Origin of the sequence: Rhodococcus sp. 14-1411-2a, from assembly GCF_002259485.1 — a bacterium.
Taxonomy (GTDB): Bacteria; Actinomycetota; Actinomycetes; order Mycobacteriales; family Mycobacteriaceae; genus Rhodococcoides.
The window spans coordinates 1-115,343 of the sequence record NZ_NPGA01000005.1 but is presented as its reverse complement, the minus strand read 5'-3'; the positions used below and the strand labels follow the sequence as shown (position 1 = coordinate 115,343).

The following is a 115,343-nucleotide window of genomic DNA, read 5'->3' as shown; positions in this document are numbered from 1 at the left end:
GTGCCCCGATCAGAAGCGGATGATCGACGGGCTCAGCCGCGAGGATCTGTTCACCGTCGTCAGTGACCATTTCATCACCGACACAGCCGATTACGCGGACATCATCCTGCCTGCCACCACTCAGCTCGAGCAGGACGACATCAATTTCTCGTGGGGCCACCTGTTCGTCACCTACAACAACCGTTCGATCGAGCCCATGGGTGAAGCCGTACCCAACACAGAGCTGTTCCGGCGATTGGCCAAGGCCATGGGGTTCACCGAGCCGGTGTTCTCCCGAACCGACGAAGAGCTCATCGGTCTCGCCTACGACTGGAATGCGCCCGCAATGGAGGGCATCACCATCGAGTCGCTCAAACGGCTCGGCTGGCAGAGACTCAATCTGCCCGGTCCCGACGAGTACGCGCCACACGCCGGCGGAAATTTCAGAACCCCCTCCGGCAAAACGGAATTCCTGTCCTCGGCGGCGGCGGGCGGCAATTTCGTCCTGCCTCTCTTCCGGCAGGGCTCGAACGATCACCAACCGGGCCAGCCCGTCGATCCGCTGCCGCACTACATCGCGCCCCGCGAATCGCTGCGAACCAATCCCGAACTGGCGCAGAAGTATCCGCTCAACCTGTTGACTCCCAAGTCGCACGCCTATCTGAATTCGAGCTTCGGAAATCTCGACATGCATCGCAAGGTGCAGAAGGAGCCGACGTTGTTGGTCAATCCTGTCGACGCCGAGCGCCGCGGGATCGCGTCGGGGGATGTGGTGCGGGTCTTCAACGATCGTGGAGAGTTCACCGTTGTCGCCAAGCCGGACAAGGCGGTCATGGAGGGCGTCACGGTCTGTGCGATGGGCGCGTGGCGCAAGAACATGCTGTCGCTGTCCACTCCGGCTTCGCTGAACCCGACCGTGTTCGCAGACCTCGGAAACGCCCCGACCTTCTCCGACACCCTCGTCGAAGTGCGACCACTCGACGCCTGATCGTCATCACTACTACGAACAAAAGGATTTCGCCATGGCCTACGTCGTCACCGAAGCGTGCATCGACCTACTCGACAAGGCATGCACCGAGGAGTGCCCCGTCGACTGCATCTACGAGGGCGCTCGGATGATGTACATCAACCCCGACGAGTGCGTCGACTGCGGAAAGTGCATGCCCGCCTGCCCCAACGACGCCATCTTCTGGGAACACAAGATTCCGGACGAGCAGAAGCGGTTCGTCGACATCGCAGTCGAATTCTGTGAGGACGCCGACGCGTCGGGAGGGGCGGAGGACCTCGGCCCGGTCGGCCACGACCATCCGACGATCGACGAAGTGGCGAAGAAGTGAGTGGTGCAACGGTTTCCGAGTGTGACCTGATCATCGTCGGCGCCGGCCCGGCAGGGCTCTACGGTGCCTACTACGCGGGCTTTCGCGGACTGACGGTGACCGTCATCGATGCCTTGCCGCACCCCGGCGGTCAACTGGCCGCGCTGTACCCGGAGAAGAAGATTTTCGACGTCGCGGGCTTCCCTGCGATCAAGGCCCAACATCTGGTCGACGCACTGGTCGAGCAAGCCGAGCAGGCGGATCCGACGTATCTGGTGGGACACGTCGCGACCGAATTCGAGGAGTTCGAGGACTCCGTCCGCATCACGACCGACAGGGGTGCCACCGTCGTCGCGAAGGCCGTTCTGGTGGCAGCGGGCATCGGGAAGTTCACGCCGAGGCCGCTGCCAACCGGGTCCGAGTTCCACGACCGCGGGTTGCGGTATTTCGTGCCCAGGCTGAACGATCTGGCCGGCGAACACGTGATGATCGTGGGCGGCGGTGATTCGGCGGTGGACTGGGCGCTGAGCCTGGAACCGATCGCGAAATCGGTCGTGCTGGTGCACCGGCGCAACGACTTTCGAGCTCACGCGCACAGTCTGGGTCTGCTCGAGCGGTCGAGTGTCGATGTTTTCACTCCGTTCGAGGTCGAGGAGATCGCAGGCGAGGACACCGTCGAATCGGTGACGATCGTCGACGGTGCCGGAATCGAGCGGAGGCAGCTGACGGTGTCGAGTGTTGTTGCCGCACTGGGATTCAAGGCAGCACTCGGTCCCATCGCAACGTGGGGGTTGGACAAGTACCAGCGCGATATCGCCGTCGACCGAACGATGCGCACCAACCGGAGGCGAGTGTTCGCGGTGGGTGACGTTGCCGGACACGAAGACAAGGTCAAGTTGATCGCGGTCGGCTTCGCAGAGGCGGCCACCGCGGTCAATCACATCGCTCCACTGGTGGACGGCTCGGCACCGATCGTGCCGGGCCACTCGAGCGACTCGATCCACTGACCCCAGCGGGCCGTACGGTTCAGTTCGGTCGCATCGACCGGGTGAACGCTCGTGGATCGTCGGAGTGGGCGGACGCAGCGGAGCGGTAATGGCGCGGGCTCATGCCGTACTGCTCACGGAATGCGCGGCTGAACACGGCAAGGTCCGCAAATCCCCACCGTCGACTGATCTGTCCGAGGGAACGGTCGGCCGAAACGCTGGCGATGATCTCACGACGGCACCGCTCGAGTCGCTTGACGCGGATGCTGCGGGCCACCGTCGTGCCACTGGCGGCGAAGACGCGGTGGAGTTGGCGGGTCGAGACGAGCATCGCCGCCGCGACCGCGCCGGGCGAAAGCTCGGGGTCCGCGAGATGATCGTCGATGTACCGCTGAGCGGACCGCACGAGTGCTGCGGTAGGGGAGTCGATCGTCGGGCTGGTGGTGGTGTTGCGGGCGATCACGCTGACCAGATCTCCGACCTCGTCGGCTATGGCCTGCGCTCCGGTGATGTCCAACGACGAGCGCGTCGAACTCAGATCGTGCAGAAACCGCCCGAGGAGCCCACTGAATCCGGCAGATCCATCGAATGCCATTGCTGTCATGTCACTGGATTCGCGCGCATCGAGCCGAAGCATGTGGCGGGGCCAGGTGAAGACCTCGAGCTCCCATTGGTCGTCGTCGGGATGGCCGTCGATGATCCAGTCGAACGGGCGCGAGGTGTCGTAGATGGCGAAGTCGCCCCGCGTCAGCGTGCATTCACGGCCGTCCTGCACCACGATCGCGCGGCCCCGACGGATCATCCCGATCTGCACGTACTCGATACGGTCCTTGTCGATCAGTGAGTCGGTACGAGCGATGTGCTGCGAGGTGGACCGGACGCTCGAAACCTGCAGGTGCGCAAGCGACATCGATCGAACCGCGCCGGTAAATCTGCTGTCGGCCACGTCGGCGACATCGAGTGCGACGAAGTGTTCGTTCAACATGTCGCACCAGTCCCCGCGGCTGGTCGTCCGGGCCGGGACGGAGAATCCGGATCTGGAGAGCATGAGAACCCCTTGTCGTAAGAGCCCGCCGTGACCGACTCGTCGTGATCATGGCGATCACTGCGATGCAGGGGCTTCGTTCGAGGTTAACGCGCAATGTTTCGGCTCGATTGGCTGTTCGTAACATTGCCGGAAAGTCCTGCGACAACGACGCAGTGTGGTCTCTGCGGATCAACTAGCCGTCACTGACGGTCAACTGCGGATCACCCGGCTCGGCAATCCTTGGTGCACATGAGGTGAAAGGGGTGTGCCGTGGGCGAAGTCGACACTGTCCGGACGGTGGAAGTGAATCCAACGGACCACGAACCGCGCGCGACCGATACGTGTGTCGCCGTGGTGGCCGATGTTCTGTCGGTCGAGGCGATGATCGACTGGGCGACGCTGCCGCAGTGCGGGGCCGTCGTGACCTTCACCGGGGTGGTTCGTGAGTATTCGACGGACGGCGCGGGTCGCGCCGCCGATGGTGTCGTGTCGATCGACTACCAGGCCTACGAATCGGTGGCGCGAGTGCGACTGTTCGAGATCGCGGACGCCGCGCGAGACCGATTTCCCGGAATCGGACGTATCGCGTTGCTGCACAGAGTCGGATCGGTTCCACTCGGTGCAGCCAGTGTGCTCGTCTGCGTGTCCTCGGGCCATCGCGTCGACGCATTTCTGGCGGCTCAGTTCTGCATCGACGTTCTCAAAGCCTGCGTACCGGTGTGGAAGCTCGAACAGCGGGCCGGAATCAGCGATTGGGTCGAGACCGGAATGCAGATCGAGGGCGTCGAGCGAGCGGCCTCGCACTGGCTGCCCGCGACGTACGGACGTTGCTCGTGAGCGGCCTCGATATTGGCATTCGCGATACTCGCGGGCGAGTCCTTCGCGATCTACGGATCTCGGTCACCGATCGGTGCAACTTTCGCTGCGTGTACTGCATGCCCCGTGCCGAATTCGGCCCCGATCATTCGTTCCTGAACGCGAGCAGATTGTTGTCCTTCGAGGAGATCGACAGAGTCGCTCGAGCGGCGGCGACCATCGGAATCCGCAAGGTACGTCTCACCGGCGGTGAACCGCTGCTACGCGCCGGAATCACCACGCTGATAGAGCGATTGAGTTCGATCGAGGACATCGATCTGGCGATGACCACCAACGGTTCACTGCTCGCTGCGCATGCCGAAGAACTGGTGGCGGCCGGGTTGCGCCGTGTCACCGTCAGCCTCGATTCCACGGATCCGGACACCTTCGCTCGGATGAGCGATACGCGCGTGCCCGTGCAGACCGTGCTCGACGGCATCGACGCGGCTGTGCGGGCCGGGATGTCGCCGGTCAAGGTCAACGTCGTGGTGCGTCGAGGGGTGAACGACGGATCGATACTGGCCGTTGCCGAACGGTTCCGAGGCACCGACATCGTGGTGCGCTTCATCGAATACATGGATGTAGGCGCGACCAACAGATGGGAGCTGGCCCAGGTCGTCGACGTCGAATCGATCGTCGACACGATCGGACGGAACCACCCATTGGAGAGAGTCGACGCGGACTACGACGGTGAGGTGGCGGTGCGGTATCGCTACCTCGACGGCGGCGGAGAAATCGGTGTGATCGGTTCGGTATCGGAACCCTTTTGCGGAGCCTGCACCCGTGCCCGCTTGTCCGCTGATGGCAAGGTGTTCACCTGTCTGTTCTCTTCGACGGGAACCGATCTGCGGGCCCTGCTGCGATCGGGAGCCTCGCAGGGCGACCTCGTGGCGCGCTTGTCGGCGCTGTGGCTGCGCCGAGACGATCGATACTCGGAGCTGCGAGCAGGAACGAATGACGGTGCAGTGCGCGACCGCATCGAAATGTCCTACATCGGTGGATGATCGGAGAGTGAGAGGTCCATGGCCGAAGTCCTGATGTTCGCGGCGGCCCGTCAGGTCGCCGGTGAGGCGTCGCAAGACATTCCGGGGTCTACGGTCCGTAGGGTACTCGATTCCGCGATCGAGCGGTACGGCGCGCCCTTCGCGGATGTGCTTGCTGTGTCCAGGATCTGGATCAACGGACGTTCGCTGGGTCGTACCGAGGATTCGCCCTGCTCGGACACCGACGAGATCGCAGTGCTGCCCCCGATTTCCGGCGGATGATGTCGACGACAGTCGGCAGTATCCCAGCTCCTCTCCGAACGGTGGACCAACATCGTTGCGCGATAGACGAACTGGGCGTGTCGCCACGCGTTCGCTCGGTGCCGATCCACAGTGCCGTGGGACGAGTGTTGGCCGAGGACATCGTTGCCGACCACGCGTTGCCGGCGTTCGACAACTCGGCGGTCGACGGATTCGCCGTCCGCGCTGCCGATGTGGACGGTGCGGGCGGTGCGCCCGTTCGGTTGCTCGTCTCCGCTCGCAGTGTCGCAGGCAGACAACCGGTGCCGCTGCACGTGTCGCCGGGGCAGTGCGTCCAGATCATGACCGGGGCCGTGGTGCCGTTCGGTGCAGATCTGGTGATCCCGGTCGAGAGAACCAGCGGATTCGCCGAGTCGTTCGGTTCGGCCGAGGTCACCGTCCGCTCGCTCGATTCCAAGAGCAACATTCGCGCCCGGGCGTCGGATCTGGAGGTCGGTGACATCGCTGTCGGGGCAGGGACAATGGTCACCCCCGCACAGGTCGGCCTGTTCGCCGCTCTCGGCCGCACCCACGTTCGGGTCGAATCGTCTCTGATCGTCGCTGTGCTCTCGACGGGATCGGAGATCCGCGGCGTCGGGACCGAACTCGCGAACGGTGAGTGTCACGATTCCAACGCCGCGATGATCGTCGCCGATCTCATCCGGTGCGGTGCCGACGTGCACCTCGAACCGGCTGTGGCCGATGACGTGGACGCATGCCGGGCGGCACTCGCCCGGTGCGCCGACGCTGCGGACGTCATCGTCACGACCGGTGGCATCAGCGCCGGTACCGAGGAAGTGGTTCGGCTGGCACTCGCGGATCAGGAGGTCGACTTCGTCTCTGTCGCAGTCAGGCCGGGAAAGCCGCAGGCGTGCGGTCGGTTCGGCGGAACTCCGATCCTGTGCCTGCCGGGAAATCCGGTCAGCGCATTGATCTCCTACGAACTGTTCGTCCGGCCGGTGGTCGTTGCGGCACTGCGAAACCCGCAGGCGGAAAGAAAGATGAGAACGGTCAGGGCGCAGGGGCATACGCCTCCTGCCTCGGCGATACCCCGGGTGATGCTGGGCGTCGTCGACGGTGACGACGCCACGATCATTCGATCGCACTCGGTCGGTGCGCTGGCCCATGCCAACTCTCTGATCGTGATTCCGCCCTCCGACGGCGGCCTGGGTCCGCCGGGTGAGTACCCCGCCTGGATGCTCGGCTCGGCCGCGTCGACGCGGCGAGGTACCTGCATCTGAAAGCGCTGCGAACCTCTCCGCGCCCAGCCCGCCGGCGTGAGGAGAGTGCACACATTTCGTAACGCGAATGCCTCGGATGACTTACGCCCAAGGCCTACCGTGTGTGCACTCGAATCTATCGCGGAGTGCAACATGACGTCATTTTGGACAACGAGGGGACTCGGCCCGGCCGATCAGATGAGCTATTGGGCCGATGTTCTCTGCCAGGCATTCACGCCGCTGGCACCGTGGCGATCCCGGGACCACGTCGAACACAGTTCGTCACGTTCAGGACTTCCCGGATGGGTGCGCTCCGCGGCGATCGGGGGTGGCAACGCAGCGGAGATCGCCTCCTGCACACAGCGAATCGATCATGGAAAGCGCGAGGTCGCCCGCGCGGACGAGGACGTCGTCTTCGTCAATCTGCAACTGGACGGGCACTGTACGACCACTCAGGACGGGCGGCAGTGCACGGTCTCCCGAGGTGAGTTCGCCGTCGTCGACTCGACTCGCCCGTACCGGCTGGAGTTCGTCGAGCCCGGCAACGACGAACTGTGGCGAGTGCTGTCCTTCCGACTGCCGCGCCCTCTGCTGGCAGATGTGGTCGGCCCGTCGGCAGCGACGACTGCGCGGCGTTTCTCGAGCTCGTCGGGTTCTGCTCGGCTGCTCAGCTCGTTGATGGTGGAGACCTGGCGGACCGATTCAACGCTGCAGACCGCCGAGCGGCAGATGATCGGAGCGGCCCATGTCGATCTGCTGCGTGCCGTACTGGGAGGGACGCAACGGGACACCGGATGCTCGTTGGACACCGACGAAGCACTTCGGGTCTCCGCAGTTCGGTACATCGACTCCAGGCTTGCATTCGGCCGAGTTCCCGCCACCGATGCGGCCCGCCATGTCGGGGTATCGGTACGCACGCTCCATGCCCTCTTCGAGAGGACGGGAACCACGTTCGGTGCCGTCGTCCGTGAGCATCGCGTCGAAGCGTGTCGGCGTGAGCTCGCTGATTCTCGGGACACTCGATCGATCGGAACGATAGCGGCAGCGTGGGGATTCTCGGATTCGGCGCATCTGGCCAAGACCTTTCGATCGCGCTTCGGATGCAGTCCGGTCGAATACCGCAACTCGGTGCAGACAGGGGAAGTGCCGCAGTCGGCGCAGGGGTGAATCTTTCTGTTCGACAGTGCAGAACGGTACCGATGACGGCGCAGTCCGGTACAAGACCGGGATGCGTCGGGCCGTGAAACATGGTGGGTAGGGCAGCGTCGCCCGATTCCGTTCTTCACCCCCCCACCAGGACAGACATCGAGGAGTCTCACATGACCCTGAGTTTCGAGCTCAGCCCCGAGCAGATGGCAGTGCGCATGCAGGCGCGGCAAGTGGCGGACGACATTCTGAGCGAAGTAGCGCCCGCTATTTCCTCCATACCGCGCCCCGAGGATCGCTTCTACGCGTTGCACCCGGTCTACAAGCAGCTGGCCGGTCTCGGATTCGTCAAGGGACTGGTCCCCGATCAATACGGCGGCGCGTACTTCGACAATCTCACCTTCGCGCTCGCGGCCGAGGAACTCGCTCGGGTCGACATCAACACTCCGACGGCATTGCTGGGCACGGGATTGGGACTCAACCCGATCATCAACTTCGGTACCGAGGAGCAGAAGAACCGCTGGCTCCCGTTGTTCTGCGACGGCGAACCCAGATTGGCTGCGATCGCCTACACGGAAGTCACCGGCGGGGCCAATTACGACTCGGAAGACCCTACCGTCGGAATTCGGACCTTCGCGCGTCGCGAGGGCGACGAGTGGGTCATCAACGGTGCCAAGCACTACACCACCAATGCCTCGGGCTGGGACGGTCAGGGTGCCGACCTGATCAGTGTGGTCTGCCGTACCGATCCTGCACTGCCGCCGTCGGAGTCGCTCGCCGTCATCGTCGTGGAGAAGGGAACGCCCGGGGTGGAGATCACCGACATGATCGACACCATCGGACATCGTGCCACCAATTCGCCGCGGGTGGAATTCCGCGACGTGCGGGTGCCGGTCGGCAACATCGTCGGCAAGCCGGGCGACGGGTTGGATATCGTTGCCACTGCCTTCTCCTGGACCTGCTCGTCCATCGCTGCCGCGTGCGTGGGCAGGATGCGAGCTGCATTCGACTACTCTTTGCACTTCGCCAAGACCGACCACCGCTCCGGTCCGGTACCCGTCATCGAGTATCAGAATGCCGGATACATGTTGGTGGACATCAAGACTCGCATCGAGGCGGTCCGCTGTTTCGCGTGGAAGGCTGCGGACCATTTCGACCGTACCGGCGGACGCGATCGCGAATTGACCAACGAGGCAAAAATTTTCGCGTCAGAGACGGCCGTGCAGGTCGTGTACGACGCCATGCGTCTCGTCGGTGTCGATGCGTACACGAACCTGACACCGATCGCGGCGATCATGGAAGACGTCCTGTGCTTCCCGGTCTACGACGGCGGCAACATGGGGGTCCGACGGCGCAACGTCCACAATCTGCTCAGGGCAGACGGATTCGATTCACTCGCTGCAGCGGAGAATCGACTGTCGGTACCCGAGTACGCCTAGGTCGACGGAGGCAGTGGTGTCAGGATCCATTGCGATCCTGACACCACGTCGGCGTTGCGATGTGGTACTCCCAGCGGCCTGTCAGACCAGTTGGGGGGTCGAGGTCTTGTCGATCACGAGCCACCCACCGTGGTGCTCGAAGGTCCGAAATACGCGGCCCGACGACCGACCGAGCTCGACCAGTGATGCCTCGTCGAATGTGCGGACGTGTCCGTGGCAGGCGGTGGTCTCGGCCTCGAAGGGCACGGCAACAACGACACGGGTGCGCGCGATGCGTAGCGCTTCTTCCACTATGCGGGAGCCGGTCTCGGCGTCGACGTGCTCGAGGAGATGCAGTGCAGTCACGGTGTCGGCACTGCCGTCGGCAACGGGAACATTGGCGGCGTCGCACACCACGGTGTCGAGCGTGATCCCGAGGTGTGGGGCCACGGTGGCGAGCAACCGCATGGTTCCGGCCGACAGGTCCGTCGCAGTCACCGAGTGGCCTTCAATCGCCAGCCGCAGTGGAAAGAAGCCGAAGCACGAACCCAGGTCGAGCACCGACCCGACGATCAGGTTCTCCGCCTGTTCGTGGACAGGCGCGAAATCGGCGGTGCCCGAGAGCAGCTCGTCCAACGAATTGCGGTAATAGGTGGCCCATGCGTCGACCGGATCGGCGACCGTGGTGCGGACTATCCCGACCAACACCAACTCGAACTCGCGCTGAGAAAGACCCACATGACGTGCCTGTGCGGTCACGATCGGAACGAGGCGCTCGCCGATCTCGGCCGACGTCAGGCCATGGCCGACCTGCACGGTCGACCCTGTCCGGGCGGCGTCGAACTGCAGTCCGGGAAGATGCCGAACGACCACGTTCTCGTGAGCCCACACTCCATCCGGGCTCGGTGCCAGTGCATCCAGCTCGGTCATCGAAAGCCATTCTGTTCGTGGGACGCCCGGCGAGGGCGTCCCGTCGGTGAGGTCGAGCGTTCCACACAACCCTCGCCGAATCGGCCGCTTCAGAGCAGCTCTGGCCGCTGGGACACCCTTGGACCCCGCGCGCCGGACAGGCGGTCACCTACCCGGACGGGCAGTTGCTCCCGACGGCCGACCGGTTCCTCCCGTCATGACGGTCGCTCACACGCTCGCCGGTGTCAGTCCACTTCCTCTCCGATCCACTGTGCCAGCAGATGGTGGATGTGCCGGATCTTGACTTCCTGGTATCGAGCCAGCGGGAGCGTCTTCGACTGCGCCGACTGCAAGCCCTTCTGCACCTTGGGCATGTTGTACGCGTCCTGGTCGAACACCCGCGCCGAACTGCCGAGCACCGTTGCTTCCAACCACGACTGCTCCGGTCGCAGCCACTGGGTCTTGGCAGGCTTGGGCCGTTCGCCCTTGAACGGTGCCAGTAGGTACACGTCCATGATCGAGGTCTCGTGGTCGTCACCGTTGGGTCGGAATCGGTAGACGATGCGTTGGTACGCGCCCCATGGATGAAAGTTGGGGAACACGGTGTAGTAGATGCTGTCCAGTGATTCCGCGTCGGACATGTTGTCCGCCTTGACATCACCGATGATCTCGCGCAGACCCTCGCGGGCCAGCATGCCGGACATCTCCCGCGCGGTCACACCCTCGGGGAGCGTCACCATCGGGTCCTCGTCGATGCGCGCATCGATCATCGAGTCGAACATCTCCTGCTCGGTCGGGACGAAGTTGATGTGCGGGCTCGGTACTCCGTTCGCCGTGATGCCGCGGTTGAAGTTGCCCCAGCTGTCGTACTGACTGTTGGAGTCGCCGGTTCCCACGACCCGCTGCGGGTGAGTGGTGATCACGTGGAAGGCCTCGGAGAATGCCTCCTGCGCAATCTTCCAGTTCGCCTGGATGACCTGAGCGACGTGCGCTTGGATGAATCGGTCTTCCAGAGGCCACGCCTCGAAGTGCTTTCCGAGATCGCCGAGGAAGCTGTCCAGTGATTCGGACTCGGGATCCATGTTGACGAACACGAAGCCACCCCAGGTGTCCACCTTGACCTGTGGCAGGTCCATCTTCGACTTGTCGACCTGAGGAAAGTCCCAGGCACAGGTCATCGACTTGAGCGAGCCGTCGAAGTTCCAGGCGAAACCGTGAAAGGGACAACGTATTTCGTTGCCGGCCGGACCGTCCTCTTCGCGGAGGGTACGGCCACGGTGCAGGCACGAGTTGTAGAACGCACGGATGCCCATGTCCTTACCGCGGACGAGCAGGATCGACTTTTCGCAGATGTCGTACACGAGCGTGTCACCCGGCTCGGGGATCTCTTCCTCGCGGCACGCCATCTGCCATACCTTGTACCAGACCCGGTCTCGTTCGAGTTCGTGGTACTTGCGGCTGATGTAGCGCGATACCGGCACGAAGTTCTGGTCGGCGTATTGCTCGTGAGATTCCTCGCGCAGGATGTCCGGGACCGGGTGCGTATCGGTCTCGAGCAGTCGCTGATATCCCGTCCCGTTCTCGACGGGTGTTTCGGCGCGCTCATCGATGTCGGTCACAGCTTGCCTCCCTGTTCCAGCGTGATGGCGAGGGCGTCCTGCGCCTGTTTGTCGGCCTGCATCTTCTCGAGCAGTTTCGCGGCGCCCATGAAGCGCCGGTTCTGGGTGATGGGGACGGGAGCGCGAGGACCGAGACCCACCCATCGGGCCAGCTCGGGATCGACCGCCTTCACCTCGCCGTGGAGGTAGCGACCTTCCGGATCGAACGTGCCGGTCTTGCCGTCGCGAGTGGTGACCAGGACGTTGAAGTCGTCGTCGAACTCGTAGATCGCGTGGCTCATCGGATGCTTGATCTGTCGCATCGCAATCTCCTTGATGATCAGTTGCGGTGTTACTTAATGTTCTATCCATAAACTGTAACAGTGAACGGTGACGATGAGCACACTTTTCTTTACTGCTACTCCAATAACTATCGCCGAGCGGCCCAGAGAAGTGCTGCCCCCACGAGCCGGCGGTAGACAGGGTTCGACAGGGTGGGTGCCGCGTCGCCCGGTTGCAGGTATGCGAGTCGGCTACGACCGTTCGTCTTCGTCCACCCGACCAGCGACGAACCGGGCGCGTGGTGCCACCCCGTGCGATCGTCTCGCCTGCCCGCCATCGCAGAGGCAGTGGAGAAGTGAACGGCGTCGGTCATCTCGGCATCGGTTCGCAGCAGCGGAGTCACGTCGTCCTCGAAGACTTCGCACAGGTAGGTCTCGTCGATCAGGTCGAACGACTCGGGAATCCCTGCGGCGATCGGGTGGTCGTGGTCGACGACCGAGATGCGCTGCGGAACCGCGTGTCGATAGCCCGAATCGGGGCGCTCGACACCACGCACCACGCCCGGTCGATACAGGTAGCGGCCGCCGACGAATTCCGACCACTCGTCCCAGGCTGCCCATGATGCGATGGCATGGTGAAGAACGACATACCCATGTCCGGACTCCGGAGCCGCCCTCACCTTCTCGCGTAGGGAATCGGGGGGCGCGGACGGCTGGGGCAACGTGCCCGGCATGTCGTAGTGCAGCGAGACGTCGAATGCTGTGGTTCCGGGATCCGTGTCGGGGTGCTCGAACCAAGTGACCTCGCCCGGCATGGACTCCAGAAATTCGGCGAACGCGTCACGATCGAAGGAGTGTCCACCGGAAAAAGCCGCGATACGCATGAGGGACGTCCGTTCAGAGTTTCGACTGTTGTTCCAGTCAAGTTACTCGACAGTGGTGGCTGCCCGTCGGAGCTTCAGCGACCCTCGATCATTTTCGCGCACACATCGGTGGTGGCCGACCGGAGACGCGACACCGCGATGTTGGACAAGGGCCCGCCCTCGATCCGCAGGGGCTGGATGGCGATGGTCGTTGCGATCATCGTGCGTGCTCGCAGCGATCGCGCCGCGTGCTGCGCCGCGGCCGATCGCTTGTTCGCCGGTATCTCGGCGTCGGGGAAGTAGTCGAAGGCGCGGCGGACGTGCCTGTCCTCGTATTCCTTCGTCAGTAGACGCGTGCCCGGCGTGGCACCACCGGCCACCTGCAGGAACAGCATCCGAGCCGCATTGGGATGTTCTGCGGTCCAGTCCCACACGGCGTCGACGACATCCTTGAACGCAGCAGCATCGGCCTCGGTGTCGTCCGGTCGAACCGCCTGGGCTGCGGCGGTACTGGCGTCCATCGCGTATCCGAGTGCTGTATCGAACAGCTCTTCCTTGCTGGCGAAGTGGTAGTAGACCGCAGTCGGGACCATGCCTGCTGCTTCGGCGATCTCCTGAATCGACGTCTCCGCGAATCCTTTGCGAGAGAAGACACGCACCGCTGCCTGGACGATGAGGTGGCGGCGAGAGGGTCGGTGGGCAGACCCTTTGAGGGATTCGTTGTCCGGCTCGGACGCGACGGGAGAATCGACGGCAGTCTCGAGCTGGGAACTCTCGTCGACTTTCGACGTCGAGCTGCTGGTTCGTCTCGGCACAGCGTCCTCCTCGGCACCCGGGTCACTGCATGGTGCCATGATCTACGTCATGGCAGCAAAGGCAGTGAAGCCGAAATCGACGGTGACGGCCCCGGCGGACAAGGGTGCCAAGCGCGCGGCGCACCGGCCGTCGCGGCGCGAAGTAGTGGTCGACGCCGCCATGCATCTGTATTCGGTCAGGTCCATCGAGGACGTCACCGTGGCCGATATCGCCGCTGAGGCCCAGATGACGTCGGCGGCCGTCTACTACCACTACCCGTCCAAGGACGAGGTTCTGCTCGCCGGGTTGCGTTTGTTCGCAGATGGTCTCCTCGACGAACTTCGCGCAGAGATCGCGGCCGATCCGGACGCTGCTCTGGGTGACATCATTTCGTCGTTGCTCGAGTGGACGGATCAGCACCGCGCTGCCGCATTGGTGTACTTCACCCGATCGCCCGGCTGGAGTCTGTCCATCGAAACCCTGCGAAGAGAAGTGCGTTCGGTGATGTTGGCGCTGTTCTCGGCCGAACTGCGCACTCGAAGCGGCATAGCGTCCAAAGCGAAGCAGGGTGCCGCAGCTGTTGCGTTGACGACCCTGCTCGAAGTGGCGGCCTCGTCGTGGCTCACCGAGGACGCGGTTCTGGCCGACCTCGGCCGACGTCGGTTCTCCGAGGAGGTTCGCGAGCTCGCGGCCGACATCTCCAGCGTCTGACGGGGGATCTCGCGGTACCGATTTCGCGAAGTATCTTTAGAGCGACGACAGTTTGTGGTTGACTTGCTTCCATGCCGCGCGCCAGGTCCATCGATCTCGACAATCCCTTTGCCCCGTTGACCGGGCTCTGTGAACTGATCCTGGTTCGGCATGGTGAGCAGATACTCAGCAAAGAACTGAGCGCGAAAGAGACCGTCGACCCACCCCTGTCCGAACTCGGTGAGCGCCAAGCGGAGGCGGTTGCGAACCGACTCGCGCGCACACGGGTGGATGCGGTCTACAGTTCCCCGTTGCGTCGCGCACTGCGTACCGGCACTCATATCGCGGGTAAGCACGGGTTGAAGCCCGTCGTCCGCGAGGAACTCTCCGAATACGAACCGTGGCAGAAGTTTCCGGCCGACCAGTCTCCCTTCGAGGTGCTCCCGCACGAAGAGGTCGCGGCGATGTTCCGTGATCACATTCGTACGCGTCGCTACGGTGCGTTCACCTACGCCGAGGACGGCGCAGAGTTTCGGGCGCGTGTACTCCGGCAGATCTCGTCGATCGTCGACGCGCATCTGGGCCAGCGAGTGGTGATCAGCTGCCACGGCGGTGTCATCAACGCCGTGCTCGCCGACGCATTGGGCAGTGCATTCGACATGCCGGTTCGAGTCCACCACACCTCGCTGAGCGTTGTGCGCGGTGCCGATACGCGTCGCGCGGTGCAATCGGTGAACGATTTCACTCATGTGCTCGACTTCCAGACGCACGTCGGAGCCATGAATCTTTAAGTCCTGCAGTCGAATCAAATTACAGTCAAGGAGTCTCACATGGATCTCGACCTTCGTGGAAAACGTGCAATCATCAGTGGCGCGAGCCGCGGCATCGGCCTGTCGATCGCCCGCACACTCCTGGCGGAGGGAGCCTCCGTCGGAGTGTGCGCCCGCGGCGAGGAGCACCTGAACGAGGTTGCCGGAGAACTGTCCGCTTTGGGCACGGTCTTCCACAAAGCGGTCGACGTGGGCGACGCCGCCGCGGTTGCATCGTTCGTCGAGGATGCAGCCGGTGCCCTCGGCGGAATCGACATCGTCGTGGTCAACGCTTCTGCCGCAACAGGCAAGGGTGCTCAGGCATGGCAGAACAGCTTCGACGTCGACCTGATGAGCCTGGTGAACTTCATCGAAGCGGCCAAGCCACACCTCGAGAAGTCCGACGCCGCGTCGGTGGTCACGATCAGCACGACGTCCGCGCTCGAGGCCGGACCGATCAGCACGGCCAACAGCTACGGTGCACTCAAGGCCGCTGTCCTGCAACATTCGTCGGCTCAGGCCCGCGCACTGGGACCTGCCGGCATTCGAGTGAACGCGGTGTCACCTGGCCCCGTCTTCTTCGAGGGCGGTGCCTGGGACACGATCAAGACGAGTCGTCCGGCACTGTACGAGGCCGCTCTCGACGCGGCTTCGCTCGGTAAACTGGCTGCGGCGCAGGACGTTGCGAACGCCGTGACCTTCCTCTCCTCGCCGGCCGCCGGGCACATCACCGGTATCAACATGGTGGTCGACGGCGGATTCACCAACCGCTTCGATTTCTGAGCGCGGCATGGCACAGAAGCTGACGGGCAGCGCCGACGTCGTGATTCTCGGCGGTGGTTCGGGCGGGTACGCCTGCGCGTTGCGGGCCGCGCAGCTCGGCCTGTCGGTCGTCATGATCGAGGCAGGCAGCCTCGGCGGCACGTGCCTGCACACCGGGTGCATCCCCACCAAGGCGCTGCTGCACGCGGCCGAGATCGCCGATTCGGTCCGGGAGGCATCGACTTTCGGGATCGAGGCAACCCTCGGCGGCGTCGACATGACTGCTGTGAACAAGTACAAGGACGAGGTGGTTGCCGGCCTGTACCGAGGACTGCAGGGGTTGGTGGCGTCCCGTGAGATCGAGCTCGTCGCCGGTCGCGGCCGCGTCGTGGACGATCGCACCGTGGAGGTGGAACTCGCCGACGGCGGAATCGGCACGTACCGAGGTGAAGCCCTGGTGCTGGCCACCGGCTCGCAACCGAAGTCGTTGCCGGGCCTGAACATCGGCGGTTCGGTGATGACCAGCGATCGTGCGCTGGAACTGGATCACCTTCCGGACAGTGTCGTGGTGCTGGGCGGTGGCGTGATCGGATGCGAGTTCGCCAGCGTCTGGACTTCGCTCGGTGCGCACGTCACCATCGTCGAGGCCGCGGCAACGCTGCTTCCTACGGAGGATCCGTGGACGACCAAGCAGATCGAACGAGCCTTCCGTAAACGAGGTATCACTCTACGTACGAAGACTGCGTTCAGCGGAGTCACCGAACGACCGGGCGGCGGCGTGCACGTCGATCTCGACGACGGATCGCAGCTCGAAGCGGACCTGATGCTCGTGGCTGTCGGGCGCGGGCCGCGTACTGCCGACATGGGGTTCGAGGAGTCGGGAGTCGAGCTCGACCGGGGGTTCGTCGTTACCGACGAATGGCTGCAGACGACGGTTCCCGGGGTCTTCGCGGTCGGCGATATCGTGGCCGGTCCGCAACTGGCACACCGCGGTTTCTCTCAGGGCATGCTGGTGGCCGAGCAGTTGGCAGGTTTGGACTGCACACCCGTCGAGGACACCGGAATTCCGCGGGTCACCTACTCGAACCCGGAGGTTGCGTCGGTGGGATTGACCGAGAGCGAAGCCGCGAAGCAGTTCGGCGAGGTCACAACGGTGGTCTACGACCTCGCCGGTAACGGCAAGAGTCGGATTCTGCGCACGTCCGGTGGGGTCAAGCTCGTCCAGGCGGGACCGGAGGGTCGCGTGGTGGGAATTCACTTGGTGGGCGAGCGTGTCGGTGAACTGATCGGGGAGGCGCAGCTCATCTACAACTGGCAAGCGACCGCAGGGGACGTCGCCCAGCACGTACACGCTCATCCTACCCAGGCAGAAGCTCTGGGGGAGGCGCACCTCGCGTTGGCGGGGAAAGCGCTGCACGCGCACAGCTGACGAACAAGGAGAAGCGATGCCTGGACCGGCAGGCCGGCTCGATGCCGTTCTCGTGTGCGGAGGGCAGTGGCACGACTTCGATTACGCACGCCTGCAACTGTTGTCGTCCCTGGCCGAGTACGAGCACGTCCGTACCAGAGTGTTCGAGGACTACGACTGCATCGAGGCGCTGGCTACGGCCGATCTCCTTGTCACTTACACCTGCAATCGAGTTCCCGACGACGCGCAGCAAGATGCTCTGGCCCAGTTCGTCTCTCGTGGTGGCCGCTGGCTCGCCTTGCACGGCACGAACTCGGCGATCGACAGGACTGCGCCCGGTTCGTCGAGCAAGTACGTGACGCCACGAACTCTGGGCACGATTGCGCCCGTGCTGGGAAGCCAGTTTCTCGGACATCCTCCGATTGCGCCGTACACGGTCGAGATAACCGATCCGGCGCACCCGCTCGTGGCCGGAATCGATTCGTTCGAGGTGACCGACGAGCTCTACGTCAGCGAGCTGCATCCGCCGATCCAGATCCTGGCGCACACTCGATTCGTCGGTGAGTCAACGGGTTTCGAGGAAGGGCACACCGCCGACGACGAACCGCGTCCGGTGCTCTACCTCAAGGATCATGGCCGGGGGACCGTGTGTTACTTCACGCTCGGCCATTGCCGAGGACGATTCGATGTGCAGGATCTCGGCATCGACGATCTGGGCCGGGTGGACCGGGGGAGCTGGACGGTACCTCAGTTCCTCACCGTGTTCGAGCGCTGCCTGTCGTGGGCTGTCACCGGAAACGGTGCGACGGCCCACGACCGACCGGTGCTCAGATGATGTCGACGGTGTCGAGGACCTTCTCGGCGTAGGCTGCGTCGCCCTCGATCGAAACATGCGCTCGCCAGGGACTTCGGGTGGTGCCCCACAGCACGAAATCTGTTGCCGACGAGCGAACCACGGTGTCGGCGCCCGTGATACCTGATTCGACCGTCAGAAGTTCGGAACCGGGCCGGAGGGTCCATTCGCCGCCGCCTGCACCGGTGAGGTGCACGCCGAGCGGCTGGTCGAGGACGCTGCTGACCGGGGTACACATCTGCGGTAGGCCGGTCCACATCCAGTCGACGGCGGTGCGGACCAGGTCGTCTTCCGGATCGGGAGTATCGCGTGTCACCGGACCGTCGGGTCCGAGCAGGTCGACGTAGAGGTGGCACCACATGTCGAACGCGAAGGCATCCGAAAGCTGATGGGTGCGATAGGTTCCCAGATCTGTCAGTGTCATCGGCGTCGATGCGAGCTCGCTGCTCTGCATCGCTTCGAGTACTCCGAGTGCTCCGGCCGCGTTGGACAGGAATTCGTCGGCAACCTGCGCGCTCGACCAGTCTCGTCGGGCATCGACCAGTAGGTTCTGCGCCTGTTCCGCGGTAGTCGGCACGGGAGCCGACGGGTCGTGAGGCGGCGGGTCCACCATGACCCTGAAATTGGATCCCGTATGCGCGACCAGGTCTTTGACGGACCACCCGGCGCAGCGACTGGGAGCCGACCACTCCTCCGCGGTGAGCCCTCTGATCACCACCGAATAGCGTTCGGCGAGTTCGCGACTGGCAGACAATCCGGCTGTGCTCATGCATGACTCCGTCGTTGTTGCACCGCTGGGGTGATCATCAGTAGGACGCAGTTCCGCCGTCGACGCTGAGGATGGCTCCGGTGATTCCGGCACCGGCGTCCGAGGCGAGCAGCATGGCCATCGCCGATACTTCTTCGATCGTGTTGGGCCGCTTGATGGCCGACTCCTCGGCGAACAGTGCGACCATCTCGTCGAACGACATTCCCATCGCCGCGGCGGTGCCGGGACCGTTGTTCTTGATGATGTCGGTGATGACGAGTCCGGGACAGATCGAGTTGACGGTGATGCCCTGGGTGCCGACCTCGCGGGCGATCGACTTGGTCATGCCGTTGATGGCGTGCTTGGCCGCGACGTATGCCGTGAACACGGGCTTGCCGTGCTTGCCTTCGACGGACGAGATGTTGATGATCCGGCCGTACTGGTTGGGCAGCATGTGCTTGAGTGCTCGACGGGTGGCCCAGAAATTGGAATTCAGGTTCCAGTTCATCACCAGTGTCCACTCCTCGTCGCTGAGATCGACGGTGGGCTGCAGGTCTTTTGCGCCACCGGCGTTGTTCACCAGAACGTCGATTCGACCGAAGGTGGCGACCGTCTGCTCGATGAAGTTCTCTACGTCCGCCTGAACGGTGACGTCTCCCGCGAAGAATGCAGCGCGATCTCCGACACCGAACTCGGCGAGGGCCTTGTCACCCTTCTCGGCCGACCGGCCGTTGAGTGAGACCTTCGCGCCCTCGGTCAAAGCGGCCTCCGCGATGCCGCGACCGATGCCTTGGGTGCCGCCGGTGACGGCAACAACTTTGTCTTGCAGTTTCATCGAAGTTCTCCTCGGAAATGTCGGACAGGATCTCGAACAAGTAACTTGTCATCGTCTACAGTCTTGCATGTAGAGTGGCGGAAGTCACAGCAATGTGCAGGACGAATCAAAAAACTATCCATCGAGACGTCGACGGTGACGTCAGAGACGAGAAGCGACATGTCCGAACAGCGTTGGTTGGTCGATACCGAGCCCAGCACCCGTCTCCCCGTGTACACCCGCTTGAACGCGAGTGACGTGCTGTCGGACCCGATCACGCCGCTCGGGGCGGATCTGGGTTGGATTCAGAACATCCTGCCGGGATGGAACTTCGGCTATGCCAGCTTCGGTAGCTACTCGTTGGCCGAGTCGCCCGATCCGACGGCGTCGGCAGCCATCTTCTACGGACATCTCTATGTGAACATGTCGATGTCGCGTCTGACCGGCATTCGGGGCGGACTTCCCGTCGAGTTGGTCGATCAGCTCTGGTACGGCGGAGACCCCGATATCCCTCCCTACGTGGCGCACCCGGACGACGAGAACTCGGACGCGAGCCGCCGACTGGAAGCCCGAAATGCCTGGGCTCTCTCGACCGAGAATTTCCCCGAATTGGAGGAGGATCGAACGCTTGCCGATCGCCTCCGGAGCGAACGGCCGGATCTGTCGGTGCTGACCCCGGCTGCTCTCGTCGCGCGAGCACGCTCGGTGATGCCCCTGGAGAGAGTGGCCTGGCGCGGCGAGGTCGTCGCCACCAACTGCTCCGCGGTGGGCCCCGCCGTACTCGGTCAGTTGCTCGGTGCCGAGCATCAGGACCTCATCGTGACCCTCGTGGGTTCCGCCGGCGATGTCGATTCGGCGCTGCCGTCGTATGCACTGTGGGATCTGGGCCGACTGGTGCGGGCGAACGACACGCTGATGGCCGCCTTCGACGAGGGTGTCCACGGTGTCGGTGCGCGCGTGCACGGGATCGACTCCGAATTCGACACACGGTTCCAGCAGTTCCTGCTCGACTTCGGTTACCGCGGACCCAACGAATGGGATCTGGGATCGGTGTCGTGGGAGACCCGCCCCGAACTTGTACTCGGTCTGATCGACCGACTTCGGCTGCAGGACGACGCGGCCTCACCGCATGCGCGGCTGGCCGACCATGCGTCGGCCACCGACAAGGCGCTGAAGGAAGCCGCGGACATCGTCGGCGACAATGCCGAGGGGCAAGCAACTCTCACCGCTGCACTTGCGTCGGCTCGTCGTTTCGCCGCGTGGCGAGAGCGGGCGAAGACCAACTGCATCAAGGTCTTGCACGAAGCGCGGGTTCCGCTCGTCGAGCTCGGACACCGACTGTTCTCGGAGGGTCTTCTCGAATCGGCCGACCACGTGTTCATGGCTGTCGACGCCGAACTCGACGTACTGGCGAGTGCGCCAGAGTCGATCGCACCGACACTTGCACAACGCCACAGCGACTGGAAGGAACTGTTCGGGCTCGAGCTGCCCACGTTCCTCGACGGACGCGAGGCGTTTCCGCCGTTGTCCTCCCTAGGCCGCAAAGGCCAGTCGGCCGTCGAGCCCGTACGGGTGGGCGATGTGCTGCAGGGTTCGGGCGCGTCACCGGGAGTCACCCAGGGCCGCACCAGGGTGATCACCTCGATGGCGGCACTCGACGAGTTCGAGGTCGGTGAAATTCTCGTTGCGCCACAGACGGATCCGTCGTGGACACCGTTGTTCATGGTCTCGGGTGGCGCAATCACCGACGTCGGGGCGATGGGTTCCCACGCGATGATCGTCAGCCGCGAACTCGGCATCGCCTGCGCCGCAGGAGTTCCAGCGGCAACTCGCCGCATTCCCAACGGAGCGCTCGTGGAGATCGACGGGTCCAAGGGCACGGTCACCATTCTGGAGCTGCCGTGAGTGCCGGTGTAGTGACCGCGACGCGGGCAGTCTTTCTCGCCGAACGACCCTCGGGCGAACCAGAAGTTCGGCACTTCGACGTTCGCGAGTTGCCACTACGCGAACGCACTGCGGATCAGCTTCTCGTCCGCAACATCTTCATGAGCGTCGACCCGTCGACTCGGGGCCGCCTGGGGACGTCGAACATGCAGTACACCACCAATATCGAGGTGGGTTCTCCGCTCGACGGCTCGGCGCTGGGGGTGGTGCTCGAGGGCACCGACGACGTGCCCGCGGGTTCCTACGTTCGGCATCGACTCGGCTGGCGTGAACACGCGGTGCTCGACACCGCAGCGGCCACGGTGATCGACCCACGCGGTATCGACCTGCACCACTGGCTCGGAATACTCGGCCAAACCGGATTCACGGCGTACTGCGGACTGCAGCGCGCGGGTGAGATCCGAACGGGAGACACGGTGTTCGTCTCCGCAGCGGCAGGCGCAGTGGGCAGCGCTGCGGGTCAGTTCGCGAGACTGCTCGGTGCGACGCGGGTCATCGGTAGTGCCGGGGGACCGGACAAGGCGGCATTGCTGCGTGATCGGTTCGGGTTCGATGTGGGAATCGACTATCGCGCCCGCCCTGTCGGTGCCGCGCTGCGTGCCGCGGCACCGGACGGCATCGACCTCTACTTCGACAACGTCGGCGGCGACCACCTCGTGGCTGCACTGTCTGCGCTTCGTCAGCAAGGCCGCGTCGCCCTGTGCGGAATGATCTCGAACGGTGGTCCGGACAGTCCACCTCTGGACCGTCTGATCGAGGTGATCCTGAAACGGATCACCATGAGAGGCTTCATCGTCCGTGATCACGAGGATCTCAGGAGCGAGTTCGAGGATTGCGTCGCCGGCTGGCTCGCTGCCGGCGAGATCGTGGCCGAGTCCACGATCCACGAGGGCCTCGACAACGCGGCAAGCGCATTCGTGTCCATGCTCGGCGGCGGAAACGTCGGCAAGATGCTGGTCCGGGTGTCCTGACCCGCGTCGTCCCGACGGACCCGACATCTACCCAACGTCTACCCGGCGATGGTCCGGTCGGTGTCCCAATACGGCGCTCGCAGTGCCTTCTTGTCGAGCTTGCCCATGACGTTGCGCGTCAGCTCGTCGACGATCACGTAGCGCTTGGGGCATTTGTACGATGCCATCGACGCCTTGGCGAACCTTTCGAGTTCGGTGATATCGAGTGGTGTATTCGGTTCCGGGACAATCAGAGCCAGCAGGGCTTCACCGAAGTCGGCATCCGGTACTCCGATGACTGCGACCTCCGCCACGGCAGGGTGTGCGGCCAGAACTCGTTCGCTCTCGGCGGGGTAGAGGTTCACGCCTCCCGACACCACCATGTCGGCGACTCTGTCGGTGATGAAGACGAACCCGTTCTCGTCCACGTAGCCGACATCGCCCAGCGTTGCCACACCCGGCAAAATGTAAGCGGCTGCGGTCTTCTCGGGATCAGCGTGATACACCACACTGCGTTCCGGCGGCGTTCGGAAGCCCAGCACCCCGACCTGCCCGCGGTCGAGTTCGGTTCCGTCGGCGTCGACCACGACAGCCTCGAAGGGCGGTACTGCCCGCCCGACCGATCCCGGGTGCGTGAGCCAGTCCGGCGAGGCGATCTTGCACACCGTCCCGATTTCGCTGCCGCCGTAGGACTCCACCAGAACCGGACCGAACCAGTCGATCATCGATCGCTTGACGGCCGGCGGGCACGCCGAGCCGGTATGCGCGACGTACTCGAGACTGGAGACGTCGTACATCGAGCGAATGTGGGTATCGAGTCCGAGCAGCCGCTGGAAGTGCGTCGGAACCATCAACGTGGACGTGACGCGGTGGCGGTCGATCGAATCCAGCGTTCTCTCGGCGTCGAAACGTCCCAGCACCACCACGGGGTTGCCGGAGAGCAGATGCCGAACGGCGGTCAACGGCCCGTTGTGCTGAAGTGGTCCCACGACCAGGTGAACCCCGTCCGGGTAACCCGACCGCGCGGCCACCGCGTCGGCGAATTCTGCAGCGCTCTGGCCCGTGGCCGGTAACCAACGCACCTGGGTGCCTCGGGCACGGCCGGTGGTGCCGGATGTGTAGACCAGAGGCGGACGTGCGGGGCGCTGGGTCGGAGGTGTGGATGCAGACGCAGCTCGTTGCGGCGCGACGGCCACCGACCAGGCCACCGTGTCGACGCCACCGTCGCAGCCGTGCGCAATCACTTCGCGTAGGCCCGCGGTGGCCGCTGCGGCGCGGGCCGAGGCAAGGCCGGCCGGACCGGTCACCACCGCGACGGTTCCGGAGTCGAGGAACTGCTCCGACATCTCGTTCGGTGTCAGCTGACGGGAGATCGCGACGGTACCGACCCCCCGCGCGATGGCCGCCACGTGCGTGAGCAGGGTCGGAGCGCAGTTCTCGCCGATGACGGCGATGCGATCGTCCGAATCGGGGGCGATCTCGAGAAGGAGCTCGCCGAGCGCCTCGAGGGCGCTGAGCAGGTCGGACCACGTCATCGAGGTGGTGTCGTCCGTCAATGCCCGGCCTGATGGCTCGACTCGTGCTCGATCTCTGATTCGGTCGAGCATGGGATCGATCCTCCAAAGGTGTGACGCGGCGGGCTGAAGTAACTTTATAGTGATTCTACTTACATTGCGCTAGTGTGGGGCCCATACTGGTGAAGACGTAAACAAAGTCTGCAGAGAAGAGGTGTACGTGGTGACTTCGACCGCGACCGACCCGACCCGCGAGGCCGTAGAGCCCATCGGATCGAACGATCCGACGCCGAGCAGGGAGGTTCTGCTCGATCTGCACCGCAGGATGGTGCGCATCAGGCAGTTCGAGACCGAGGCCGGCCGGTTGATGGAGGGCGGTCGGATGCCGGGCTTTCTGCATCTCTACGTCGGCCAGGAGGCGGTCGCAGCCGGCACGATGTCCAATCTCAGGGACACCGACCAGATCACCTCGACCCACCGCGGACACGGTCATGCCGTCGCCAAGGGTGCCGAATTCAAGCCGATGTTCGCCGAGTTGTTCGGCCGCGTCGACGGTTACTGCAAGGGCCGCGGCGGCTCCATGCACATCAACGACCTGTCGATCGGCATGCTCGGTGCCAATGGCATTGTCGGAGGCGGTATTCCGATCGCCGTAGGTGCTGCGTTCGCGGCCAAGTACCGCGAGGAGGATTCGGTGGCGGTCCCCTTCTTCGGCGACGGAGCGAGCAACATCGGGGCGTTCCACGAGGCGGCCAACATCGCCGGGATACTCGGGTTGCCGGTGGTCTTCGTCTGCGAAAACAACGGATACGCCGAGTTCACGGCACTCCGTGACCACATGAAGCTGGAGAATGTGGCCGATCGCGCTGCGGCCTACGGTTTTCCGAGCGAGATCTGCGATGGAATGGACGCGATCGCCGTGCGGGCCGCAGTCGGTCGCGCGGTCGAGCGAGCGCGAAACGGTGGCGGTCCGACCCTGGTGGAAGCCAAGACGTATCGGTACTACGACCATCAGGGTGTGAAGGGTCTGCGCAAGACGTACCGCACCGCGGAGGAGGTCGAGGCCTGGAAGGAGCGCGATGCCATCAAGTTGCTCGAAGCGCGGGCGGTGACCGAGGGGCTCGTCACCGAAGCCGAATTCGCGACCGTCTGGGCCGAGGTCGACGCCGACATCGCAGAATCCGTGAGTTTCGCCGAGGCCAGTCCGTATCCGGATCTGGCCGACTTCGCCCTCAACGTCTACAGCGACTGAAGATCTGAAAAGGCTGAGAATGTCTACTGCAACGGAATCACCCAACGCAACCGCGACGGCACCGGCCGCTGCGGGCAGAGTCACCACCTACGTCAAGGCCTACAACGAGGCCGTCGCCCAGGTCATGCACGAAGACGAGAACGTCTTCGTCGCCGGCGAGGACGTCGCGGCCTACGGCGGCGTCTTCCACATGTACGACGGGCTGCTCGCCGAGTTCGGATCGCGCCGCATGGTCGACACTCCGATCGCCGAGATGGGTCTGATCGGACTCGGCGTCGGGGCGGCCGCACGTGGTCTACGCCCCATCATCGACATCATGTTCATGGACTTCCTGGCCGTCGCGCTCGATCAGGTGGTCAACCAGGCCGCCAAGATGAAATTCATGTACGGCGGCGACGTCAAGGTCCCCATGGTCATCGCAGTCGCATACGGAGCCGGAGTCAGTGCGGGCGCACAGCATTCACAGAGCCTCGAGGCCTGGTTGGCTCATACGCCCGGCCTCAAGGTGGTCATGCCGTCGAACGCGTACGACGCCAAGGGACTGATGGTTTCGGCGGTACGTGACGACAACCCCGTCGTGTTCATGCTCAACAAGGTCCTTCTCGGTGCCCGCGCCGAGGTTCCAGAGGACGTCTACGCAATCCCGCTCGGCGAGGCGTCCGTCCCGCGAGAAGGCGAGGACGTGACCATCGTGGCGTTCGGCCGCATGGTCTCCGAAGCGCTGAAAGCCGCGGACATCCTGGCCGAGTCCGGGGTGTCGGTGGAGGTCGTCGATCCTCGCACGGTCCAGCCGCTGGACACTGCCACCATCGTGAGGTCCGCGTCGAAGACCAACCGCATTCTGGTGGTGCACGAGGCAGTGACTTTCGGCGGAATCGGAGCCGAGGTGGCCGCGCAGATCCAGGAGGAGGCGTTCGACTACCTGGACGCGCCCGTCCTGCGCGTCGGCGCGCCCTTCACGCCTGTGCCGTTCAGCACTCCACTCGAGAAGGCCTACGTTCCCGACGCCGACCGCATCGTCGCGGGTGCACGCCGTCTCCTCGAAAGGAACTGATCGTGGCTCAGCAGATCGTGCTGCCGAAGCTGGGTCTGACGATGCAGGAAGGCGTGATCGGCGAGTGGGTGGCCGAATCCGGCCAGCGCATCGGTCTGGGCGACGTTCTTCTGCGCCTGGAAACGGACAAGGTCGATGTCGATGTCGAGGCAGAGGCCGAGGGAATCCTGGCGACGACCGCGCAGGCCGGTGACGTCTTGCCCGTCGGCGCGGTGATCGGGTGGCTTCTCGGCGACGGGGAAACGGCACCGGGCGTCGACGCGGCGGTCGTGACCGCGGACGAACCGGCCGCCGCCGACGGTGCCACCGCCGCCGTCGAGACCGAGGTGCCCACCCTGGGCAGCGACTCACGAATCAAGTCGTCTCCGAATGCCCGTCGGGTCGCTGCGATGTCCCACATCGATCTTGCCCGTGTACGGGGTTCCGGCCCCGGCGGACGAATCGTGTCCGAGGACGTCGAGGAGTTCCTCGCGGCAGTGCCTGTTCACGAGAAGGTAGCGACACCCGAAGCAGCGCAGGCACAGAAGGCGGTCGGTGCGGACCGCGCGGCCGGACAGTTCGTCGGACCGGTACTCCGTCGTCGAGCAGCCGAGCTCGGAGTGGATCTGAGCCGGCTCGTCGGATCCGGTACCGGAGGGCGAATCATCAAGGGCGACATCGAGGCTGCTGCCGGGCACAGTGTGTCGACTCCAGTTGCCGTGGAACCGGTGGGAGCGGACGCGCCTGCGCGCGAGACCGGCCCGAAAGCCGGCGACGTCATTCCGCTGAAGGGCATGCGAGGCGCCATCGCTCGCAACATGCTCGACAGTCTGCACTCCATGGCGCAGCTGACGCACGGCTACGAAGCGGATGTGACCGCACTGGTGCAGATCAGGGCCGAACTGGGAGCCGAGTCCGCGCGCAGCGGGTCGAAGCCGCCGAGCCTCAACGCGTTCGTGGTCAAGGCCGCAGCGCTGGCGCTGAGGAAGCATCCACTGCTGAACGCGGGAATCGCCGACGACGAGGTGACCCTCTTCGAGGCCATCGACATCGGCGTCGCCGTGTCGGTCGAGGGTGGTCTCGTCGTTCCGGTCGTCCGGGGAGCGGATTCGTTGTCGATCGGCGCAATCGGCGCTCGCACCACGGAATTGGCGACAGCTGCCAGGACGGGGAGGCTGGGATCGTCCGACATGGAGGGTGCGACGTTCTCGGTCAGCACGCTCGGGGCGTACGGAGTCGACTTCTTCACGCCGGTCATCAATCCCGGCAACGTGGCGATCCTCGGAGTCGGCAGAGTGAAGGACGGATTCCGTTGGGAGGGGCACACTCCCGTCAAGACTCAGGTGATGACTCTGAGCTTGACGTTCGATCATCGGGCCGTGGACGGAGCTCCCGCGGCGGAATACCTCCGTACGGTGAGCGAGATCCTGGCGCGTCCGCTGAGCCTGTTGGCGGACTAGGCGAGCGGTAGGAGATGGAATCGACTGCGATCGACGACAGGCTGTTCGTCGAACTCGACCCACCACTGTTGGCCGGGAGTTCTTGTGGCGACTGCGATGTGGTCGTCTTTCCGGCAGCCCATCGGTGCCCGGGGTGTACCGGCGAGTACGTCACGCGCATCGCGCTGCCGAACCGAGGAACGATCTGGACGTGGACCACCCAGGCGTTCGCGCCGAAACCGCCGTACCAGCCGCCGCCGTCGGGATTCGAACCGTTCGTCGTCGGATACGTCGATCTCGGTACGGTGCTCGTCGAGTCCCGAATCATCGGTGAGGTAGCGATCGGAGACGAGGTCGAACTGCGTGTGCTCGACCTCGGCGGTGGCGACGTCACTTTCGCCTTCACCACGGTGGCGTCTTGAACCCCGCCGACATCTTCGTCGTCGGAGCCGGTATGCACGCCTTCGGGCGACACGACGGTGTGTCCGGTATGGACATGGGTGAACACGCACTTCGTGCCGCACTGAAAGACGCCGGAATCGGGTGGTCCGACGTCGATGCGGCCGTCGGTGGCAGCAACGTCTCCGGCAAGCCCGACTCGCTGGTGTCTCGGCTCGGGCCGACCGGAATCCCGTTCACGACCGTCAAGAACGGCTGCGCCACAGGGGGAGTCGCGCTGTCGACCGCGGCCGACATGCTCACCGCCGGTCGAGCGGGGATCGTCGCAGTCGTCGGTTTCGACAAGCACCCGCGAGGAGCATTCGCATCCGACCCAGCGGCCTACGGTCTCGACCCCTGGTACGCGCAGACCGGTCTGATGGTCACCACGCAGTACTTCGCCATGAAGACTCGTCGGTACCTCCACCGGTACGGACTCGACGAGTACGCCCTCGCCGCGGTATCCGAGCGGGCCTTCGCCAACGGGGCCGCGCATCCGATGGCATGGCGTCGCACTCCGCTGACCTCTGCGCAGGTTCTGGCGTCCCCGATGATCAACGACCCGCTGACCCAGTACATGTTCTGTTCGCCGGGCGAGGGCGGTGTGGCACTGATTCTCGCTCGGGGTGAGCGGGCACACGACATGTGCGAGCGGCCGATTCGGCTGGCATCCGTCGAAGTCCGAACGAGACGACCGGGATCCTTCGAGGTCTTCTCACCCTGGTTGACCACCGATCCGGTGCACAGCCCGAGTATCGACGCGGCCGCGTCTGCATTCGCCGGAGCGGGTGTGGATCCGGCCGACGTCGATGTGGCGCAGTTGCAGGACACCGATTCCGGGTCCGAGTTGATCCACATGGCCGAAACCGGGCTCTGCGAGCACGGTGAGCAAGCACAGTTGCTCGGCTCCGGAGCGACCGACTGGAACGGCGAGCTCCCGATCAACACCGACGGTGGATGTCTGGCCGGAGGTGAGCCGATCGGCGCATCCGGATTGCGGCAGGTGCACGAGGTGGTGCGTCAACTGCAGGGTCGAGCGGACGGGCGTCAGGTGCCCGGCGGGCCGACCGTCGGATTCACGCATGTCTACGGGGCACCGGGTCTGTCGGCCTGCACCGTGCTGACGAGCCGATAGCGAAAGGCGAACCATGACAGAGGTTGTCGACACCGTTCCCGAGTTGGCCGATTTCCGGTCGGAGGTCCGCTCGTGGTTGAGCTCGATCCTCCCGCCGCGGCCGACCCCGTCACCGGACGACCGGCCGGACCTGGCCGTCTTTCGCAATCTGTCAGATGACGACGAGTCGGCCTTGCTCGACGCCGTCAGAGAATACCGTCGCAGGCGTTTCGATGCAGGCTACGGCGCGGTGACGTTGTCGGTCAAGCACGGTGGACGCGGGCTTCCCGCGTCGTTCGCATCGGCCATCGCCCAGGCCGAGCGCGAGTTCGATGTTCCGCCTTCGACCGAACTCATCAGTGTCACCACGGGTCTCGTCGGCCCCGCGGTCGCGATGTTCGGGTCCGACGAACAACGTGAGACCTACGCGAATCCACTGCTGCGCACGGATTTGCTGGCCTGTCAGCTCTTCAGCGAGCCCGGTGCCGGCTCGGATCTGGCGGCTCTGGGATGCCGTGGGGTGCGCGACGGTGACGAGTGGATCTTCAACGGGCAGAAGGTGTGGTCGTCGGGCGCACGGTTCGCAGACCTCGGGATGCTCCTGGCCCGCACCGATCCCGACGTGCCCAAGCACAAGGGAATCACCGCGTTCCTGGTTCCACTCGACCTCGAGGGCGTCGAGATCCGCCCGATTCGGCAGATGAGCGGGGGCGCATCCTTCAACGAGGTGTTCCTGCACAACGTTCGAGTTCCCGACAGCATGCGCCTGGGCGACGTCGGCGCGGGGTGGAAAGTTGCCGGTGCCACTCTGGCCTTCGAGCGCACCGCCTCCGGTTCGGTGACCCGCAAGAAGGGCGGCTCGGTCGCAGAGTTGGTGACTCTCGCACAATCCCTCGGCGTGGCCGGCGATCCGCTGGTGCGTCAGGACATCGCCGACGTGTACATCCGATCCGAACTGCGCGCCGCCACCGCCGACAGGGTAGCGAGGGCCGCTGCGGCAGGGATCTCGCCGGGACCGGCCGCGTCGGTCGGAAAACTGATGGCATCGGACGTGCTGAGCAGGATCGGCGAGATTGCCGCAGACCTGTTGGGAGAGAACATCTCCGCCCGGGTGAACGACGACCTCTTCGCGTGGTCCGAGCACGTGTTGGGTAGCCCGGGTTACCGGCTGGCGGGCGGCACCGATCAGATTCAGCGAACCATCATCGGCGAAAGAGTGCTCGGCTTACCGTCCGAGCCACGGGAGAATCGTGATCGGCCGTGGTCGGGGAGCGACAAGCGCTGATCTACCGGGTGGAGGTCTCACCAGGCGAGGGCGAGGGCCAGACGTTCCCGATGGAACGCAGAACCACCGAAGAGTTGAGCGTCTGCGCGTGCACGTCGAAAGTACAGGTGGCAGTGGTGCTCCCAGGTGAAGCCGATGCCGCCGTGCAGTTGCACCGCCTCGGCCGTCACCGTTCGGTACGCGTCCGAGCACCACGCCTGGGCAACCGAACCGGCTTCGGTGCGGTCTTCGGCTTCGACCGCGCGGGTCACCGCTGACCGACTCGACTCCACCAGCACCAGTAGGTCTGCGAGCGAGTGCTTCACCGCCTGGAAGCTACCTATCTCGCGGCCGAACTGCCGTCGTTCCTTGGCGTACCGGACCGTGGCATCGAGACTGGCCTGGGCACCGCCGAGCTGCTCGGCGGCCAGCACTATGCAGGCGAGGTCGAGGGCCGGAAGTAGTGCGGTCGCAGCGCTGCCGCCAGTCGTGAGACGTCGTGCCGAGGTATCGGTGAGGGTCACAGAGGCCTGAGCGCGGGACAGATCCAGTGTCTCGACGCGGGAGATCGACGCGCCGTCGGCAGACGCCTCGAGGACGAAGACATCGGGGCCGTCGGGAGTTGCGGCCACGGTGACGATCCATCGCGAGCCTGCGGCACCCGGGACGGCTGGCGTGTGCCCGCTCACCGTCCATCCGTGGCTGTTCTCCGAGGCGGTGAACGGCAGGTGGTCGGGCGACCACCACCCGCGCCGGTCGAGCCCGGCGAATGCCGCAGGCTGCCCTTCGGCGATGTCGGACACCACGTCCTCGGCGCTGCCTGCGCCGACGAGCACCTGCACCGCGAACAGGGTCGAGAGGAAGGGGACCGGAAGCAGGGCAGCGCCGAGCTCCTCGGCGACGACGGCCAACTCGTCCAATCCACCTATGCCACCGCAGGAGTCGGGTAATCCGAGTGTTGCTGTTCCGATCTGCTCCGCCAGTATCGACCAGGCGCGCGTGTCCCATCCTGGGCCGGCCGGATCGAGTCGACGGCACAGGTCGTGTCCGCCGAGTTCGGTGGCAGCAGCGCGGACGGCAGCTCGAAGGGCGTCGAGTTCGGCGCTCATCGTGTGGAATTCACCGGCTTTCGAGGGTGGCGTGCGCCGCGGCGAGCCGGGCCACCGGGACCCGCCGAGGTGAGCACGAGACATAGTGCAGGCCGAGCGAATTGAGGAACGAGATGGACTGCGGATCGCCGCCGTGCTCACCACAGACACCGAGTTTGACGTCGGGACGAGCGGTGCGGGCACGGTCGACGGCCATGGAGACCAGAGCGCCGACACCGTCCCGATCCAGGACGGCGAACGGGCTGTCCGTCAACAGACCGTGTTCGAGATAGTGGGCCAGTACCGTCTTCTCCACGTCGTCGCGGGAGAACCCGTAGGTGAGCTGGGTCAGGTCGTTCGTCCCGAAGGAGAGGAACTGGGCCTCGGCGGCCAATGGTTCGGCCAGCAGGGCTGCGCGGGGAGTCTCGATCATGCTGCCGACGAGATAGGGAACGGTGACGCCGGTGTCGGCGGCAACGGTCGCAGCGGCCCGGTGCACCTGTGCGATGGCCTCGGTCAGTTCGCCCGGCAGCGACACCAGCGGAATCATGACCTCGAGTTGCGGTGTCATTCCTTCGCCGTTCACCACGACCCACGCACGGAACAGAGCTTCGGCCTGGGCGGGATACAACCGGGTCTGCACCATTGCGAATCGAACTCCGCGTAGACCGAGCATCGGGTTCGATTCGTGTGTGGCAGCAGCACGTTCGGCTTGTTCGCGGTCGCGATAGTGGCCGTCGGCCGGGAGGAACTCGTGCAGCGGCGCATCGAGCAAGCGCACGGTGACGGGTCGGTCGCCGACGACACGGAGCAGGTCGGTGAAGTCCGATTGTTGCGCGGCGGTCAGGGCCGCAATGGCCTCGATCTCCTCGGCCTCGCTCTCGGCCAGTACCAGCCGTTGAACCAGCGGGAGTTGATCGCCGAGGAACTGGTGCTCGGTGCGGCACAGTCCGATTCCCTCGGCACCGAGGCGAAAGGCGGTAGCGGCGTCGTCGGCATTGTCCGCGTTGGTGCGGATTCGCAGTTCGCGGATGTCGTCCGCCCAACCGAGCAACACTTCCAGTTCCGCTGACGGCTCGGCCGGCCGAATTGCCACGGTACCGACGTAGACGTCACCGGTACGGCCGTTGACCGAGACGGTGTCGCCCTCGGCGAGGGTCACGCCGCCGGCCGTCACGGTGGCGCGCTCTTTGTCGATGCGGATGGTCGCCGCGCCGCAGACCGCCGGACGACCGGCACCGCGGGCAACGACGGCGGCGTGGGATGCGAGCCCGCCGTTGGACGTGACGACCGCGGTGGCTGCCAACAGAGCGGGCACGTCGGCGGGGCTGGTCTCGGACGCAACGAGGATGACGGCCTTGCCCTGCGCTGCCAGAGCAAGTGCTCGATCGCTCGACAGTGCGATCTCGCCGACGGCAGCACCCGGTGACGCGGGGAGTCCGCGGACGAGCAACTGCTCGCTACCGGTGAGGGTGAGCTGAGCGTGCAGAAGGTCCTGCATCAGGTCGGGCTCGAGCATGCGCACTGCCTCGCTGCGGTCGATCGATCGCGCGTTGGCCAGATCCACGGCGAGATTGGTGACCGCACGTGGGCCTGGATGGTCCAGCGCGCCTGCACTCAGCAGGGCGAGCTGGCGATCGCGGACCTCGAACTCGATCTCGGCGACACCGCGCAGATGCGGCTCGAGAGTCGCGAAGATCTGATCGAGGATCTGTTCACCACCGGGAGTGCTGGACAGTGGTTCGCCAGGACCGGGATTGGGATCGGCCTTGCGGACACCGAGGTGGAACACGCCGTGGGGTGCGTACTTGCCGGTTTCGAGGTCGCGGCTGACGGCGGAACCATGGCCCGAGTCGTCCCAGGGGCCGAGTCGCAGAGCACGGACGTGCAGTGCAAGGCCCAGATCGTCCGGTAGGGACAGAGAGCGGCGGGCCCGCTGCCCGCGGGGAGAGGCCCAGCGAGCCAACATGGCGGTCGCTGCGAGGCCGAGCTGCTCGGCAGGTTCGGTGGGAAACGGACTGCCCGTCGCACGTTCGATCAGTTCGAGAAGGGCGGGTACGCGAGACCGACTGTCGGGGTGGTCCTCGTCCAGATCGTCGAGATCGTCGGTGTCGACGTCGAGGGTACCTTCGGCGACGAATCGAAGGGTCGCAGCCCACGAGTCGTAGATGTCGCGATCGCGTCCGATCACCTCGACGAGTGCATCGACGTTCAGGGGCGAGAGCCCGATGACCGAGATGGCAGGAGGCAGAGCCGACACCGGAACCGGTGCGCTGCATCGCAGATGCAGCAGCATGGGTCGGCGCTCGGTGCGCACCGACGGCCAGATCCCGCGGACTGCCAACTTCTCCAACAGATCGATCGTGGCGCTCGCGGTGTCGGGAACGCGCAGGCCGGCACCGGACCCGATCGGCACCGTCAGCCCGGGTACGACCGGAAGCCCGAGCGCGACAAGGTTGTCCATCTCGACGCCGTGAACCCCCAGCGCGTCGGCACCGAGACCGCGAGCACGGCCTTGCCCGTACGGCACTGCTGCGCGCGCGGAGGTGAGTACGGAACTGTCGGACAGGGTCATTCGGCGCTACCGCGAACGAGTTCCTCCTCGAGGGCCTCGTCCTCGGCGCGTGTGAGTCCCAGCATCATCAGCACGTGCTGATGGAGCCACATCCACACGGTGTGATAGCCATCGGTCAAGGGCGACGTCATCGACGCGGTGTCGCCGTTGTCGAACCGTTCGAGTGCGACATGTAGGCGGTCGCGGTACTCCAGTAGGACTGCACACTGCTTCCCACCGCGGCGGAGCAGCTTGGCCACGGACGTATGAATGTCCTCGAGCTGGTCGCGGATTCTGGCGTCGTACTGTGCATCGCCGTGGTCGTTTGCCGTGCCGTCCGGACGGCACTGCCATGCGGTGCACAGTTCCCGCAGCCGACGGTTGACCGGTAGGAATGCGCGCAGGAAGTCGGTGACCGCAGAGTGCTCGTCGCTTCCGTCTGTGAGACGAACCTGCGCACCGGCAGCGGCGATTCCGGCCTGCGTCGGCATCACGACCGGGCCCTTGGCCACGGCGTCACCGGCATCGACGACAGCCTGTAGCTCGGGCGTGACCGGCCCTCGAAGCATGCCCTTCACAACGAGGTCGACCAGAGCGGTCGATTCGGATGTGGTGGTCGCAAGGTCGTTCATGGTGCTCCTGGCGCTCTCCGGTCCCCCGTGGGGAACAGCCTTCGGCAAGTGACGTACGTCTACCGTAGGCGGGACTGTGACGGTGCTCATAACCTACTCAAATAGTAGTGGATGTCAAGAAACTTTGTCCAACTCTGTACAGGTTTGACTGCGGCTAGTTACTTGACAGCATGTCGCCTTTTGCGGCTAGGCTGCGTGTGATGGCCGCCACTCGGCCGACCGCCGTACGGGAAGAGGGATCGCGACATGGACGACCGAACCGAGCTCTACATCGGCGGGAAGTGGGTGGCCTCCGCGGGCGGGGGCACCATAGATGTGCTCGACGCCACGACGGGTGAGCTGCTCGCCCGCGTACCCGCAGGAACGGAAACCGACGTCGACGACGCTGTCGCCGCAGCGCGCTCCGGCTTCGATGTGTGGTCGCAGTCCTCGATCGAGGAGCGCGTCTCGGTGTTGCGGCGGATCGCCGACGGGCTGGTCGAACGCGAGAGCGAGCTCGCCGAGATGATGGCGCGCGAGGTCGGGACGCCGATCGCGCGGTCTCGAACCGTACAGGTGGGGCTGGGAGTCACGATCTTCCGATCGATGGCGGACATTCTCGAGGACACCTCGTTGGAGGAACGTCGCGGGACATCGTTGATCCTGAAGGTCGGCATCGGTGTCGTCGGCGCGATCACGCCGTGGAACTACCCGCTCTACCAGCTCGCCGCCAAGGTCGCGCCTGCCATTGCAGCCGGATGCGCCACGGTGGTCAAGCCCAGCAGTGTGGCCCCGCTGGTCGCGTTCGCGGTCGCCGAGATCGCCGATTCGACCGCTCTGCCCCCGGGCGTGCTCAATATCGTCAGTGGGGCAGGCGGCCGGGTGGGGGAGCGGCTGGCCGGACACCCGGACGTCGAAATGGTGAGTCTGACCGGCTCGACGGCAGCCGGTGCCCGCGTCGGACAGGTAGCTGCAGCCGGAATAAAGAAAGTGACTCTGGAGCTGGGAGGCAAGTCGGCTTTCGTCATCGCTCCCGACGCCGACTTCGATGCAGCTCTGACCGCCGCGGTGCGCGGCTGCTACGTCAACAACGGGCAGACCTGCACTGCGACAACGCGGCTGCTGGTACCCGCCGATCGCCTCGAGTACGTCGAGGAGAAGCTGGCGGAGTTGGTCGGCTCGCAGCGGATCGGTGACCCCCTCGACGAATCCGTCGACATCGGACCGATGGCATCGCGTGAGCAGCAGCAATCTGTCCTCGATCACCTCTCCGCAGTTCCCTCGAACGCTCACTTCGTGGTCGGTGGGCCGGGCGACGTGCCAGACCTGGACGATCGACTACGGTCGGGATTCTTCGTCCGCCCGACGGTGGTGAGCCGGGTCGACAACGATTCTGCGATCGCCCGTGAAGAGGTGTTCGGCCCGGTCCTCACGGTGCTCACCTACGACGGGATCGACGACGCGGTCCGCATTGCCAACGACTCCGAGTACGGGTTGTCCGGAGCCGTGTTCGCGGCCGACGACGACGCAGCGATTGCCATCGCCCGTAGGTTGCGCACCGGTCAGGTGGGCATCAACGGGGGGCGCTTCAATGCCCTTGCACCGTTCGGTGGCATGAAGAAGTCGGGTATCGGACGAGAGCTCGGACCGGATGGACTGGACGAGTACTTCGAGAAGATCTCCCTACAGTTGCCTGCGACATGAGCGCCGAGGCGACCGGTGACATCACCCGGCTCATGGCGCGATTCGCGCGAGGGATCGACCTGCGTGACTGGGATATGTATCGATCCGTGTTCACCGACGAGATCGACGTCGACTACACCAGCTACCGCGCGGGTAACGGTGGGCACTTCCGCGCCGAGGACTGGGTGCAGCGTGGGCGGATGCTGTTTCCGGGTCTCGTTGCATCGCAACATTTCTTGTCGAACTTCGACATCACGGTCGCGGGAGATCGGGGCACGGTGATCACCTACGTGCGTGCCGAGCACGTACTCCCGAACACCTCCGGCGACGCCGTGTTCACCATCGGCGGGTACTACACCGATTCGGTCGTGCGAGTCGACGGTGACTGGAAGATCTGCCGGAAGCAACTGACGGTTCTCTGGAACTCCGGCAACCCGCAGGTGCTGACGCTGGCCCGCGAGCGAGCGGCAGCGCTCCTCGCCGAGGCCTAGGCGCGTCACAGGCTGCGAACGGGATCGGTTCCGTCCCAGTTCGTCGCGGCGTCGGCAACGCGTCGATACAGCTCGACAATGCTCGGTCGCGGTTCGTAGATCTCCAGAAGATGCCCGAGCTGCGGCCGGGCGTCGTGGAACGCGAAGTTGTTGCCGTGCGGGGTGGACGCCGAGAGCAATGCCGGCCAACCACGCTCGGTGAGTTGCCGTCGGTGCTCGGCAAACGACGCAACCATGATCGCAACGTGGTGCACACACCCGCGTGCTCGCGTGGTCTCCGCGAATTCCGGCGGTTCGGCCGAGTGCGTCTGTACCAATTCGATCTGCATGCGGCCCCATTGCCCGTAGGCCGATGAGTGGTCGAAAGCCCCCGTTCTGCCGTCGGGGCCGTCGGCGGCCGTGATGACGTTTCTACGCACGAAGAACGGGCCTGCCCCGGTACGGACGGAAAAGTCGGCGGCCGCCTCGTGAATGTCGTCGACCATGTACGCGATCTGAACCACACTGCCCAACTCGAACTCGCTCATCCCTGATGCCTCGATTTCCACTGTCGATATTGATGCTTGCTAACTGATGAACGACTGCAGATATGCAGAGTCGGCGTTCGGTCACCGTAGGTACTGCTGTTCCGGCAGGTTCCATGATTCCTGCACTGAGGCAAACAATGTCAAGTTTCGCAGATTGCTGGACTTATCCCTGTACATAGTTGAGTATGACGTGGGTAACAAAAGCGAGACTCAAGTAACTCAAGTCACAGGCGGGCTTCCATGACCGATGCACTGAGCATCACCAGTCTTTCCAAGACCTTCGGCGGGCATCGCGCGCTCGCCGGCGTGGACTTGCAGTTGGCCCCGGGGGAGATTCGAGGGCTGGTCGGCCAGAACGGGTGCGGCAAGTCGACGCTCATCAAAGTGCTTGCCGGATATCACGACCCGGACGACGGTGCCCGAATATCGGTCGATGGTCACGAGCTGGCCCTCGGTGTCCCCGGCAGCGGTGAAGCTGCCGGCCTGCGATTCGTCCACCAGGAACTCGGGTTGGTCGAAACCCTCGATGTCGTCGACAATCTGGCACTCGGCCACGGCTACCTGACCACCGCGGTCGGAACGATCGACTTCCGTGCCGAGCGATCCCGGGCCGAAGCCGCCCTAGCCGAATTGGGAGTCGAGCTGGAACTGGGGAAGCTCGCCGGGGCGCTCAGTATGAGCGAACGCACCATGCTCGCGATCGCCCGTGCGGTTCAGGACAGGTCGGGTCGAGCCGCAGTACTGGTTCTCGACGAACCGACGGCCAATCTTCCCGCAGCAGAGTCCGTTCGGCTGTTCGAGCTGGTGCGCAGAATCAGGGATCGCGGTGTCGCAGTCCTGTTCGTCTCGCATCATCTGAACGAGATCTTCTCGCTGTGCGACAGCGTCACCGTGATGCGGGACGGCGCAGTCGTGAGCACGCGTCCACTCGACGGTCTCGACGAATCGGGGCTCGTCGAGTTGATGATCGGACGTCGCATCGACGACTTCCTGGCCGAGCCGGAAGAGACGTCGAACCCCGATGGGGATCCCGTGCTCGAGGTGTCCGGCATGAGTTGCGGTGCGGTGGAGAACTTCGGGTTCGAGATCAGGTCCGGTGAGGTCCTCGGCATCGCCGGGATCACCGGTTCCGGTCGTGAGCAGATCGTGCCTGCGCTCTTCGGTGCCGAGTCTCGACGCGGCACAGTCGTCGTCGACGGTATGGTCGTCGAACCGGGGCGCCCCGACCTCGCCATGTCGGCGGGCGTCGGATGCGTTCCTGCCGAGCGGCTTTCGAATGCTGCATTCGCTACCGCCTCCCTTCGCGAGAACGTCTCCGTCGCGGACCCGTGGGGGTTCTCCCGGGGTGGGATAGTGCGAGTGAAACGGGAGAAGGCCGACGTGGCCACGTGGCTCGAGCGACTCGGCGTGCGCCCGGCCGGTGACACCGAGCGCCATCTCGGCACTCTCAGCGGAGGAAACCAGCAGAAGGTCGTCCTGGCCAGGTGGCTTCGACGCAGTCCTCGCGTGTTGCTGTTGGACGAGCCGACGCAGGGTGTCGACATCGGTGCTCAGGCCGACATCCATGCGCTCGTGGACAAGGCCGCGCAGGACGGTGCCGCGGTGCTCGTGGTGTCCACCGATCACGGGGAACTCACGCGATTGTGCGATCGGGTGCTGGTTCTGTCGGCAGGCCGGGTGGTCGACGAATTCTCCCGCCCTCGCATCGACCCGGATCGCTTGACGGCCTCGACTCTCAAGAAACCCGCTTCCGCTGCTGTGCGGTCCGGCGCAGACCCTCGGTGAAAGGATCACCATGACAACACAATCCCACGAAGGTACAGCAGCGTCGCCGCACACTCCGCCGCCCGGAGGTAGGGGTGGTACGGAACGGCGCACGGCTCGACGACGACCGAATCTCGGACTCGACCGCTTCAGCGGTCTCTATGTGTGGATCGTTGTCATCGCGCTCTTCGCACTCTGGATTCCGGACACCTTCATGACACAGGGGAATTTCCGCATCATCGCCGGCGACCAGGCGATCACGGCGATGCTGGCCATCGGTTTGATCGTGCCACTGGCTGCCGGGGTGTTCGATCTGTCCATCGCAGGCATCATGGGCTTCTCGGTCGCGATGGTGTCCTACCAGCTCTCGCAGGGCGTCAGCACCCCCATCGCCGTCGTCACCACTCTGCTCTGCGGTGCGCTGATCGGGGCAGTCAACGGTTTCGTCGTCGTCAAGCTCAAGGTCGACTCGTTCATTGCCACTCTGGGAATGTCGAGCATTCTGCTGGCGGGGACCTACTGGGTCACGGACGGCAAACAGATCACCGAGGGGTTCACCGACGGCTTCCTCGATCTGGGAAGCAAGCCGTTCCTCGGTCTACCCCTTCCCTTTTTCTACATGATCGGCGTCGCCGCCGTGATGTACGTCGTACTCGAGAAGACCCCGTTGGGTCGCTACTTCTACGCCACCGGTGGCAACCGTCAGGCCGCACGGCTCGCCGGACTACGAGTCGAGCGAATCATGTTCGGCGCGTTGATGACGTCGGCCACCATCGCGGCCTTCACCGGAGTCGTCCTGGCAGCCAAGCTCGGCACCGCCGCGCCCGACATCGGCCCGTCGTACCTGCTGCCGGCGTTCTCGGCCGTCTTCCTCGGCTCGACTCAGATACGCGCCGGGCGGGTCAACGTACTGGGCACGCTGATCGCCATCTACCTGCTTGCCACCGGTGTGAAGGGACTGCAGTTGGCCGGTGCTCCCAGCTTCGTCAACGACCTCTTCAACGGACTCGCCCTCATCGTCGCCGTGGCTCTCGCGGCCCGGACCGCCCGCCGTACCTGAACTCTCCTCCACCCGAAAGGTGATCACGTGAAATCGACCAACTGGACGAAGGCTTTCGTTGCCCTCGTGTCCGCAAGCTTGTTGGTGTCCGCATGCAGCAGCTCGGACGAGACGACGGCGACCGGAGAAGCTGCCGACGTCGCCGGCGCGCAGGCCGTCGCCGATCAGTACGAGGCCCCGCCGGCCGATCTGGTTCTGACGACGCCGTTGAGCAGAGCTCCGGACAGCGGCAAGTACGTCATCAGTATCGAGACCCCGCAACCGATCTCGAGCGCGAAGAACGATGCCATCCAGCAGGCGGCGGACGTCCTCGGGTGGCGCTATCAGCGAGTATTGATGGGCACCGACGCCGAAGCGGCACCCAAGGCGATGGACCAGGCAATCGCGCTGCGGCCGGACGCGATCCACATCTCTGGTACCCCGCTCACGATGCTCACCCGGCAGATCGAATCTGCCGATGCCGCGGGCATTCCCGTCATCGCGGACAGTATCGCGGGCCCTCCCGTCGCCGGTGTCATCTCCACCGCCTTGGACGGCGACGCTCAGGTCGAGGAGTGGGGAAAGATGGTCGCTAGTCAGGTCGTCGCAGACAGCGATGGGCAGGCGAATGTCGCAATCTTCTCGATCACCGACTACTCGATCCTCAACGTCTTCACCGACGCATTCACAGCTCAGTTGGAAGCCCAGTGCCCGGACTGCACCACCCAACTCGTGAATCAGCAGGTCACCGATCTCGGCACCAAGACTCCGCAGAGCGTCGTCAGTACACTCCAGCGGGACCCGACCATCAACTACGCGGTCTTCTCCTTCGGCGATCTCGTGTTGGGTGTCGATGCGGCGCTGCGTGGTGCGAGCCTGACCGATCAGGTGACTTTCGCCGGTCAGACGCCAACACCGGACAACCTCGAGTCGCTGAAGGGTGGCGACAACAGTGTGTGGGTCGGCTTCCCGGTGCAGATTCTGGGGTGGCGCGTCATCGACACTCTGGCGCGGCATTTCAACGGCGACGACCTCACAGCGGCCGACGCCGCGTTCCTCCCCACGCAATTGCTCAACAGTGACAACATCGGGTCGGCAGTCCTCGACGAGGACACCGGGTACTACGTCGGTGTCGCGGATTACCAGGGTGAATTCGAGACACTCTGGCAGAAGTGACGCCTCGGGTTCTGTCCCTGTCGCATCTGTCGGCGCTGCACCTATCACCCCCGGAGTTGATCGACTGCGCTGCGTCGGGTGGCTTCGACGCGGTGGGTATCCGGGTGGCGCAGGGCGAACGGGACAGGGGATTCCTTCTCCCGGCGGGATCGGCGCTGCTGCGGGATACAGCATCTGCGTTGGCGCACAACGGGATACGAGTTCTCGATGTCGAGGTGGTCAAGCTGCATCCCGGAAGCTCCGAGGGCGATTGGTCGGCGATTGTCGAGGCAGGTGCCGAACTCGGGGCGAAGCATCTGCTCGTGACGGTGCTCGATGACGATCGCAGTCGAGCAATCGACAACTTCGACCTCCTGTCGGAGTTGTCCGGGGTGTACGGCCTACGGTGTTGTCTCGAGCCGATGATTTTCTCGTCTGTTCGGGACTTCACTGCCGCTGCTGCATTCGTCGCCGAAGCTCGGGGGAGCGATTCCGGCGTCCTCGTCGACGCCCTGCATTGGATCCGGGCGGGATCGGAGCTGGCCGATCTCGACGCCGTCGACGAGAACTCGTTGCCGTACTGGCAGATCTGTGATGCAGCGTCGGCGGAGCCCTCGGACGACCTGAATGCTGCGATCACCGAGGCTCGAACCGACAGGCTCCCACCGGGACTGGGTGCATTCCCACTGGCCGATCTCGTGCACGCACTCCCATCGACGGCTGCGGTGAGCGTGGAGGTCCCGTCCGCCCGTAGCGCGGCCGACACGCGGGCGTGGATTGCAGAACTGGGTCGAGCGACGCGAAAGGTGCTCGACGACGCGGAAAGTGAGAAACTGGAGACATGACCAACAAACTGCATTGCATACTGTCATGACCGGCACCGTCGAGCGCAAGTACGTCCACGTCGTCGCACCCGGAACCGCGGAGACGACGATCGAAGCCGCATCGCCGCCTGCCCCCGACGCTGTTGTCGTCGACATCCGCTACTGCGGTATCTGTGCGACCGACACACACGGATACTCGTCCGCTGCTCTGCCACCGGCCGTGTTCGGACATGAATGGACAGGCACGATCAGCGCCGTCGGTGAGAACGTGACCACCCTGCGGGTGGGTCAACGCGTGGTGGCCGGTGTCGGGCCTGCGTGCGGTGTGTGTGCCCAATGCCGGGCAGGTCACGCCGCTCACTGCGACCTGGCCTTTGCAGAAGCCAACGGCATCACCGACGACGCACCCGTGCACGGCGGGTTTGCCACCACCCTCACGGTGTCGGCTCGCCGAGCGATTCCGGTGCTCGACGCATTGTCCGACGAGGAGGCCGCGTTGATGGAGCCGGCGACCGTGACGTTCCATGCCGTCAAACGTGCCGCGATCACGCTGGGGTCCACGGTGGTCGTTCAGGGTGCGGGTCCTATCGGTCTACTGACCGCGCAACACGCACGTACCGCCGGAGCAGGCCGCATTCTCGTCAGCGAGCCGTCGGCCGCACGTCGAGCGGCAGCAACGGATCTGGGCTTCGCAGACGTGGTGGAACCGGCGGATCTCGCAGCGCTGCTCGGTGAGGTCACCGGTGGTCTCGGCGCGGATGTCCTGTTCGAGTGCACCGGAGTCGCCGCGTTGATGCAGCCCTCCGCCGAGCTCGTCAGACGCGGCGGGACCCTGGCGTTGCTCGGGTATCCGGGCACCGATTCCTCGGTCAGCTACGGCGATTGGCAGTCGAGGGAGCTCACGGTGATCGGCTCGCTGGCGTACTCGCACGAGGACTTCATCGGTGCGATGACGCTGGTTGCCGAAGGTCGAATCGACCTGAAGTCCTTGCACACAGGCACGATCGGGCTCGGTGAATTGGTCGGGATGTTCGCCGAACTCGATTCCGGGACGAGTCGGCACGCCAAGGTGCTGGTGGACCCGAGCCGTTGACGCGGTGGGTCAGGCGGGAGCCGGCACCGGCACTGTCTGACCGCTCCCGCAGGTGGCCCCGCCGTCGACCGGAATCGCGACACCGGTGACGAACGACGCCAGCGGCGAGGCCAGGAATGCGATGACCTCGCCCACCTCCCGAGCGGTGCCCCAACGGTGTAGGGGGATCATCGTTTTGAGCGCTTCGTAGCGGTCGGGGGTGTTGTCCTCGATGCGTCGGGTCATGCCGGTGCTGATGGGCCCTGGGCAGACGGCGTTGACGCGGATTCGGTCGTTCGCCAGGTCGAGGGCGAAGGACCGCGCGAGGTTCACAGCGCCGGCTTTGGCCGCGGCGTACGGCCAGCGGTTCGGCTCGCCACCGAGCGCGGTTGCGGACGCGGTGATCACGATCGAACCGCGGCCTGTGCGCCGGAACGCGGGAATCGATTCGCGCACACCGAGTACGACGGCGCGAAGGTTGACCTCGATCGAGCGGTCGAAGACCTCCATGTCGAGGGTTTCGATGGATCCGGAAGCTGGAACACCGGCATTGAGCACCAGCGCGTCGAGGTGTCCGAACGAGGTCTCCGCGTGACGCACCGCTGCGCGGTTGTCGTCCTGTCGGGTGACGTCGCCGACGAACGGCACCGCATTGTCGTTGCCGGACAACCAATCCAAGGATTCCGCGGTGGTGTCGAATGCAACGACCGAGCCGCCGTTTTCGAGGATGATCTCAGCGGTCGCACGGCCGATACCCGAACCTGCACCTGTGACCACAGCGACGGTGTTCACGATGCGCTCGCCGTCGACAGTTCCTCGACGTCGTCGAGCAGGACTGCCAACTGTGCCGGTGCGTCGACCCAATCGTTCGGCGAACGCATCGCGTCCCAGAAGTTGGGCTCGACGATCAGGTGTTCTGCGCCTGCCGCCAGGGCAGTGCGGATGTCGCCTCTTACCCCGTCGATGCCTTGGCCTCCGGATCCGACGGCGTCCGTCGGACGCTGCAGGTAGGAACGTAGGAACAATCGCACCGGGTGTGCACCTTCCGGACGCAGGCCGCGCATCGTCTCGAGTTGTTCGAGCAGAGCTTCCGGGCTGCCGCTACTGGGATTCCAGATGTCGAACAGTGCTGCGGTGCGCTTCAATCCGGTTGCCGAACGAAGACCAGAAAGCAGCGGTGGGTGTGGCTGTTGCACCGGTTTGGGGCGCACGATGGACCGGGGGATGGTGAAGAACTCGCCTTCGAATTCCACCGGGTCGGGTCCCCAACAGGCCTGCACGGCCCGCACCAATTCGCCCATCCGACGGCCACGGGTGCGCGGATCGACGTCCATCTGAGCATGTTCTTCATCGGACCAGCCGGCCCCGAGTCCTGCCACGAGTCGTCCGCCCGACAGCAGGTCCAGAGTCGACAAGCGTTGCGCCAATTCGACCGGACGATGGTAGCCGGCCACCAGAATGCTGCTGCCGATGGTGACAGTCCGAGTGCAGGCCGCGGTGAACGCCATCAGTTCGGTGGCACCGAGTACCGAGCGATACGCCGGATGCACACTGGTGGTGTGTCGCCCGCCGTAGATCGATTCGTTCTGCTCGGGATAGAACAGGTGCTCCTGAACCCACAGGCTCGAGAAGCCCAGTTCCTCGGCCGAGGTGGCGAAGGCGCGGACGGCCCCGGCATCGACGTGTTCGCCGAGCTGAGGAAGGGACAACCCGATTGCGAGACTCACAGTACGGTCACCGTTCCCGTGTTTCCGTCGACCTCGATCATTGCACCGTCGGGAATTCTCAGGGTGGCGTCCTGCACCGAGACCGCGCATGGGATGCCCAGTTCACGGCACACGATCGACGAGTGAGTGATGGTGGCACCGACGTTGACGACGACGCCGCCGGCAAACACGAAGAGCGGAGTCCAGGCCGGGTCCGTCTGCGGAGCGACGATGATGTCTCCCTCGGCGAGGTCACCGACCTCGTAGGGATCATGAAGGATGCGTGCTCGTCCACGACTGACCCCCGGTGCACCACCGACTCCGGTCATCGAATCGCCGGGAGCTGCGACCTGCGCCTTGTTCTCGGTCCTTCTGGGCCACTGCGAGAGCGGGAGTGGCTCGAACAAGAAGAAGGGGGGCTCCAGGTCGAAGAGCGCGAGGTACTGCTCGCGCCGCTCCGCGATGGTGCTCTTGAAAGTTTCGGGATCGGCGACGAACGCGTCGAGTTCGTCGTCGAGCAACATGGTGACGTCGTGATGGTCGCCCATGATGCCGCGATCGACCATACGATGGCCCAATTCGTAGAGGGCCGTGCGCATCTCGCCCATGACCTTGACGCAGGCCGTCTTGGTCCGCTCCCGCCAGGGCATGAACTTGGTGATGGATTTGGCGGCGTCGAGGAAACTCTGACGAGTTGTGTCGTCGGGCATCTTGGCGGCGAGCTCCGCGGTGAGTGCGATGCGCTTGTTCTCGTTGCGCCCTCTGATGACCTCGGGGTCGGATTCGTCGGGACTCAGGCGCATGCCGTTGATGGCGAGCAAAGCGAGCACCGGCTTCGATTCCCAACTGTCGGAACGGATGTCCCACTCGTTCGGGGCGCGCGATCCGAACTTGTACAGAAAGTCGTCGAAGTCCTGGCGGAACTGCTTCGCATCGGGGGAGTCACTGGCGTCGACGGCCTCGAGGAGGGTGGCGAGACCGGAGTCGAACAGGGAGGTCAGTTCCGCGGACTTCGCCACCGACCGACCCATGTTCCACAGGGCGTACGACGGTTCTGCCGAGTCGACTCCGCCCAGCCCGCTGAGGAGGTCGCCGAGCTTGTCGGCCTCACCGATCGCATCGAGAAGGGCTCCGGCTACGGCCGGCCCCATGGTCGAGAGTGTGGTGGTCACGGGGTGGTAGGCGTAGCAGAAAACGAGGTCCGGAACGAAGGATCGCGCGTGGTCGACCAGTTCGCGATCAGTCAGTGCAGCAATGTCGGGGCGCGCGGCGCGGGCGTCGTCCGCGCGACGCTTCGCCTCCTCTGCCTCGGGAAAGGTGTCGGTGGTCAGTGCCCACGCGGTCTTGTCGGCCAATCCTGCAGTGAGTCGGTCGTTCTGGTGCCAGGGCTGTTCGACGTATTCCGGGATGTCGGGGTGATCGCCGACCCACAGGCTGTTCCAGACCGGAACGGTCAAGCCCGGCAGGCGGGCTCCGTTCAGCTCGGTCATCGAGAAGTTGGTGTAGTGGTAGCCGCCGAAGTTGCCGATGATCTGTGGCATGGTCTCGTCGATCTCGGAGGCCAGGTGAGTGCCGAGGTGTTCCACATATCCTTCGCGCCAGCCGATGTTGAGGCCCTTGTTCCAGACAAGGGTCACATTCAGGGGACTCGACGGGTCGGGAAGTACTTCCCCGGCGTTGGCTCGGGTGTACACCGGGTACCGCTCGCTGAACTCCCAGTCGGTGATCCAGCTGTCGCGATCGTTCTCGACGCTCACTGAGTGCTCCTCTGCCGTTGATGCCGGACTGTATTTCAAGTCACACTATAGAAACTGTGGAGCAAAAGAAACATGTACAGAGATATTTTCCGGCAAGTCGTACGCATGTGACGACGGCGAAAATCTCCACAGTAACTTTATATGAAGTGTAGTAATGGTCACTGTCTTGTGCGAGACTCGGATCACATCCCTGGTCTTGGAGAGGAACTCCATGTTCGAAAAAGTCCTCGTCGCCAATCGCGGAGAGATTGCTGTCCGTGCTTTCCGTGCCGCCGTCGAACTCGGCGCCTCGACGGTTGCGGTCTATCCTTTCGAGGATCGAAACTCCGCTCATCGCGCCAAGGCCTTCGAGGCGTACCAGATCGGTGACCCGGGAAACCCGGTCGGCGCTTACCTTTCGGTCGACGCTGTCATGGCTGCGGTACGTGAGTCGGGAGCCGACGCGGTGTATCCCGGATACGGATTCCTTTCGGAGAACCCGGCATTGGCAACGGCGTGCAAGGATGCCGGCATCACCTTCGTCGGTCCATCGGTCGAGGTCCTCGAGCTCACCGGTGACAAGTCCCGGGCGATCGCCGCAGCGAAAGCGGCCGGGTTGCCGGTCTTGGCTTCGTCGCCTCCGTCCGACGAGCCGGACGTGCTGATCGACGCGGCCCGGGCCATGACTTTCCCCCTGTTCGTCAAAGCGGTCGCCGGTGGCGGTGGACGTGGAATGCGCAGAGTGCCTGCGCCGGAGCAACTCCGAGACGCGATCGAGGCAGCCTCGCGTGAAGCGAAAGCCGCATTCGGTGACGGGACCGTGTTCCTCGAACAGGCGGTCATCGATCCCCGGCATATCGAGGTGCAAATCCTCGGCGATTCGAGTGGGGAAATCATCCATCTGTTCGAGCGGGACTGCTCACTGCAGCGACGTCACCAGAAGGTCGTCGAAGTGGCGCCCGCACCCGGTCTCGATCCCGAACTCCGGCAACAGATGTGTGCCGATGCGGTGGCCTTCGCTCGACACATCGGCTACACCTGCGCCGGCACTGTCGAGTTTCTGCTCGATCCGCACGGAAACTACGTCTTCATCGAGATGAATCCCAGAATCCAGGTGGAGCACACCGTCACCGAGGAGATCACCGACGTGGACCTGGTGACGTCGCAACTGCGGATCGCATTCGGAGACACCCTGGCCGATCTGGGTCTGAGCCAGGACGACATAGAAATCCGGGGGTCGGCGATTCAATGCCGGATCACCACGGAGGATCCAACCGACGGATTCCGTCCCGACACCGGTGAGATCACCGCCTACCGCACACCGGGAGGATCGGGTGTGCGATTGGACGGCAGCGTCGGAGTCGGATCGGAGATCAGCCCTCACTTCGACTCGATGCTCGTCAAGATCATCTGCAGAGCAGCAGATTTCGCGACGGCCTGTGCTCGCTCCCGGCGCGCGGTCACCGAGTTCCGGGTGCGAGGAGTCGCGACCAACATTTCGTTTCTGCAAGCGGTCCTGGAAGATCCGGACTTTCTCGCATGGAACGTCGACACGAACTTCATCGAGGGCCATCCACTTCTGTTGACGCAGAACGTCTCTGCAGACCGCGGCTCTCGTATTCTTCGGTATCTCGCAGACGTGACCGTCAACTGCCCGCACGGGGAACGTCCGTCGCCGGTGTACCCCGTCGACAAGCTTCCTCCCATCGACGCTCACACAGCCCCGCCTGCAGGCTCCCGCGATCGGCTCCGTGCACTCGGCCCGGCCGGCTTCGCAGCCGATCTTCGCTCGGCCTCCGCTCTTGCAGTGACCGATACGACGTTTCGGGACGCTCATCAATCGCTGCTGGCCACGCGGATACGCACCCGTGATCTGGTGGCCGTGGCACCCCACGTCGCGCGACTGACACCGCAGCTGTTGTCGGTGGAGGCGTGGGGTGGTGCAACGTACGATGTCGCGCTGCGCTTCCTGCACGAGAATCCGTGGGAACGGCTCGCGCTGTTGCGATCCGCGATGCCCAACATCTGTCTGCAGATGCTGCTGCGCGGCCGGAACACCGTGGGATACACGGCTTATCCGGACAGCGTGACGCATGCTTTCGTGGCGGAGGCGGCCGAGACCGGTATCGACATCTTCCGAATCTTCGATGCTCTGAACAATGTCGATCAGATGAGGCCCGCGATCGATGCGGTGCGTGATACCGGTGTCGCGGTGGCGGAGGTGGCAATGTCCTACACCGGTGACCTGGCCGATCCGGGCGAGAGCCTCTACACCCTCGACTACTATCTCCGGTTGGCCGAGGAGATCGTCGAGGCGGGAGCTCATGTTCTGGCCGTCAAGGACATGGCCGGCCTGCTGCGTCCGGCTGCGGCAGCCACCTTGGTCACCGCCTTGCGGTCACGGTTCGACCTCCCCGTGCACCTGCACACCCACGACACACCGGGCGGCCAGTTGGCTACCTATTACGCCGCGTGGCAAGCGGGAGTAGACGCTGTGGACGGCGCAAGCGCGGCGCTCGCCGGCACGACGAGCCAGCCGGCACTGTCGGCCATCGTGGCCGCAACCGAACACACCGATCGCGCAACCGGCCTCGATCTCGGCTCGGTATGCGACCTCGAACCGTACTGGGCTGCAGTGCGATCGGCGTATGCGCCCTTCGAATCCGGACTGCGGGCACCGACGGGACGGGTGTACACGCACGAGATCCCGGGTGGCCAACTCTCCAATCTCAGGCAGCAGGCGGCCGCATTGGGACTTGCGGAGCGCTTCGAGGACATCGAGGAGGCGTACGAAGGTGCAGACCGCATTCTGGGCCGGATCACCAAGGTCACACCGTCCTCGAAGGTCGTGGGGGACCTGGCGATGGCTCTGGTCGGTGCAGATGCCACCGCAGCGGAATTCGCTGCCGACCCGTCGAGCTACGACATTCCAGGATCGGTCGTCGACTTCTTCCGTGGTGATCTCGGCACGCCGGCCGGAGGTTGGCCCGAACCGCTGCGGAGTCGGGCGCTGAAGGGGAGGGCAGAGGCCTCCCCGCAGGTTTCGGTCGGTGCCGCGGATCGAGCGGCTCTGGCAACGTCGGGACGCGAGCGGCAAGAGACGTTGAACAGGTTGCTGTTCCCGGGGCCAGCTGCTGAGTTCGAGCGACACCGCGACAGCTACGGCGATACGTCGCAGCTGTCGACCAATCAGTATTTCTACGGGTTGCGACAGGGCGAAGAACATCGAGTCGTGCTCGAACCGGGGGTGGAATTGCTCATCGGATTGGAGGCGATCTCCGATCCCGACCCCTCGGGAAGTCGAAATGTGTTGTGCGTCCTCAACGGTCAACTGCGGCCGGTGCGTGTGCGTGATCGGAGCATCGAGAGCGCCTCACGGTCCGCCGAGAAGGCAGACCGCACCGATCCTGCTCATCTGTCCGCACCTTTCAGCGGCGTGGTGACGCTGTCGGTGAAAGAGGGTGACACCGTGGACAAGGGGGAGTCGGTCGGATCCATCGAAGCGATGAAGATGGAAGCGACGATCACCGCGACCACCGCAGGCGTTGTCACCCGAGTGCTGATCGGCGGCGGGGCACCGGTCGAGGGCGGTGACCTGTTGTTGGTGGTAGGGGCCTAGGGCCCTCAGGGACCCTGCACGAGGGCGGCCGCAACGGCCTCCACGTGCAGGGTGGTGCTTCCGAACAGGAGCTCGCTGGTCTTGGCCCGACGAAAGTACCTGTGCAATGGGTGTTCCCACGTGAAGCCGATGCCCCCGTGGATCTGGATTGACTCCTCGGCGGCGAACGTAGCGGCCCGCGAAGCGAGCACTCGCGCGGTGGCCGCAGCGACGGAGAACTCCGGGCCGCGTCGCGTGTCGGCTCCCGCGGCGTCGAGCACAGCGGCCTCGGCCAGTTCGATCGCGATCGACATGTCGGTCAGACGATGCTTGATCGCTTGGAACGACCCGATGGCCCGGCCGAATTGTCGCCGGGTCTTCGCATAGTCCACCGACATCTCCAGGCAGGCCCGCGCCGCGCCCACTTGCTCGGCGGCAAGTGCCGTGATCGCCACTGCTTGCGCTGTGTCGAGACCGGCCGACAGGTCTGTGCCGGTGATTCGGTGCGCGAGGGCACCGGAGAATTCGACGCGAGCAAGCCCTCGGGTGAAATCCAATGTTTCTCGGCGAGTTCGGATAACTCCCTCTGCGTGTGCGTCGATCGCAGCGAGGTGAGGTCCGTCCGATCCGTTCGCGACCACGAGCAACACATCGGCATCGGAGCCGTCGACGACGGACTCCTGGGCACCGTCGAGAACGACGGTGTCGGAATCCTGTACGCGCGCGGTGACGAGCGACGTGCCGAAGGGGAATCCCGTCACGAGCGCTGCAGTGGCGGAGCCATCGGCGATCGGCGGGAGGTACTGCGCGCAGGCAGCATCGGAACCGGCATGCAGCAGAGTGAGCCCGGCCAAGATCACCGACGAGAAGTACGGAGCACTTCCGAGAGATCGACCGAGTTCGGACATCACGACAACAGTGTCCTTCAGCGTGAAGCCCGCACCGCCGACGTGTTCGGGGAACGGAATCTCGGTCAAGCCCATCTCCAGAAGCGCAGGCCATACATCCCGTCCTGCGGCAGTTCTGGACAAGGACGCGCGCAGGCTACTGCCCAGGTCCTGCTGTTCTTCCGACAGTTCGAGTCTCATACGAGGCCTTCCCGTGGTTCACGCGGCAAGCCGAGTCCGCGTTCGCCGATGATGTTGCGCTGAATCTCGTCCGAGCCCCCGGCAATTCGGTAGCCGGGTGCGCCGAGAAGATGCTCGGTCCAGGCGAAGGTGTCGGGCACCCCGGTGTCGGCCAGGATGCTCGGCCCGAGGAACGACGCCGCGGCGTCGCCGATTCGCTTGAGGTTCTGAGTCCAGACCAGCTTGCCGATGGAACCCTCCACGCCCGGGACCGCCCCGGCCAACTCTCGCTCGGCGTACCGGGCTACCAGCAACGCCGCGGCTCGCTCGTAGATCGCCGCGTCGGCGAGCTGCTGGCGAACCAGTGGGTCGTCGGTTATGCCCAAAGTCTTTGCCAGCCGGACCAAGTCGGCACTGTTTCCCCCGGCGCTGACAATTCCTGCGCTCGAACTTCGCTCGAAGCCGAGCGTCGTGAGCGCGACAGTCCAGCCGTCCCCCTCGGCTCCGAGGCGCAGCGAGTCCGGCAATTCGACATCGGAGAAGAACACTTCGTTGAAGGTCGAGCCACCGGACATCTGGCGGATCGGCCTGATATCGACACCCGGGGTGTGCATCGGCACCATGAATGCCGTCATACCGCGGTGTTTCGGGACTGTCGTATCGGTGCGGGCGATGAGTAGACCCCATTCCGAGAACTGGGCTCCCGAGCTCCACACTTTCTGGCCGTTCACCCGCCAGCCACCCTCGGTTTTCGTTGCCTTGGTGGACAATCCGGCGAGGTCGGAACCGGCTCCGGGCTCCGAGAACAGCTGACAACACAGTTGTTCGGCCCGCAGAAAGGACGTGACGAACTGCTGCTTCTGCTCGTCCGTGCCCAGGGCATGAATTGTCGGGGCCACCAGTTCGACAGTGACAAGGACGCTTTCGTGCCGGTCCGGCGCTGCGAAGTCTCGCTCGAGCCCGACGAATGCGCGCTCGTGGCTTGCGGTCAACCCCGGACCGCCCCATTCCGGAGCCCACGTGATGGCTCCGAAGCCGGCGTCGACGCGCACCCCCTGCCAGCGTTTGGCTGCGTCGATGAGCTGCTGCTCCTCGACGTGGCTGCGATCGTGGAAGATGGCGTAATTCGAATCGGTCGATTCGTTGCTTCGCCGCGCCAGGTTTTCTTCGAGCCATGCCTCGGCCTTCTCGGTGAAGGCCCGAACGTCGATACCGCGATCATCCGGCGTCATGCCTTCTTGCCTCCTGCCATCTCGGCAATACGTGCCTCGACTGCAGACTTCGAGTCCGGGTGTTCGGACAGGCGCAGTGTGAACGTCTGTTCCAGCTCGTATCCGCGCTTGAGATCGAGGTCCTCGCAGCCGTTGAGCGACTTCTTCGCCAGGGTGAGTGCGTAGCGGCTCTTCGACGCAATGGATCGCGCACGTGTCATGGCCGTGGCCGGACAGTCGTCATGTGGGACGACCTCGATCGGTGCGCCCCACCTGCGCAGGGTTTCGGCGTCGACAGCTTCGGCGGTGAAGAACATCCGCCGCATGGCTTGCTGCGGCAGCATTCGGGCCGTGAACCGGCCGCCGCCGAGCACACCGACCCCCATTTCCGGCAGGCCGAAGGTCGCTCGCTCCGACGCGACCACCAGATCGCAGACCGAGGTCAATCCGAATCCGCTTCCGAGGCAGGGGCCGTTGACGGCCGCGATCACCGGGAGTGCGCAGTCCAGCACTCCGAAAATCGCTCGGCGCGCTTCCCGCATCTCGATCTCTCCGCCGATCGAATCCATGACCCGAAAGCTTCCGAGATCGTTTCCGGCGCAGAATATTCGGCCACGACCGGTCAGCACCACAGCGCGAATATCCTGGTTGTCCGACAGTGCCTCGAAGACCGTAGCGATCTCCCCGTACATCTGCGTGTCGATGGCGTTGACCTTGCCGCGGGCCAATTCGACCACTGCGATGCCGGGTTCCGGCTCGGTCACCGTGAGATGTTCGATTCCATCAGGATGGAGAGGCATTGGGATGTCCTATCTTTCGTGTGCTGCGGCAAAGGTCATCGCAGCCATCTGCGGCGGCACCGTGACGCGGTTCTGCGTCCAGTTGCGCAGCGCGAACTTCTGAATTTTTCCGCTTGCCGTCTTGGGCAGCGAATCTACGATGAACAGGCTTTCCGGAATTTTCTGCATGGCGATTCGGCGGTGCACGAGGAACTCACGCACCTCCTTGAGACTCAGGTCTCGGTGCTCGCGGGTGACGACGAATGCGCAACCACGTTCTCCCGTCACAGGATCGGGACCTGCCACCACGGCAATCTCGAGCACGTCGGGGTGTGCGCCGAGCTCGTTCTCCACGTCGTAGGCGCTGACTTTTTCACCCGACCGGTTGATGATGTCCTTGATTCGCCCCACCACATGGAGGGCACCGTTGGCGTCGAAGCGGCCGAGATCACCGGTACGGAAAAATCCGTCCTCGGTGAACGCCGCCGTATTGAGAGAGGCATCGAGGTAGCCGAGAAAGGTGTCCGGTCCACGCCATAGAATCTCGCCGACATCGCCGGTCTGCGCGAGTCCACCGTCGGCATCGGTCACCATCACCTCGGTCGACTCGATGGGGCGACCGTCGGATTTCATCCGCAGGGCAGGCGGGTCCCACCGGTCCGCTGTGGTGACCGACGGCCCCTCGGTGGCCCCGTACATCCGAACGACGGTGCCGAGGCGGGTGGTGGCCGCCGCGGTCAGAGCATCGGGGATGTCGGCTCCACCGCAGACTATGTACCGGATCGACGGGGTCGACGAGTCGGTCGCCTCGGCGGCATCGAGCAAGCCTCGAAGGAACGGCGTCGAGAAGATCATGAAGCTGCACCGTTCGTCGATCACTCGCTGCAACGCCGTCACCGGATCCCAGTCGGCCTGCAACACCACGGTTGCGCCCACTACGAACGGGAGAACCAGAGCGCAGTTGACTCCGGTGATGTGCGTGACCGGAGACGGATTGAAGACGACGTCGGTTTCGTTCAGTCCGAACCACCGCGCCATCGAAAGGTTTTCGTAGACCAGCGTGTTGTGGCTGTGCAGTACGCCTTTGGGGTCTGCGGTCGTCCCCGACGTGTAGAGCAACAAGCAGACGTCGTCGGGCGACGGAGAAGTCGCAGCATCGAGGTCGGCGACCATCGAGTCCGTGACCTCGCCGATCAGGTCGGTCCACCTCGTGCCAGGTCGGTCGTCCACGTAATCGCCAACGGTGACAATCGATTCGAGGTCCGGTAGTTCGGCGGAGAGATCGCTGTACATGTCGGTGACGTCGACCCCGTGCAACTCCGCGGGTACGAAGGCGATCCGCGCCCGCGACTGACCGAAGATGAATCGCAGCTCACGAAACCGGTAGATCGGCACGATCGGATTGGCGATGGCTCCGAGCTTCATCGCGGCATGGAATACGACGATTGCCTCGGTGCAGTTGGGGAGTTGGAATGCGATCACATCGTCGGAGGTGATTCCTCTGGCGTGCAAGGCAGCCGCCAGACGAGTCGCGTCACGGTCGATGTCGGCGAATGTCGCGCGCCGGTCGCCGTCCACCACTGCAGTGGCGTCGGGGTAGAGGCGAGCGGCACGCGAGAGGTAATGCCCGATCGGAAGATCTCTCCACAGCCCGCGTTCGCGATACGTCCGGGCGAGGTCGATGTCCGGCGGCCGAGTCGGCAACATGGTCGGCTCCTGCCCTAGTCCCTCAGTTTTCTGACAATCACTACAGTAACTAAGCTATCAAACTATGTATAGAGTTAGCCCGCATCACACCGAGAACAACGATGTCAGGTCATAGACATGACAGCTGAGGAGAGCACCGCTCCGCGGGTGCGGTCGCCCAAGGTCTCCGCGAGGATCGCCAACATCATCGCGGACCGGATCCTCGACGGGGGCGTCGTGGAGGGGGAGCGGTTGCCCACGGAAAAAGACATGATGGCCGAGCACGGTGTTGCTCGGACCACGGTCCGTGAAGCGCTGCGGTTGCTCGAAAGCCGTGATCTGGTCACCATCAAGTCGGGGATCGGCGGCGGCCCTGTGGTCAAGCGACCGAGGCTCGAATCGCTCGGCAACACCATGAAGCTGTTCCTGCAGTTGGACGGGGCCAACATCAGCGATGTCATAGATGCCCGTCTGATGCTCGAGCCCATCATCGCTCGCGAGGCCGCGACGAATGTGAGCGACGAGCAGATACAGCACATGCAGAGTGCTCTCGACCGAATGCGTGAGGACCCTGGTGATTACGGAAATTTCCAGGAGAACAATGCAGAGTTTCAGCGGGGGGTGTACGACGCGGCCGGAAATCCGGTCCTGAACATCCTGATGGAAACTCTCTGGTTGTTGGTACGTGACGCCGAACCGAACGAGCATCCTCTCGCGACGCGGCTTGCGGCTATCGAGATGCAGCAGGACGTTCTCGACGCGCTGAGCTTGCGCGATCCCGACGCTGCTGCGGCCACGATGAGCGCGTTCGTCGGCGAATCGGCGAAGTACTACCGCCGCCGCCTGCGGGCCATCATTTCCCGTCCGGTTCGGTGGCAGATGTAGATCTCGAGGTGGTGTCGGAGCGGATCTCGTCGCTGACTCCATCGAGCTGACGGTGTGAGTCGGCGCAGTGCTCGGTTTCCAGTGCTCACTCGATGTGCTCTCCGTCCAGTCGGCTTTCGACAGTGCCGCTGGACGCTCGGAGTGGACCGACGCCGGTGAAGAGAACCGACGCTCCTGCCGTCAGAAGCTCGGGAAGGCTGTTGTTCTCGTCGATCAGCCAATGCTCGTACGCCGAGATCGCCACCCCCAAGAGCATCCATCCGACAGTGCGCGGAAGATGGTCGCCGGGGTCGGAGTTCGTCCGTGCTGCCACGTATTCGGCGATGACCTGACGCCAGCCCTCGTACATCACCATCGAGTAGCTCTGCAGTGCTGGATTTCCCAGGATCAGTGCCATGCGCTGACGGTGTACGGCGGCTTCTTCCTCGGGAAATGTGTTGAACTGCAACAGGGCCGAGTGCAGTCCGTCCGCGAGTCCGACACTGCCGGGCAGGTCGTTCAGATGCGTCCTCAATGCCGTGAGTTGAGCGTCGAAATCGCCCCAGGGAACTGCGTTCTTGGACGGGAAGTAGCGAAAGAACGTGCGCCTCGCGATGCCCGCAGCATCGGCTATGTCGTCGACGCTGGTCTCCTCGAATCCCTTGGCGGCGAACAGTTCGATTCCGAGATCGCTCAGTTCGCCTCGCGTTGTGGACGGGCGCCTACCTGGCTGACTGGACGGTTTTGCGCTCCTGACCATTTTCTTCTTTCCATTCTCTGGTTTTCTGCACTCAGTGTCATTATGTTGGTGACCCAAGCCACTGTCGACTCCGATTGTGGTCCGAACAACCTCAGGAGGTTTCCGATGTCGAAGAACAACGAGAACGCTGTAGTCGATACGGCAGTCGTCGAATCCGATCTGGTCGAAGAGTCGTTGGTCGAGGAAGTATCCATCGACGGCATGTGCGGCGTGTACTGATCATGACCACTGCGGTGCGCGAGGACCTCGACGAGTTGGACCTGGATGTGCGGTGGATTCTGCATCCGCAGGTGGCGTTGCGGCCGGAGTCGTTCGGGGCGCTGCTCTACCACTTCGGAACTCGCAAGCTCTCGTTCCTGAAGAACCGCACGATCGTGGCGATCATCGAATCGCTGCCCGACCACCCGGATATGCGGTCGGCGATCGCGGCTGCGGGAATCACCGAGTCGCAGTCGGCACCGTACGTCACGGCACTCGCGACGCTGGCCCGCTCGAACATGATCACTCGCCCGTAAAGCCCTGACCTATCGCAGAAGAGGACTTCCGCCCATGACCTCCACCCTCGAAAGACCAGCTCCGGTAGGAAAACTGGTCGATCAATTCGAACTCGGACTCGACGCCCCCATCTGTCTGACGTGGGAGTTGACGTACGCCTGCAACCTTTCCTGCGTGCACTGCCTGTCCTCGTCGGGTCGCCGTGACCCGCGCGAACTCAGTACCGAGCAGTGCAAGTCGATCATCGACGAGCTGCAGAAGATGCAGGTGTTCTACGTCAACATCGGTGGCGGTGAGCCGACGGTGCGGTCGGACTTCTGGGAGCTCGTCGACTATGCGACTGCGCATCAGGTGGGGGTGAAGTTCTCCACCAACGGGGTCAAGATCGACAAGAAGGTCGCGGCGCGTTTGGCTGCGTCGGATTACGTGGATGTGCAGATCTCCATCGACGGCGCGACGGCAGAGGTCAACGACGCGGTCCGCGGGCCGGGCTCGTTCGACATGGCCTGCCGTGCGTTGGAGAATCTGAAAGAGGCGGGCTTCCGGGACGCGAAGATCTCGGTGGTCGTCACCCGGCACAACGTTTCTCAGCTCGACGACTTCAAGGCCTTGGCCGACAAATACGCTGCAACACTGCGCATCACGCGGCTTCGGCCGTCGGGACGTGGCGCGGATGTCTGGGACGATCTGCATCCGACGGCGGGGCAGCAGCGAGAGCTCTACAACTGGCTCGTCGCGAACGGTGAGGGAGTGTTGACCGGTGATTCGTTCTTCCACCTGTCGGCGTTCGGTGATGCTCTGCCCGGACTCAACCTGTGCGGTGCCGGGCGTGTGGTGTGTCTGATCGACCCGATCGGCGACGTGTACGCATGCCCGTTCGCCATCCACGAGAACTTCCTCGCCGGCAACATCGTGCGAGACGCCAAAGACGGCATGGGCGGGTTCCAAACCGTCTGGCAGACTTCGGAATTGTTCCAGGAGTTGAGGTCTCCGCAGACCTCGGGTGCGTGCACCAAGTGTGCTCATTTCGATGCGTGCCGCGGTGGCTGCATGGCGGCGAAATTCTTCACGGGCCTGCCCATGGACGGTCCTGATCCCGAATGCGTCATCGGTAACGGCGAAATGGCGTTGGCGGCGGCGGGGGAGATCCCCAAGTCCAGCGTCGATCATTCCCGTACCGGGCAGCGCAAGACCCCACGAAAGTCGGTGCCGCTGACGCTGATGATGCGTCCCCCGGCGAAGATCTGCGACGAGAACCCGCTCGCAGGAATGGAACAGGACCACTGATGGCCAAGAGTGCGTGGTTCGAGACCGTTGCCGAAGCGCAGCGACGAGCGAAGAAACGTCTACCGAAGTCCGTGTACGCCGCACTCGTGGCGGGGTCCGAACGCGGGTTGACGATCGACGACAACATGGCAGCATTCGGCGAACTGGGGTTCGCCCCGCACGTTGCCGGTCTGTCCGACAAGCGGGACTTGTCGACGACGGTGATGGGGCAACCCCTGTCGTTCCCGGTGATGATCTCCCCGACGGGTGTCCAGGCGGTGCATCCCGACGGTGAGGTCGCCGTCGCGAGAGCTGCTGCAGCGCGGGGCATTGCGATCGGATTGTCCTCGTTCGCCAGCAAGTCCGTCGAGGAGGTCGCTGCGGCGAATCCGCAGACGTTCTTCCAGATGTACTGGGTGGGCTCGCGCGAGATCCTGCTGCAGCGGATGGAGCGGGCACGCGCCGCGGGAGCCGTCGGATTGATCATGACCCTGGACTGGTCGTTCTCCAACGGCCGCGATTGGGGCAGCCCGTCGATTCCGGAGAAGATGGACCTCAAGGCAATGGTGCAATTCGCTCCCGAGGGCATCATGCGACCGAAGTGGTTGTGGGAGTTCGCCAAGACCGGCAAGATTCCCGACCTGACGACGCCGAATCTGACGCCACCCACCGGTGGTCCTGCGCCGACGTTCTTCGGAGCGTACGGCGAATGGATGGGCACCCCGTTGCCGACGTGGGAGGACGTGGCGTGGCTGCGTGAGCAATGGGGTGGGCCGTTCATGCTCAAGGGAGTGATGCGGGTCGACGACGCCAAACGAGCCGTCGACGCGGGCGTGACCGCTATTTCCGTCTCCAATCACGGCGGCAACAATCTCGACGGCACCCCGGCTCCGATCCGGGCGTTGCCTGCGATCGCCGAAGCCGTGGGCGATCAGATCGAGATCACCCTCGACGGCGGAATCCGACGGGGCAGCGACGTGGTGAAAGCACTCGCACTCGGTGCGCGTGCGGTGCTCATCGGCCGGGCGTACCTGTGGGGTCTGTCGGCCGGCGGTCAGGCAGGCGTGGAGAACGTCCTCGACATTCTGCGCGGCGGAGTCGATTCCGCCGTCCTCGGGCTCGGACACACCTCGGTACACGATCTCTCGCCGTCGGATGTGGTGATGCCGCCCGGGTTCGACCGGAAGCTCGGCGTCTGAGCACCAGCGTGTGGTTCGAGACCGTTGCCGAAGCGCAGCGGCGAGCACGGAAGCGCCTCCCGACGTCGGTGTACTCGGCGCTGGTAGCAGGTTCCGAACGTGGTCTGACCGCGGCGGACAACACCGCCGCGTTCGCCCAACTCGGGTTCGCCCCACACGTGGCAGGATTGTCGGACACCCGAGAGTTGTCGACGACACTGATGGGGCAACCGCTGGCGTTCCCGGCGATGATCTCCCCGACGGGTGTGCAGGCGTTACACCCGGACGGTGAGGTCGCCGTCGCCAGAGCTGCTGCGGCGCGGGGGATTTCGATGGGGTTGTCGTTGTTCGCGAGCAAACCGATCGAAGAGGTCGTGGCCGCGAACCCGCAGACGTTCTTTCAGCTGCACTGGGCCGGTTCACGAGAGTTGTTGCAGCACATGCTTCAGCGTGCACGTGATGCAGGCGCGGTCGGGCTGATTCTGACAATGGACTGGTCGTTCTCGGAGGGCCGTGACTGGGGTAGCCCGGTGATTCCCGAACGCCTCGATCCGAGGGCGATGATCCGGTTCGCGCCGCAAGCGCTGTGTCGGCCACGGTGGCTGACGCAGTGGGCGCGGTCGGGCGTATTCCCTGATCTGACTGCTCCGAACCTCGCGCCGCCCGGTGGGCGTGCGCCGACGTTCTTCGCTGCGTATCGAGAGTGGAAGGCGACCCCGCTGCCCACGTGGGATGACATCGCGTGGTTGCGCGAGCAGTGGGACGGGCCGTTCATGCTCAAGGGTATCTCGCGAGTCGACGACGCACTGCGGGCCGTGGACGCAGGCGTCACCGCGGTTTCGGTGTCCAATCACGGTGGTAACAATCTCGACGGTTCCCCGGCGTCGATCCGGGTGCTGCCGTCCATCGCCGAGGCGGTGGACGATCAGGTCGAGATCACCCTCGACGGTGGTGTGCGTCGGGGAAGTGACGTGGCGAAGGCACTCGCGCTCGGTGCGCGGGCAGTGCTGATCGGACGCGCATACCTGTGGGGTCTAGCGGCTGATGGTCAGGCCGGCGTGGAGAACGTGCTCGACATCCTGCGCGGCGGCCTGGACTCTGCGGTCCTCGGTCTCGGCCACGCGTCGGTCCACGAACTGTCACCGTCGGATGTCCTCGTGCCGCCTGACTTCACGCCGTCGAATCAGCTCCCCGGTCTGGGATAACCGACGCCGATCGGAGTCCGGGATCCAGAACCGAGGAGCCGATTCGACGCGGCCGGCCGCCATGGAAAGGCGAATCGACAGTCACCATTCGGACAGGTGAGTGTGGCCGTCCTGTAGTGCGCGAGCGAACAGGGCGGCCTTCGTCGGCGCGTTGCGTCCCACCGCCGCGTATTTCTGCCGGATGCGGGTGATGTGGGTGTTGATCGTGCCCACCGAGATGTAGACGGACCGAGCTGCGACCGTTTTCGAGTCGGAGGCGAACCAGGCGAGCATGACCTCGATCTCGCGGGCGCTCAACGCAGGCTTGCGGTGGCGAGCTTCGAGCGGTGTCGGGACTGCACCGGGTCCCCGCTGTGCCGGCCTCCGGAACGGGTGATGCACTGCCGATGCCAGCGTTTGTTCGAGCACGAGAATTTCCCCCCTGGAGTGTCCACTTGCCCCGACCACACCGTCCATCGTCGACTGGACTTCGTCGCAGATCCAGCTGAACGGGCATGTCCGTACAAGGTCAATACGGACGGCCACGGACTCCGTACGAGCGTCATTCAAACGCATCAATTTGCTGTTCGTGCAGCTCAGCGTGACGCGCGAGTGCCTCTATCGAGGTTTTCCCGGTTCTATAGTTCTCGCTCATGACCATCGACCGTCCGGATCCTTCGTCGATCACGGACCGCACGGAATTCGCGGCAGCATTGCGTGCGATCCGGACCGAGGCGGGTGCCACGGTCCGGGAGATCGTCGAGCGTTCCGGTGGCTTGCACGGCACCATCGGTGGCTGGTTCTCCGGACATCACGTCCCGACCAAAGCCAGCGCCGAGATGTTCGCCGCCGTACTGATCGCATGCGGCGTCGCCGACGAGGACGAGCGCGCCCTGTGGTGGGACGCGGTGTCGAGGGTGCGGTCGATCCCGGGCAGGCGGACCGTCGATCCGGTGAAGGGCGACCCTCCGTACAAGGGTCTCGAGGCGTTCGAGCCGGCCGATGCGGAGTGGTTCTTCGGCCGTGACGACGTGATCGAGCGTCTGAGCACGCGCGTCCGGGAAGCCCTCGGCTCCGGTGGAGGCATCGTCTTCGTCGTCGGTGCTTCGGGCTCCGGCAAGTCCTCGCTCCTGCGTGCCGGGCTGGCATCGAGATTCCCCGGTTCGGAAGTCCATTCCGGCGTCGGCGATATTCGTGCCTTCCCCGAGCGAGCCGAATCCTCTGCGCCGGGATCGGTTCTCGTCCTCGATCAGGCCGAGGAGTTGTGGACACTGGCGACACCGGTCGAGCGCGAGAACTTTCTGCGTGCGGCAGCGGCGTTGCCGAGCGCGGGGTCGGTTCTCGTGGTCGGACTGCGGGCGGATTTCTACCAGAACGCCGTGTCCGAGGACGCGCTGCTCGCCGGCCTGTCCGACAACCCGGTGGTTGTCGGGCGTCTCACCGAGTCACAACTGCGGGAGGTCATCGTGTCGCCTGCCGCGAAGGCGAGTCTCTCCGTCGAGGCCGCCCTCGTGCAGGTCTTGGTCGGCGAATTGGGTCCACGCGGATCGCAGTTCGCCCACGACTCCGGCGCTTTGCCGCTGCTGTCCCATGCCCTGCTCACCACGTGGCAGGTGTCGAGCGGCAGAACGTTGACTGTCTCGGACTATCTCGCAACCGGCGGGATCGGCGGTGCCGTGGGGCAGAGCGCCGAAGAAGTGTTCTCGGCCTTGACCGCCGAACAGCAGCGCGAGACACGGCGCATCTTCATGCGGTTGATCAATCTCGACGACGAGGTCGTCACTCGTCGCCGAGTCGATCGTGTGGAGCTGTTCAACGGAGACGAGAACGCGGACGCGGTCACCGACGTCGACATCGTCGTCGAACGGTTTGCCGCACGCAGACTGCTGACCGTCGGAGAAGAGACCGTCCAGATCACCCACGAGGCGTTGCTGACGGCGTGGCAGCGGCTGCGCGAGTGGCTCGACGACGATCGTCAGTGGCTCGTCGAGCACCGTCGGCTCACCCAGGCCGCAGAACTGTGGGAGAACAACGATCGCGACGACGGTTCGTTGCTGCCGGAATCGAGGTTGGCGCTGGTGCAGGAATCTCTCGGTCCGGTACGTCGGCGAGATCTCAACTCGGTCGAGAGACGGTATCTCGACGCGAGTGCGAACCGAATCGAGCAACAGAACCGCAGCGACCGACGTCGGCGACGCACCCTCGAAACGCTCGTCACTGCACTCGCGCTTCTGACCGTACTGGCTGTGACACTGGCAGTGACCGCGTTCGTTGCTCGGTCGGACGCGAACAACCGACGGGTCGAGGCCGAGCGCGCGGAGGCAGAGGCTGTCTCACGTCAGATCGCCGGTGTCGCACAGCAATTGAGGAGTCAAGATCCCGGGCTGGCGGCTTATTTCGCGTTGGCGTCGTACGAGGTGGACCGCACGACGGAGGCGCGGTCGTCGCTACTCGATTCATCTGCGATCCACACTCCTGTGCGGCTGCTCGGAGTGGAGGGTCAGGCGGTGACCGCGGTCGACCCGCGCGGAAACATCGTGGCGACAGCCGGTTCCGACGGACACGTGCGGATGTGGTCGCTCGCAGACGGGCACGCGAAGCTCGGTGAAATCGTCTCGCGTGACCCACCGGTGCTGGCGTTCCATCCGCAGGGTGGAATGCTCGCTGTGGGAGGGTTCCGCGGCGTCGAACTGTGGGATGTCGTAGACCCGGCGGTACCGATAATGTTGTCGCGCACAGACACAACCGGCGTTCGTAGTCTGTCGTTTTCTCCTGACGGTCGGTTACTGCTCGTCGGCACCCAGGACGAGTCGTTGCCTCTTCTCGATGTCTCCGAGCCGGCCCGGCCCCGCATGCTGGGTGAGATTGCTCAACCTGGTTCGCCGACAGCGACCGAGTTCAGTCCTGACGGCCGCTTCCTCGTGACGGTCGGTGCCGGGCGCGCGATGCGGGTGTGGGACGCGCAACGACTTCCCGGTTCGACTGCACCACAGACTGTTCCACTGCTCGGACTTCCCTCGGACGGCTCCACCTATACCGCACAGCAGCTGGCCTTTTCTCCTGACGGAGCGACGTTGATCGCGGGGACCACCGGGCAGGAGGTTCTGCGGTGGGCCGTCGATGCAGCCGGCCGGCTCACCCCATTGCCTCCATTGACCGGCTTCACCAGCTACGTCAACGATGTGGCGTTCAGCAGCGACGGGACTCGGATTGCTGCGGCGAGTTCGGACAATTCCTCGCGGGTGTGGGACGCGGCCTCGGGCACGCTGAATCTGACGCTTCCCGGTCCGATCCAGGTGAGTTCGCTGGCATTTTCACCCGATGGCTTGTCGATCGTGACTGCGAGTGGTGATGGCGTCACCCGAATCTGGCCGATTCTCGGACCGGCGCTACCCGATGCCGGTGACACCGTCTGGCAGACCCCCACCGACGAGTCCGGTACCCGATTGCTCGCAGGTGCCGGTCGCCGTGCTCCCGGCTCGATCCTCTGGGACGTCTCCGATGTGGAGCATCCGGTGGCGTCGCCGCCGTTGGTGATCGAGGACGGCGCCGAGCAGACCGGTGCGGTGGCCCTCACGGCCGACGGCACCCTGGCTGCTGTCGGCACGACCACAGGGGGGTTCCGACTCTGGGACACCAGCGATCTCGCCGATCCGGTCGCTCTCGGTGGCATTCGGCAGGCAAGCGCCAGTTTGACTGCGGCGATGGCGTTCGACCGGTCGGGAACCCTGCTTGTTGTGGCCGGCCAGAGCTCGAACGACGTGTCGCTGTGGTCGTTGACGGATCCTTCTGCTCCGCGCGCGTTGTCCACCCTGGACGCGGGAAACTATCCGGCGGGACTGGCGCTGTCTCCGGACGGGAAAGTACTTGCCATCGCCAGTGTCGGTGGCGTGGTCGAGCTGTGGGACATCGGCGATCCTACCGATCCGGACCGAACGGGCACACTCGGAGGTTTCGGGAGTGCCGTCCAGGCCGTGGTCATCTCACCGGACGGGCGGACTCTGGCCGCGGGAAGTGCGGATCGCTCGATTCGACTGTGGGACATGGAGAATTCATCCGCACCACAGCATCGGAGTCGCATCGTGGGGCCGTCCAGTCCGATCTACTCGCTCAGATTCGATCGGTCCGGCACCCGCTTGGCCGCGGGTGACGGGGGATCGACGCTCTGGGTGTGGACTGTGGCGAACCGTTCCGCACCGGAGCAGTACGCAGCCCTCACCGCGTACGGCCAGCGTGTCTACGATGCGGTCTTCGTCGGCGACGGTGGGGTGCTGTACGGCGGTGGTACTGCCCGCGACCTCCGCATGTGGCGGACCGAGCCGGACGAGGTCCGCAGTCGCCTGTGCGAATCCGGGGGCTCGGTGGTCACCGAAGCCGAATGGGCCCGCTATCTGCCAGGGGTGCCGTATCGGCAGTTGTGCGAGACCTGATCGACCGCGGAGCCAGGGCTAAGGATCAGGGATCGGTCGGCTGAAACCCTCCAGCATCCCGGTGTAGCGCTTGGGCGGCGGAGCGGCGAATTCGCCCCTCTTTCCGGTACCCAGTCCCAGCGAGATCAGTGACTGCACGAACAGTGTTCCCGCGGCGACGCCGTCGACCACCGGTACGCCGATCTCGGCCGAAATGTGTTGGCACAGATCGGCCATCCCCGCACATCCGAGGACCACGGCATCGCTACCGTCCGTGTCCACGGCGATGCGGCACGCCTCGGTGACGATCTTGCGGGCGTCGGGGTCCGTCTCGAGATCGAGGACCGGCAGGTCGCACGCGTGGATACCGAGGCAGTGGCGTCCGAAGCCGTAGTGGTTCGCCAGATCCTGGGCACGCCCGACGGTGCGTCCGAGTGTGGTGACGACGCTGAATCCTCGGCCCAGGAAGCTCGCGGCGTGCATGGCCGCCTCGGCGATACCGATGACCGGCCCGGCCGCGAGCTCGCGAGCCGCGTCCATGCCGGGATCGCCGAAGCAGGCGATGACGTAGCCGTCGACCCCTGCGGCCTCGCCGCTGGCGATCTCGGCGAGAATTCCTGGGACGCTGAGGGCTTCGTCGACATGGCTCTCGATCGAGACGGGCCCCATCGAGGGGCTGACCGCGTCGACGACCGTGCCCGGGCCGACCACGGCCCGGGCACAGTCACCGATCGTTGCGGTCATCGAACTGGTGGTGTTCGGATTGATGACCTTGATGAGCACGGAAGAGATCCTATGCTTTCGCTGGAACGTCGAAGTTGGTGACAGCCAGCTTGGTTCGCGTCGCAAGGAAGTAGTACGAGGCGAATCCGATGCCGCAGCCGATGAACCAGCTGTACTTCGACGCCGTGGACATACCGGCGATCTCCAGGCCGTCGACGGCTCCGTTGAACAGCACGGTGAACATCGCCACCGCTGCGCCCGCGACGGTCGCGTACACCGCCGCCGGGTTGTAGCCCTTCGAGTACCAGTACAGGCCGGTCTTGGACATCGAGAAGAGTTCGTCGACCGCCACGTGCTGCTTACGGATCAGGTAGTAGTCGGCGATCAGGATTCCGAACAGAGGCCCGATGAACGCGCCGAGGGTCTCGAGCGTCAGGTGGATGACCTCGGGATTGTTGTACAGGTTCCACGGGGTGATCAATACCGAACCGACTGCGGCGATCATGCCACCGGCGCGCCAGCTGATGCGTTGCGGGCTGACGTTGGAGAAGTCGAACGCCGGAGCGATGAAGTTGGCGACGATGTTGATGCCGACCGTCGCAATGGCGAAGGTGAGGGCACCGAGGACGATGGCGAAGGTGCTGTCGATACGGGCGACCGTCTCGACAGGGTCGGTGATCAGCTCGCCGAACACCGGCAGAGTCAGCGAGGCGGTGACGACAACGAGGATGGAGAACACCAGGAAGTTGACCGGCAGACCGAGGAAGTTGCCCTTCTTGACGGCAGCGTAGGACTTTCCGTACCGAGAGAAGTCACCGAAGTTGAGCATCGGGCCGGAGAAGTACGAGACGACGAGCGCAATGGCTCCCAGCATGACGGGAACGGCGCTGAAGCCGGTGTACTCGACATCGCCGAGGGTGAGATCGATTGCGCCCCAGCCGGCTTTCCAGATCAGGTAGCCGCACAGCATGAACATGACGACGTAGACGGCAGGGCCGCAGAAGTCGATGAACTTGCGGATCGACTCCATCCCGCGCCAGAACACCGCAGCCTGGACAACCCAGAGGAACAGGAAGCTCGCCCAACCGAGCAGCGACAGTCCGGCGAAACCGTAGTCCGCGGTGACGGCGTACGGAGCCAGAGACGGGAACAGCTTGATCAGCACGATGTCGAGGGCAGCCGATGCCAAGAATGTCTGGATGCCGTACCAGGCCACCGCGATCAGGCCACGGATGATCGCCGGGATGTTGGCACCGAGCACTCCGAACACGCTACGACAGATGACCGGATACGGAACCCCCGTCACCTGGCTCGGCTTGGCGACCAGATTGCAGAAGAAGTAGACGATCGTGATGCCGACGAGCAACGCGATCAGCACCTGCCAACTGGCCAGCCCGAGCGCGAACAGGCTGCCCGCCGTCACGTAACCGCCGACCGAGTGCACGTCCGACATCCAGAAGGCGAAGAGGTTGTACGAAGTCCACGTCTGCTTCTTCAGCGGAGCGAGATCCTCGTTGGTCAGCCGTGGGTCATAGGTGTCCTTGATCAGTCCACCACCGACGGGGTGGCCCGCGGCTTCCACGAGATCTCCCGTTTGAGCGGGACCGTGCGCTGTATCTGTCATCGATGCTCCTGACGGCATGGCGTATGAGACGAACGAAGGAGGTGAACGAGCGAATGAGGAAAAGTTAGCGGCGAAGTGTTGCGCACTCGTGACGAGAGCGATATATCTTTGCCGGTCGTTCCTGTGGCCCTATTCCGACGACGGATCGGCGAACAACCCATGATCGTTCGACAGCGTCGAAATGACCGAATTGAGACGCGTGTGGTGATGCTGCGCGGCGCGCAGCAAGCCCGCGGAATCGCCGGCCAGAAATGCCGCGAGCATTTCGGCGTGATCGCTGTGCAGCGACGCCCTGTCCGACCCGGCGACATGCACCATGGGTTGCACGGGTTCGGTGATGTTCCAGGCGGATTCGAGCATGTGCAGCAATCGTTGCATGCGGGACGGACGGGTCAGGGACAGGTGGAACTCACGCGAGAGGCGGTGGTATTCTCGCGAGTCGTCCTGGGCCAGCGAGGCCTCGAGTTGACGATTGATCTCGACGATATGGGCCCGGTCGGCCTCGGTGGCGAGCCCGACTGCGGACGGTAGTGCAGCCGTCTCCAATACCTCTCGCACAATGTACATTTCGCGAAGTTCGGCTGCGGTCAACTGCGCAACCGTGTAGCCCAGATTCGGTCGATGATCGACCAGTCCCTCGCCGATGAGTGTCTTGAGGGATTCGCGCACCGGAATTCTGCTCACCCCGAAGAGTTCCGCTACTTCATTGAGTGGAATCGGCGTATTCGGCGGCGCATCGCCGGCCAGAATGACTCGGCGTAACTCTTGCAGAATTGTCGGTTGCGGGCCGCCGGGTGCCGATATCGACAATTGCGAGAGCAATACGGATCGGCGACGGGGTGGCACGAATCGAAGATTATCGTCGCAGTGTTTCGGCGGCGTGACGTCCTCGTTCCATCCGATAGCATCTGCACTCATGGCCACGGACCCCCTCGGTACGCAGTACTGGCCGGACCTGGACGGGTCTCGCACCCTGGTGGTGCCGGTCGGCTCGATCGAGCAGCACGGTCCGCACCTCCCGCTCGATACCGACACTCGTATCGCAACCGCCGTGGCGCACACCATCGAGGATGCTCTCGTGGCCCCCGCGATCGCGTACGGAGCCAGTGGCGAGCACGAGGGATTTCCTGGCACCGTCTCGATCGGGGCCGTAGCGCTCGAATCGGTTCTGGTGGAGTACGGACGTTCTGCATGCCGCTGGGCCGAGCGAGTGGTGTTCGTCAACGGACACGGAGGCAACGGCCCCACCGTGCGCTCTGCCGTACTGCTGCTGCGCTACGAGGGCCGCGACGTCGTGTGGTTTCCGTGCGCGATACCGGGAGCAGATGCTCACGCCGGGCGCACCGAAACGTCGTTGCTGCTGCACCTTTCGCCCGAGGTGGTGAACATGAGCAAGGCCGAGGTGGGCAATGTCGCCGACATCGCCGACCTGTTGCCTGCGCTTCGCGTCGACGGCATGGCACCGATCACTGCGAACGGGGTGCTCGGTGATCCCACCGGGGCCGATCCGGAGGAGGGGCGTCGGATGTTCGAGCAGCTCTGCACCCGCGCCGGCGACGCTGTGCAGAGATGGAGTCCCTCCGAGCACGGAGTGATCACATGAACGAGCTCGATGGAATGCCTGCTGAGGGGCCGTCCGACGATTCCGGAAAAACGGGGCATGGGTATGTTCCGTCCGATTTCACGGGTGGCCGACACTTCGGCGTCTCGTCCGCTTACGATCTCCTGATGGGTGAAGGTCGGTTGCCTGACGGCTTCGGGGTGCGAGTCGATCCACGCGTACGCACATTCTCCGAAGGACGAGTCCTGATCGGTGGTTCACCGACACGCATGCTCAAGCTCGCACCGACGGCAGCGGCGATGATCGGTGACGGTTTCATCGAAGTGACCGACTCGCAGTCCGCTCTCGTCGCTCGCAAACTGCTCGACTCGGGTGTCGGGAACCCGCGCCCGATGTCGATTCCGTCGCCGAGCGACGTCACCGTGGTCGTACCGCTCAAGAACAACGAGGCCGGGTTGGAGCGCTTGATCGCAGCACTCCACGGTCTGCACGTCATCATCGTCGACGACGGGTCGGACGTTCCGGTCGCAGTGCCGCGGGTCTCGTGGAGTGTGGGCAGCGTGACGGTGCTCCGACACGAGCACTCGCGCGGACCCGCTGCGGCGCGAAACACGGGATTGCGATGTGCAACAACTGATTTCGTGGCTTTCCTGGACTCGGACGTGGTTCCGCGCAAGGGATGGCTCGAGGTGATGCTGGGGCACTTCTCGGATCCGGCCGTGGCGCTGGTGGCACCCCGAATCGTCGCGCTGGAGCCCGAGGGCAGCGCCCTGGCCAGGTACGAACACGCGCGCTCGTCCCTCGACCTCGGTCGCAGGGAAGCAGCGGTACGCGCAGGCAGCTCGGTCTCCTACGTGCCCAGTGCGGCAATGCTGATTCGTCGGTCGGTGGCGATGGACTGCGAGGGATTCGACGAGTCGATGCACGTGGCCGAGGACGTGGACCTGTGCTGGCGATTGCAGGAAGCGGGTTGGCGACTGCGCTACGAACCCGTCGCTCACGTCGCGCACGAGCATCGCGTCACCTTCGTCGAGTGGTTCGCACGCAAGCTGTTCTACGGGACCGGTGCCACACCGTTGTCGGCACGTCATCCGGGAATGGTGCCGCCCATCGCGATGTCGCCGTGGACGTTGGTCGCGTGTCTGCTCGCCGCGAGTCTGACGAGGATCGGACTCGTCGGTGCCGCCGCCACACTCGGTGTCACGATCGTTCGCCTGCGCAAGATGTTCGTCGGTCTGGATCAGCCCACGCGAATCGCGGCCATTCTCGCTGCCGAGGGTTTCGTGGCGGGGTTGTGGCAGTTGGCGTCGGCCCTGTGTCGACACTATTGGCCGATCACCCTGCTCGCCGTGCTGCTGTCGAGTCGTATTCGTAGAATAGCGCTGGGATTGGCTGTTGCAGAGGCGTTTTCGGATTGGTACAAGCATCGGGAACTCGGCGGTCTCGACCCGGTTCGGTACGCGTTCTACAAACGTGCCGATGATGTTGCGTACGGCGCAGGCCTGTGGCGCGGTGCACTGTCCGCGCGCAGCATCGACGCGCTCAAGCCCCGCCTGGACGGCTGACGCGGTGCGAGCCGGGCCCGCCCCGCAGACGGTGTGATCGGAATCGAGCACGCGGACGTCATCGTCGTGGGAGGCGGCTCCTGTGGCTGCGTCGTTGCGTCGAGGCTCAGTGAGAATCCGGATCGGTCGGTGCTGTTGCTCGAAACCGGGCCTGCGTTCTCCGGCGTCGCCGATGTTCCGGCGGCTTTGCTCGACGCGTCGACGCTTCCCATCGGCCCGGGGAGCGAATGGGTGGGGACCTACACGGCCGAACTCGCGGCGGATGTGTCTCGGACGATCGCGCGAGGCCGGGTGCTGGGGGGCTCCGGCGCGGTGAACGGCGGATACTTCGTCCGCGCCACGCCGGGCGACTTCGACGCGTGGCCGCAGTCGGTGTGGTCCTTCGATCAGGTGTTGCCGTTCTACATCGGCTCCGAAACCGATCTCGATGTCGGGGCGACCGGTCGGTGGCACGGTTCCCACGGACCGATGCCGGTCTCGCGCACTCCCGCGCAGGACCGACATCCCGTGACGGCGGCATTCGTGCAGGCCGCTACGAACGCGGGCTTTCTGTTCCACGAGGACCTGAACGCTCCCGACGCGGCCGTGGGGGGAGTGGGCGTCGTGCCCTCGAATATTCGCGACGGGGTCCGCGTAAGTGCTGCTCTGGCATATCTGTTGCCGGTTGTCAGAAGGAAGAACCTTCGGGTACAGGGGAATACGACGGTCGCGTCGTTGATATTCAAGGGAAGCAAGGTGATCGGGGTCGAGATCATCGCCGACGGTGTACGCAGTGTCGTCGAGTCCGACACCGTTGTCGTCTCGTCCGGCGCGGTGCAGACGCCCGCCCTGCTGCTTCGATCCGGCATAGGACCGGCGGAAAGTTCTGCTGCGCTGGGTGTTTCGGTCATCGCCGACAGTCCGGGAGTCGGCCAGGGTTTCAGTGACCATCCCGAGGTTGCCGTTCCCGTCGTCACGACGAACGAATTCCCGACGGCATCTCGTGCTCTGGAAGCGGTGCTGCATGCGGGCGACGTGGAGATCAGGCCGTACACCGGGAGATTCGACCGACTCATTTCCGGGCTCCCCGCAGGTCCGCACGTGTTCGGTGTCGGCCTCATGCGCTCGACGGCACGAGGGAGCATCGCGCTGCGCAGTACGGATCCGTTCGAGGCTCCGGACGTGCGCTACCGCTATCTCGAATCGGAGGGTGATCGGCAGGCGATGCGAGGTGGCGTCGCACTGGCGCGAGATCTGATCGCATCGCCGTCCATGCCGTGCGTCGAGGTCCCTGCGGTCGACGACCCTCTCGCTGCACTGGGCACGTCGTTGCACCTGTCCGGTAGCGCCAGGATGGGACCCGAGTCGGATCCGGGGTCGGTGCTCGACGATCACTGCCGCGTGCGCGGAGTGGATGGAGTCTTCGTGATCGATACTTCGGCGTTCCCGATGGTGCCCAGCCGCGGGCCGCATGCGACGGCGATCATGTTCGCCGAACGCGCCGCTGCGTTGATGGGATGAGGAGCCGGCGGAACGACCGGTGACTGTTGCAGACCACGGTGGGGGTGTGTAGGCGTAGCGTTCGTGGTCTGGGGACCGTTCAGGTTCCCCGATAGATGGGTTACTGCCATGTCGGACAAATCGCCCCGCAACACGATGACCAAGAAATCCGGCAAATCACTCAAGGACAAGCGCGCAGACAAGCGGGCCAAATCGAGTGGTGACACCAGCAACGACATCATCACCACGGCCGTCAAGAAGAAGTAGGCACTCGGGGTCGGCGCAACCGGCCACGGCCGCGCGCGTCGGCCACGGCTGTATCCTTGCGTGTGAGCTGGGTTACAACGATGTGGACAGGTCACGGAGGAAGCGTCGAATGGCAAGCCGATCGGACAGTGGTGGCAACCCCTGGGTCGCAGTGCGCCCCGGCGAGGACGTCGCTGTGCTCGCGCGCCAGATGTCCAGTGCCCATCAATCTTTCGTCGACGATGTTCGCACCCATGGGTCGGCCGTCCGGTCGGTCGTTCTCGATTCGTGGATGCGCAGCCGAACCAAGGGTGTCGACCCGGACGGTGGCAACGACACTCCTGCGCTGACCGGTGCGGACCTCGAGCGCTACCGCAACGGACACCCGATGGCCATCATCCGTCCGGTGATTCGGAAGCTTCTGGTCGAGGACGCGTCCGACACCGGTTTGCTCGTTGCGATTTCCGATGCCGAGGGACGCCTGCTGTGGGTCGAGGGTGATTCTGCGGCCAAGGACCGAGCACTCGCGATGGACTTCGCCGAGGGGGTCGATTGGAGCGAGGAGAGCAAAGGTACCAACGCCCCGGGCACTGCGCTCGCGGTCGATCACAGCGTGCAGATCTTCGCATCCGAGCACTTCTCGCGGTCGGTGCACGAGTGGAGCTGCTCGGCGGCACCGGTGCACCACCCCACCAGTGGTCACATCCTGGGAGCCATCGATATCACCGGTGGCCCGCGGGTAGCGGTGCCCGAGGTGCTCTCGTTGGTGCGCGCAACGGTCGCCGCTGCTGAATCCGAGCTGCGCCTGCATCTGATGAACTCGCCGAAATCATTGGGCGACACAGCTCCCCGGCTCGAGGTCCTGGGTTCGGGACGGCCGGGAGTGGTGCGCGGATCCGGCCGGATACCGCTTTCGCAGCGGCACGCCGAAATTCTGCTTCTGCTCGGTGAGCATCCCGAAGGCCTGAGCTCCGACCACCTCGCCGTGCTGCTCGACGAGCAGGAACTCGACTCGGTCACCATTCGCGCCGAGATGTCGAGGCTGCGCAAGGCCTTCGGTACTGCAGGCCTGGCATCGCGGCCCTACCGGCTGGTCGGCGAGTTGTCCTCCGACGTCGGCGATATCCGACGAGCCCTGGATCGAGGCGACGTCGACGCTGCTCTGCGCATCTACTCGGGCCCGGTGCTTCCCGGGTCGTCCGCGCCGGGAATCGAGGAGATCCGCGAGGAACTGCGGTCTCGGATGCAGGCCGCATTGCTCCGACTCGGAGATCCGGTGCTGCTGGCTCAGTGGACCTCGTCCATCCACGGTCGCACGGACGTCATCGCATGGGAGGCGTACCGGGCCACGCTCAGCCGCGACTCCGCGCTCTACGGGCAGGTCAGTGCGCGTATCGACCTTCTCGACCGCGATCTCGGCATCTGAGGAACCGGTCGCTCCAGGCCGTCCTCGGAATCGGCAACGTAGTTGCAACGTTGCAAGCCCTAGTGTCCTGAATCACACACCGCATCAACTGTGAAGCACGTGTCGATCAGGAGGATTTTCAATGTCCGTCTACGCCCGTCCAGGTACCGCCGATTCCGTCATGTCGTTCCAGTCGCGCTACGACAACTGGATCGGCGGCGAGTGGGTACCGCCGGTCAAGGGCCAGTACTTCGAGAACCCGACTCCCGTCACCGGTGAGAACTTCTGCGAGGTCGCCCGTTCCACGTCCGAGGACATCGAGCTCGCGCTCGACGCCGCACATGCCGCAGCCCCCGCATGGGGCAAGACCTCCGCGGCCGAGCGTGCCGTGATCCTGAACAAGATCGCCGACCGCATCGCCGACAACCTCGAGTCCATCGCGCTGGCGGAGTCCTGGGACAACGGCAAGCCGATCCGCGAAACACTGAACGCCGACATCCCGCTGGCCATCGATCACTTCCGATACTTCGCCGGCTGCATCCGCGCGCAGGAGGGATCGCTCTCCGAAATCGACAGCGACACAGTCGCTTACCACTTCCACGAGCCGCTCGGCGTCGTCGGGCAGATCATCCCGTGGAACTTCCCGATCCTCATGGCCGTGTGGAAGCTCGCCCCCGCCCTTGCCGCCGGTAACGCAGTGGTGCTCAAGCCCGCCGAGCAGACCCCCGCGTCGATCCTGCACCTGATCTCGATCATCGGCGACCTGCTGCCCGCGGGCGTGCTCAACATCGTCAACGGATTCGGCGTCGAGGCAGGCAAGCCGCTGGCTTCGAGCCCGCGTATCTCCAAGATCGCGTTCACCGGCGAGACCACCACCGGCCGCCTGATCATGCAGTACGCGTCGCAGAACTTGATCCCGGTGACACTCGAGCTCGGTGGCAAGAGCCCCAACGTCTTCTTCTCCGACGTGCTGCAGGCCAACGACGACTACCAGGACAAGGCGCTGGAGGGCTTCACGATGTTCGCCCTCAACCAGGGTGAAGTGTGCACCTGCCCGTCGCGCTCGCTGATCCAGGCCGACATCTTCGACGAGTTCCTCGCCCTCGCAGCCATCCGTACCAAGGCTGTGCGACAGGGAGATCCGCTCGACACCGAGACCATGATCGGCGCACAGGCCTCGAACGATCAGCTCCAGAAGATCCTGTCGTACATCGAGATCGGCAAGGGTGAAGGCGCACAGGTCGTCACCGGCGGCGAGCGCGCACAGCTGGGCGGCGACCTCAACGGCGGCTACTACATGCAGCCCACGATCTTCACCGGCAAGAACAACATGCGCATCTTCCAGGAGGAGATCTTCGGGCCGGTCGTCTCGGTCACGTCGTTCACCGACTACGACAACGCCATCGAGATCGCCAACGACACCCTGTACGGGCTCGGCGCAGGCGTCTGGTCGCGGGACGGCGGCATCGCCTACCGTGCCGGCCGCGATATCCAGGCCGGTCGCGTCTGGACCAACACGTATCACCAGTACCCCGCGCACGCGGCGTTCGGTGGCTACAAGCAGTCGGGTATCGGCCGTGAGAACCACAAGATGATGCTCGATCATTACCAGCAGACCAAGAACCTGTTGGTCAGCTACGCCCAGAAGGCACAGGGCTTCTTCTGATGAATGCCCCTCGGCCGCCTGCGCGGCTGAAGACCACCGTCGAGGCGATGGACCTGCTCCGTCGCCTCGGCGGTATCCACGGCGAACTGATGATGCATCAGTCCGGGGGATGCTGTGACGGGTCGTCGCCGATGTGTTATCCCGCCGGCGAATTCATCGTCGGCGACCGGGACGTTCTCCTGGGGTACATCGACCTCAGGCTCGGCGTCGGCGAGGTCCCACAGGGCCTCCCGAGCGGGAGCGACGGTGTACCGGTGTGGATTTCGGGGTCTCAGTTCCAGGCGTGGAAGCACACGCAGCTCGTGCTCGACGTGGTTCCCGGCCGCGGCGGTGGGTTCTCGCTCGAATCGCCCGAGGGAGTGCGCTTCCTCAGCCGCGGACGTGCGTACACCGCCGAGGAGAACGACATCCTCGCCGAGTACCCACCGCTCGTGGGTGTCGACTGGGAAGAAGGCCGACGGCCGGAGATCCCCGACGATCCGCTGGTGGTCGCCGAGGCCGTCGACGCATGTCCCGTTCCGGGGATGCTCCAGGGCTGAATGCCTGCGGCAGTGGCGCGGCTGAGAGCCCCAGGCGGCACTCAGCCGCACCACTGCGCGGAGCGCATACAGTGCGAACGATGAAGAGCGCACCGAAGTCCAACCACGTCGAGGGTGACGAGAGCCTGCGCACCGTGGTCATCGCTTTCGTCGCCAACCTCGGCGTCGCGATCGCGAAGACCTGTGCAGCGGTGTTCACCGGATCTGCGTCGATGGTTGCCGAAGCCGCGCACTCCTGGGCCGATACCGGGAACGAGATATTCCTGCTCGTCGCCAATCGTCGAGGATCCCGCGGACCGGACGATCGACGGCCTCTCGGGTACGGGCGGGAGACCTATTTCTGGTCGACTCTCGCAGCGGTCGGACTCTTCGTTGCCGGTGCGGCGGTGTCGGTGTGGCACGGCATCACCTCGCTGTTCGCCGGCGAATCGAGCAGCGAGAACTACCTCGTCGCATACGTGGTGCTCGGCATCGCATTTCTGCTCGAGGGAGTCTCGTTTCTGCAATCGGTTCGACAGATTCGCGGCGAGGCCGCCGAGTACCACAGAGACTTTCTCGATCACGCGCTCGAGACCTCGGATCCGACACTGCGCGCAGTGTTCGCCGAGGACAGTGCCGCACTGATCGGCATAGTCATCGCCGGTGCCGGAATCGGATTGCATCAGCTCACCGGTAACGCTGCCTTCGACGCCATCGGCTCGATTCTGGTGGGTGTGCTGCTCGGAATCGTCGCGTTCGTACTGATAGATCGAAACCGCCGATTCCTCACCGGCGAACCGGGATCGAGAGCATTATGGAACGCGGTGGTGCAGCGGATCGAGGAACTTCCCGACGTGGCGTCGGTCCGGTTCGTTCGCATCGAGTTCGTCGGTCCCAAACAGCTCTACGTGGTGGCGAGTGTCGATCTCGTCGGTGATTTCGCAGAATCACGCATCGCGCACACGCTCCGGCGGCTGGAGCGTGAGTTGGAAGCCAACAGAGCTGTGGTGGACGCAGTACTGACAGTCGCCGAACCGGACGAGGGAGACCTCGGCGACGTCAACGCCGTCGGGTACCAGCCGTAATTCGCCCGTCATTCATCGATGACGCGCCGCTTACATCACGCGCCTATCGTGAACCGATTCGCGCGCCACACCTGTTGTGAATCGTCCCCTCGGGCGTGACCGTCGTCCCGAGCGTTATGGCTACGAGAGGCTTGTCATGTCCGTAGTAGACCCCCAGTCGTCTCCTCCGAAATCGGGCTCCCACGAGAGCACTCAGTCACACGTCGAGGGCGGTGACTACCTGGCCAAGCGAACCCTGAAGAAGGGGACGGCAGGCTGGGTCCTGCTGGCGGGCCTCGGAGTCAGCTACGTCATCTCCGGCGACTATTCCGGATGGAATTTCGGTCTCGCCGAGGGTGGCTTCGGTGGTCTGCTCATCGCGGCGATCATCATCGCGGGCATGTACCTGGCCATGGTGCTCGGCATGGCCGAAATGTCCTCGGCGCTGCCCGCGGCCGGCGGTGGCTACACCTTCGCCCGCCGCGCTCTCGGACCGTGGGGCGGATTCGCCACCGGTACAGCGATTCTCATCGAGTACGCCATCGCTCCCGCCGCCATCGCGACGTTCATCGGTGCCTACGTCGAATCCCTCGGGCTGTTCGGCATCACCGACGGGTGGTGGGTCTACCTGGTGGTCTATGCGGTGTTCATCGGAATCCATCTCTCCGGCGCAGGCGAAGCCCTCAAGATCATGTTCGTCATCACCGCGATCGCCTTGGTCGGACTCATCGTGTTCGCCGTCGCCGCCATCGGACAATTCGACGCGAGCAACCTGACCGACATCGCGCCCACCGACGCAGCCGGAGCTTCGGGATTTCTGCCGTTCGGCTACCTGGGCATCTGGGCTGCCGTCCCGTTCGCCATCTGGTTCTTCCTTGCGATCGAAGGCGTTCCGCTGGCCGCAGAAGAGGCCAAGGATCCGACCAAGAACGTCCCACGCGGCATCATCGCCGCCATGGGCGTGCTGCTCGTCACCGGTGCTGTCGTGCTGCTCCTGGTGACCGGCGCAGGCGGTGCCGACGCCGTCAAGGAATCGGGAAATCCGTTGGTGGAAGCCCTCGGTGACGGAACTGCGAGCAAGATCGTCAACTACATCGGCCTCGCCGGACTGGTTGCGTCCTTCTTCTCGATCATGTACGCGTACTCGCGCCAGCTCTTCGCGCTCTCGCGTGCCGGATACCTGCCGAAGACACTGTCCATCACCAACTCTCGCAAGGCCCCGACGCTCGCCTTGATCGTCCCCGGCGTCATCGGCTTCCTGCTCTCACTGACCGGTCAGGGCGCAATGTTGCTGAACATGGCCGTGTTCGGCGCGGCGCTGAGCTACGTACTGATGATGGTCAGTCACATCGTGCTCCGTCGCAAGGAGCCGAACATGGAACGCCCGTACCGAACCCCCGGCGGCGTCGTGACCACCGGATTCGCGTTGATCGTCGCAGCGCTCGCCGTTGTCGCCACGTTCGTCGTCGATTCCACAGCGGCACTGTGGTGCCTCGGCGTGTTCGTCGCGTTCATGGCCTACTTCGGCATCTACAGCAGGCATCATCTGGTCGCGAACTCGCCGGACGAGGAGTTCGCTGCGCTGGCCGAGGCCGAGGCCGAGCTGGAATGACGATCTACACCCAGCAGGTCTCGGGCACCACCTACACCTTCGACGGGTTGGTGGACTTGATGGCCAAGGCGACACCGCTTCGATCGGGCGACGAATTGGCAGGCTGCGCAGCGGAATCGGATGCCGAGCGCGCGGCAGCCCAGTGGGCATTGTCGGAGGTCTCGCTCGACGTCTTCCTGCAGGATCTGCTCGTGCCGTACGAGAGCGACGAGGTCACCCGGCTCATCATCGATTCACACGATCGCATCGCCTTCGGAGCGGTGTCGCACCTGACCGTCGGAGGCTTGCGGGACTGGCTGCTCCAGGTCACCGCCAGGCCGGACGCGGCCGCGACGTTGCGGTCGGTGGCCGCCGGACTGACTCCGGAGATGGTGGCAGCGGTCAGCAAGATCATGCGAAACCAGGATCTCATCGCGGTGTCTCGAGCCGTGCAGGTGACGTCGGCTTTTCGTACGACGGTGGGACTGCCCGGAACGCTCACCACCCGGCTTCAGCCCAATCACCCGACGGACGACCCCCGCGGAATCGCCGCGGCCACGCTCGACGGGTTGCTGCTCGGATCGGGTGACGCGGTCATCGGGATCAACCCGGCGACCGACTCACCTCAGGCGACGGCCGAACTGCTGCACCTGCTCGACGAGATCCGGCAACGCTTCGAGATTCCCACTCAGTCGTGCGTGCTCTCGCACGTGACGACGACGATGGAACTGATCGACAAGGGCGTTCCGGTCGATCTGGTGTTCCAGTCCATCGCGGGCACCGAAGGAGCCAATTCGAGCTTCGGAGTGAACATCCCGCTGCTTCGGCAAGCCAACGAGGCCGGCCGATCGCTGCACCGCGGAACCGTCGGGAACAACGTCATGTATCTCGAAACAGGCCAGGGTTCGGCGTTGTCGGCGGGCGCGCACATCGGTACCGGCGACCGCCCCGTCGATCAGCAGACCCTCGAAACGCGTGCGTATGCGGTGGCCCGCGATCTCGAGCCGCTGCTGATCAACACCGTCGTCGGATTCATCGGGCCCGAGTACCTGTACGACGGCAAACAGATCATAAGGGCGGGCCTCGAAGATCACTTCTGCGGCAAGCTGCTGGGACTGCCGATGGGTGTCGACGTCTGCTACACCAACCATGCCGAGGCCGACCAGGACGACATGGACACCCTGCTGACGCTCCTGGGTACCGCCGGGGTCGCGTTCGTGATCGCGGTGCCGGGTGCCGACGACGTCATGCTCGGCTACCAGTCGTTGAGCTTTCACGATGTGCTCTACGTTCGGCAGGTTCTCGGTCTGCGACCCGCACCGGAATTCGAGTCGTGGCTCTCCCGACTGGGCATGGTGGACGCCGACGGCAGAGTCCTCGACGTCGATGCCGCGGGATCGCCGCTGCGCGCGTTGATGAGTGCGCGATGAGCACGCCAGCGGAACGACCGGAAACAGAGTTCTGGGGCGAGTTGCGCGCGATGACGCAGGCTCGAATCGGGTTGGGCCGCATCGGTGATTCGTTGCCGACCACGCGGGTGCTCGAGTTTCGCTCGGCGCATGCTGCGGCGCGTGATGCTGTGCACATGCCGCTCGAGGTCGAGGAGTTCGTGGGCCGGGTGGAGCAGGTCGGTCTCGGTGCGCCGTCGGTGGTGACGTCGTTGGCGACGAGTCGCGCGGAGTATCTGCGACGGCCAGATCTCGGTCGGCAACCGAAGGATCTGTCGGAGGTGGTGAATTCCGAGAGCGAGATCGGCATCGTGCTGGGCGACGGGTTGTCCCCACGTGCGCTCGCCGATCACGGCGTGCCGATGCTGGAGGCGCTGAAAGCAGAGCTCTCCGATCGTTATTCGATCGCGGCTCCGGTGATTGCAACGGAGGCGCGGGTGGCGCTCGGTGACCACATCGCGGCTGCGATGGGTGTGCGGACGGTGTTGGTGCTGATCGGGGAGCGTCCGGGGTTGTCGGTCGCCGACAGTCTCGGTATCTATCTGACGCATCTGCCGAAACCCGGGTGCACCGACGCCGATCGCAATTGCGTATCCAACATCCATCCGCCGGAAGGCCAGGGGTATGCGCAGTCGGCACGAATCGTGGCCGGCCTGTTGGCCGGTGCCAGGAAGCTCGGGCGGTCGGGTGTGGCGTTGAAGGACACCTCGCGAGCCGATGTGCTCGAGGCAGCCGAGGCCCTCACCCTCGAGTGACATCCCCCTATTCGGGGGTGGCCGAGGGTGACCGGGCTCACTACCGTGGCCGTATGGACAGTTACTCTTCCGGTGAGTCGGACACAGCGGTGCTGGACGACACGATCGGTGCGAATCTGGATCGAACTGCGGCGCGGTACTCGGATCGCGATGCGCTGATAGATGTTGCGTCCGGGCGACGGTGGACCTACTCGGAGTTCGTCGCCGACGTCGATCTGTTGGCGGCCGGCTTGCTCGTGGCTGGTGTCGAGGTGGGGGACCGCGTCGGGATATGGGCACCGAACTGCCCGGAATGGGTTCTGGCGCAGTACGCGACGGCCAAGGTCGGTGCCGTGTTGGTCAACATCAACCCCGCGTACCGTTCGCACGAGTTGCAGTTCGTGCTGAAGCAGGCCGGGGTGTCGGTGTTGTTGTCGGCCAGGGAGTTCAAGGGGTCGGACTACGCGGCGATGATCGACGACGCCCGCCCCGAGGTGCCGTCTCTGCGTGAGGTGCTGTTCATCGGGAGCATCCAGTGGGAAGCGATGACCGATCGCGGGCATCGAGCGCTGGCGAAGACTCCGCGCATGATCACCGATGTGTCCGAGCGGCTCCGCTGCGACGACGCCATCAACATCCAGTACACCTCGGGGACAACGGGTTTCCCCAAGGGTGCGACGCTCAGTCATCGAAACATCCTCAACAACGGATTCTTCGTCGGCGAGCTCTGCCATTACACCGCCGAGGATCGAGTGTGCATTCCGGTGCCGTTCTACCACTGCTTCGGCATGGTGATGGGCAATCTCGCGTGCACGTCGCACGGCGCAGCGATGGTGATTCCCGGGCCCTCGTTCGATCCGGTCGCGACGTTGACGGCCGTTTCCACGGAGAAGTGCACGTCGCTCTACGGAGTCCCGACGATGTTCATCGCAGAACTGGCACTGGAGAACTTCGAGGATTTCGACCTCGGCAGTCTGCGTACCGGCATCATGGCCGGATCGCCGTGCCCCACCGAGGTGATGAAGCAGGTGATCGAGCGCATGGGGATGGCCGAGGTGTCGATCTGTTACGGCATGACCGAGACTTCGCCGGTGTCCCTGCAGACTCGGAGCGAGGACTCCATCGAGCAACGGGTGTCGACCGTCGGACGCGTCGGTCCGCACCTCGAGGTCAAGATCGTCGATCCGATCGAGGGCAGCACACTGCCGCGCGGCGAGGCGGGCGAGCTGTGCACGCGCGGGTATTCGGTGATGTTGGGCTACTGGGAGCAGCCGGAGAAGACCGCCGAGGCCATCGACGACGAGGGGTGGATGCACACCGGCGACATCGGGGTGATGGACGACGATGGCTACGTGGCGATCACCGGACGGATCAAGGACATGGTGATTCGCGGTGGCGAGAACATCTATCCCCGCGAAGTGGAGGAGTTCCTGTACACCCATCCCGACGTCCTCGACGCGCAGGTGATCGGTGTGCCCGACCCGAAGTACGGTGAAGAGCTGATGGTGTGGATCAGGATGAAAGACGATGCTGCGCCGCTCGATTCGGCAGCGGTGCGTGAGTTCTGCGACGGGCGGTTGGCTCACTACAAGATCCCGCGGTACGTGCACGTGGTCGACGAGTTCCCGATGACGGTCACCGGCAAGGTGCGCAAGGTGGAGATGCGCGAGCGATCGCTCGGCCTGATCGAACAGCTGCCCTTCGGCTGACATACTCGCTTCCATGACCAGTGCGCTGTGGACGCCGACGGATTCCGACCTCGCCGAGGCTCGGGTGACCGAGTTCGCGCGCTTCGTCGAGCAACGTCACGATGTGCTTCTCCCGGACTACTTCGCTCTGTGGCGATGGTCGACCACCGAGCTGGAGCTGTTCTGGCGAGCGGTGTGGGACTTCTTCGAGGTTCGCTCCTCCAGCGTGCCGACAACGGTTCTCGCGGAGCGCACGATGCCTGGCGCACAGTGGTTTCCGGGTACGGAACTGAACTACGTGGACCACGTGACTCGGTACGCTCGACCCGGTCGCGCCGCGATCGTGCACGCCCGCGAGGACGGTTCGACGCGGACCGTGACGTGGGAGGAGATGATCGATCAGGCCGGGGCGCTGGCGGGGACGTTGGCCGGCGCGGGAATTCGACGCGGCGACCGCGTCGTCGGATATCTGCCCAACGTCCCCGAGGCAGTGATCGCATTCTTGGCGACCGCGAGCCTGGGTGCGGTGTGGTCCGCGTGCGGGCAGGACTACTCGGCCTCGGCAGCACTCGATCGTCTGGGACAACTCGAACCCACGGCACTGATCACTGCCGACGGGTACGTCTACGGAGGGAAGTTCCGAGACAAGGCCGCCGATGTCGACGCGCTCACGACCGGGCTGCCGACGCTACGGCTGGTGGTGACGGTCGGCGAGGCGTCGGGAAGTGCGGTGAGCTGGTCTGCCGCAACAGCGCAGAGCCGTGAATTGGAACCGGTCGCAGTGCCGTTCGATCATCCGCTGTGGGTCGTGTTCTCCTCCGGTACCACCGGTCTGCCCAAGGGCATCGTGCACGGCCACGGCGGCGTGGTGCTCGAACATCTCAAATCCGTTGCCCTGCACTCCGATCTGGGGCCCGAGGACGTGTTCTTCTGGTACACCAGCCCCAGCTGGATGATGTGGAATTTTCAGGTCGCCGGTCTGCTGGCCGGGTCCACGATCGTGTGCGCCGACGGCAATCCCGCATTTCCGACGCCTGATGCATTGTGGGACATCGCCGCTCGGCTGGGTGTGACCTATCTCGGCACCAGCCCCGGGTACGTACTGGCATGCATCAAGGCCGACGCACATCCGGGCTCCGATCACGATCTCTCGGCACTGCGGGCCGTCGGGATCACCGGGTCCGCGATGCCTGCGACGTCGTCGATCTGGTTGTCGGAGAGCATCGGAGCCCACGTGCCGGTCTTCTCCATCTCCGGTGGCACCGATGTGGTGTCGGCGTTCGCCGGGGGAGTGCGGACCGCGCCGGTCCGGGCGGGGGAGCTGTCGGTGCCGTTCCTCGGCGTCGCGCTCGACGCCTACGACGAGGACGGCGAGCCCGTCCGCGGCACCGTCGGTGAACTGGTCGTCACCGAGCCGATGCCGTCGATGCCGCTGCACTTCTGGAACGACGCGGACGGATCTCGTTACCGAGAGGCGTACTTCGAGACCTATCCGGGAATCTGGCGGCACGGCGACTGGATCACCAGGACCGATCGCGGCAGTGTGCTCGTCCACGGCCGGTCGGATTCCACGCTCAACCGCAACGGAATTCGTATGGGGAGCGCTGACATCTATCAGGCCGTCGAATCGCTGGACGAGGTCACCGAGGCGCTCGTTCTGGGCATCGAGCTACCCGACGGCGGATACTGGATGCCGCTGTTCGTCGTGGTCCCGGGTGGCGCGACCGACGAGTTGGGTGAACGCATCCGATCCGTCATCGGAACCCAGGTGTCGCCGCGACACGTTCCCGACGACGTCATCGCCACGCCCGCGCTGCCCCACACTCGAACGGGGAAGAAACTCGAGGTACCGCTCAAACGACTTTTCCAAGGTGCCGCTGCGGCAGGCACCGTCGATGCGAGCGCCGTCGACGACCCGGCTGCGTTGGCGTGGTTCGTCGACCGGGCGGCCGAGTTTCAGCGAGTCCAGCGCGCGAGGTAGGCCTTCTCCTCCGGCGCGATGCGGCGCAGAGTCTCGGCACCGACGTCGACCATCGCCATCCGGGTGGTTGCCACCACCGCGGGCGGCGAATCCGGTGCCGCTCCCGCGGCGCGCACCTCGTACCCGATGGTGAAGTCGACAGCACGCACCTTCTCGAACCACAGGGTGACGTCGAGTGGACCGTCCGAATGACGGAGCGGCTTCTTGTACGCAATGGTCACGTTGGCGATCAACGCACTCTTGATCAGTGACTCGTTGGCCTCACCCTCGCTGAGCAGCCACTCGATTCGCGCTTCTTCGAGCAGTGTGACCATCCGTGCATGATTGATGTGCGCAAAGGCGTCCATGTCGGACCAGCGCACCGTCACGCTCGCGTGATATCCGACGGGACCGGTCTGCTCTGTCTGCATCGCAACAGGCTCTGTCTTCATTGCTAGAGGATGGCATGCGCGCCCGTGAAGTCGACGCTCTAGAGTCCCAGGAGTGATTATCGCCAATGTCGCACTGGATGGTTCCGGCGTGCTCGTCGACATCGAACTCTCAGGGTCGGTCATCGCGGCGATCACCCCCGCAGGTACTCGACGTGCAGTGAATGACGAGGTGCTCGACGGTGGGGGCGGGGTGGCGCTACCCGGATTCGTGGACTCTCACGTGCATCTGACGCAGTGGGCGGCGGCCCGTAGGCGAATCGACGTCGGGCCGGCGATGTCGGCGGCCGACGCCGTCGCGCTGGTGTACCCCTACGCGCGTACGGCAGGTGAATCCGTGGTGCGCGCCAACGGTTTCCGCGACGCACAGTGGCCGGAGGAGCCACACAAGGACCTGCTCGAGAATGCGCTGCCCGGTGCCCGCGTGGCGATGACGAGCATGGACCTGCACACGCTGTGGCTGAGCCCGGCGTTGCTCGACGACCTGGGTATCGACCACCCCACCGGTGTGTTGCGCGACGTCGACGGCCTCGAAGCGGTCATGGCTCTCGAAGAGCAGGAGGACCCGGCCGAACTCGATCGAGCCGTGCTCGACGCCACCGCGGCACTGGCGGTCCGCGGAGTCACCGGCGTCGTGGATTTCGAGTTCGCCGACAACAAGACGGTCTGGGATCGACGCCTGACGGCCGGCTCTCCCGCGGTACGCGTCGACACGACCGTGTGGCCGCAATGGCTCGACGAAGCACTCGAGCGCGGCGAGCGGACCGGAGACGTCTCGGCTCTGTCGGAACTGATCCGGCGGGGACCACTCAAGGTGATGCTCGACGGCTCGCTCAACACCCGGACGGCGTGCTGCCACGACCGATACCCGGGGATCGAGGGCGACGACGCGTACGGTCTGCTGCTCGAGACCCGGGAAGGTCTGTTCGAGCTCGTGTCGCGGGCCTCACGCGGCGGCATCGTTCCGGCGATCCACGCGATCGGCGACCGCGCGAACGGTATTGCTCTCGATGCGTTCGAGCGCGCCGGTTGCGGTGGTCGAATCGAACATGCGCAACAGATCCTGCCGGAGGACATCGCGCGTTTCGCAGCGCTCGGCGTCGCGGCATCGGTACAGCCGCAGCACGCGATGGCCGATCGCGAGATCGCCGAGGATCTGTGGGCCGGACGGCGCTCGGTGGCGTACGGATACGGAACCCTGCACCGGAGCGGGGCGAGGTTGCTGTTCGGTTCCGACGCGCCGGTCAGTCCGCCCGAGCCGTTGGCGGGAGTCGCCGCAGCGGTGTTCCGTACCGACGACGACCGACCTCCGTGGCACCCCGAGGAAGCGGTACCTCTCGAGGTGGCACTGCGGGCAGCGTGCGGTGGCCGCGGGATACTCCGCGTGGGGGATACGGCGGACATCGTCGTTCTCGTCGAGCATCCCGTGCACCGATCGGCACACGATCTGGCCGACACCGAGATCCGAGCGACGATCTGCGCCGGCGCGCTCACTCACGCGTCCGCCGGATAGGCACCGGGTTCGCGGACGACGATTCGGTCTCGACCCGGACATGAGAACTCACTCATGTTGCCCTCATCGGCGTCTCACTCGTTCGAGACAGTGTGGTGATGTGAAGTTCGCACCCAAGATCGCCGTCCTGGCGGCCGTGGTGATCGTTCCGGTGGGCGTAGCACTGGCGAGCACCGTACTCGCCGACACCCCACAGCCACCGAGCTTCGAGCCGCGAGTCACCGTCGGAGTCGCGGCACCGAGCGCATCCCAGACCTCCGGCGAGGCACCGCCCCCATCGGACACACCGGCCTCCTCGACCGTGGCACCCCCGACCGCTGCACCCTCGACCGCGGCCCCCTCGGTGGCCGAAATCCCTCCCGCGGCCACGGGCCCGGTGGGCGGTACGGCTCCGGATGCAGCGGAGCCGCCGGCAGCACCGCAGTCCATCGTCGTCCCTGCCCCGCCTCCCGTCGAAGTCATTCCGGACGGTGATGACGATGATGACGACGTCGGTGGCCCGGACGATGCGGATGGCGACGACGATGTGGAAGACGACGACGGGTGAACTCGACCGAGAAACTGATCGACGGCAGTGATGCCCGCACCGAGGTGCTCGCTCGGAGGGGACCTGTGCCCGAGCCTGCGCCTCGTCGTCCCCGGGTGGGAACCCGTGTTCCGGCGCGGGTGCGCATCCTCGGCTGGCTGTTGTTCGTCATGGCACTGGCCATGCTGGCCGTGGGGGTTGCCGTCCGAACGATCCTCCTCGCCGATGTCGAGAGAGACACTGCGGTGGCGCTCGAGCAAGAGATCGGCGAGTTCAGCGAGTTCGCTGCGACCGGCCGGGATCCGGACGACGGGTTGCCGTTCGGCGATGTCGCCGATCTGCTCCAGTTGCACCTACAGCGCCAATACCCGGACGACGACGAGATCCTGTTCGGCTACACCGATCGACTGCTGCGTCAGGAGCGCAGCGGCCCGGGAGATCTGGTCGCCGACGCGGCCGTCGTATCGGCGATCGTGGACTCACCCGACAGTGTGGGATCGACGCAGACTTCGGAAGGTGAAGTCGCCTGGGCGAAACAGGTCGCCGAACCTTCCGGCGGAGGCCAGGCCGGAACTTTCGCGATCGGAATCCTCGTCGACCGCGAACGCGCGGACGTGTCCGACACCGTTCGTGTGGTGATCGGAGTGTCACTGATGGCACTGCTGTTCACCGGCGGCATCGCCTGGGTCGTGGCCGGGCAGATCCTTGCGCCCGTGCGTCTGGTTCGGCGGACCGCAGCCCAGATCACCACCGACGACCTGTCCAGGCGGATCGAAGTGGACGGCCGAGACGACGTCGCCGAACTCGCCGACACCTTCAACGACATGCTCGATCGATTGGAGTCCGCGTTCGCCGCGCAGCGACAATTCGTCGACGACGCGAGCCATGAGCTTCGTACGCCGATCACGATCGTGCTGGGGCATCTCGAACTGATGGGTGATGACCCACGCGAGCGCGAAGAGACGGTCCGGCTCGTCACCGACGAGTTGGACCGAATGAACCGGATCGTGGAAGACCTGTTGCTCCTCGCCAAAGCCGAGCGGCCGGATTTCGTGCACAAGCAACCTGTGGATCTCGAGACCCTCCCGCGCGACATCGACGCGAAGGTACGCGCGCTCGCCGACCGCGACTGGATACTGGGGCACGTCGGCACGGGCTCGGTGCGGGTCGATCCACAACGAGTCACGCAGGCAGTGCTTCAGCTGGCGCAGAATGCGGTGTCGCACACCGGCCCCGGTGACCGAATCGTCGTGGGCTCCGAGCTCGCCCTGGACCGAGTTCTGTTGTGGGTGAGCGACACCGGTCCCGGTGTGTCCAGCGAGGACGCGCCGACCATCTTCGAACGATTCGCGCGCGGCACCAGTGCTTCGCCTCGCTCGGACAACGGCGGAGCGGGTCTGGGCCTGAGTATCGTGCGAGCGATCGCCGACGGGCATCACGGTGCCGCGACACTCGACAGTCGGCCCGGTGCCGGTGCGACATTCGGGCTCGACCTGCCGGCACGGTGAGCGACCGACGATTTCGTTCTGCCAGAAATTTTTCCACGTCACCCACGGCAGTGGAACGGCACATGAAAGAACGCTCATGGAACGTTCATCGACGTTTCATCGGACGGACCGAGACTGGTCACCATGAACACGGTCAGCTACAGAACGCAGCCACCTCCTGTCCCGGAACCGATGCGCTCATGGCGCTTTCGCGATCTGTTGACCCGCCGACTGGTCCAGGGTGTCATGAGTTCGGTTGCGTTGCTGGTACTCCTGGCCGTACTCGCCGGCGCGGCGCAAGGGCTGCCCAGCGCCGGGCGTACCACGCTCGTGGTCTTCACCGCAGCTGTCGCGCTCTGGGTGTTCACGAAGATCGACGACACCTACGTAGCTCTCGGTGCCGCACTTGCTCTGGTACTGACCGGTGTGGTGAGCACCGACGCACTGTTCGACACTCTCGGCGAGGAGACCATCTGGCTTCTCATCGCGGCATTCATCATCGCCGCGGGAGTCCGCGAGTCCGGTTTGGCAACGCGCGCAGCAGTGTTCATCGTCAGTGGCGCGCGTAGCGTACGCCAGCTCGCCCATCTGGTGACGGCCGCGTTGATCGTGACCGCTTTCGCGATCCCCGCCACCTCGGGTCGCGCGGCCCTTGCGCTGCCGGTGTTCTTGGCGTTGGCGCAGGCGCTCGCCGAGCGCAAGCGGGTGGTGCGGGCGTTGGCAATCCTGTTTCCTACCGTCATCCTGCTGTCCGCGGTGGCGACGCTCATCGGGGCGGGGGCGCATCTGATCACCAGCCAGGTGCTCGAGAGTGCGACGGGTACCGGGATCAGCTTCACCGCGTGGCTGTTGCTCGGTGTGCCGCTGGCCGTGGTCAGCAGCCACTGCGCCGCCGAACTCGTACTGGCGCTGTTCACCGATCGGGAGGATCGCCGAATACCGTTGACGGTGAACGTATCCGACATGGCGTCGCGACTCTCGACACCGGTGACGGGACCGCTGACCATCGCGGAGAACCGGGCCGCGACGCTGCTGGCCGTCGTCATCGTGCTGTGGTGCTCCGAACCGTTGCACGGCGTGCACCCCGCCATCATCGCCCTGCTGGGTGCCTTGATCTCCACCTCGCCGCGGGTGGGTACCACCGACTTCGGAAAGGCGCTCGCCAACGTGCCATGGTCCCTGCTGCTGTTCATGGCGGCAACGCTGGCCCTCGGGACCGCGTTGACGACGTCCGGTGCGGCAGGGTGGCTCTCGGACGGGCTGTTCACGTTGGTTCCGATCGGCTCGGCACCGCCCTGGGTGTTCATCGCGGTGGTGATCGTGCTGTCCGTGGCCTCGCACCTTCTCATCCAATCTCGCTCGGCACGTTCGTCCGTCCTCGTTCCGCTCGTCGTCACCACGGCTTCGGCGCTCGGAGTCGACCCCATGGCCGCGGCCTTCGCGTCGACGGCTGCAGCAGGCTTCTGCCACACCATGCCGTCCTCGGCGAAGCCGGTGGCAATCTTCGCCGAAGCCGAAGGTGTGGAGACGTATTCACCGAAGGACCTGCTACGCCTGTCCGCCGTTCTCGCGCCGCTGACCGCAGGGACCGTGCTGTTCTTCGCCGTGTTCGTGTGGCCGCTGCTCGGCACCCCCATCTCCTGATCTCCCACCCTCGAAAAGGAATCGATCACCATGCCGTCTTCCACCCCACTCCGATTCGTCGTCGCCCCGTCCGGGTTCAAGGAATCTCTCGGTGCCGACGAGGTTGCATCGGCCATTGCCGCTGGTATTCGCCGGGTGGTGCCCGGGGCCATCGTCAACTCGGTCCCCCTCGTCGACGGGGGTGAGGGGTCCGCCCGCGCCCTTGCCGGTGCCACCCTGGGCAAGGTGATCGACACCGTCGTGACCGGGCCGGTGGGCAAGCCGGTCGATTCCCATTTCGCTCTGCTGGGAACGGACGGGCCGGTCACCGCGGTCGTGGAGATGGCAGCAGCGGCCGGTCTGTCGCTGGTTCCGCGAGACATGCGCGACCCGACGGTGACCACGAGCCGCGGAGTCGGTGAGCTCATCCGCACCGCCCTCGACTACGGTGCCGAACGAATCCTGTTGGGCTGCGGCGACTCCGGCACCTCGGACGGCGGCGCGGGGCTTCTGCAGGCGCTCGGAGTGCGACTCCTCGATGCCGAAGGCCTCGAATTGGGCGACGGCGGAGGCGAGTTGACTCGGCTCGACCACATCGATGTATCCGGCCTCGATTCACGGCTGAGTCCGGGAAGCGGTGTGGAGATCAGGGTCGCATGCAACCCACACAACATTCTCTGTGGGCCCGGCGGAGTCGCCCGAATCTTCGCACCGCAGAAGGGGGCCAGCTCGACGCAAGTGGAGATCCTGTCGGCTGCGATGGACCGCTGGGCCGAGGTGTTGGAGCGTGACGTGTCGACGCGGCCGGCCGGTCTGAACCTCCGCACCGGGCCCGGTACCGGCGCGTCCGGCGGGATGGGGGCAGGCGTGGCAGCGGTCCTGCGGGCCGAATTGCTACCACGCTTCGAGGTGATGCTCGATCATGTCGACCTCGACAGCCTCATCGCGACAGCAGACCTGGTGTTGACCGCCGAGGGGTCCATCGACAAGCAGACGCCGAAGGGGAAGATCCCGACGGAGGTCGCCCGCCGAGCCAAGCTTCACGGCAAACCTGTGGTGGCGCTCGCGGGAACCATCGGTCTCGACGCCCGCGCCAACTACGACTCGGGTATCGACGCCTTCGCCGGCATCCTCCCCTCACCGGTCGAGTTGGTCGAGGCGCTCGAACGGGGTGCCGAGTTCCTGACCGACGCCACGGAGCGAGCGATGAGATTGCTTCTGGTCGGAGCGACTCTCGGCCGGTGAGGCCGGAGCAGCGTGAATGGATCTCGTGGACCTGCCGAAGTGTCCGCGATCGCCGATTCTGTCGGACCACCCGCGTAGCGTGTCTGCGATGACGTCGATCACCGATCCGCGCGTACGCGAGTTTCTGTCCACGGGTACCCGCACCGGCAAGCTCGGGTACCTGGCCTCCGACGGCAGGCCCCTGGTTGCCCCGGTCTGGTTCATCGTCGAGGGCGACGAGATCGTGTTCAACACGGGGGCCGACACCGCGAAGGGAAAGTCGATTCGCCGTGATCCCCGCGTGGTGCTGACCGTCGATCTCGAAGAGCCGCCGTACGGATTCGTCCAGGTGCAGGGCATCGCGTCGGTCGACGAGGATCCCGCCGAGTTGCTCCGCACCGCCACCGAGCTGGGGGCTCGGTACATGGGCCGCGATCGCGCCGAGGAGTTCGGCGCACGCAACGGTGTTCCGGGCGAATTGATCGTTCGGGTGACACCGAACAAGGTGATCGCCGCTTTCGACATGACGGCATGACGAGCGACGGTCTTCGCCCGGTCGGCACTGTAGATTGACCGGGTGCCGAATCGAGTCGGAGTGTGTCGGGTGAGCTCGGATCGGGTATCGACTTGTAACAGTCCGGTACATACGGACGGATATGTACTGAAAGGTAACTTCGAGTTGTTTCCGGTGAGAAAATAGAGAACGAAGTAAGCAACTTGCTCGATGTGTTCGGTGCCTGCCGATCGCTGCTCGTGTGGCAGCCGGTGGGGGCGCGTGTGATTGTGGGAAAGAGAGGCTTCGATTGGACCCGCTAGGTGTGGAAGGTGCTGGACACGACGACGGAGTCGGCAGTTCCGAGCATTCGTCGTTCCCACTGTCACCGGCCCAATTGGGAATGTGGTTCGCGCAGCACGTGGACCCCTCGGTACCCGCGAACATCGCCCAGTACATCGAACTGCACGGCGACCTCGACGTGGAGCTGCTTCGCCGAGCATCCTCGCAGGCGGCACTCGAACTGCAATCGGGATTCGTGCGCATCGTCGAGGTCGACGCCGAGCCCCGGCAGATCGTCGACCCCACCCTCGACGACTCTCTGAACTACCTCGATCTGCGCGGTGAGGCCGATCCGCGAGCAGCGGCCCTGGCGTGGATGCACGGCGACTACAGCGCGCCGATCGACATTCTCCGCGACCGACTCATCGCGGCGACCGTCCTGCGCCTCGAGGACGACGTGTGGTTCTGGTACGAGCGCGTGCATCACGTGGTGCTCGACGGTTTCGGTGCCGTCACGTTCATGAACCGTGCGGCGGAGCTGTACACCGCAGCGGTGGAAGGTACCGAGCCGAGCAAGAACCTGGCATCGGATCTGACCAAGGTCTACGACATCGACGTGGCATACCGTGATTCGACCCGTTTCGAGGCCGACCGCGAGTACTGGGCGTCACGCATCGACGGCATCGACGGAGTCACCACTCTCGCCGGGCACACGGCTCCGCCGGCAGCGAAGAGCCAGATCGACAGCACAGCTCTGTCCACCGAGACGATGGAACGGCTCGAGGCTCTTCGTGCCGAGACGGACACCACGATGGCAACCATCGTCATCGCCGGCTTCGCCGCCTACCTCGCCCAGATGACCGGACGAGAAGACGTCGTACTCTCGCTGCCGGTCACCGCACGCACCACCGCTGTACTTCGCCGTTCCGGCGGAATGGTCTCCAACGTCGTTCCCCTTCGGCTCGACGTGTCGGGAGACACCACCGTCGAGACGCTCTTCGCGCGCGTCAACGCCGAGGTCTCCGGGGCCCTGCGCCACCAGCGTTACCGGCACGAGGACATCCGGCGCGATGCAGGCTCGGCCAGTGGTCAGGCCTCGTTCTTCGGCCCGTGGGTCAACATCATGCTGTTCTTCGGCGAGGTGCGCCTCGGGTCGATGGTCGGCGGCATCAACATTCTCTCGACCGGCCTCATCGAGGATTTCGGGCTCAATCTGTACACCAGCGTCGCCGGGTCCACCACGCACATCGACTTCGAGTCGAACCCCAATCTGTACGGACCGGAACAAGCCGGCCGGAACCACGAACGCTTCGTCGATTTCTTCGCCCGCTTCGTGGCGTCGGGACCGAAGGACGCGGTATGGGATCTGGCACTGACGGACGGTCTCGAACGCGAGCAGGTCGTGGACCGGTGGAACGACACCGAGCACGAGACCGAGCCACGGACTCTGCTCTCCGCATTCGAGGCCGCCGCGGCCGCGAACCCTGATGCGACAGCCCTGGTGTACGAGGGCGAGGCGCTGACATACGGTGACCTCTCGGCGCGCGTGAACGGCCTCGCTCGCCACCTGATCGACATGGGTGTGGGTCCCGAGACGCTCGTCGGACTGTCGATTCGCCGTTCTTTCGACCTCGTCGTCGGCATGTACGCGATCGTCGCGGCGGGCGGTGCCTGGGTGCCGATCGACCCCGACCACCCCGCGGATCGCACGGCCTACATTCTGGATTCCGCACAGCCGCGGTGCGTGCTGATCTCCTCCCGCGACGAGGTGGCGCTGCCCGAGGGAACCGAGACGGTTGCGGTCGATCTCGTCGACTGTGCCGCGAGGTCCACGGCACCCGTTCGGGATGTCGAACGCACTGCGCCACTACGACTTTCGAATACTGCGTACGTGATCTACACGTCCGGTTCCACCGGACGGCCGAAGGGTGTCGCGGTCGAACACGCGGCCATCCACAACCAGATGGAGTGGATGCTCTCGGAGTATCCGATGGACGCCTCCGACGTCTATCTGCAGAAGACGGCCACCACCTTCGACGTCTCGCTCTGGGGATTCTTCCTGCCGCTGCGCGTCGGCGCGACGATGGTGCTCGCCACCCCCGACGGGCATCGAGACTCGGTCTACGTGGCCAACAAGATCGCCGAACATCGGGTCACGATCACCGATTTCGTGCCGTCGATGCTGACGGTGTTCGTGGCCAACGCGCCGATGGGCACTTGCAGTTCGCTGCGCCACGTGTTCGTCATCGGTGAGGCCCTGCCGGTCGAGACGGCAGCGTCGTTCCGCGCGCTGTGCTCGGCGGGGCTGCACAATCTCTACGGCCCCACCGAGGCCGCGGTCTCGGTCACCTATCACCCCAGCGGACCGGAGGACACCCGCACCGTTCCGATCGGTGTCCCCGAGTGGAACACCAGGGCCTTCGTTCTCGACGGTCGGCTGCGACCCACCCCGATCGGCGAATCGGGCGAGCTGTACCTCGCCGGAGTCCAGTTGGCGCGCGGCTACGTGGGCCGACCGGATCTGAGCTCGGATCGCTTCGTCGCCAACCCCTTCGGCACCGACGGCGAGCGGATGTACCGCACCGGTGACCTCGTACGCTGGCGTAGCGACGGAGTGCTGGACTACATCGGACGAACCGATTTCCAGGTCAAGTTCCGCGGCCAACGCATCGAGCTCGGCGAGATCGAAACGGTTCTGCTCGCCAACGAATCCATCTCGCAGGCAGTGGTACTGGTTGTCCAGACGGTCACCGGTGATCAGTTGGTGGCGTATGTGGTCGCGGCTCCCGGGCGATCCATCGAGTCGGCCACGGCGATCGAGTTCGCCGGTCACGCCCTACCGTCGTACATGGTGCCTGCAGCGGTCGTCGTCCTCGACGCCCTGCCGTTGAACACCAGCGGCAAGCTCGACCGAAAAGCGTTGCCGGAGCCGGTGTTCAGCAGTGCGAAGAAGTACCGGGCTCCGCAGAGCCGAGCGGAGTACGTCGTCGCGGGCATCTACGAGGATCTGCTCGGAGCCTCCAAGGTCGGTCTGGACGAGGACTTCTTCGAGCTCGGTGGCAACTCTCTGATCGCCACGCAGTTGGTGACGCGAGTCGGCAGCGCTCTCGGTGTGCGCCTCGGTGTCCGTGAGCTGTTCGAGGCTCCCACGGTCGGCGCACTCGCGGCCAGGGCCGAATCGGCGGCCCGGCTCGGGGCGGACACCCCGGTTCTGGAGTCGCGGGAACGGCCCGAGCGTATTCCGCTCTCACCTGCGCAACAGCGGATGTGGTTTCTGAACCGCTTCGACCCGACCACCGCGGCGTACAACCTGCCGTTCTCCGTTCGTCTGACCGGTCCGCTGGACGTGGTGGCGCTGTCGGCCGCATTCGCCGATGTCGTCGATCGACACGAAACGCTGCGCACCGTCTACCCCGAAGTGGACGGCTCACCGGAACAGGTCGTGCTCACGGCCGCACGGACTCCGGCGACGATTCTGCCGGTTCGCATCGAACGCGACGAACTGGGTGGCCGGCTGCACGAACTGGTCGCCAAGGGATTCGACGTCACGGTCGACACACCGTTCCGCATCGCACTCTTCGAGATCTCACCGACCGAACACGAACTCGCGATGGTGCTCCACCACATCGCCGCCGACGGCGCGTCGTTCGGCCCGCTGGCGCGGGACGTGCTGGTCGCGTACTCGAGCCGAGTCAAGGGCCGCGCACCCGAGTGGACCCCTCTCGAGGTCCAGTACGCCGACTACGCGTTGTGGCAACGAGCTGTGCTCGGTCCCGAGACAGATCCACTGTCTCTGGCGTCGCGCGAAATCGCCTACTGGAGCGCGACTCTCGAAGATCTGCCCGATCAACTGGCGCTGCCGTCGAGCAGGCCACGGCCCGCCGTGTCCTCGAATGCGGGCAGCAAGCTCCGGGTGGACGTTCCGGCGCATCTGCATGCCTCGCTTGCGAACCTGGCCCGAGCGAACAACGCCTCGCTGTTCATGGTCATGCAATCGGCGTACGCGCTGCTGCTCGCCCGGCTCAGTGGTACCACCGACATCGCCATCGGTGCGCCCGTGGCCGGTCGGGGAGAACCCGCACTCGACGACCTGGTCGGCATGTTCGTCAACACGCTCGTACTGCGCACCGAGGTCGACCCGGCGTTGACGTTCGAGGATCTGCTCTCGCGCGTACGTGACACGGATCTGTCCGCGTTCGCGCATGCAGACGTGCCGTTCGAGCGCCTCGTCGAGGTGCTGAACCCGGTCCGCTCGACGTCTCGGCACCCGCTGTTCCAGGTCGCGATCTCACTCGAATCGGCGATGTCTCGTGAACTCACCGTCGGTAGCCTGCGCGCGGAAGCCGCCGAATTCGATGTTCCCATCGCCAAATTCGACATACAGCTGTGGCTGGCCGAGCACCTCGACGATGGAGCGCCCGCGGGTATCGATGCGGTGTTCGAGTACGCCACGGATCTGTTCGACGAAGATCTCGTCGAGAGCTTCGCGCGTCGCTTCCTGGCGATTCTGGACGCGGTCACCACGGACGCGACAGTGCCGGTCGGTGACGTCACGATCGTCGACGCCGCAGAGCACCGTGCCGTGGTGTCGCAGTGGAACGTCTCGGGAGACGACGTCTCACGAGAGCTGACCCTGGTGGATCTGCTCGATGCAGCTGCCGCGAATCACCCGGACGCCGTCGCGGTGCGATTCGGTGGCTCGTCGATGACCTACGCGGAGTTCGATGCGCAGTCCAATCGCCTTGCGCGCGTTCTCGTCTCGCACGGCGTCGGCCCCGAAAGCCTGGTCGCCGTAGCACTTCCTCGGTCGGCGGAACTGGTCGTCGCGCTCGTCGCGGTGATCAAGGCCGGCGGTGGATACCTCCCCGTCGACCCGAGCTACCCACTCGACCGGGTCGAGTACATGCTCGACGATGCTCGCCCCACCACCGTTCTGTTGTCCGGCTCGGACCGAGTCGAACTGCCGTCTGACGTCGAATCACGTACCGGCGCAGCGCTGCTCGATATCGACACCGTCGATCTGTCCTCGGTGTCCGACGATCCCGTCACCGACGAGGATCGGACTGCTCCGCTGCGGCCCGACAACGTCGCCTACGTCATCTACACCTCGGGTTCGACGGGGCGTCCCAAGGGCGTGATGGTTCCGCATCGCAACGTCGTTCGGCTGCTCGACAACACCGATTCTGTCTACGGCTTCGGTGCCGACGACGTCTGGACGATGTTCCACTCCTACGCATTCGACTTCTCGGTGTGGGAGCTGTGGGGACCGTTGCTGTACGGCGGCACGTTGGTCGTCGTCGACTACTTCACCTCACGGTCGCCGGAGGCATTCCACCGACTGCTCGTCGACGAGCAGGTCACGGTGCTCAACCAGACGCCGTCGGCGTTCTATCAGCTCTCCGAGGCCGATCGCACGACGGCGACCGCGCACGGCGAACTGGCGCTGCGGTACGTGATCTTCGGCGGCGAAGCCCTCGAACAACGACGGCTGACCGGCTGGTTCGAACGGCACGGGCACAGTGCGCCCCAGCTCGTCAACATGTACGGCATCACCGAGACGACCGTGCACGTGTCCTACCGTGCGCTCGATGCCGCGTCCGTCGAGACGAGCGCGTCGGTGGTCGGCAAGCCGATCGCCGGACTGCGGGTGTTCGTTCTGGACACCCGACTGCACCCGGTTCCGATCGGAGTGCCCGGCGAGATGTACGTTGCCGGTGGACAACTCGCTCGCGGTTACCTGGGGCGCCGAGAGTTGACGTCGGTTCGCTTCGTGGCGAACCCCTTCGCATCCGAAGCAGGCCAGGGATCGCTTTTGTACCGAACGGGTGACCTCGCGCAGTGGAACGCCGCGGGCGAGCTCGAGTACCTCGGTCGTTCGGACGATCAGGTCAAGGTTCGTGGATTCCGCATCGAGCTGGGCGAGGTGGAGGCGGCGGTGACGTCGCACCCGAGCGTCACCCAGGCGGCGGTCGTGGTCCGTGAGGACTCGCCCGGTGCTGCTCGTCTGGTTGCCTACGTGGTGGCGGACCAACCCATCGAGGACGTCGAGGACGTCCGTTCCACGGTCACCGGACAGGTTCCCGACTACATGGTGCCGTCGGCATTCGTTCTGCTCGACGCCATCCCTCTGACAGTGAACGGCAAGTTGGATCGGCGGGCACTACCTGCGCCGGTCCTGGAGGTCAAGGAGTTTCGAGCACCTACGACGCCGATCGAAGAGATCGTTGCCGACGTGTTCTCCGATGTGCTCGGTGTCGAACGAGTCGGTCTCGACGACGACTTCTTCGATCTGGGTGGCAACTCGCTGATTGCCACCCAGGTGGTGTCGCGACTCGGCGTCGCTCTCGACACGACCGTGCCCGTTCGCATGCTGTTCGAGGCGTCGACGGTGGCGTCGTTGGCGGTGCGGGTGGAACAGCACTCGGGTAGTGGAAGTCGTCGCGCTCTGGTCGCGGGCGAACGTCCGATCCGGATACCGCTCTCGTTGGCGCAGCAGAGGATGTGGTTCCTCAACCGCTTCGAGCCCGACTCCGCAACTTACAATCTTCCCTTCGCTCTTCGGTTGTCCGGTCAACTCGACGTCGCGGCGATGCAGGTGTCCATCATGGACGTCATCGATCGACACGAGTCGCTGCGAACGTTGTACCCGGACTCCATCGACGGTCCCCATCAGGTGGTGCTCGACGCTGCCCAGATCGTGCCGAGCCTACTGCCGATCAAAGTGGACGCGAACAACATTCAGCACGAAGTCGTCGCTCTGACATCCCGAGGTTTCGACGTCACGGCCGACGTCCCGATCCGTGCCACCCTGTTCGAGGTCGATTCGACCGAGCACGTTCTCGCCATTGTCGTACACCACATTTCGGCAGACGGTTGGTCGATGGGGCCGGTGGCACGCGACATCATGACCGCGTACGCGGCGCGCACGGCCTGGGAACACCCGAACTGGATACCGCTGCCCGTGCAGTACGCCGACTACACACTGTGGCAGCGGGACGTGCTGGGCTCGGAGGACGACCCGGCTTCGCTGATCTCCTCACAGATCGAATATTGGAAGAGCAAACTCGACGGACTGCCGGATCAGCTGGAGCTACCGCTGGATCACCCGCGTCCCGCGCAACAGACGTTCCGCGGAGCCCGTACGAGGTTCTCGATCCCTGCCCGTACCCATCGCGCGCTCTTCGACATCGCACGTGCGAACAATGCGACGTTGTTCATGGTGGTGCACTCGGCATTAACCGTTCTGCTGGGGCGTCTGTCGGGAACCGAGGACATCGCTATCGGAACACCGGTCGCCGGTCGCGGTGAAGTGGCAGTCGACGACCTGGTGGGGATGTTCGTCAACACCTTGGTCCTGCGAACACCGGTCGATCCGGCCCGCTCGTTCACCGAGCAACTCGCGATTGCGCGAGACTCGGCGCTGGGTGCCTTCGCCCACGCGGACGTACCGTTCGAGCGGCTGGTCGAGGTACTGAATCCGGTCCGCTCCACGGCCAGGCACCCACTGTTCCAGGTCGTGTTGTCGTTCGAGAATCTGCGCACCACGCACGTCGACCTGCCCGGGCTCGGAATCGACACCATCGAGCTCGATGCCGCGGTGGCCAAGTTCGATCTGCAGTTGACTCTGTCCGAGTCGGTCGGAGCCGACGGTCGCGGACAGGGCATGGCCGCTGAATTCACTTACGCAACAGACCTTTTCGACGAGCACACAGTGGCCGCATTCGCGAACAGGTTGTTGCGGATCCTCGACGCTGTGGTGGCCGATCCCTCGATCACCGTCGGGGACATAGAAATACTCGACAATTTCGAGCGCGAGTTCGTCGTGTCGCGCTGGAATGCGTCGGGCGACGGAGTTCCCGACAGCCCGTCGACGCTGGTGGACATCTTCGATGATCAGGTATCGAAGTTCCCGGACGCGCCTGCTGTGACGTTCGAGGATCGGACGCTGTCCTACGCAGAGTTCGACCGCCGCGTCAACCGTCTCGCGAGACACTTGATATCGGTGGGGGTCGGCCCGGAAACACTTGTGGCCGTGGCTCTTCCACGGTCGATCGATCTCATTGTCGCGCTCCTCGCCGTGGTCAAGGCCGGAGGTGGCTACCTGCCGGTCGACCCGAACTATCCACCCGAGCGCATCGACTTCATGATGGCCGACGCCGGACCGGTCTGTGTGCTCTCGACCGGAGATCTCGTCACTCGCCCCGAGGGCGTCCCCCTGGTGGATATCGTCGGCTTGGATCTGACCGATCTCGACGATTCACCGATCCGTGACGACGAGCGCACCACGACACTTCGGCCCGCGAACGTCGCGTACGTCATCTACACGTCCGGCTCCACCGGCCGACCCAAAGGTGTCCTGGTGCCGCACCGAAACGTGCTGCGTCTGTTCGCCAACACTGCGTCCTCGTACGGGTTCGACTCCTCCGACGTGTGGTCGATGTTCCACTCGTACGCCTTCGACTTCTCCGTCTGGGAACTGTGGGGTCCGCTCTTGCACGGCGGCTCGCTCGTGGTCGTCGACTTCTACACCTCACGTTCGCCCGAAGCCTTCCACGAACTCCTGGTGTCGAAGCGCATCACCGTCCTCAATCAAACTCCGTCGGCGTTCCATCAACTTGCCGAAACCGACAGGGCCAAGGGGAACACCGATTCCGAGTTGGCTCTGCGGTACGTGATCTTCGGCGGTGAAGCGCTCGAGCTACGACGCCTCTCCGGTTGGTTCGATCGGCACGGTGACCGATCGCCGCGGTTGGTGAACATGTACGGCATCACCGAGACGACTGTGCACGTGTCGTATCGCGAACTCACGGCGGAACTGGCGGCATCTGCTTCGGCATCAGTGGTGGGATCTCCGATCGCGGGTCTGCGGGTCTACGTTCTCGACGGAAGACTGAATCCGGTTCCGGTCGGCGTTCCAGGCGAGATGTACGTTGCCGGTAAGCAGTTGGCGCGCGGGTATCTGGGTCGAGCAGATTTGACCGTGAGTCGATTCGTCGCGGATCCGTTCGGTGAAGCGGGGTCGATGCTGTACCGCACAGGCGACGTGGCTCGGTGGGGCGTCGGCGGCGATCTCGAATATCTGGGGCGCAGCGACGATCAGGTCAAGGTCCGTGGATTCCGGATCGAGTTGGGCGAGATCGAGGTTGCCGTCGCCGCTCAGCCGACAGTCGCACAAGCCGCCGTGATCGTCCGCGAGGACACGACCGGGTCGGCACGGCTGGTGGCGTACCTGGTGGGTCCGGGCACGATCGACATCGACCGGGTGCGCTCGGGAGTGAACGAGATGCTGCCCGAGTACATGGTGCCCTCGGCATTCGTGGAGATCGACGCCATCCCGCTGACGGTCAACGGAAAGCTCGATCGTCGTGCCCTGCCGGAACCGGCTCCCGAGGTGCGGGAATTCCGTTCTCCGACAACGCCGGTCGAGGAGATCGTTGCCGGTGCTTTTGCCGACGTCCTCGGTGTCGACCGAGTCGGTCTCGATGACGACTTCTTTGCACTCGGGGGAAATTCGCTCGTCGCGACGCAGGTGGTCTCGAGGATCGGAGTCGCACTGGACGCCCAGGTCCCGGTGCGCGCCCTGTTCGAGGCGTCGACCGTCGCCGCCCTTGCCCTTCGGGTGGAACGGCATTCCGGCGCGGGTGGCCGTACGCCGTTGACGGCCGATCGGCGCCCCGAACGCATTCCACTCTCGCTGGCCCAGCAGCGAATGTGGTTCCTCAATCGCTTCGACCCCGAGTCGACGGCGTACAACATTCCGTTCGCGCTGCGATTGAGCGGGCCGCTCGATGTCGAGGCGTTGCGTGGTGCACTCGCGGACCTCGTCGAGCGACACGAATCGCTGCGCACCGTGTACCCCGATTCCCCGGACGGCCCCCAGCAGCTGGTACTACCGGCGTCGAAGGCGGAGCGGGACTTCGAGGTGTTCGATGTCGAGGGCGACGAGGTCGTCGGTGCGGTGCACCGATTCGTCTCGCGGACTTTCGACGTCACGAGGGAGATCCCTCTCGAGATCAGGCTCTTTCGAGTCGCGCAGCACGAATTCGTCCTGGCGATGGTCGCCCATCACATCGCAGCCGACGGTTCCTCGATGGTTCCGATGACCCGAGACCTCATGGCTGCGTACGCAGCCCGGTCCGATGGCAGTGACCCGATGTGGCCGCAGCTACCGGTGCAGTATGCCGATTACGCGTTGTGGCAGCGGCGTACTCTCGGCTCCGAGGACGATCCGGAATCGCAGGCTGCGCAGCAGATTTCGTACTGGCGTTCGGCACTGAACGATCTGCCCGATCAGCTGAATCTGCCGACCGACCATGCTCGACCGAAGAATCAGTCCTTCCGCGGCGGACGGATCGAGTTCGACATCGACGGGCAGACTCACCGTTCGTTGCAGCAGTTGGCGCGTACGCACAACGCGACGGTGTTCATGGCCGTTCACACCGCTTTCGCGGTTCTGCTCGCGCGACTGACCGGATCCTCGGACATCGCCGTCGGCACTCCGATCGCCGGACGCACCGAGCAAGCCGTCGAAGATCTGATCGGCATGTTCGTCAATACGCTGGTCCTGCGCCTCGACGTCGACCACGGTGCATCGTTCGAAGACCTCCTCGCACAGGCCAGAGAGGTCGATCTGCACGCGTTCGCCCACGCCGACGTCCCGTTCGAGCGTCTCGTGGAAGTACTCAACCCCAACCGTTCCACGGCCAGGCACCCGCTGTTCCAGGTCGGATTCTCGTTCCAGAACTTCGCGCAGCGCACGCTCGAGCTCAGTGGGTTGACCGTCTCCACCCTGGAGACGGAATCCGTCAACTCTCAGTTCGACCTGCACCTGATCGTGTTCGACTCGGTCGACGACGCAGGCGGCAGCGGATTGTCCGCGATGATGACCTACGCAACGGACCTGTTCGAGGAATCGACGGCCCGGAGCTTCGTGCAGCGTTTCGAGTTGCTGCTCGCCGCTATCTCGTCCGACCCGACACGTCCGGTGGCGGACCTGGACGTACTTCGGTCGGACGAGAGAACACAGGTCCTCACGACATGGAACGACACGGCCCGGGCGACCGACACCCAGGCCACGCTCGTCGATCTGTTTCACCGCACCGCGGCCGAGAACCCGAAACGGACCGCACTCCAATTCGGATCGGACGCACTGACATACGCGGAATTCGCCGCCCGAGTCAGTCGGCTCGCGAGGCATCTGGTGCGTCATGGCGTCGGTCCCGAGGCTCTGGTGGGTCTCGCCCTTCGCCGATCCATCGACCTCGTCGTGGCGATGTACGCAATCGTCGAGGCCGGTGGAGCCTACGTTCCGATCGACCCCGATCAACCCGCCGAGCGCAACATCCACATTCTGGACACAGCGGACCCGATCTGCATCGTCACCACGTCCGAGCACACCGCCGCGATGTCCACCACGGCGACGGTGATCGAGCTCGATGTCTGCGACCTCTCCGAATGCTCGGCAGAACCCTTGACCGACGGTGACCGACTCGCGCCTCTGCGCGCCTCGAACACCGCGTACGTGATCTTCACGTCCGGCTCCACGGGGCGCCCGAAGGGTGTCTCGGTCCCGCACCGCGCCATCGTCAATCAATTGCTGTGGAAGCGCGAAGAATTCGGTCTCGGCGTCGACGACGCCGTGCTGCTCAAGACCGTGGCGACATTCGATCTCTCGGTGTGGGAGTTCTGGTCTGCCCCCACGTCGGGTGCACGTCTGGTCGTGGCCGAACCGGACGGGCACAAGGATCCGGACTACCTGATCGAGTTGCTGCGCGAACGTGCAGTGACCACGCTGCACGTCGTTCCGTCCATGCTGTCGATGTTGATGTCCGTGGGCAACGGAACGTTGCCGCATACCCTTTCGCGAGTGTTGGCGATCGGCGAGGCACTGCCGGCCGCGCTCGCGCAGCAGTTCGTCGCGCGTAATACTGCAGAGCTGTTCAATCTCTACGGGCCCACAGAGGCAGCGGTGTCGGTGACCGCGCACCGCGTCACGGACTCGGATGTGGACGTCGTGCCGATCGGCGCACCGGAGTGGAACACCGAGGTGCTGGTACTGGATTCGCGTCTGCACCCGGCCCCTGTCGGCGTGGTAGGGGAGCTCTACCTCTCGGGCGCTCAGTTGGCCCGCGGCTACCACACCCGCGCAGACCTCTCCGCTGAACGGTTCACGGCGAATCCGTACGGCGGTCCAGGAAGTCGCATGTACCGCACCGGCGATCTGGTGCGCTGGTCCGCGCGCTCGCACCCCGCCGCCGGGATGCTCGAGTACGTCGAGCGTGCGGACTTCCAGGTCAAGCTACGTGGATTCCGCATCGAACTCGGCGAGATCGAGGCAGTCCTTCGACAACTCGACAGTGTCGGTGACGCCGCCGTGATCGTTCGAGAACACCACGTGGTCGGTGACCGAATCGTGGCCTACGTCGTTCCCGACGCCGATGCCACGGTCGACGCGGACGAACTCCGAGCCGAGCTCGGTCAGGCGCTGCCGTCGTACATGGTGCCGTCGGACTTCGTCGTGCTGGACGTGTTGCCTCGCAACGTCAACGGCAAACTCGATCGCAAGGCGCTGCCCGCACCGGTTCTCGACTCCACCGAGTTCCGTGCGCCGAAGACACCGGTCGAAGAGATCGTGGCCGGCGTGTACGCCGAGGTGCTCGGCGTGGACCGAGTCGGGCTCGACGACGACTTCTTCGCGCTCGGCGGAAATTCGCTCGTCGCAACCCAGGTGGTCGCCCGACTCGGTGTTGCGCTCGACGCCCAGGTTCCTGTTCGCCTCGTGTTCGAGGCATCGACCGTCGCTGCTCTGGCGGCTCGGGTTGCGCCCTTGTCGGGCGAGGGCGCGCGAGCGCCGTTGACTCACCGCCCGCGCCCCGACGCGATTCCGCTGTCTCTCGCGCAGCAGCGCATGTGGACGATCAACAGGGTCGATCCGGATTCGGCCGCGTACAACATCCCGGTCGCCCTTCGTATCCGCGGCGCTCTCGATGTGGACTCGGTACGACTGTCGGTCGCCGATGTGGTCCGGCGACACGAGGTTCTGCGAACCGTGTACCCGGAGACTCCGCACGGGCCCGTCCAGCAGATCCTCGACGCCGACGCCGCCGGACTGCCGTTCGACACGAGTACGGTCGACGCGACCGGAATCGAAGGTGCACTGGTCGCGTTCTTCGGCCAGGGCTTCGATGTCACCTCCGACGTTCCGATTCGAGTGGCTCTGTTCGAGGTCTCCGCCGGCGATCACGTGCTGGCGATGGTGGCGCATCACATCAGTGCCGATGGCTTCTCGATGCGGCCCATGGTCCGTGACGTCATGACCGCATACTCCGCGCGCGTGCACGGGGAGGCACCGGCATGGCCGCCGCTGGAGATTCAGTACGCGGACTTCGGTCTGTGGCAACGCGACGTACTCGGCAGCCCGGAAGATCCGTCCAGCGTCATCTCCACTCAGATCGGCTACTGGATGGAACAGCTGGCGGGCGTGCCCGAACAGCTGTCCTTGCCCTTCGATTCGAGCCGTCCGCGGACACCGTCGACCGAGGGGGCGCGCGTCGAGTTCACCGTCGGGCCTACCGTCGCACGGCAGGTGGCAGAGACGGCCAGGTCCACCGGCGCGACGGTGTTCATGGTGGTGCACAGTGCGCTCGCTCTCCTGCTTGCGAGGCTGAGCGGTTCCTCGGACATCGTGATCGGAACACCCGTTGCCGGGCGCGGAGAACAACAACTCGACGACGTCATCGGGATGTTCGTGAACACTCTGGTCCTGCGGACCCAGGTGCGTGAGAACGAGACGTTCGCCGATCTCGTCGCCTCGGCGAAGGACACCGACCTCGCTGCCTTCGGCCATGCCGACGTTCCGTTCGAGATGCTCGTCGATGCTTTCGGCCGACCGCGGACCGGGTCCGTCAGCCCGCTGTTCCAGGTTCTGCTGACGTTCGCGGACCGTGCTCCGGGTGCGGTGGAACTCCCCGGTGTGACAGTCGAACCCGTCGACATCGACACCGATCAGGCGAAGTTCGATCTTCAGCTCACGGTGTTCGAGGACGTGAACACCGATGGGGAGCTGGTGGGCCTGCGCGGAGTGTTCACCTACGCCACCGCACTGTTCCAGCGCTCCACCATCGAGACCGTGGCGGAACGATTCGCGACGGTCCTCGGTACGGTCACCAGCGACGCTTCTGTGGTGCTGCGAGAGATCGACATCTCGACGGAGCGAGAGAAGAAGATGTTCGCCCCGAAGAAGAAGGCGGCATCGGTCGCGGACCTACCGCGTTTGGTTTCCGAGGCGGCAGTGGAACAGCCGGATCTGACCGCCGTCGAGCACGACGGTCAGGCCGTCACGTTCGCGCAACTGCGCGACAAGTTCGACAGTGTGTCCACGACAATGGGTTCTGCGTTGAAGCCGGACGCTCTTGTCACGGTCGCATTGTCGGGGTTGATTCCGGGCATCCTGCCTGCTCTCGGAGCCCAGGGATACGCTGCGAAAGTGGCGGCCCTGATCGAGCTTTCGCAGTCGGTGATCGGATCCGACGATTGAGTGAACGACCGATCGGTATCGGTGGGTTCGAAGCGATTCGATTCGGGTACACCAGGTGTGCGAACGTAGAGAGAAGTGTGCGTTTAGCGCGTGTACGCGCGTGCGTTTCGAGATGTGCGTCGAGTAATGCGATCGCAGCGTCTCGGTTGTCGAGCGGGAGGAACAGATAGATGTCGGTCGGAGATTCGAACCGCAGTCAGTACACGATCGACGATCTTCCCCGATTGATCTCCTCCGTACGAGCCGTCGATGCAGATCGAGTTGCCCTGACCGCCGCAGACGTGTCGGTGAGTTATGCGCGACTGGACGACGAAATCACCAGCCTGGATGCAGCCATGGGCGGTGTCCTCGGCGTCGATGCTCTGATCCCCGTCGTTCTCTCCTCGGTTGCACCGGGGCTCCTCGAGGCAACCCAGGGCGGTCTGGAGGCCGTGGTCGACGCGTTGATCGCAGATGCGATCTCCGTCGTCGGTGACTCCGCCCCGGCCCGAGCGATCAGTGCCGATTCGACCGACACGCTGTCGAGTCGATTCGCCGCACAGGTTCGGCGCACTCCCGATGCCGTTGCATTGGAATTCGAAGGTTCCGAACTCACCTACGCCCAGTTCGGCGCGCGAGTCGATCGCTTGGCCCGCCATCTGATCGATCTCGGTGTCGGCCCGGACGATCGAGTGGGCTTGGCGATCAGGCGCTCGTTGGATCTGATGGTCGCGATGTACGCGATCATCGAGGCCGGTGGCGCCTACGTGCCGCTCGACCCCGATCACCCTGCCGACCGGCTGTCGTACGTCGTCGAACTGGCTGCCCCCCGAGTCGTCCTCACCGTGAGTGCGGACGACGTCGACCTTCCGGCCGGAATCGACACCGTCGACGTCGATACCGTCGACGTCTCGTCGTACTCCGATGCACCCATCGAGCGATCCGATCGACGCGGTGCCCTGACGGCCGAGAACCTGGCCTACGTGATCTTCACGTCCGGTTCGACGGGCAGGCCGAAGGGCGTCGCCGTCTCGCACGGTGCCATCGTCGCCAACCTCGATTGGCGTCAGTCCGAGTACCCGATGGACAGCGCCGACACAGTGCTGCAGAAGACACCGTTCACTTTCGACGTGTCGGTGTGGGAGTTGTTCTGGCCGTTGCAGATCGGCGCCCGGTTGGTCGTCGCCCGCCCCGACGGACACCGAGACCCGGCCTATCTGGCCGCGATCATGGCCGACCGGCGAGTCACGGTCGCACACTTCGTTCCGTCGATGTTGGCGGTCTACGTCGCGGAGCCGAGTGCTGCGACAGTGACATCTCTTCGAAACGTCTTCGCGTCCGGCGAGGCGCTTCCCGCCGCGGTCTCCAACGCCTTCCACCGCGTTTCCTCTGCCGCATTGCACAACCTGTACGGGCCGACCGAGGCGGCAGTCGACGTCACCTACTTCGAGACGGAGTCGGAAACGACCGGCCCCGTGCCCATCGGCTCTGCGGTGCCCGAGACCGGCCTCTACGTGCTCGACGGTGGACTCCGCCGAGCTCCGCTGGGTACCGAGGGTGAGCTCTATCTGTCCGGGGTCCAGCTCGCCCGCGGTTACCTGGGACGTTCCGACCTCACTGCGGACCGGTTCGTGGCCGACCCGTTCGGTGCGCCGGGAGACCGGATGTACCGCACGGGCGACCTCGTCAAGTGGCGAGGTGACGACACCCTCGAGTACGTCGGTCGAACCGACTTCCAGGTGAAGCTGCGGGGACTGCGGATCGAGCTCGGTGAGATCGAAGCAGCACTGAGCAGCCACGAGTCGGTGGAGCAGGCCGCGGTGGTGGTGCATACCGACGCCGGTGAGACCGCGCTCGGCGACCATCTCGTGGCGTACGTCGTCACTCGAGCCGACATCGATTCCGACGAGTTGGCCGCCGCTGTCCGAAATCGGCTGCCCGAGTACATGGTCCCGTCCCTCTACGTTCCGTTGGCCGAGTTTCCGCTCGGATCGAGCGGAAAGCTGGACCGGAAAGCGCTACCCGAGCCGGATTTCACGTCGCTCGTCAAGGAGTATCGCGCTCCGAGAACACCGACGGAGAAGGTCCTCGTCGACGCGTTCACCGATGTCCTCGGAATCGACACCATCGGAATAGACGACGACTTCTTCACCCTCGGTGGCAACTCGCTCAACGCCACTCGCGTCGTTGCGAGAATCAACGCGGCTCTCGGAACTCGCATCGAGGTCCGCGTGTTCTTCGACGCGTCGACGGTGGCCGAGCTGGCCGAGATCGCCGACGAGGCCGTCTCCGTCGGAGTCCGCGCGCGTCCGGCGTTGATCGCGGGGGAGCGGCCGGAGGAGATCCCGCTGTCGATGGCGCAGCAGCGGATGTGGTTCCTCAACAGGTTCGACCCCGAATCCGGTGTGAACAACATCCCTGTCGCGTTGCGTCTGACGGGAGAGTTGGACGTCGACGCTCTCAATCTGGCGTTGCGCGACGTCGTCGAACGCCACGAGTCTCTGCGTACCGTCTACCCAGGGGTCGATGGACGCGGCCGCCAGGTTGTGCTGCCCGCGCAGGAGTCGGTGACCGATCTCGTGCCGGTGGATGTGGACGAGAGCGGTATCGCTGCCGCGATCTTCGCCACGGTCTCCACCGGATTCGACGTGACGACCTCGGCTCCGCTCCGCGTGGAACTGATGCGGGTCACCGGCACCGAACACATTCTCGTATTCGTCGTGCATCACATTGCATCCGACGGATTTTCGATGGGACCTCTCACCCGTGACGTCGTCACGGCGTACTCGGCACGGGTACGGGGCGACGCGCCCGGTTGGGCACCGCTACCGGTCCAGTACGCCGATTTCACTCTCTGGCAACGAGAGGTCCTGGGATCGGAAACGGACCCCAGCTCGATCATCTCCGAGCAGGAACGGTACTGGATCGATGCCCTGGCGGACCTGCCCGACCAGATCGAACTGCCCGCCGATCGGCAACGGCCGGTCGAGGCGTCGAACAGCGGTGCGACACTGAGGTTCACGCTCGACAACGATATCCGCATGGGAATCGAGGAGCTGGCGCGCACGCACGGTGCCACCCCTTTCATGGTGATGCATGCGGCGCTGTCCGTTCTGCTGGCGCGGCTGTCGTCCAGTACCGACATCGTCATCGGCACGCCCGTGGCAGGTCGAGGTGAGCAGGAACTCGACGACGTCATCGGAATGTTCGTCAACACCCTGGTGCTCCGCGTCGAGGTCGATCCCTCGATGTCGTTCGCCGACTTGGTGTCTCGGGTCCGTGGAATCGATCTGGCAGCGTTCGGACATGCAGACGTTCCCTTCGAGCGCCTTGTCGAGGTACTCGACCCGGTGCGTTCCACCAGCAGGCATCCACTGTTTCAGGTCATGCTGGCATTCCAGAACCTCGACCACCGATCTGTGTCGTTGGACGGACTCGACGTCGGTGCGGTGGATTTCGATGCGGCCCTGGCCAAGTTCGACCTGCAGTTGACGATCTCCGACGAGGTCGACGCCGATCCCGGTTCGGCCGGGTGGACAGTCGACCTGACGTACGCCACCGACATTTTCGATCGTGACACGGTGTCCGGATTCCGGGACCGGTTCCTGCGCGTACTCGAGGCCGTCACCACGGCTCCCGCTGTACCGACCGGCCGAATCGAGTTGCTCGAGTCGCAGGAGTACTCGGAGCTGGCGCGGTGGAACGACACCCGGCATGATGTCGACGGAGAGCACACTCTGTTGTCCGCGTTCCGCACTCAGGTGACACGCACCCCCGACGCAGTCGCAATCGTGTTCGAGGGTGAGCGGCTCACCTACTCCGAGCTCAGTGTCAGGGCCAATGCGCTTGCCCGAGAATTGATCTCGGCGGGCGTCGGACCCGATCGATTGGTCGGTCTTGCCATCCGACGATCGCTCGAGCTGATGATCGCCATGTATGCGGTGCTGGAAGCAGGCGGGGCCTATCTTCCGATCGATCCCGATCAGCCCGCAGATCGAAACGACTACGTACTCGCCACCGCGCAACCGGTGTGCATCCTCACCACCGAGCGCGAAGAATTCGCCACCGATTCCGGTGTCCCCGTCATCTCGGTGACCGCCGACGCGCCCTCAGCGGAAACCGGTCGAGCACTTCTCGATTCGGAACGCACTGCGACGCCTCGGCCGAGCGACATCGCGTACGTCATCTTCACCTCGGGTTCGACGGGCAAGCCGAAGGGCGTGGCCGTGTCGCACGAGGCCATCGTCAACCGGCTCGAGTGGATGCAGGACGAGTACGGACTGGACGTCGACGACGTCGTCATGCAGAAGACTCCGGCGACGTTCGACGTGTCGGTATGGGAGTTCTTCTGGGCGTTGCGGGTGGGTGCCCGCGTGGTCCTCGCCCGTCCCGACGGCCACCGCGACCCGTCCTACCTCGCCGACCTGGCTGCCGAACAGCACGTGAGCACCATGCACTTCGTGCCGTCGATGCTCTCGGTGTTCGCTTCGGACCTGCTGTCCGGCAACGTATCCGACCCCGCCGTCTCCGAGCGAGGTGGCGTTCGAGCAGTGTCGCTTCCCTCTCTTCGGTTGTTGTTCGCCTCCGGTGAGGCGCTACCTGCGTCCACCGCGGCACGAACGCGAGACGCGTTGCCCGGAGCGGCGTTGCACAACCTGTACGGCCCGACCGAGGCCGCGGTCGACGTCACTCACCACGAGGTGGGTCCGACCGACACGGCAGACGTGCCGATCGGTGCCCCGGTGTGGAACACCCGCCTGCACGTTCTCGACGCCCAGTTGCGACCGGTGCCGGTGGGCGTGACGGGCGAGTTGTATCTCGCGGGTGTCCAGCTTGCGCGCGGCTACGTGGCACGGCCCGACCTGACGGCCGACAGATTCGTCGCCGAACCGGGCGGTAGCGAGGGCTCCCGGATGTACCGGACCGGTGACCTCGTCCGCCGTAGGCAGGATGGGTCTCTGACCTACGTCGGTCGCAGTGACTTCCAGGTCAAGCTCCGCGGCCTTCGTATCGAGCTCGGGGAAATCGAAGCCGTTCTGACGCAACAGGTGTCGGTGGACCAGGCAGTCGTCCTGGTTCGTAACGATCAGTTGATCGGCTACGTGGTGGGTCGAGCCGGTGCTGCAGTCGACACGGCCGATCTGCAGGCCGCCTCGTCTGCGGTGCTGCCGAGCTACATGGTTCCCACAGCGCTGATCGTTCTCGATTCCCTACCGGTGACCGCGAACGGCAAACTGGATCGTCGCGCTCTCCCGGATCCGACAGTCGACGCGGGCCCGTACCTCCCGCCCGCGACACCGGTGGAAGAGATCATCGCGGGGATCTTCTCCGACATCGTCGGCGTCGAACGAGTCGGCCGCAACGACGATTTCTTCGCCATCGGCGGCAATTCGCTGACCGCGACCAGAGTGGTGGCCCGGGTCGGTGCGGCATTGGATACGTCGGTCTCGGTACGTACGTTGTTCGAGGCACCCACCGTGCACGCGCTCGCGGACCGCGTCGAATCTGCCGTGGGCTCCGGCGGTAGGACGGCGCTCGTCGCGCAGCCGCGACCGGAAACCGTTCCACTGTCCCTGGCGCAGAACAGAATGTGGTTCCTGAACCGCTTCGAGCCAGACACTGCAGTCAACAACATTCCGGTCGCGTTGAGATTGACGGGCCTACTCGATGTCGAGGCGCTACGAGCAGCCGTCGTCGACGTGGTCGATCGACACGAATCGTTGAGGACGTACTACCCGTCCGTCGACGGGACCGGTATTCAGGTGGTGGTTCCGACTACCGCTGCGATCGGTGAACTCGAGCCTCAGGACGTCGGCGAATCCGACGTGGTGGAACGAGTGACATCGCTGATCTCCCGTGGGTTCGACGTCACGGCATCGGTTCCGTTGCGCATCGAGCTGATGACCGTCTCGGAGTCGGAGCACGTGCTGGTGTTCGTCGTGCATCACATTGCCGCGGACGGGTTCTCGATGGGGCCCCTGACCAGGGACGTCATGGAGGCATACCTGGCACGACTGCGCGGCGAGATTCCCGCCTGGAAGCCGCTGGCCGTTCAGTACATCGACTACACCCTGTGGCAGCGTCAGGTCCTCGGCTCCGAAGGAGATCCGGACTCGCTGATCTCCGCGCAGGAGGCATATTGGGTCGGCGAACTGTCCGGACTGCCCGACCAATTGGAGTTGCCCACCGATCGCCCGCGGCCGCGAGTACCGTCCTATCGCGGTGCCACCCACCGGTTCGTGATCGATCACGCAATGCGATCCTCGGTCGAATCGTTTGCGCGGGAACATAACTCGACGTCGTTCATGGTAGTTCATGCCGTGCTGGCGCTTCTGCTGTCGCGCCTGTCCGGCTCGAGTGACCTTGCGATCGGTACTCCGATCGCCGGTCGTGGCGAAGCCGCGTTGGACGATGTGATCGGAATGTTCGTCAACACCCTGGTCCTTCGCACCGAAATCGACAACGACGTGTCCTTCGAGGCCATGCTGGATTCGGTTCGTGAACGAGACCTTTCGGCCTTCGGTCAAGCGGACGTCCCGTTCGAGCGTCTCGTCGAGGTCATCAACCCCACTCGGTCGACCAGTCGCCACCCGCTGTTCCAGGTTCTGCTGACCTTCCAGAACCTCGCGCCGTCGTCGTTCGACTTGTCGGGGCTCACGGTCGCCGAAGTGGACATCGAGGCCGAGCTGGCTCGATTCGATTTGCAGGTGACGGTCTCCGACACCTACAAAACCCCGGATGATCTCGGCTGGTTGGTCGAGTTCACCTACGCCACAGATCTGTTCGATTCCGCGACGGCGGTCGCGTTCGGCGAACGTTTCGTCCGCTTGCTGTCCGGGGTGATCGCCGAACCGTCCGTTGTGGTCGGCGATGTGGACATGTCGATCGGCGACGAACGCAGTTTGGTGGTCTCGGAATGGAACCGGACATCGCACCCGGTGCCCGACGCGACCCTGGTCTCGTTGTTCGAAGAGCAAGTTGCTCGGACACCGGACGCGCGAGCTGTGGTCTTCGGCTCGGAGACGTTGTCCTATCGGGAGTTCGAATCCCGGGTGAATCGGCTGGCGCGACGATTGATCGCCGAGGGCGTGGGTCCGGAATCGTTGGTGGGCCTCGCACTTCGACGTTCGACCGAGTTGTTGGTCGGAATGTACGCGGTGCTCGAGGCGGGCGGTGGATATCTACCGCTCGATCCGGAGCAACCGCTCGATCGCATCGACTACATCGTCTCCACTGCGCGACCTGCCGTGGTCTTGTCCACCACTGGTGACGGCTTCGAGGCGACGGGCGACTTCGTTCGGATCGATCTCGACGATGTCGACGTGTCGGAGTTGTCCGCGGATCCGATTGCCGATCACGAGCGTCGTGGGTCTCTCGGCGGGGCCAACACCGCGTACGTGATCTTCACCTCGGGTTCCACGGGCCGACCGAAGGGCGTGGCGATAACCCACTCGGCGATCGTCAACCGTCTCCGGTGGATGCAACACGAGTACGCTCTGAGCCCCGATGACGTAGTACTGCAGAAGACGCCGGCCACGTTCGACGTCTCGGTGTGGGAGTTCTTCTGGCCGTTGCAGATCGGTGCCACGCTGGTAGTGGCCCGGCCCGATGGACATCGTGATCCGGCGTACCTGGTCGATGTCGTCGTGACCGAGCGCGTCTCGGTTCTTCACTTCGTACCCTCGATGCTGTCGGTTTTTCTGGCAGACCCGTCCGCAGCGCAGTGCACGTCTCTGTCGCTGGTATTCGCCTCCGGTGAGGCGCTGCCCCCGCAGGTGGGAGCACACGCACTTCGGGTTCTCCCGTCCGCGCGGCTGCACAACCTGTACGGGCCGACCGAAGCGGCCGTCGACGTGACCCACCACGAGGTGACCGAGTCGGATATCGACTCGGTTCCTATCGGTCGTCCGGTGTGGAATACGCGTGTGCTGGTGTTGGATTCGCGGTTGCGGCCGGTGCCGGTGGGCGTTGCGGGAGAGTTGTATCTCGCGGGCGTTCAGTTGGCCCGTGGATACCAGGGACGTGCCGATCTCACCGCGGATCGTTTTGTGGCCGACCCGCTGTCGCCGTCGGGTGGTGACCGGATGTACCGGACCGGTGACATCGTTCGGTGGGTGCACTCGGATTCGGGCACAGGCGAATTGGTGTACGTCGGTCGCTCCGATTTCCAGGTCAAGCTGCGTGGTCTGCGGATCGAGCTGGGCGAGGTGGAAGCCGCAGTCGTGGCTCACGATTCGGTGTCGCAGGCGGTGGTGCTCGTTCGTGACGATCAGCTGGTGGCGTACGTGGTCGCTTCTGCCGGCACGGTCGAGGTCGACGTTGTTCGCGGAGCTGTGGCGGAGATGCTGCCGTCGTACATGGTTCCCGATGTGGTGATGGTGCTCGAGGCGCTGCCGTTGACGTCGAACGGCAAGTTGGATCGGCGGGCGTTGCCGGATCCGGTGTTCGAGGCTCGGGAGTATCGTGCGCCGTCGACTCCGGTGGAGGAGTTGGTGGCGGGGGTG

84 protein-coding genes (1 of these 84 running past the window's edge) are annotated in these 115,343 nt (G+C 64.6%); 58 read left to right on the top strand and 26 right to left on the bottom strand.

The window, feature by feature from the left end:
• The 3 genes in view from CH291_RS01510 to CH291_RS01500 are tightly spaced (at most 34 nt apart) and all read left to right on the top strand, a layout consistent with a single transcriptional unit that may run on beyond the window.
• Positions 1-967 carry the 3' end of a molybdopterin-containing oxidoreductase family protein gene (locus CH291_RS01510; RefSeq protein ID WP_094686547.1) on the top strand. 1,211 nt of this gene lie to the left of the window's left edge, so 967 of the gene's 2,178 nt are visible here — the last part of the coding sequence; its start codon lies beyond the left edge, outside the window; it ends in the stop codon at positions 965-967.
• 34 nt (positions 968-1,001) lie between these two features.
• Positions 1,002-1,316, top strand: coding sequence for a ferredoxin (gene fdxA / locus CH291_RS01505; protein WP_094686546.1), 315 nt, complete (start codon positions 1,002-1,004; stop codon positions 1,314-1,316).
• A complete protein-coding gene (locus CH291_RS01500; protein ID WP_094686545.1) occupies positions 1,313-2,302 on the top strand; it encodes an NAD(P)/FAD-dependent oxidoreductase in 990 nt (329 codons plus the stop codon). Before fdxA ends, CH291_RS01500 begins: the two co-directional genes overlap by 4 nt.
• Before the next feature lie 19 nt (positions 2,303-2,321).
• On the opposite strand, the gene CH291_RS01495 is transcribed toward CH291_RS01500, so the two are convergent.
• Positions 2,322-3,329 (bottom strand): helix-turn-helix domain-containing protein, encoded by a 1,008-nt coding sequence (locus CH291_RS01495; RefSeq protein ID WP_094686544.1) that lies wholly within the window; start codon positions 3,327-3,329, stop codon positions 2,322-2,324.
• Positions 3,330-3,578: 249 nt separating this feature from the next.
• Here CH291_RS01495 and CH291_RS01490 point away from each other — a divergent pair, with 249 nt between their 5' ends.
• The 6 genes from CH291_RS01490 (at position 3,579) to CH291_RS01465 (ending at position 9,251) form a co-directional block, all read left to right on the top strand.
• A complete protein-coding gene (locus CH291_RS01490; RefSeq protein WP_143545865.1) occupies positions 3,579-4,145 on the top strand; it encodes a molybdopterin synthase catalytic subunit in 567 nt (188 codons plus the stop codon).
• Complete coding sequence (gene moaA / locus CH291_RS01485) at positions 4,142-5,167, top strand: GTP 3',8-cyclase MoaA (RefSeq protein WP_256980690.1); 1,026 nt, start codon at positions 4,142-4,144, stop codon at positions 5,165-5,167. Before CH291_RS01490 ends, moaA begins: the two co-directional genes overlap by 4 nt.
• 18 nt (positions 5,168-5,185) lie before the next feature.
• Entirely contained in the window at positions 5,186-5,428 is a 243-nt protein-coding gene (locus tag CH291_RS01480) for a MoaD/ThiS family protein (protein WP_094686542.1), read from the top strand.
• Positions 5,425-6,687, top strand: a complete 1,263-nt coding sequence (locus tag CH291_RS01475) for a molybdopterin molybdotransferase MoeA (protein WP_094686541.1) — start codon at positions 5,425-5,427, stop codon at positions 6,685-6,687. Before CH291_RS01480 ends, CH291_RS01475 begins: the two co-directional genes overlap by 4 nt.
• Before the next feature lie 132 nt (positions 6,688-6,819).
• Complete coding sequence (locus CH291_RS01470; protein ID WP_094669184.1) at positions 6,820-7,833, top strand: helix-turn-helix domain-containing protein; 1,014 nt, start codon at positions 6,820-6,822, stop codon at positions 7,831-7,833.
• A gap of 152 nt (positions 7,834-7,985) precedes the next feature.
• Positions 7,986-9,251, top strand: coding sequence for an acyl-CoA dehydrogenase family protein (locus tag CH291_RS01465; RefSeq protein ID WP_094686540.1), 1,266 nt, complete (start codon positions 7,986-7,988; stop codon positions 9,249-9,251).
• An 81-nt stretch (positions 9,252-9,332) separates the two neighbouring features.
• On the opposite strand, the gene mftM is transcribed toward CH291_RS01465, so the two are convergent.
• From mftM to CH291_RS01440, 5 genes are all read right to left on the bottom strand, one after another.
• A complete protein-coding gene (gene mftM, locus CH291_RS01460; RefSeq protein WP_094686539.1) occupies positions 9,333-10,160 on the bottom strand; it encodes a mycofactocin oligosaccharide methyltransferase MftM in 828 nt (275 codons plus the stop codon).
• Between the two features lie 224 nt (positions 10,161-10,384).
• Complete coding sequence (locus tag CH291_RS01455; protein ID WP_094639080.1) at positions 10,385-11,758, bottom strand: aromatic ring-hydroxylating oxygenase subunit alpha; 1,374 nt, start codon at positions 11,756-11,758, stop codon at positions 10,385-10,387.
• Entirely contained in the window at positions 11,755-12,060 is a 306-nt protein-coding gene (locus CH291_RS01450) for a hypothetical protein (protein WP_052047385.1), read from the bottom strand. Before CH291_RS01450 ends, CH291_RS01455 begins: the two co-directional genes overlap by 4 nt.
• A 107-nt stretch (positions 12,061-12,167) precedes the next feature.
• Entirely contained in the window at positions 12,168-12,902 is a 735-nt protein-coding gene (locus CH291_RS01445) for a ThuA domain-containing protein (protein ID WP_094686538.1), read from the bottom strand.
• Positions 12,903-12,976: 74 nt separating this feature from the next.
• Complete coding sequence (locus CH291_RS01440) at positions 12,977-13,696, bottom strand: TetR/AcrR family transcriptional regulator (protein WP_255183089.1); 720 nt, start codon at positions 13,694-13,696, stop codon at positions 12,977-12,979.
• A gap of 49 nt (positions 13,697-13,745) precedes the next feature.
• Between CH291_RS01440 and CH291_RS01435 the strand changes: the two genes are divergently transcribed.
• The 5 genes from CH291_RS01435 to CH291_RS01415 all read left to right on the top strand — a co-directional run bounded on the left by CH291_RS01435 (position 13,746) and on the right by CH291_RS01415 (position 18,180).
• The gene (locus CH291_RS01435; protein WP_068051613.1) at positions 13,746-14,387 is read left to right on the top strand and encodes a TetR/AcrR family transcriptional regulator; all 642 of its coding nucleotides are present in this window, start codon (positions 13,746-13,748) and stop codon (positions 14,385-14,387) included.
• 71 nt (positions 14,388-14,458) lie between these two features.
• Positions 14,459-15,157, top strand: coding sequence for a histidine phosphatase family protein (locus CH291_RS01430; RefSeq protein ID WP_094686537.1), 699 nt, complete (start codon positions 14,459-14,461; stop codon positions 15,155-15,157).
• Between the two features lie 39 nt (positions 15,158-15,196).
• Entirely contained in the window at positions 15,197-15,958 is a 762-nt protein-coding gene (locus CH291_RS01425; RefSeq protein WP_068051590.1) for an SDR family NAD(P)-dependent oxidoreductase, read from the top strand.
• 7 nt (positions 15,959-15,965) lie between these two features.
• On the top strand, positions 15,966-17,366 hold the full coding sequence (gene lpdA / locus CH291_RS01420; protein WP_094686536.1) for a dihydrolipoyl dehydrogenase: 1,401 nt from the start codon (positions 15,966-15,968) through the stop codon (positions 17,364-17,366).
• 16 nt (positions 17,367-17,382) lie between these two features.
• On the top strand, positions 17,383-18,180 hold the full coding sequence (locus CH291_RS01415) for a ThuA domain-containing protein (RefSeq protein WP_094686535.1): 798 nt from the start codon (positions 17,383-17,385) through the stop codon (positions 18,178-18,180).
• On the opposite strand, the gene CH291_RS01410 is transcribed toward CH291_RS01415, so the two are convergent.
• Entirely contained in the window at positions 18,173-18,967 is a 795-nt protein-coding gene (locus CH291_RS01410; protein WP_068051583.1) for a maleylpyruvate isomerase family mycothiol-dependent enzyme, read from the bottom strand. The genes CH291_RS01415 and CH291_RS01410 overlap by 8 nt on opposite strands.
• Positions 18,968-19,004: 37 nt before the next feature.
• Positions 19,005-19,781: an SDR family NAD(P)-dependent oxidoreductase gene (locus tag CH291_RS01405; RefSeq protein WP_094639087.1), complete on the bottom strand. Its 777-nt coding sequence runs from the start codon at positions 19,779-19,781 to the stop codon at positions 19,005-19,007.
• A gap of 159 nt (positions 19,782-19,940) precedes the next feature.
• On the opposite strand from CH291_RS01405, the gene CH291_RS01400 reads away from it, so the two are divergent.
• Both CH291_RS01400 and CH291_RS01395 read left to right on the top strand, forming a co-directional pair.
• Entirely contained in the window at positions 19,941-21,665 is a 1,725-nt protein-coding gene (locus CH291_RS01400) for a PEP-utilizing enzyme (RefSeq protein WP_094686534.1), read from the top strand.
• A complete protein-coding gene (locus CH291_RS01395) occupies positions 21,662-22,675 on the top strand; it encodes an NADP-dependent oxidoreductase (protein ID WP_255183091.1) in 1,014 nt (337 codons plus the stop codon). Before CH291_RS01400 ends, CH291_RS01395 begins: the two co-directional genes overlap by 4 nt.
• Before the next feature lie 38 nt (positions 22,676-22,713).
• On the opposite strand, the gene CH291_RS01390 is transcribed toward CH291_RS01395, so the two are convergent.
• The gene (locus CH291_RS01390; RefSeq protein ID WP_094686533.1) at positions 22,714-24,261 is read right to left on the bottom strand and encodes an AMP-binding protein; all 1,548 of its coding nucleotides are present in this window, start codon (positions 24,259-24,261) and stop codon (positions 22,714-22,716) included.
• A gap of 130 nt (positions 24,262-24,391) precedes the next feature.
• On the opposite strand from CH291_RS01390, the gene CH291_RS01385 reads away from it, so the two are divergent.
• The 6 genes from CH291_RS01385 to CH291_RS01360 are packed head-to-tail and all read left to right on the top strand — an operon-like array spanning position 24,392 to position 30,729.
• Complete coding sequence (locus CH291_RS01385) at positions 24,392-25,420, top strand: thiamine pyrophosphate-dependent dehydrogenase E1 component subunit alpha (RefSeq protein ID WP_306437665.1); 1,029 nt, start codon at positions 24,392-24,394, stop codon at positions 25,418-25,420.
• Positions 25,421-25,439: 19 nt separating this feature from the next.
• Positions 25,440-26,474, top strand: coding sequence for an alpha-ketoacid dehydrogenase subunit beta (locus CH291_RS01380; protein WP_068051571.1), 1,035 nt, complete (start codon positions 25,440-25,442; stop codon positions 26,472-26,474).
• Between the two features lie 2 nt (positions 26,475-26,476).
• On the top strand, positions 26,477-27,913 hold the full coding sequence (locus tag CH291_RS01375; RefSeq protein ID WP_094639092.1) for a 2-oxo acid dehydrogenase subunit E2: 1,437 nt from the start codon (positions 26,477-26,479) through the stop codon (positions 27,911-27,913).
• 14 nt (positions 27,914-27,927) lie between these two features.
• On the top strand, positions 27,928-28,314 hold the full coding sequence (locus CH291_RS01370) for a Zn-ribbon domain-containing OB-fold protein (RefSeq protein WP_094686531.1): 387 nt from the start codon (positions 27,928-27,930) through the stop codon (positions 28,312-28,314).
• The gene (locus CH291_RS01365) at positions 28,311-29,465 is read left to right on the top strand and encodes a thiolase family protein (protein WP_094686530.1); all 1,155 of its coding nucleotides are present in this window, start codon (positions 28,311-28,313) and stop codon (positions 29,463-29,465) included. Before CH291_RS01370 ends, CH291_RS01365 begins: the two co-directional genes overlap by 4 nt.
• Positions 29,466-29,478: 13 nt before the next feature.
• A complete protein-coding gene (locus CH291_RS01360) occupies positions 29,479-30,729 on the top strand; it encodes an acyl-CoA dehydrogenase family protein (protein ID WP_094686529.1) in 1,251 nt (416 codons plus the stop codon).
• 17 nt (positions 30,730-30,746) lie between these two features.
• Here CH291_RS01360 and CH291_RS01355 read toward each other — a convergent pair whose 3' ends face one another.
• From CH291_RS01355 to CH291_RS01345, 3 genes are read right to left on the bottom strand one after another with little or no spacing between them, the layout of a single operon-like run.
• Entirely contained in the window at positions 30,747-31,817 is a 1,071-nt protein-coding gene (locus CH291_RS01355; RefSeq protein WP_094686528.1) for an acyl-CoA dehydrogenase family protein, read from the bottom strand.
• A 10-nt stretch (positions 31,818-31,827) separates the two neighbouring features.
• A complete protein-coding gene (locus CH291_RS01350) occupies positions 31,828-34,371 on the bottom strand; it encodes a putative PEP-binding protein (RefSeq protein ID WP_094686527.1) in 2,544 nt (847 codons plus the stop codon).
• A complete protein-coding gene (locus tag CH291_RS01345) occupies positions 34,368-34,982 on the bottom strand; it encodes a hypothetical protein (RefSeq protein WP_094639098.1) in 615 nt (204 codons plus the stop codon). The genes CH291_RS01350 and CH291_RS01345 overlap by 4 nt, the downstream gene beginning before the upstream one ends.
• 246 nt (positions 34,983-35,228) lie before the next feature.
• Here CH291_RS01345 and CH291_RS01340 point away from each other — a divergent pair, with 246 nt between their 5' ends.
• Complete coding sequence (locus tag CH291_RS01340; RefSeq protein WP_094686526.1) at positions 35,229-36,665, top strand: aldehyde dehydrogenase family protein; 1,437 nt, start codon at positions 35,229-35,231, stop codon at positions 36,663-36,665.
• A complete protein-coding gene (locus CH291_RS01335) occupies positions 36,662-37,135 on the top strand; it encodes a nuclear transport factor 2 family protein (protein ID WP_094686525.1) in 474 nt (157 codons plus the stop codon). The genes CH291_RS01340 and CH291_RS01335 overlap by 4 nt, the downstream gene beginning before the upstream one ends.
• Before the next feature lie 5 nt (positions 37,136-37,140).
• Here the strand turns inward: CH291_RS01335 and CH291_RS01330 are convergent, their stop codons facing one another.
• Entirely contained in the window at positions 37,141-37,662 is a 522-nt protein-coding gene (locus CH291_RS01330; RefSeq protein ID WP_094686524.1) for a VOC family protein, read from the bottom strand.
• Between the two features lie 240 nt (positions 37,663-37,902).
• Here CH291_RS01330 and CH291_RS01325 point away from each other — a divergent pair, with 240 nt between their 5' ends.
• The 5 genes from CH291_RS01325 to CH291_RS01305 all read left to right on the top strand — a co-directional run bounded on the left by CH291_RS01325 (position 37,903) and on the right by CH291_RS01305 (position 43,537).
• Positions 37,903-39,447 carry a sugar ABC transporter ATP-binding protein gene (locus tag CH291_RS01325; protein WP_094686523.1) on the top strand — a complete coding sequence of 515 codons (1,545 nt, stop codon included), beginning with the start codon at positions 37,903-37,905 and terminating at the stop codon, positions 39,445-39,447.
• 193 nt (positions 39,448-39,640) lie between these two features.
• On the top strand, positions 39,641-40,486 hold the full coding sequence (locus CH291_RS01320) for an ABC transporter permease (RefSeq protein WP_231893957.1): 846 nt from the start codon (positions 39,641-39,643) through the stop codon (positions 40,484-40,486).
• 27 nt (positions 40,487-40,513) lie between these two features.
• Positions 40,514-41,641: a sugar ABC transporter substrate-binding protein gene (locus tag CH291_RS01315; RefSeq protein ID WP_094686522.1), complete on the top strand. Its 1,128-nt coding sequence runs from the start codon at positions 40,514-40,516 to the stop codon at positions 41,639-41,641.
• Positions 41,638-42,465, top strand: coding sequence for a sugar phosphate isomerase/epimerase family protein (locus tag CH291_RS01310; protein ID WP_256980687.1), 828 nt, complete (start codon positions 41,638-41,640; stop codon positions 42,463-42,465). Before CH291_RS01315 ends, CH291_RS01310 begins: the two co-directional genes overlap by 4 nt.
• 25 nt (positions 42,466-42,490) lie before the next feature.
• Positions 42,491-43,537, top strand: coding sequence for a zinc-dependent alcohol dehydrogenase (locus tag CH291_RS01305; RefSeq protein WP_094639102.1), 1,047 nt, complete (start codon positions 42,491-42,493; stop codon positions 43,535-43,537).
• A gap of 9 nt (positions 43,538-43,546) precedes the next feature.
• Here the strand turns inward: CH291_RS01305 and CH291_RS01300 are convergent, their stop codons facing one another.
• The 3 genes from CH291_RS01300 to CH291_RS01290 are packed head-to-tail and all read right to left on the bottom strand — an operon-like array spanning position 43,547 to position 46,979.
• Positions 43,547-44,308 carry an SDR family NAD(P)-dependent oxidoreductase gene (locus CH291_RS01300; RefSeq protein ID WP_231893955.1) on the bottom strand — a complete coding sequence of 254 codons (762 nt, stop codon included), beginning with the start codon at positions 44,306-44,308 and terminating at the stop codon, positions 43,547-43,549.
• Positions 44,305-45,243, bottom strand: coding sequence for a TIGR03619 family F420-dependent LLM class oxidoreductase (locus CH291_RS01295; RefSeq protein ID WP_094639103.1), 939 nt, complete (start codon positions 45,241-45,243; stop codon positions 44,305-44,307). The genes CH291_RS01300 and CH291_RS01295 overlap by 4 nt, the downstream gene beginning before the upstream one ends.
• Positions 45,240-46,979 carry a PEP-utilizing enzyme gene (locus CH291_RS01290; protein ID WP_094639104.1) on the bottom strand — a complete coding sequence of 580 codons (1,740 nt, stop codon included), beginning with the start codon at positions 46,977-46,979 and terminating at the stop codon, positions 45,240-45,242. Before CH291_RS01290 ends, CH291_RS01295 begins: the two co-directional genes overlap by 4 nt.
• Positions 46,980-47,190: 211 nt before the next feature.
• Here CH291_RS01290 and CH291_RS01285 point away from each other — a divergent pair, with 211 nt between their 5' ends.
• Positions 47,191-50,577 (top strand): pyruvate carboxylase, encoded by a 3,387-nt coding sequence (locus tag CH291_RS01285; RefSeq protein ID WP_094686521.1) that lies wholly within the window; start codon positions 47,191-47,193, stop codon positions 50,575-50,577.
• Positions 50,578-50,582: 5 nt separating this feature from the next.
• Here CH291_RS01285 and CH291_RS01280 read toward each other — a convergent pair whose 3' ends face one another.
• The 4 genes from CH291_RS01280 to CH291_RS01265 are packed head-to-tail and all read right to left on the bottom strand — an operon-like array spanning position 50,583 to position 55,320.
• The gene (locus tag CH291_RS01280; RefSeq protein WP_094686520.1) at positions 50,583-51,644 is read right to left on the bottom strand and encodes an acyl-CoA dehydrogenase family protein; all 1,062 of its coding nucleotides are present in this window, start codon (positions 51,642-51,644) and stop codon (positions 50,583-50,585) included.
• Positions 51,641-52,855: an acyl-CoA dehydrogenase family protein gene (locus CH291_RS01275; RefSeq protein WP_094669171.1), complete on the bottom strand. Its 1,215-nt coding sequence runs from the start codon at positions 52,853-52,855 to the stop codon at positions 51,641-51,643. The genes CH291_RS01280 and CH291_RS01275 overlap by 4 nt, the downstream gene beginning before the upstream one ends.
• On the bottom strand, positions 52,852-53,598 hold the full coding sequence (locus tag CH291_RS01270) for an enoyl-CoA hydratase-related protein (RefSeq protein WP_231893954.1): 747 nt from the start codon (positions 53,596-53,598) through the stop codon (positions 52,852-52,854). The genes CH291_RS01275 and CH291_RS01270 overlap by 4 nt, the downstream gene beginning before the upstream one ends.
• A 45-nt stretch (positions 53,599-53,643) precedes the next feature.
• A complete protein-coding gene (locus CH291_RS01265; protein ID WP_094686518.1) occupies positions 53,644-55,320 on the bottom strand; it encodes an AMP-binding protein in 1,677 nt (558 codons plus the stop codon).
• A gap of 117 nt (positions 55,321-55,437) precedes the next feature.
• On the opposite strand from CH291_RS01265, the gene CH291_RS01260 reads away from it, so the two are divergent.
• The gene (locus CH291_RS01260) at positions 55,438-56,184 is read left to right on the top strand and encodes a FadR/GntR family transcriptional regulator (RefSeq protein WP_068051527.1); all 747 of its coding nucleotides are present in this window, start codon (positions 55,438-55,440) and stop codon (positions 56,182-56,184) included.
• 85 nt (positions 56,185-56,269) lie between these two features.
• Here CH291_RS01260 and mftR read toward each other — a convergent pair whose 3' ends face one another.
• The gene (mftR, locus tag CH291_RS01255) at positions 56,270-56,923 is read right to left on the bottom strand and encodes a mycofactocin system transcriptional regulator (protein ID WP_094686517.1); all 654 of its coding nucleotides are present in this window, start codon (positions 56,921-56,923) and stop codon (positions 56,270-56,272) included.
• A gap of 105 nt (positions 56,924-57,028) precedes the next feature.
• Here mftR and mftA point away from each other — a divergent pair, with 105 nt between their 5' ends.
• From mftA to mftD (CH291_RS01230), 5 genes are read left to right on the top strand one after another with little or no spacing between them, the layout of a single operon-like run.
• Positions 57,029-57,142 carry a mycofactocin precursor MftA gene (mftA, locus tag CH291_RS01250; RefSeq protein ID WP_094639111.1) on the top strand — a complete coding sequence of 38 codons (114 nt, stop codon included), beginning with the start codon at positions 57,029-57,031 and terminating at the stop codon, positions 57,140-57,142.
• Positions 57,143-57,144: 2 nt separating this feature from the next.
• The gene (gene mftB / locus CH291_RS01245; protein ID WP_068051521.1) at positions 57,145-57,438 is read left to right on the top strand and encodes a mycofactocin biosynthesis chaperone MftB; all 294 of its coding nucleotides are present in this window, start codon (positions 57,145-57,147) and stop codon (positions 57,436-57,438) included.
• Positions 57,439-57,472: 34 nt separating this feature from the next.
• On the top strand, positions 57,473-58,705 hold the full coding sequence (mftC, locus tag CH291_RS01240) for a mycofactocin radical SAM maturase (RefSeq protein ID WP_094686516.1): 1,233 nt from the start codon (positions 57,473-57,475) through the stop codon (positions 58,703-58,705).
• Positions 58,705-59,883 carry a pre-mycofactocin synthase MftD gene (mftD, locus tag CH291_RS01235; protein WP_068051503.1) on the top strand — a complete coding sequence of 393 codons (1,179 nt, stop codon included), beginning with the start codon at positions 58,705-58,707 and terminating at the stop codon, positions 59,881-59,883. Before mftC ends, mftD (CH291_RS01235) begins: the two co-directional genes overlap by 1 nt.
• The gene (gene mftD, locus CH291_RS01230) at positions 59,880-61,067 is read left to right on the top strand and encodes a pre-mycofactocin synthase MftD (protein WP_094686577.1); all 1,188 of its coding nucleotides are present in this window, start codon (positions 59,880-59,882) and stop codon (positions 61,065-61,067) included. The genes mftD (CH291_RS01235) and mftD (CH291_RS01230) overlap by 4 nt, the downstream gene beginning before the upstream one ends.
• An 81-nt stretch (positions 61,068-61,148) precedes the next feature.
• Here the strand turns inward: mftD (CH291_RS01230) and CH291_RS27060 are convergent, their stop codons facing one another.
• Positions 61,149-61,475 (bottom strand): LuxR C-terminal-related transcriptional regulator, encoded by a 327-nt coding sequence (locus CH291_RS27060; RefSeq protein WP_231893953.1) that lies wholly within the window; start codon positions 61,473-61,475, stop codon positions 61,149-61,151.
• 224 nt (positions 61,476-61,699) lie between these two features.
• Here CH291_RS27060 and CH291_RS01220 point away from each other — a divergent pair, with 224 nt between their 5' ends.
• Positions 61,700-65,476, top strand: coding sequence for an NACHT and WD repeat domain-containing protein (locus CH291_RS01220; RefSeq protein ID WP_094686515.1), 3,777 nt, complete (start codon positions 61,700-61,702; stop codon positions 65,474-65,476).
• 18 nt (positions 65,477-65,494) lie between these two features.
• On the opposite strand, the gene CH291_RS01215 is transcribed toward CH291_RS01220, so the two are convergent.
• From CH291_RS01215 to CH291_RS01205, 3 genes are all read right to left on the bottom strand, one after another.
• Positions 65,495-66,238 carry an aspartate/glutamate racemase family protein gene (locus tag CH291_RS01215; protein ID WP_094686514.1) on the bottom strand — a complete coding sequence of 248 codons (744 nt, stop codon included), beginning with the start codon at positions 66,236-66,238 and terminating at the stop codon, positions 65,495-65,497.
• Positions 66,239-66,248: 10 nt separating this feature from the next.
• Complete coding sequence (locus CH291_RS01210; protein ID WP_068051515.1) at positions 66,249-67,802, bottom strand: NCS1 family nucleobase:cation symporter-1; 1,554 nt, start codon at positions 67,800-67,802, stop codon at positions 66,249-66,251.
• 129 nt (positions 67,803-67,931) lie between these two features.
• Complete coding sequence (locus CH291_RS01205; protein ID WP_068051513.1) at positions 67,932-68,648, bottom strand: GntR family transcriptional regulator; 717 nt, start codon at positions 68,646-68,648, stop codon at positions 67,932-67,934.
• Between the two features lie 70 nt (positions 68,649-68,718).
• Between CH291_RS01205 and mftE the strand changes: the two genes are divergently transcribed.
• The 13 genes from mftE to CH291_RS01145 all read left to right on the top strand — a co-directional run bounded on the left by mftE (position 68,719) and on the right by CH291_RS01145 (position 84,748).
• Positions 68,719-69,405, top strand: coding sequence for a mycofactocin biosynthesis peptidyl-dipeptidase MftE (gene mftE, locus CH291_RS01200; RefSeq protein WP_068051498.1), 687 nt, complete (start codon positions 68,719-68,721; stop codon positions 69,403-69,405).
• Positions 69,406-69,530: 125 nt separating this feature from the next.
• Positions 69,531-70,928 carry a mycofactocin biosynthesis glycosyltransferase MftF gene (gene mftF / locus CH291_RS01195; RefSeq protein WP_094639178.1) on the top strand — a complete coding sequence of 466 codons (1,398 nt, stop codon included), beginning with the start codon at positions 69,531-69,533 and terminating at the stop codon, positions 70,926-70,928.
• Between the two features lie 33 nt (positions 70,929-70,961).
• Positions 70,962-72,428 (top strand): mycofactocin dehydrogenase MftG, encoded by a 1,467-nt coding sequence (gene mftG, locus CH291_RS01190; RefSeq protein ID WP_373455101.1) that lies wholly within the window; start codon positions 70,962-70,964, stop codon positions 72,426-72,428.
• A gap of 108 nt (positions 72,429-72,536) precedes the next feature.
• Positions 72,537-72,674, top strand: a complete 138-nt coding sequence (locus CH291_RS26645) for a hypothetical protein (protein WP_176460347.1) — start codon at positions 72,537-72,539, stop codon at positions 72,672-72,674.
• A 109-nt stretch (positions 72,675-72,783) separates the two neighbouring features.
• Positions 72,784-74,079, top strand: coding sequence for a transcriptional regulator (locus tag CH291_RS01185; protein ID WP_068051494.1), 1,296 nt, complete (start codon positions 72,784-72,786; stop codon positions 74,077-74,079).
• Positions 74,080-74,200: 121 nt separating this feature from the next.
• Positions 74,201-75,724: an acetaldehyde dehydrogenase ExaC gene (gene exaC / locus CH291_RS01180; RefSeq protein ID WP_068051492.1), complete on the top strand. Its 1,524-nt coding sequence runs from the start codon at positions 74,201-74,203 to the stop codon at positions 75,722-75,724.
• Complete coding sequence (locus CH291_RS01175; RefSeq protein ID WP_179276414.1) at positions 75,724-76,263, top strand: DUF779 domain-containing protein; 540 nt, start codon at positions 75,724-75,726, stop codon at positions 76,261-76,263. The genes exaC and CH291_RS01175 overlap by 1 nt, the downstream gene beginning before the upstream one ends.
• 80 nt (positions 76,264-76,343) lie before the next feature.
• Positions 76,344-77,327, top strand: coding sequence for a cation diffusion facilitator family transporter (locus CH291_RS01170; protein ID WP_094686512.1), 984 nt, complete (start codon positions 76,344-76,346; stop codon positions 77,325-77,327).
• Between the two features lie 136 nt (positions 77,328-77,463).
• Complete coding sequence (gene eat / locus CH291_RS01165; RefSeq protein WP_094639118.1) at positions 77,464-78,918, top strand: ethanolamine permease; 1,455 nt, start codon at positions 77,464-77,466, stop codon at positions 78,916-78,918.
• A complete protein-coding gene (locus CH291_RS01160; protein WP_068051484.1) occupies positions 78,915-80,327 on the top strand; it encodes an ethanolamine ammonia-lyase subunit EutB in 1,413 nt (470 codons plus the stop codon). Before eat ends, CH291_RS01160 begins: the two co-directional genes overlap by 4 nt.
• Positions 80,324-81,100 (top strand): ethanolamine ammonia-lyase subunit EutC, encoded by a 777-nt coding sequence (gene eutC, locus CH291_RS01155; protein WP_094686511.1) that lies wholly within the window; start codon positions 80,324-80,326, stop codon positions 81,098-81,100. Before CH291_RS01160 ends, eutC begins: the two co-directional genes overlap by 4 nt.
• Before the next feature lie 53 nt (positions 81,101-81,153).
• On the top strand, positions 81,154-82,788 hold the full coding sequence (locus CH291_RS01150) for an AMP-binding protein (protein ID WP_068051480.1): 1,635 nt from the start codon (positions 81,154-81,156) through the stop codon (positions 82,786-82,788).
• 13 nt (positions 82,789-82,801) lie between these two features.
• Positions 82,802-84,748 (top strand): acetoacetate--CoA ligase, encoded by a 1,947-nt coding sequence (locus tag CH291_RS01145; RefSeq protein WP_094686510.1) that lies wholly within the window; start codon positions 82,802-82,804, stop codon positions 84,746-84,748.
• Here the strand turns inward: CH291_RS01145 and CH291_RS01140 are convergent.
• Positions 84,724-85,179 carry an acyl-CoA thioesterase gene (locus CH291_RS01140; protein WP_256980686.1) on the bottom strand — a complete coding sequence of 152 codons (456 nt, stop codon included), beginning with the start codon at positions 85,177-85,179 and terminating at the stop codon, positions 84,724-84,726. The genes CH291_RS01145 and CH291_RS01140 overlap by 25 nt on opposite strands.
• 52 nt (positions 85,180-85,231) lie before the next feature.
• Here CH291_RS01140 and CH291_RS01135 point away from each other — a divergent pair, with 52 nt between their 5' ends.
• From CH291_RS01135 to CH291_RS01100, 8 genes are all read left to right on the top strand, one after another.
• Complete coding sequence (locus tag CH291_RS01135; RefSeq protein WP_094686509.1) at positions 85,232-86,689, top strand: amidohydrolase; 1,458 nt, start codon at positions 85,232-85,234, stop codon at positions 86,687-86,689.
• 100 nt (positions 86,690-86,789) lie between these two features.
• Positions 86,790-87,236, top strand: a complete 447-nt coding sequence (locus CH291_RS01130; protein WP_094686508.1) for a hypothetical protein — start codon at positions 86,790-86,792, stop codon at positions 87,234-87,236.
• On the top strand, positions 87,233-88,723 hold the full coding sequence (locus tag CH291_RS01125) for a sensor histidine kinase (RefSeq protein ID WP_256980685.1): 1,491 nt from the start codon (positions 87,233-87,235) through the stop codon (positions 88,721-88,723). The genes CH291_RS01130 and CH291_RS01125 overlap by 4 nt, the downstream gene beginning before the upstream one ends.
• A gap of 123 nt (positions 88,724-88,846) precedes the next feature.
• The gene (locus tag CH291_RS01120; protein WP_256980684.1) at positions 88,847-90,346 is read left to right on the top strand and encodes an SLC13 family permease; all 1,500 of its coding nucleotides are present in this window, start codon (positions 88,847-88,849) and stop codon (positions 90,344-90,346) included.
• Between the two features lie 30 nt (positions 90,347-90,376).
• The gene (locus CH291_RS01115) at positions 90,377-91,570 is read left to right on the top strand and encodes a glycerate kinase family protein (RefSeq protein WP_094669160.1); all 1,194 of its coding nucleotides are present in this window, start codon (positions 90,377-90,379) and stop codon (positions 91,568-91,570) included.
• Positions 91,571-91,658: 88 nt separating this feature from the next.
• Positions 91,659-92,084 (top strand): PPOX class F420-dependent oxidoreductase, encoded by a 426-nt coding sequence (locus tag CH291_RS01110; RefSeq protein ID WP_068051470.1) that lies wholly within the window; start codon positions 91,659-91,661, stop codon positions 92,082-92,084.
• Between the two features lie 283 nt (positions 92,085-92,367).
• Positions 92,368-106,860 (top strand): non-ribosomal peptide synthetase, encoded by a 14,493-nt coding sequence (locus tag CH291_RS01105; protein WP_094686507.1) that lies wholly within the window; start codon positions 92,368-92,370, stop codon positions 106,858-106,860.
• Between the two features lie 170 nt (positions 106,861-107,030).
• Positions 107,031-115,343, top strand: an 8,313-nt coding sequence (locus tag CH291_RS01100) for a non-ribosomal peptide synthetase (protein WP_256980683.1), incomplete at its 3' end; no start/stop codon positions are given.

Coding starts and splice junctions, on each gene's coding strand:
- CH291_RS01170 (WP_094686512.1), top strand. CDS start 76,344: ATGAAGAGCGCACCGAAGTCCAACCACGTCGAGGGTGACGAGAGCCTG.
- CH291_RS01140 (WP_256980686.1), bottom strand. CDS start 85,179: ATGAAGACAGAGCCTGTTGCGATGCAGACAGAGCAGACCGGTCCCGTC.
- CH291_RS01330 (WP_094686524.1), bottom strand. CDS start 37,662: ATGAGCGAGTTCGAGTTGGGCAGTGTGGTTCAGATCGCGTACATGGTC.
- mftD (WP_068051503.1), top strand. CDS start 58,705: ATGGCCAAGAGTGCGTGGTTCGAGACCGTTGCCGAAGCGCAGCGACGA.
- CH291_RS01325 (WP_094686523.1), top strand. CDS start 37,903: ATGACCGATGCACTGAGCATCACCAGTCTTTCCAAGACCTTCGGCGGG.
- eutC (WP_094686511.1), top strand. CDS start 80,324: ATGAGCACGCCAGCGGAACGACCGGAAACAGAGTTCTGGGGCGAGTTG.
- CH291_RS01185 (WP_068051494.1), top strand. CDS start 72,784: ATGGCAAGCCGATCGGACAGTGGTGGCAACCCCTGGGTCGCAGTGCGC.
- CH291_RS01475 (WP_094686541.1), top strand. CDS start 5,425: ATGATGTCGACGACAGTCGGCAGTATCCCAGCTCCTCTCCGAACGGTG.
- CH291_RS01120 (WP_256980684.1), top strand. CDS start 88,847: ATGAACACGGTCAGCTACAGAACGCAGCCACCTCCTGTCCCGGAACCG.
- mftC (WP_094686516.1), top strand. CDS start 57,473: ATGACCTCCACCCTCGAAAGACCAGCTCCGGTAGGAAAACTGGTCGAT.
- eat (WP_094639118.1), top strand. CDS start 77,464: ATGTCCGTAGTAGACCCCCAGTCGTCTCCTCCGAAATCGGGCTCCCAC.
- mftR (WP_094686517.1), bottom strand. CDS start 56,923: ATGGTCAGGAGCGCAAAACCGTCCAGTCAGCCAGGTAGGCGCCCGTCC.
- CH291_RS01495 (WP_094686544.1), bottom strand. CDS start 3,329: ATGCTCTCCAGATCCGGATTCTCCGTCCCGGCCCGGACGACCAGCCGC.
- CH291_RS01410 (WP_068051583.1), bottom strand. CDS start 18,967: ATGAGCACAGCCGGATTGTCTGCCAGTCGCGAACTCGCCGAACGCTAT.
- CH291_RS01465 (WP_094686540.1), top strand. CDS start 7,986: ATGACCCTGAGTTTCGAGCTCAGCCCCGAGCAGATGGCAGTGCGCATG.
- CH291_RS01335 (WP_094686525.1), top strand. CDS start 36,662: ATGAGCGCCGAGGCGACCGGTGACATCACCCGGCTCATGGCGCGATTC.
- CH291_RS01160 (WP_068051484.1), top strand. CDS start 78,915: ATGACGATCTACACCCAGCAGGTCTCGGGCACCACCTACACCTTCGAC.
- fdxA (WP_094686546.1), top strand. CDS start 1,002: ATGGCCTACGTCGTCACCGAAGCGTGCATCGACCTACTCGACAAGGCA.
- lpdA (WP_094686536.1), top strand. CDS start 15,966: ATGGCACAGAAGCTGACGGGCAGCGCCGACGTCGTGATTCTCGGCGGT.
- CH291_RS01345 (WP_094639098.1), bottom strand. CDS start 34,982: ATGAACGACCTTGCGACCACCACATCCGAATCGACCGCTCTGGTCGAC.
- CH291_RS01340 (WP_094686526.1), top strand. CDS start 35,229: ATGGACGACCGAACCGAGCTCTACATCGGCGGGAAGTGGGTGGCCTCC.
- CH291_RS01285 (WP_094686521.1), top strand. CDS start 47,191: ATGTTCGAAAAAGTCCTCGTCGCCAATCGCGGAGAGATTGCTGTCCGT.
- CH291_RS01275 (WP_094669171.1), bottom strand. CDS start 52,855: ATGACGCCGGATGATCGCGGTATCGACGTTCGGGCCTTCACCGAGAAG.
- CH291_RS01435 (WP_068051613.1), top strand. CDS start 13,746: ATGGCAGCAAAGGCAGTGAAGCCGAAATCGACGGTGACGGCCCCGGCG.
- CH291_RS01210 (WP_068051515.1), bottom strand. CDS start 67,802: ATGACAGATACAGCGCACGGTCCCGCTCAAACGGGAGATCTCGTGGAA.
- mftA (WP_094639111.1), top strand. CDS start 57,029: ATGTCGAAGAACAACGAGAACGCTGTAGTCGATACGGCAGTCGTCGAA.
- CH291_RS01405 (WP_094639087.1), bottom strand. CDS start 19,781: ATGAAACTGCAAGACAAAGTTGTTGCCGTCACCGGCGGCACCCAAGGC.
- mftF (WP_094639178.1), top strand. CDS start 69,531: ATGGGTGAAGGTCGGTTGCCTGACGGCTTCGGGGTGCGAGTCGATCCA.
- CH291_RS01320 (WP_231893957.1), top strand. CDS start 39,641: ATGACACAGGGGAATTTCCGCATCATCGCCGGCGACCAGGCGATCACG.
- CH291_RS01470 (WP_094669184.1), top strand. CDS start 6,820: ATGACGTCATTTTGGACAACGAGGGGACTCGGCCCGGCCGATCAGATG.
- CH291_RS01415 (WP_094686535.1), top strand. CDS start 17,383: ATGCCTGGACCGGCAGGCCGGCTCGATGCCGTTCTCGTGTGCGGAGGG.
- CH291_RS01350 (WP_094686527.1), bottom strand. CDS start 34,371: ATGACCCTGTCCGACAGTTCCGTACTCACCTCCGCGCGCGCAGCAGTG.
- CH291_RS01480 (WP_094686542.1), top strand. CDS start 5,186: ATGGCCGAAGTCCTGATGTTCGCGGCGGCCCGTCAGGTCGCCGGTGAG.
- CH291_RS01175 (WP_179276414.1), top strand. CDS start 75,724: ATGAATGCCCCTCGGCCGCCTGCGCGGCTGAAGACCACCGTCGAGGCG.
- CH291_RS01220 (WP_094686515.1), top strand. CDS start 61,700: ATGACCATCGACCGTCCGGATCCTTCGTCGATCACGGACCGCACGGAA.
- CH291_RS01110 (WP_068051470.1), top strand. CDS start 91,659: ATGACGTCGATCACCGATCCGCGCGTACGCGAGTTTCTGTCCACGGGT.
- exaC (WP_068051492.1), top strand. CDS start 74,201: ATGTCCGTCTACGCCCGTCCAGGTACCGCCGATTCCGTCATGTCGTTC.
- CH291_RS01445 (WP_094686538.1), bottom strand. CDS start 12,902: ATGCGTATCGCGGCTTTTTCCGGTGGACACTCCTTCGATCGTGACGCG.
- CH291_RS01265 (WP_094686518.1), bottom strand. CDS start 55,320: ATGTTGCCGACTCGGCCGCCGGACATCGACCTCGCCCGGACGTATCGC.
- CH291_RS01305 (WP_094639102.1), top strand. CDS start 42,491: ATGACCGGCACCGTCGAGCGCAAGTACGTCCACGTCGTCGCACCCGGA.
- CH291_RS01115 (WP_094669160.1), top strand. CDS start 90,377: ATGCCGTCTTCCACCCCACTCCGATTCGTCGTCGCCCCGTCCGGGTTC.
- CH291_RS01280 (WP_094686520.1), bottom strand. CDS start 51,644: ATGAGACTCGAACTGTCGGAAGAACAGCAGGACCTGGGCAGTAGCCTG.
- CH291_RS01360 (WP_094686529.1), top strand. CDS start 29,479: ATGACAGAGGTTGTCGACACCGTTCCCGAGTTGGCCGATTTCCGGTCG.
- CH291_RS01380 (WP_068051571.1), top strand. CDS start 25,440: ATGTCTACTGCAACGGAATCACCCAACGCAACCGCGACGGCACCGGCC.
- mftM (WP_094686539.1), bottom strand. CDS start 10,160: ATGACCGAGCTGGATGCACTGGCACCGAGCCCGGATGGAGTGTGGGCT.
- CH291_RS01425 (WP_068051590.1), top strand. CDS start 15,197: ATGGATCTCGACCTTCGTGGAAAACGTGCAATCATCAGTGGCGCGAGC.
- CH291_RS01450 (WP_052047385.1), bottom strand. CDS start 12,060: ATGCGACAGATCAAGCATCCGATGAGCCACGCGATCTACGAGTTCGAC.
- CH291_RS01400 (WP_094686534.1), top strand. CDS start 19,941: ATGTCCGAACAGCGTTGGTTGGTCGATACCGAGCCCAGCACCCGTCTC.
- CH291_RS26645 (WP_176460347.1), top strand. CDS start 72,537: ATGTCGGACAAATCGCCCCGCAACACGATGACCAAGAAATCCGGCAAA.
- CH291_RS01430 (WP_094686537.1), top strand. CDS start 14,459: ATGCCGCGCGCCAGGTCCATCGATCTCGACAATCCCTTTGCCCCGTTG.
- CH291_RS01150 (WP_068051480.1), top strand. CDS start 81,154: ATGGACAGTTACTCTTCCGGTGAGTCGGACACAGCGGTGCTGGACGAC.
- CH291_RS01370 (WP_094686531.1), top strand. CDS start 27,928: ATGGAATCGACTGCGATCGACGACAGGCTGTTCGTCGAACTCGACCCA.
- mftB (WP_068051521.1), top strand. CDS start 57,145: ATGACCACTGCGGTGCGCGAGGACCTCGACGAGTTGGACCTGGATGTG.
- CH291_RS01145 (WP_094686510.1), top strand. CDS start 82,802: ATGACCAGTGCGCTGTGGACGCCGACGGATTCCGACCTCGCCGAGGCT.
- CH291_RS01355 (WP_094686528.1), bottom strand. CDS start 31,817: ATGAGCGCCGAACTCGACGCCCTTCGAGCTGCCGTCCGCGCTGCTGCC.
- CH291_RS01390 (WP_094686533.1), bottom strand. CDS start 24,261: ATGCTCGACCGAATCAGAGATCGAGCACGAGTCGAGCCATCAGGCCGG.
- mftE (WP_068051498.1), top strand. CDS start 68,719: ATGGCCACGGACCCCCTCGGTACGCAGTACTGGCCGGACCTGGACGGG.
- CH291_RS01260 (WP_068051527.1), top strand. CDS start 55,438: ATGACAGCTGAGGAGAGCACCGCTCCGCGGGTGCGGTCGCCCAAGGTC.